Origin of the sequence: Duganella sp. (assembly GCF_039595735.1) — a bacterium.
Classification (GTDB): Bacteria; Pseudomonadota; Gammaproteobacteria; order Burkholderiales; family Burkholderiaceae_D; genus Rugamonas.
On sequence record NZ_JBCNLB010000016.1, the window covers coordinates 1 to 112,030 of the forward strand.

Annotated in this window: 109 protein-coding genes; 38 read left to right on the forward strand and 71 right to left on the reverse strand. The window is 64.3% G+C overall.

What is annotated here, in order from left to right; translation table 11 throughout:
- Nucleotides 1-127 precede the first annotated feature (127 nt).
- From ABDW57_RS21625 to rpsF, 9 genes are all read right to left on the reverse strand, one after another.
- Nucleotides 128-922 (reverse strand): metallophosphoesterase, encoded by a 795-nt coding sequence (locus ABDW57_RS21625; protein WP_343732222.1) that lies wholly within the window; start codon nucleotides 920-922, stop codon nucleotides 128-130.
- Nucleotides 923-1,040: 118 nt separating this feature from the next.
- Nucleotides 1,041-1,424 (reverse strand): hypothetical protein, encoded by a 384-nt coding sequence (locus ABDW57_RS21630; protein ID WP_343732223.1) that lies wholly within the window; start codon nucleotides 1,422-1,424, stop codon nucleotides 1,041-1,043.
- A 42-nt stretch (nucleotides 1,425-1,466) separates the two neighbouring features.
- Nucleotides 1,467-2,480, reverse strand: coding sequence for an inorganic phosphate transporter (locus tag ABDW57_RS21635; RefSeq protein ID WP_343732224.1), 1,014 nt, complete (start codon nucleotides 2,478-2,480; stop codon nucleotides 1,467-1,469).
- Between the two features lie 18 nt (nucleotides 2,481-2,498).
- Nucleotides 2,499-3,125, reverse strand: coding sequence for a DUF47 domain-containing protein (locus ABDW57_RS21640; RefSeq protein WP_092274038.1), 627 nt, complete (start codon nucleotides 3,123-3,125; stop codon nucleotides 2,499-2,501).
- Nucleotides 3,126-3,186: 61 nt separating this feature from the next.
- Complete coding sequence (locus ABDW57_RS21645) at nucleotides 3,187-4,572, reverse strand: replicative DNA helicase (protein WP_343732225.1); 1,386 nt, start codon at nucleotides 4,570-4,572, stop codon at nucleotides 3,187-3,189.
- A 122-nt stretch (nucleotides 4,573-4,694) separates the two neighbouring features.
- On the reverse strand, nucleotides 4,695-5,147 hold the full coding sequence (gene rplI, locus ABDW57_RS21650; RefSeq protein WP_343732226.1) for a 50S ribosomal protein L9: 453 nt from the start codon (nucleotides 5,145-5,147) through the stop codon (nucleotides 4,695-4,697).
- 27 nt (nucleotides 5,148-5,174) lie between these two features.
- Nucleotides 5,175-5,465, reverse strand: a complete 291-nt coding sequence (gene rpsR / locus ABDW57_RS21655) for a 30S ribosomal protein S18 (RefSeq protein ID WP_072781043.1) — start codon at nucleotides 5,463-5,465, stop codon at nucleotides 5,175-5,177.
- Between the two features lie 15 nt (nucleotides 5,466-5,480).
- A complete protein-coding gene (gene priB, locus ABDW57_RS21660) occupies nucleotides 5,481-5,786 on the reverse strand; it encodes a primosomal replication protein N (protein WP_343732360.1) in 306 nt (101 codons plus the stop codon).
- A 21-nt stretch (nucleotides 5,787-5,807) separates the two neighbouring features.
- Complete coding sequence (gene rpsF, locus ABDW57_RS21665; RefSeq protein WP_343732227.1) at nucleotides 5,808-6,188, reverse strand: 30S ribosomal protein S6; 381 nt, start codon at nucleotides 6,186-6,188, stop codon at nucleotides 5,808-5,810.
- A gap of 162 nt (nucleotides 6,189-6,350) precedes the next feature.
- Here rpsF and ABDW57_RS21670 point away from each other — a divergent pair, with 162 nt between their 5' ends.
- Nucleotides 6,351-8,981, forward strand: a complete 2,631-nt coding sequence (locus ABDW57_RS21670; protein WP_343732228.1) for a DUF5695 domain-containing protein — start codon at nucleotides 6,351-6,353, stop codon at nucleotides 8,979-8,981.
- 98 nt (nucleotides 8,982-9,079) lie between these two features.
- Nucleotides 9,080-9,718: a transcriptional repressor LexA gene (gene lexA / locus ABDW57_RS21675; RefSeq protein WP_155463348.1), complete on the forward strand. Its 639-nt coding sequence runs from the start codon at nucleotides 9,080-9,082 to the stop codon at nucleotides 9,716-9,718.
- Here the strand turns inward: lexA and ABDW57_RS21680 are convergent.
- The 19 genes from ABDW57_RS21680 to ABDW57_RS21770 all read right to left on the reverse strand — a co-directional run bounded on the left by ABDW57_RS21680 (nucleotide 9,645) and on the right by ABDW57_RS21770 (nucleotide 30,724).
- The gene (locus tag ABDW57_RS21680) at nucleotides 9,645-10,094 is read right to left on the reverse strand and encodes a hypothetical protein (protein ID WP_343732229.1); all 450 of its coding nucleotides are present in this window, start codon (nucleotides 10,092-10,094) and stop codon (nucleotides 9,645-9,647) included. The two genes, lexA and ABDW57_RS21680, sit on opposite strands and share 74 nt — an antisense overlap.
- A 2-nt stretch (nucleotides 10,095-10,096) precedes the next feature.
- Nucleotides 10,097-11,341, reverse strand: a complete 1,245-nt coding sequence (locus ABDW57_RS21685; RefSeq protein ID WP_343732230.1) for a cystathionine gamma-synthase family protein — start codon at nucleotides 11,339-11,341, stop codon at nucleotides 10,097-10,099.
- 2 nt (nucleotides 11,342-11,343) lie between these two features.
- A complete protein-coding gene (gene purF, locus ABDW57_RS21690) occupies nucleotides 11,344-12,870 on the reverse strand; it encodes an amidophosphoribosyltransferase (RefSeq protein WP_176647737.1) in 1,527 nt (508 codons plus the stop codon).
- Between the two features lie 50 nt (nucleotides 12,871-12,920).
- The gene (locus ABDW57_RS21695; RefSeq protein ID WP_343732231.1) at nucleotides 12,921-13,409 is read right to left on the reverse strand and encodes a CvpA family protein; all 489 of its coding nucleotides are present in this window, start codon (nucleotides 13,407-13,409) and stop codon (nucleotides 12,921-12,923) included.
- A 1-nt stretch (nucleotide 13,410) separates the two neighbouring features.
- A complete protein-coding gene (locus tag ABDW57_RS21700) occupies nucleotides 13,411-14,367 on the reverse strand; it encodes an SPOR domain-containing protein (protein ID WP_343732232.1) in 957 nt (318 codons plus the stop codon).
- Between the two features lie 22 nt (nucleotides 14,368-14,389).
- Nucleotides 14,390-15,679 (reverse strand): bifunctional tetrahydrofolate synthase/dihydrofolate synthase, encoded by a 1,290-nt coding sequence (gene folC / locus ABDW57_RS21705; protein ID WP_343732233.1) that lies wholly within the window; start codon nucleotides 15,677-15,679, stop codon nucleotides 14,390-14,392.
- Between the two features lie 81 nt (nucleotides 15,680-15,760).
- The gene (gene accD, locus ABDW57_RS21710; protein WP_176647733.1) at nucleotides 15,761-16,633 is read right to left on the reverse strand and encodes an acetyl-CoA carboxylase, carboxyltransferase subunit beta; all 873 of its coding nucleotides are present in this window, start codon (nucleotides 16,631-16,633) and stop codon (nucleotides 15,761-15,763) included.
- Nucleotides 16,634-16,796: 163 nt separating this feature from the next.
- Nucleotides 16,797-17,594: a tryptophan synthase subunit alpha gene (gene trpA / locus ABDW57_RS21715; RefSeq protein ID WP_343732234.1), complete on the reverse strand. Its 798-nt coding sequence runs from the start codon at nucleotides 17,592-17,594 to the stop codon at nucleotides 16,797-16,799.
- A 10-nt stretch (nucleotides 17,595-17,604) separates the two neighbouring features.
- Nucleotides 17,605-18,825, reverse strand: coding sequence for a tryptophan synthase subunit beta (gene trpB, locus ABDW57_RS21720; protein ID WP_343732235.1), 1,221 nt, complete (start codon nucleotides 18,823-18,825; stop codon nucleotides 17,605-17,607).
- Nucleotides 18,803-19,498, reverse strand: a complete 696-nt coding sequence (locus tag ABDW57_RS21725) for a phosphoribosylanthranilate isomerase (protein WP_343732236.1) — start codon at nucleotides 19,496-19,498, stop codon at nucleotides 18,803-18,805. Before ABDW57_RS21725 ends, trpB begins: the two co-directional genes overlap by 23 nt.
- Nucleotides 19,499-19,510: 12 nt before the next feature.
- Nucleotides 19,511-20,314, reverse strand: a complete 804-nt coding sequence (gene truA / locus ABDW57_RS21730) for a tRNA pseudouridine(38-40) synthase TruA (protein ID WP_343732237.1) — start codon at nucleotides 20,312-20,314, stop codon at nucleotides 19,511-19,513.
- Nucleotides 20,315-20,363: 49 nt separating this feature from the next.
- Nucleotides 20,364-23,030: a FimV/HubP family polar landmark protein gene (locus tag ABDW57_RS21735; protein WP_343732238.1), complete on the reverse strand. Its 2,667-nt coding sequence runs from the start codon at nucleotides 23,028-23,030 to the stop codon at nucleotides 20,364-20,366.
- Nucleotides 23,031-23,252: 222 nt separating this feature from the next.
- Nucleotides 23,253-24,380: an aspartate-semialdehyde dehydrogenase gene (gene asd / locus ABDW57_RS21740; RefSeq protein ID WP_343732239.1), complete on the reverse strand. Its 1,128-nt coding sequence runs from the start codon at nucleotides 24,378-24,380 to the stop codon at nucleotides 23,253-23,255.
- Nucleotides 24,381-24,443: 63 nt separating this feature from the next.
- Nucleotides 24,444-25,514, reverse strand: coding sequence for a 3-isopropylmalate dehydrogenase (leuB, locus tag ABDW57_RS21745; RefSeq protein WP_343732240.1), 1,071 nt, complete (start codon nucleotides 25,512-25,514; stop codon nucleotides 24,444-24,446).
- A gap of 10 nt (nucleotides 25,515-25,524) precedes the next feature.
- Nucleotides 25,525-26,172, reverse strand: a complete 648-nt coding sequence (leuD, locus tag ABDW57_RS21750) for a 3-isopropylmalate dehydratase small subunit (RefSeq protein ID WP_343732241.1) — start codon at nucleotides 26,170-26,172, stop codon at nucleotides 25,525-25,527.
- Between the two features lie 39 nt (nucleotides 26,173-26,211).
- Nucleotides 26,212-26,337, reverse strand: coding sequence for an entericidin A/B family lipoprotein (locus ABDW57_RS21755; RefSeq protein WP_343732242.1), 126 nt, complete (start codon nucleotides 26,335-26,337; stop codon nucleotides 26,212-26,214).
- Nucleotides 26,338-26,388: 51 nt separating this feature from the next.
- The gene (gene leuC / locus ABDW57_RS21760) at nucleotides 26,389-27,792 is read right to left on the reverse strand and encodes a 3-isopropylmalate dehydratase large subunit (RefSeq protein ID WP_343732361.1); all 1,404 of its coding nucleotides are present in this window, start codon (nucleotides 27,790-27,792) and stop codon (nucleotides 26,389-26,391) included.
- A gap of 188 nt (nucleotides 27,793-27,980) precedes the next feature.
- Nucleotides 27,981-29,894: a chemotaxis protein CheA gene (locus tag ABDW57_RS21765; RefSeq protein WP_343732243.1), complete on the reverse strand. Its 1,914-nt coding sequence runs from the start codon at nucleotides 29,892-29,894 to the stop codon at nucleotides 27,981-27,983.
- Nucleotides 29,894-30,724, reverse strand: a complete 831-nt coding sequence (locus tag ABDW57_RS21770) for a protein phosphatase CheZ (RefSeq protein ID WP_343732244.1) — start codon at nucleotides 30,722-30,724, stop codon at nucleotides 29,894-29,896. The genes ABDW57_RS21765 and ABDW57_RS21770 overlap by 1 nt, the downstream gene beginning before the upstream one ends.
- 268 nt (nucleotides 30,725-30,992) lie before the next feature.
- Between ABDW57_RS21770 and ABDW57_RS21775 the strand changes: the two genes are divergently transcribed.
- The 6 genes from ABDW57_RS21775 to ABDW57_RS21800 all read left to right on the forward strand — a co-directional run bounded on the left by ABDW57_RS21775 (nucleotide 30,993) and on the right by ABDW57_RS21800 (nucleotide 35,306).
- Nucleotides 30,993-31,460: a universal stress protein gene (locus ABDW57_RS21775; protein ID WP_343732245.1), complete on the forward strand. Its 468-nt coding sequence runs from the start codon at nucleotides 30,993-30,995 to the stop codon at nucleotides 31,458-31,460.
- A gap of 88 nt (nucleotides 31,461-31,548) precedes the next feature.
- Nucleotides 31,549-32,193 carry a response regulator transcription factor gene (locus ABDW57_RS21780; RefSeq protein ID WP_090176109.1) on the forward strand — a complete coding sequence of 215 codons (645 nt, stop codon included), beginning with the start codon at nucleotides 31,549-31,551 and terminating at the stop codon, nucleotides 32,191-32,193.
- A gap of 204 nt (nucleotides 32,194-32,397) precedes the next feature.
- Entirely contained in the window at nucleotides 32,398-33,189 is a 792-nt protein-coding gene (locus ABDW57_RS21785; protein WP_343732362.1) for a helix-turn-helix domain-containing protein, read from the forward strand.
- A 176-nt stretch (nucleotides 33,190-33,365) separates the two neighbouring features.
- The gene (locus ABDW57_RS21790) at nucleotides 33,366-33,566 is read left to right on the forward strand and encodes a hemin uptake protein HemP (protein ID WP_343732246.1); all 201 of its coding nucleotides are present in this window, start codon (nucleotides 33,366-33,368) and stop codon (nucleotides 33,564-33,566) included.
- Nucleotides 33,567-33,662: 96 nt separating this feature from the next.
- Nucleotides 33,663-33,995, forward strand: a complete 333-nt coding sequence (locus tag ABDW57_RS21795; protein WP_343732247.1) for a hypothetical protein — start codon at nucleotides 33,663-33,665, stop codon at nucleotides 33,993-33,995.
- An 18-nt stretch (nucleotides 33,996-34,013) separates the two neighbouring features.
- Nucleotides 34,014-35,306, forward strand: a complete 1,293-nt coding sequence (locus tag ABDW57_RS21800; RefSeq protein WP_343732248.1) for a DUF2325 domain-containing protein — start codon at nucleotides 34,014-34,016, stop codon at nucleotides 35,304-35,306.
- 87 nt (nucleotides 35,307-35,393) lie between these two features.
- On the opposite strand, the gene ABDW57_RS21805 is transcribed toward ABDW57_RS21800, so the two are convergent.
- From ABDW57_RS21805 to ABDW57_RS21825, 5 genes are read right to left on the reverse strand one after another with little or no spacing between them, the layout of a single operon-like run.
- The gene (locus ABDW57_RS21805; protein WP_343732249.1) at nucleotides 35,394-36,758 is read right to left on the reverse strand and encodes a sulfite reductase subunit alpha; all 1,365 of its coding nucleotides are present in this window, start codon (nucleotides 36,756-36,758) and stop codon (nucleotides 35,394-35,396) included.
- On the reverse strand, nucleotides 36,755-37,765 hold the full coding sequence (locus tag ABDW57_RS21810; RefSeq protein WP_343732250.1) for an FAD:protein FMN transferase: 1,011 nt from the start codon (nucleotides 37,763-37,765) through the stop codon (nucleotides 36,755-36,757). Before ABDW57_RS21810 ends, ABDW57_RS21805 begins: the two co-directional genes overlap by 4 nt.
- A 7-nt stretch (nucleotides 37,766-37,772) precedes the next feature.
- The gene (locus ABDW57_RS21815) at nucleotides 37,773-38,612 is read right to left on the reverse strand and encodes a DUF4198 domain-containing protein (protein WP_343732251.1); all 840 of its coding nucleotides are present in this window, start codon (nucleotides 38,610-38,612) and stop codon (nucleotides 37,773-37,775) included.
- A gap of 14 nt (nucleotides 38,613-38,626) precedes the next feature.
- Nucleotides 38,627-39,136, reverse strand: coding sequence for a DUF2271 domain-containing protein (locus ABDW57_RS21820; RefSeq protein ID WP_343732252.1), 510 nt, complete (start codon nucleotides 39,134-39,136; stop codon nucleotides 38,627-38,629).
- Between the two features lie 18 nt (nucleotides 39,137-39,154).
- Nucleotides 39,155-39,802, reverse strand: a complete 648-nt coding sequence (locus ABDW57_RS21825) for a PepSY-associated TM helix domain-containing protein (protein ID WP_343732253.1) — start codon at nucleotides 39,800-39,802, stop codon at nucleotides 39,155-39,157.
- Nucleotides 39,803-39,955: 153 nt separating this feature from the next.
- Between ABDW57_RS21825 and ABDW57_RS21830 the strand changes: the two genes are divergently transcribed.
- Complete coding sequence (locus tag ABDW57_RS21830; RefSeq protein ID WP_343732254.1) at nucleotides 39,956-40,453, forward strand: pyridoxamine 5'-phosphate oxidase family protein; 498 nt, start codon at nucleotides 39,956-39,958, stop codon at nucleotides 40,451-40,453.
- A 19-nt stretch (nucleotides 40,454-40,472) separates the two neighbouring features.
- Here ABDW57_RS21830 and ABDW57_RS21835 read toward each other — a convergent pair whose 3' ends face one another.
- The 6 genes from ABDW57_RS21835 to ABDW57_RS21860 form a co-directional block, all read right to left on the reverse strand.
- Nucleotides 40,473-40,835: a KGG domain-containing protein gene (locus tag ABDW57_RS21835; protein ID WP_343732255.1), complete on the reverse strand. Its 363-nt coding sequence runs from the start codon at nucleotides 40,833-40,835 to the stop codon at nucleotides 40,473-40,475.
- 106 nt (nucleotides 40,836-40,941) lie between these two features.
- Nucleotides 40,942-41,583 (reverse strand): ligase-associated DNA damage response endonuclease PdeM, encoded by a 642-nt coding sequence (pdeM, locus tag ABDW57_RS21840; protein ID WP_343732256.1) that lies wholly within the window; start codon nucleotides 41,581-41,583, stop codon nucleotides 40,942-40,944.
- The gene (locus ABDW57_RS21845) at nucleotides 41,580-44,012 is read right to left on the reverse strand and encodes a ligase-associated DNA damage response DEXH box helicase (RefSeq protein WP_343732257.1); all 2,433 of its coding nucleotides are present in this window, start codon (nucleotides 44,010-44,012) and stop codon (nucleotides 41,580-41,582) included. Before ABDW57_RS21845 ends, pdeM begins: the two co-directional genes overlap by 4 nt.
- Entirely contained in the window at nucleotides 44,009-45,628 is a 1,620-nt protein-coding gene (locus ABDW57_RS21850; protein WP_343732258.1) for an ATP-dependent DNA ligase, read from the reverse strand. Before ABDW57_RS21850 ends, ABDW57_RS21845 begins: the two co-directional genes overlap by 4 nt.
- Nucleotides 45,621-46,733 carry a ligase-associated DNA damage response exonuclease gene (locus tag ABDW57_RS21855; RefSeq protein WP_343732259.1) on the reverse strand — a complete coding sequence of 371 codons (1,113 nt, stop codon included), beginning with the start codon at nucleotides 46,731-46,733 and terminating at the stop codon, nucleotides 45,621-45,623. Before ABDW57_RS21855 ends, ABDW57_RS21850 begins: the two co-directional genes overlap by 8 nt.
- Before the next feature lie 73 nt (nucleotides 46,734-46,806).
- On the reverse strand, nucleotides 46,807-46,989 hold the full coding sequence (locus ABDW57_RS21860) for a hypothetical protein (protein WP_343732260.1): 183 nt from the start codon (nucleotides 46,987-46,989) through the stop codon (nucleotides 46,807-46,809).
- A 115-nt stretch (nucleotides 46,990-47,104) separates the two neighbouring features.
- On the opposite strand from ABDW57_RS21860, the gene ABDW57_RS21865 reads away from it, so the two are divergent.
- A complete protein-coding gene (locus ABDW57_RS21865) occupies nucleotides 47,105-47,611 on the forward strand; it encodes a GAF domain-containing protein (protein WP_343732261.1) in 507 nt (168 codons plus the stop codon).
- Here ABDW57_RS21865 and ABDW57_RS21870 read toward each other — a convergent pair.
- The 6 genes from ABDW57_RS21870 to ABDW57_RS21895 form a co-directional block, all read right to left on the reverse strand.
- Nucleotides 47,608-48,909, reverse strand: coding sequence for an RNA polymerase sigma factor (locus ABDW57_RS21870; protein ID WP_343732363.1), 1,302 nt, complete (start codon nucleotides 48,907-48,909; stop codon nucleotides 47,608-47,610). The two genes, ABDW57_RS21865 and ABDW57_RS21870, sit on opposite strands and share 4 nt — an antisense overlap.
- A 31-nt stretch (nucleotides 48,910-48,940) precedes the next feature.
- A complete protein-coding gene (locus tag ABDW57_RS21875; protein ID WP_343732262.1) occupies nucleotides 48,941-49,753 on the reverse strand; it encodes a YciI family protein in 813 nt (270 codons plus the stop codon).
- A 37-nt stretch (nucleotides 49,754-49,790) separates the two neighbouring features.
- Nucleotides 49,791-50,204, reverse strand: a complete 414-nt coding sequence (locus tag ABDW57_RS21880; RefSeq protein WP_343732263.1) for a YciI family protein — start codon at nucleotides 50,202-50,204, stop codon at nucleotides 49,791-49,793.
- Nucleotides 50,205-50,214: 10 nt separating this feature from the next.
- A complete protein-coding gene (locus ABDW57_RS21885) occupies nucleotides 50,215-50,670 on the reverse strand; it encodes a VOC family protein (protein WP_343732264.1) in 456 nt (151 codons plus the stop codon).
- 76 nt (nucleotides 50,671-50,746) lie between these two features.
- On the reverse strand, nucleotides 50,747-52,138 hold the full coding sequence (locus ABDW57_RS21890; RefSeq protein WP_343732265.1) for a heavy metal sensor histidine kinase: 1,392 nt from the start codon (nucleotides 52,136-52,138) through the stop codon (nucleotides 50,747-50,749).
- Nucleotides 52,135-52,806, reverse strand: a complete 672-nt coding sequence (locus ABDW57_RS21895) for a heavy metal response regulator transcription factor (protein ID WP_343732266.1) — start codon at nucleotides 52,804-52,806, stop codon at nucleotides 52,135-52,137. The genes ABDW57_RS21890 and ABDW57_RS21895 overlap by 4 nt, the downstream gene beginning before the upstream one ends.
- Nucleotides 52,807-52,934: 128 nt before the next feature.
- Here ABDW57_RS21895 and ABDW57_RS21900 point away from each other — a divergent pair, with 128 nt between their 5' ends.
- The 3 genes from ABDW57_RS21900 to ABDW57_RS21910 are packed head-to-tail and all read left to right on the forward strand — an operon-like array spanning nucleotide 52,935 to nucleotide 55,001.
- Nucleotides 52,935-53,261 carry a CzcE family metal-binding protein gene (locus ABDW57_RS21900; RefSeq protein ID WP_343732267.1) on the forward strand — a complete coding sequence of 109 codons (327 nt, stop codon included), beginning with the start codon at nucleotides 52,935-52,937 and terminating at the stop codon, nucleotides 53,259-53,261.
- A gap of 4 nt (nucleotides 53,262-53,265) precedes the next feature.
- On the forward strand, nucleotides 53,266-53,670 hold the full coding sequence (locus tag ABDW57_RS21905; protein ID WP_343732268.1) for a DUF305 domain-containing protein: 405 nt from the start codon (nucleotides 53,266-53,268) through the stop codon (nucleotides 53,668-53,670).
- Nucleotides 53,667-55,001, forward strand: coding sequence for a hypothetical protein (locus ABDW57_RS21910; RefSeq protein WP_343732269.1), 1,335 nt, complete (start codon nucleotides 53,667-53,669; stop codon nucleotides 54,999-55,001). The genes ABDW57_RS21905 and ABDW57_RS21910 overlap by 4 nt, the downstream gene beginning before the upstream one ends.
- On the opposite strand, the gene ABDW57_RS21915 is transcribed toward ABDW57_RS21910, so the two are convergent.
- Nucleotides 54,979-55,713 (reverse strand): alpha/beta hydrolase, encoded by a 735-nt coding sequence (locus tag ABDW57_RS21915; RefSeq protein WP_343732270.1) that lies wholly within the window; start codon nucleotides 55,711-55,713, stop codon nucleotides 54,979-54,981. The genes ABDW57_RS21910 and ABDW57_RS21915 overlap by 23 nt on opposite strands.
- 233 nt (nucleotides 55,714-55,946) lie before the next feature.
- Here ABDW57_RS21915 and ABDW57_RS21920 point away from each other — a divergent pair, with 233 nt between their 5' ends.
- From ABDW57_RS21920 to ABDW57_RS21935, 4 genes are all read left to right on the forward strand, one after another.
- Nucleotides 55,947-59,168 carry an efflux RND transporter permease subunit gene (locus ABDW57_RS21920; protein WP_343732271.1) on the forward strand — a complete coding sequence of 1,074 codons (3,222 nt, stop codon included), beginning with the start codon at nucleotides 55,947-55,949 and terminating at the stop codon, nucleotides 59,166-59,168.
- Nucleotides 59,161-60,312 carry an efflux RND transporter periplasmic adaptor subunit gene (locus ABDW57_RS21925; RefSeq protein WP_343732272.1) on the forward strand — a complete coding sequence of 384 codons (1,152 nt, stop codon included), beginning with the start codon at nucleotides 59,161-59,163 and terminating at the stop codon, nucleotides 60,310-60,312. Before ABDW57_RS21920 ends, ABDW57_RS21925 begins: the two co-directional genes overlap by 8 nt.
- On the forward strand, nucleotides 60,309-61,718 hold the full coding sequence (locus tag ABDW57_RS21930; RefSeq protein WP_343732273.1) for an efflux transporter outer membrane subunit: 1,410 nt from the start codon (nucleotides 60,309-60,311) through the stop codon (nucleotides 61,716-61,718). The genes ABDW57_RS21925 and ABDW57_RS21930 overlap by 4 nt, the downstream gene beginning before the upstream one ends.
- A 73-nt stretch (nucleotides 61,719-61,791) precedes the next feature.
- Nucleotides 61,792-62,277, forward strand: coding sequence for a Dps family protein (locus tag ABDW57_RS21935; protein ID WP_161012726.1), 486 nt, complete (start codon nucleotides 61,792-61,794; stop codon nucleotides 62,275-62,277).
- 3 nt (nucleotides 62,278-62,280) lie between these two features.
- On the opposite strand, the gene ABDW57_RS21940 is transcribed toward ABDW57_RS21935, so the two are convergent.
- Both ABDW57_RS21940 and ABDW57_RS21945 read right to left on the reverse strand, forming a co-directional pair.
- Complete coding sequence (locus ABDW57_RS21940) at nucleotides 62,281-63,315, reverse strand: alpha/beta hydrolase (RefSeq protein WP_343732274.1); 1,035 nt, start codon at nucleotides 63,313-63,315, stop codon at nucleotides 62,281-62,283.
- A 55-nt stretch (nucleotides 63,316-63,370) separates the two neighbouring features.
- A complete protein-coding gene (locus tag ABDW57_RS21945; RefSeq protein ID WP_343732275.1) occupies nucleotides 63,371-65,092 on the reverse strand; it encodes a methyl-accepting chemotaxis protein in 1,722 nt (573 codons plus the stop codon).
- 152 nt (nucleotides 65,093-65,244) lie between these two features.
- On the opposite strand from ABDW57_RS21945, the gene ABDW57_RS21950 reads away from it, so the two are divergent.
- The 6 genes from ABDW57_RS21950 (at nucleotide 65,245) to ABDW57_RS21975 (ending at nucleotide 70,579) form a co-directional block, all read left to right on the forward strand.
- On the forward strand, nucleotides 65,245-66,864 hold the full coding sequence (locus ABDW57_RS21950; RefSeq protein WP_343732276.1) for a sensor domain-containing diguanylate cyclase: 1,620 nt from the start codon (nucleotides 65,245-65,247) through the stop codon (nucleotides 66,862-66,864).
- A 138-nt stretch (nucleotides 66,865-67,002) separates the two neighbouring features.
- Nucleotides 67,003-67,527 (forward strand): hypothetical protein, encoded by a 525-nt coding sequence (locus ABDW57_RS21955; RefSeq protein WP_343732277.1) that lies wholly within the window; start codon nucleotides 67,003-67,005, stop codon nucleotides 67,525-67,527.
- Nucleotides 67,520-68,239: a hypothetical protein gene (locus tag ABDW57_RS21960; RefSeq protein WP_343732278.1), complete on the forward strand. Its 720-nt coding sequence runs from the start codon at nucleotides 67,520-67,522 to the stop codon at nucleotides 68,237-68,239. Before ABDW57_RS21955 ends, ABDW57_RS21960 begins: the two co-directional genes overlap by 8 nt.
- Before the next feature lie 9 nt (nucleotides 68,240-68,248).
- Nucleotides 68,249-69,160 carry a hypothetical protein gene (locus ABDW57_RS21965; protein ID WP_343732279.1) on the forward strand — a complete coding sequence of 304 codons (912 nt, stop codon included), beginning with the start codon at nucleotides 68,249-68,251 and terminating at the stop codon, nucleotides 69,158-69,160.
- A complete protein-coding gene (locus ABDW57_RS21970; RefSeq protein ID WP_343732280.1) occupies nucleotides 69,160-70,212 on the forward strand; it encodes a MauE/DoxX family redox-associated membrane protein in 1,053 nt (350 codons plus the stop codon). The genes ABDW57_RS21965 and ABDW57_RS21970 overlap by 1 nt, the downstream gene beginning before the upstream one ends.
- Nucleotides 70,187-70,579: a hypothetical protein gene (locus tag ABDW57_RS21975; protein WP_343732281.1), complete on the forward strand. Its 393-nt coding sequence runs from the start codon at nucleotides 70,187-70,189 to the stop codon at nucleotides 70,577-70,579. Before ABDW57_RS21970 ends, ABDW57_RS21975 begins: the two co-directional genes overlap by 26 nt.
- 18 nt (nucleotides 70,580-70,597) lie before the next feature.
- Here the strand turns inward: ABDW57_RS21975 and ABDW57_RS21980 are convergent, their stop codons facing one another.
- Both ABDW57_RS21980 and ABDW57_RS21985 read right to left on the reverse strand, forming a co-directional pair.
- Nucleotides 70,598-72,850: a TonB-dependent receptor gene (locus ABDW57_RS21980; protein WP_343732282.1), complete on the reverse strand. Its 2,253-nt coding sequence runs from the start codon at nucleotides 72,848-72,850 to the stop codon at nucleotides 70,598-70,600.
- A 74-nt stretch (nucleotides 72,851-72,924) separates the two neighbouring features.
- A complete protein-coding gene (locus tag ABDW57_RS21985; RefSeq protein WP_343732283.1) occupies nucleotides 72,925-73,935 on the reverse strand; it encodes a glycosyl hydrolase 53 family protein in 1,011 nt (336 codons plus the stop codon).
- A 111-nt stretch (nucleotides 73,936-74,046) separates the two neighbouring features.
- Here ABDW57_RS21985 and ABDW57_RS21990 point away from each other — a divergent pair, with 111 nt between their 5' ends.
- Nucleotides 74,047-74,901: an ion transporter gene (locus ABDW57_RS21990; RefSeq protein ID WP_343732284.1), complete on the forward strand. Its 855-nt coding sequence runs from the start codon at nucleotides 74,047-74,049 to the stop codon at nucleotides 74,899-74,901.
- 38 nt (nucleotides 74,902-74,939) lie between these two features.
- Here ABDW57_RS21990 and ABDW57_RS21995 read toward each other — a convergent pair whose 3' ends face one another.
- Nucleotides 74,940-75,911, reverse strand: coding sequence for an SLAC1 anion channel family protein (locus tag ABDW57_RS21995; protein ID WP_343732285.1), 972 nt, complete (start codon nucleotides 75,909-75,911; stop codon nucleotides 74,940-74,942).
- A 1-nt stretch (nucleotide 75,912) separates the two neighbouring features.
- Complete coding sequence (locus ABDW57_RS22000; protein WP_343732286.1) at nucleotides 75,913-77,049, reverse strand: L-dopachrome tautomerase-related protein; 1,137 nt, start codon at nucleotides 77,047-77,049, stop codon at nucleotides 75,913-75,915.
- A 139-nt stretch (nucleotides 77,050-77,188) separates the two neighbouring features.
- Here ABDW57_RS22000 and ABDW57_RS22005 point away from each other — a divergent pair, with 139 nt between their 5' ends.
- Nucleotides 77,189-78,034 carry a LysR family transcriptional regulator gene (locus ABDW57_RS22005; protein ID WP_343732287.1) on the forward strand — a complete coding sequence of 282 codons (846 nt, stop codon included), beginning with the start codon at nucleotides 77,189-77,191 and terminating at the stop codon, nucleotides 78,032-78,034.
- Here the strand turns inward: ABDW57_RS22005 and ABDW57_RS22010 are convergent.
- From ABDW57_RS22010 to ABDW57_RS22025, 4 genes are all read right to left on the reverse strand, one after another.
- Entirely contained in the window at nucleotides 78,031-78,558 is a 528-nt protein-coding gene (locus ABDW57_RS22010) for a hypothetical protein (RefSeq protein WP_343732288.1), read from the reverse strand. The two genes, ABDW57_RS22005 and ABDW57_RS22010, sit on opposite strands and share 4 nt — an antisense overlap.
- On the reverse strand, nucleotides 78,555-79,010 hold the full coding sequence (locus ABDW57_RS22015) for a (2Fe-2S)-binding protein (protein ID WP_343732289.1): 456 nt from the start codon (nucleotides 79,008-79,010) through the stop codon (nucleotides 78,555-78,557). Before ABDW57_RS22015 ends, ABDW57_RS22010 begins: the two co-directional genes overlap by 4 nt.
- A gap of 12 nt (nucleotides 79,011-79,022) precedes the next feature.
- On the reverse strand, nucleotides 79,023-81,152 hold the full coding sequence (locus ABDW57_RS22020) for a molybdopterin cofactor-binding domain-containing protein (RefSeq protein ID WP_343732290.1): 2,130 nt from the start codon (nucleotides 81,150-81,152) through the stop codon (nucleotides 79,023-79,025).
- A 76-nt stretch (nucleotides 81,153-81,228) separates the two neighbouring features.
- The gene (locus tag ABDW57_RS22025; protein WP_343732291.1) at nucleotides 81,229-81,921 is read right to left on the reverse strand and encodes an alpha/beta hydrolase family protein; all 693 of its coding nucleotides are present in this window, start codon (nucleotides 81,919-81,921) and stop codon (nucleotides 81,229-81,231) included.
- A 117-nt stretch (nucleotides 81,922-82,038) separates the two neighbouring features.
- Between ABDW57_RS22025 and ABDW57_RS22030 the strand changes: the two genes are divergently transcribed.
- From ABDW57_RS22030 to ABDW57_RS22040, 3 genes are read left to right on the forward strand one after another with little or no spacing between them, the layout of a single operon-like run.
- Complete coding sequence (locus tag ABDW57_RS22030) at nucleotides 82,039-84,864, forward strand: winged helix-turn-helix domain-containing protein (protein ID WP_343732292.1); 2,826 nt, start codon at nucleotides 82,039-82,041, stop codon at nucleotides 84,862-84,864.
- The gene (locus tag ABDW57_RS22035) at nucleotides 84,839-86,119 is read left to right on the forward strand and encodes an MFS transporter (protein WP_343732293.1); all 1,281 of its coding nucleotides are present in this window, start codon (nucleotides 84,839-84,841) and stop codon (nucleotides 86,117-86,119) included. Before ABDW57_RS22030 ends, ABDW57_RS22035 begins: the two co-directional genes overlap by 26 nt.
- Before the next feature lie 51 nt (nucleotides 86,120-86,170).
- Nucleotides 86,171-86,788 carry a response regulator transcription factor gene (locus ABDW57_RS22040; protein ID WP_343732294.1) on the forward strand — a complete coding sequence of 206 codons (618 nt, stop codon included), beginning with the start codon at nucleotides 86,171-86,173 and terminating at the stop codon, nucleotides 86,786-86,788.
- Nucleotides 86,789-86,821: 33 nt separating this feature from the next.
- Here ABDW57_RS22040 and ABDW57_RS22045 read toward each other — a convergent pair whose 3' ends face one another.
- The gene (locus ABDW57_RS22045) at nucleotides 86,822-87,541 is read right to left on the reverse strand and encodes a hypothetical protein (RefSeq protein WP_343732295.1); all 720 of its coding nucleotides are present in this window, start codon (nucleotides 87,539-87,541) and stop codon (nucleotides 86,822-86,824) included.
- A 128-nt stretch (nucleotides 87,542-87,669) separates the two neighbouring features.
- On the opposite strand from ABDW57_RS22045, the gene ABDW57_RS22050 reads away from it, so the two are divergent.
- Nucleotides 87,670-88,623, forward strand: coding sequence for a GlxA family transcriptional regulator (locus tag ABDW57_RS22050; RefSeq protein WP_343732296.1), 954 nt, complete (start codon nucleotides 87,670-87,672; stop codon nucleotides 88,621-88,623).
- Here ABDW57_RS22050 and ABDW57_RS22055 read toward each other — a convergent pair.
- The gene (locus ABDW57_RS22055) at nucleotides 88,620-89,108 is read right to left on the reverse strand and encodes a hypothetical protein (protein ID WP_343732297.1); all 489 of its coding nucleotides are present in this window, start codon (nucleotides 89,106-89,108) and stop codon (nucleotides 88,620-88,622) included. The two genes, ABDW57_RS22050 and ABDW57_RS22055, sit on opposite strands and share 4 nt — an antisense overlap.
- Nucleotides 89,109-89,393: 285 nt before the next feature.
- Between ABDW57_RS22055 and mutS the strand changes: the two genes are divergently transcribed.
- A complete protein-coding gene (gene mutS / locus ABDW57_RS22060) occupies nucleotides 89,394-92,072 on the forward strand; it encodes a DNA mismatch repair protein MutS (protein WP_343732298.1) in 2,679 nt (892 codons plus the stop codon).
- Entirely contained in the window at nucleotides 92,069-93,076 is a 1,008-nt protein-coding gene (locus tag ABDW57_RS22065) for a hypothetical protein (RefSeq protein ID WP_343732299.1), read from the forward strand. Before mutS ends, ABDW57_RS22065 begins: the two co-directional genes overlap by 4 nt.
- A gap of 6 nt (nucleotides 93,077-93,082) precedes the next feature.
- Here the strand turns inward: ABDW57_RS22065 and ABDW57_RS22070 are convergent, their stop codons facing one another.
- Nucleotides 93,083-93,628 (reverse strand): peptidylprolyl isomerase, encoded by a 546-nt coding sequence (locus tag ABDW57_RS22070; RefSeq protein WP_176647662.1) that lies wholly within the window; start codon nucleotides 93,626-93,628, stop codon nucleotides 93,083-93,085.
- 82 nt (nucleotides 93,629-93,710) lie between these two features.
- On the opposite strand from ABDW57_RS22070, the gene ABDW57_RS22075 reads away from it, so the two are divergent.
- The 3 genes from ABDW57_RS22075 to ABDW57_RS22085 all read left to right on the forward strand — a co-directional run bounded on the left by ABDW57_RS22075 (nucleotide 93,711) and on the right by ABDW57_RS22085 (nucleotide 95,866).
- Nucleotides 93,711-94,832, forward strand: coding sequence for a cupin domain-containing protein (locus ABDW57_RS22075; RefSeq protein ID WP_343732300.1), 1,122 nt, complete (start codon nucleotides 93,711-93,713; stop codon nucleotides 94,830-94,832).
- A 16-nt stretch (nucleotides 94,833-94,848) separates the two neighbouring features.
- Complete coding sequence (locus tag ABDW57_RS22080) at nucleotides 94,849-95,325, forward strand: hypothetical protein (protein WP_343732301.1); 477 nt, start codon at nucleotides 94,849-94,851, stop codon at nucleotides 95,323-95,325.
- Between the two features lie 295 nt (nucleotides 95,326-95,620).
- A complete protein-coding gene (locus ABDW57_RS22085) occupies nucleotides 95,621-95,866 on the forward strand; it encodes a hypothetical protein (protein WP_229224248.1) in 246 nt (81 codons plus the stop codon).
- A gap of 231 nt (nucleotides 95,867-96,097) precedes the next feature.
- Here the strand turns inward: ABDW57_RS22085 and bamC are convergent, their stop codons facing one another.
- The 10 genes from bamC to ABDW57_RS22135 form a co-directional block, all read right to left on the reverse strand.
- The gene (gene bamC / locus ABDW57_RS22090) at nucleotides 96,098-97,297 is read right to left on the reverse strand and encodes an outer membrane protein assembly factor BamC (RefSeq protein WP_343732302.1); all 1,200 of its coding nucleotides are present in this window, start codon (nucleotides 97,295-97,297) and stop codon (nucleotides 96,098-96,100) included.
- Nucleotides 97,298-97,376: 79 nt separating this feature from the next.
- On the reverse strand, nucleotides 97,377-98,252 hold the full coding sequence (gene dapA, locus ABDW57_RS22095; protein ID WP_343732303.1) for a 4-hydroxy-tetrahydrodipicolinate synthase: 876 nt from the start codon (nucleotides 98,250-98,252) through the stop codon (nucleotides 97,377-97,379).
- 84 nt (nucleotides 98,253-98,336) lie between these two features.
- A complete protein-coding gene (locus ABDW57_RS22100; protein WP_343732304.1) occupies nucleotides 98,337-98,885 on the reverse strand; it encodes a class I SAM-dependent methyltransferase in 549 nt (182 codons plus the stop codon).
- Complete coding sequence (locus ABDW57_RS22105) at nucleotides 98,882-100,084, reverse strand: tryptophan--tRNA ligase (RefSeq protein ID WP_343732305.1); 1,203 nt, start codon at nucleotides 100,082-100,084, stop codon at nucleotides 98,882-98,884. Before ABDW57_RS22105 ends, ABDW57_RS22100 begins: the two co-directional genes overlap by 4 nt.
- An 8-nt stretch (nucleotides 100,085-100,092) precedes the next feature.
- Entirely contained in the window at nucleotides 100,093-100,770 is a 678-nt protein-coding gene (locus ABDW57_RS22110; RefSeq protein ID WP_343732306.1) for a site-2 protease family protein, read from the reverse strand.
- Between the two features lie 45 nt (nucleotides 100,771-100,815).
- Entirely contained in the window at nucleotides 100,816-101,439 is a 624-nt protein-coding gene (locus tag ABDW57_RS22115) for an L-threonylcarbamoyladenylate synthase (RefSeq protein ID WP_343732307.1), read from the reverse strand.
- Between the two features lie 2 nt (nucleotides 101,440-101,441).
- On the reverse strand, nucleotides 101,442-102,323 hold the full coding sequence (htpX, locus tag ABDW57_RS22120) for a protease HtpX (protein WP_343732308.1): 882 nt from the start codon (nucleotides 102,321-102,323) through the stop codon (nucleotides 101,442-101,444).
- A 112-nt stretch (nucleotides 102,324-102,435) separates the two neighbouring features.
- On the reverse strand, nucleotides 102,436-103,269 hold the full coding sequence (locus ABDW57_RS22125) for a 3',5'-nucleoside bisphosphate phosphatase (RefSeq protein ID WP_343732309.1): 834 nt from the start codon (nucleotides 103,267-103,269) through the stop codon (nucleotides 102,436-102,438).
- Nucleotides 103,263-104,267: a pyridoxal-phosphate dependent enzyme gene (locus ABDW57_RS22130; protein WP_343732310.1), complete on the reverse strand. Its 1,005-nt coding sequence runs from the start codon at nucleotides 104,265-104,267 to the stop codon at nucleotides 103,263-103,265. Before ABDW57_RS22130 ends, ABDW57_RS22125 begins: the two co-directional genes overlap by 7 nt.
- A gap of 210 nt (nucleotides 104,268-104,477) precedes the next feature.
- Nucleotides 104,478-105,362 carry an alpha/beta hydrolase gene (locus tag ABDW57_RS22135; protein ID WP_343732311.1) on the reverse strand — a complete coding sequence of 295 codons (885 nt, stop codon included), beginning with the start codon at nucleotides 105,360-105,362 and terminating at the stop codon, nucleotides 104,478-104,480.
- 135 nt (nucleotides 105,363-105,497) lie between these two features.
- Between ABDW57_RS22135 and ABDW57_RS22140 the strand changes: the two genes are divergently transcribed.
- Both ABDW57_RS22140 and hslO read left to right on the forward strand, forming a co-directional pair.
- On the forward strand, nucleotides 105,498-106,022 hold the full coding sequence (locus tag ABDW57_RS22140; protein ID WP_343732312.1) for a gamma carbonic anhydrase family protein: 525 nt from the start codon (nucleotides 105,498-105,500) through the stop codon (nucleotides 106,020-106,022).
- A 4-nt stretch (nucleotides 106,023-106,026) separates the two neighbouring features.
- On the forward strand, nucleotides 106,027-106,974 hold the full coding sequence (gene hslO / locus ABDW57_RS22145) for an Hsp33 family molecular chaperone HslO (RefSeq protein WP_343732313.1): 948 nt from the start codon (nucleotides 106,027-106,029) through the stop codon (nucleotides 106,972-106,974).
- Nucleotides 106,975-107,071: 97 nt separating this feature from the next.
- Here hslO and ABDW57_RS22150 read toward each other — a convergent pair whose 3' ends face one another.
- Both ABDW57_RS22150 and ABDW57_RS22155 read right to left on the reverse strand, forming a co-directional pair.
- Complete coding sequence (locus tag ABDW57_RS22150; protein WP_343732314.1) at nucleotides 107,072-108,031, reverse strand: bile acid:sodium symporter family protein; 960 nt, start codon at nucleotides 108,029-108,031, stop codon at nucleotides 107,072-107,074.
- Nucleotides 108,031-108,342, reverse strand: coding sequence for a hypothetical protein (locus ABDW57_RS22155; protein WP_343732315.1), 312 nt, complete (start codon nucleotides 108,340-108,342; stop codon nucleotides 108,031-108,033). The genes ABDW57_RS22150 and ABDW57_RS22155 overlap by 1 nt, the downstream gene beginning before the upstream one ends.
- Before the next feature lie 114 nt (nucleotides 108,343-108,456).
- On the opposite strand from ABDW57_RS22155, the gene ABDW57_RS22160 reads away from it, so the two are divergent.
- Both ABDW57_RS22160 and ABDW57_RS22165 read left to right on the forward strand, forming a co-directional pair.
- Complete coding sequence (locus ABDW57_RS22160) at nucleotides 108,457-110,820, forward strand: TonB-dependent receptor (RefSeq protein WP_343732316.1); 2,364 nt, start codon at nucleotides 108,457-108,459, stop codon at nucleotides 110,818-110,820.
- The gene (locus ABDW57_RS22165; RefSeq protein WP_343732317.1) at nucleotides 110,820-112,025 is read left to right on the forward strand and encodes a glycerophosphodiester phosphodiesterase; all 1,206 of its coding nucleotides are present in this window, start codon (nucleotides 110,820-110,822) and stop codon (nucleotides 112,023-112,025) included. Before ABDW57_RS22160 ends, ABDW57_RS22165 begins: the two co-directional genes overlap by 1 nt.
- Nucleotides 112,026-112,030 lie beyond the last annotated feature (5 nt).

Consider the following 112,030-nt stretch of genomic DNA (forward strand, 5'->3'; position numbering starts at 1 on the left):
CCGTGATCAGCGCCGTCATGCATAAACTCGCACACCTCATTTATGGCGTGATCCATACCGGCAAGCCTTTTGATCCCAATTACCTGTCAAAAGGCCTTGCTATTCAAGACGGTATCTGACCCCGACTTTATTGCAGGGTGCAGATGACCAGTTCGGGGTCGGCGTTGATGCGGATCGGGATGCCGCTGCAGCCGACGCCGCGGCTGACGATGAGGTCGCCATTGCCGGAGACCGGGAAGCGCGCATAGTAGAACGGCCGCGATAGCGGGCCTTGCGGCATCACCAGCGGGGTGCCGTTCGGCAGCGCGATCTGGCCGCCGTGGGTGTGGCCGGCAAAGCCGACGTCGTAACGGTGGCCGTTGAGCAGCAGCAGGCCATCCGGCGCGTGCATCAGCAGGATGCGGGTGGCGCTGGCGCCGGCAAAGGTGGCGTCACCATCCGCCACGCCCGTCCACGGGTCATCCATGCCGCACACCGAGACGCTGTCGAACGGCGCCGGCAGCACGACCGCGCGGTTGACCAGCATGTTGACGCCGGCCGCACCAAACAGACGCGCGATTTGCTGGTCGTCGGTGGACAGGTCGTGGTTGCCAAATACGGCGAATTTGCCCAGCGGCGGCTGGCAGGCGGCCAGGCCCGGACACAGCAAGGCGGCGTTGCGCGCCGGACCGGTGACGTAGTCGCCGCCCAGCAGCAGCACGTCCGGCTGCTCTTCGGCGATCCTGGCGAACAGATCGGCAAAGATGGCCGGATGGGTCGGGCGGCCGGCGTGGAAGTCGGAGGCAAAGCCGATTTTCAGCGGCCGTGGCAGGCGCCGCTCGGCCGGCAGTGTGACGCTGTAGCGGGTGACGCCCATGCGGCCGTGCAGCCCGCAGTGGTAGCTCAGGGCGCTGACCAGGCCGCCCAGCGTGGCCAGGTCCATGACGGCCTCCAGGCCTTGGCGGAAGCAGGAGTAACGCTTGCTGCGGGGAGGAGGCATATGGATCAGGCTGGTTTAAAAAACGAACCCGGGATGATAGCGCATTCTGGCGCCAGCCGCGCTATAAAGCGGCATCTGTCAGTACCGATGGCCGCAGCGCGCGCATGCGCACTTCGCTGAAGTAGCCGCCAGCCTCGGTGTAGCGCAGGTAGTGGCGGCTGCACCTGACGCAGCGCACAACCTGGCTGCGGTTACAGGGGAAGTAGCGCGGCGCGATCGGCGCGTCGTCGCTGTCGTAGCGGCTGCCGTGCGGATGGTATTCCGCAAACGTCGGCTCGGCATAGGGATCGTCGACCAGCGTCGCCACCTCTGCAAACTGGTCCAGCGCCAGCGTCAGCGGCACGGCCCGCCAGGCCAGCAGCGCGGCGGCGTGACAGCTGCACGGTGCGGTCACCGCGGCCGACTGCTCCGCCAACTGCCGCACATCCTCAAAACTGATTGCCATGATCTTCCGCTATCAAAAAAGGGAGCCGCAGCTCCCTTGGTGTTACATGATGTGGTGCCCGATCCACCAGGCGATCGCGGCCACGAAGGCCGAGGCCGGAATGGTGAAGATCCACGCCCACACGATGTTGCCCGCCACGCCCCAGCGCACCGCCGACATTTTCTGGGCCGAGCCGACGCCGACAATCGCGCCGGTGATGGTGTGGGTGGTCGACACCGGCACGCCCAGCGCGGTGGCGGTGAACAGGGTGATGGCGCCGCCGGTCTCGGCGCAGAAGCCGCCCACCGGTTTCAGCTTGGTGATTTTCTGGCCCATGGTTTTCACGATGCGCCAGCCGCCAAACAGGGTGCCGAACGAGATCGCGGTGTAGCACGAGACGATCACCCACAGCGGCGGCTCTTTGGCGCCGGCGGTCGAGTAGCCGGCCGCGATCAGCAGCATCCAGATGATGCCGATGGTTTTCTGGGCGTCATTGCCGCCGTGGCCGAGGCTGTAGGATGCGGCCGAGAATAGTTGCAGGCGGCGGAACCATTTGTCGACCCGGCGCGGGGTCGAGCGCACGAAGATCCACGATACGATCAACATCATCAGCGAGCCGAACAGGAAGCCCAGCAGCGGCGACAGCACGATGAATACGACGGTCTTGATCAGGCCGGCCGAGATCAGCGCGCCGGTGCCGCTCTTGGCCACGGCCGCGCCCACCAGGCCGCCGATCAGCGCGTGCGACGACGACGACGGGATGCCGTAGTACCAGGTCACGATATTCCACACGATGGCGCCGGTCAGCGCGCCAAAGATGACGTACTGGTCGACCACGCCGGGGTCGATGGTGCCCTTGCCGACCGTGGCGGCCACGGTCAGCTGGTGGAACACGAAGATGGCGACAAAGTTGAACAGGGCCGCCATGGCAACGGCGGTTTGCGGCTTGAGCACGCCGGTCGAGACCACGGTGGCGATCGCGTTGGCGGCGTCATGGAAGCCGTTCATGAAGTCAAATATCAGGGCCAGGGCAATCAGCATGCCCAGCACGTAGATACTGATTTGTAGGGTTTGCATGGGTACTCGTCTTTGTAATTATGCGTTTTCGACGATGATGCCTTCGATGATGTTGGCCACATCTTCGCAACGGTCGGTCACGGTTTCCAGGATTTCGTAGATGGCCTTCATCTTGATCAGGTTGCGCACATCCGGCTCGTCGCGGAACAGCTTGGACATGGCGGCGCGCATGACGTGGTCGGCGTCCGATTCGAGGCGGTCGATCTCTTCGCAGATCGACACGATCTGCCGCGAATTGTCCATATTGTGCAGCATCGATACCGCTTCTTTCAGCTTTTCGGTGCAGGCCAGCACCAGCTCGGCCAGGCGCTTGGCTTCCGGCGTGACCGAGTGCAGGTCGTACAGCGAGACGGTCTGGGCCGCGTCTTCCAGCAGGTCCAGGATGTCGTCCTGGCGGGTGATCAGCTTGTGGATGTCGTCGCGGTCGATCGGCGTGATGAAGGTCTTGTGCAGCATGTCCACCGTCTGGTAGGTGATCTTGTCGGCTTGCTTTTCGATGCTTTCAATCGCGTGCACGCGGTTTTCCAGGTCATCGAAATTGGACATCAGGCCCACCATTTCTTTCGCGCCTTTGACGCACAGCTCGGCGTGCTGATTAAACAGGTCAAAGAATTTGCCCTCGGTGGGCATCAAACGTCCAAACATATTTTTCTCCGTTTTATTACTACTGCAGATCGCCAGCCGATGGATCGGGCCGGCGCAAGGATTAGTCGCCCTGGTAGATAGACAGGTTACCGACGTAATTGCCAAACTTGGTGTACTGGCCGATCCAGGTCAGACGTACCGCGCCGATCGGGCCGTTACGCTGCTTACCGATAATGATCTCGGCCGTTCCCTTATCGGGCGAGTCCGGGTTATAGACTTCGTCGCGATACAGGAAAATGATGACGTCCGCATCCTGCTCGATAGCGCCGGATTCGCGCAGGTCGGACATGACGGGCCGTTTGTTGGGGCGTTGTTCCAGCGAGCGGTTCAGCTGCGACAGCGCGATCACCGGGCAGCCCAGCTCCTTGGCCAGGCCTTTCAGCGAGCGCGAGATCTCCGAAATCTCGGAGGCGCGGTTGTCGCCGGCCTTGGAACCCTGCATCAGCTGCAGGTAGTCGACAATGATCAGGCCGAGCTTGCCGCACTGGCGCGCCAGACGGCGCGCGCGGGCGCGCATCTCGATCGGGTTCAGTGCCGGGGTTTCGTCGATGAACAACTGGGCGTCGTTCATCTTCTGGATGGCGTGCGTCAGGCGCGGCCAGTCCTCGTCGTTCAGGCGGCCGGTGCGCAGGCGATGCTGGTCCAGCTGGCCCACCGAACCGAGCATACGCATGGCCAGCTGGGCGCCGCCCATCTCCATCGAGAATACCGCCACCGGCAGGCCGGCTTCGATCGCCACGTTTTCACCGATGTTGACCGAGAACGCGGTCTTGCCCATCGAAGGACGGCCGGCCACGATCACCAGGTCGCCCGGCTGCAGGCCGGAAGTCATGCGGTCGAGGTCGATGAAGCCGGTCGGCACGCCGGTGATCTCGGACTGGTTGTCGCGCGAGTACAGCTCGTCGATGCGCTCGACCACCTGGGTCAGCAGCGGCTGCACCGCCAGCCAGCCGGCGGCGCCGCGCGCGCCCTGCTCGGCAATGGCGAAGATGCGCGACTCGGCCTCGTCCAGGATTTCCTTGGTTTCCTTGCCCTGCGGGCTGAAGGCCTGGCCGGAAATGTCGTCGGCCACGGTGATCAGCTGGCGCAGCACCGAGCGGTCGCGCACGATCTCGGCATAGCGGCGGATGTTGGCCGCCGACGGCGTGTTCTGCGCCATGGCGTTCAGGTAGGCCAGGCCGCCGACGTCGTCGGCCTTGCCCAGCTGGGTCAGGTTCTCGAACACGGTGATCACGTCGGCCGGTTTGGACGAGTTGATCATGCGCACGATCTGTTCGAAGATGATGCGGTGGTCGTAGCGGTAGAAGTCTTCCGGCTGCATCATGTCGGCAATACGGTCGAACGCCGCGTTATCGCGCAGCAGACCGCCGATGACGGACTGTTCTGCTTCGATGGAATGCGGCGGGACGCGGAGCGACTCGACTTGCGGATCGGAGGGGGCGTTCATGGCGCGAATTATACCTGCTTGTGCCGGACTACAAAATTTATGACGAGAAAAAAGCCGGGGCGGAGCCCGGCTTTTTTCAAGGGTGTTGCAAAACTCGACAGGCGTTGCCGCCCGGTCAAGTCTTAGGCAGCTTCGCCTACAACGGCAACGGTTACTTCTGCCACCACGTCGGTGTGCAGCGCAACGCTGACTGGGAACTCGCCCACGGTCTTCAGCGGACCGGTTGGCAGACGCACAGCGGCTTTTTCAACAGCGAAACCTGCTTTGGTCAGGGCTTCAGCAATGTCGAAGTTGGTTACCGAACCGAACAGACGGCCGTCAACGCCGGCTTTCTGCGACACGGTCACGGTCATGCCGTTCAGTTTTTCGCCCTGGGCTTGGGCAGCGGCCAGCTTGGCGGCAGCAGCTTTTTCCAGTTCAGCGCGCTTGGCTTCGAATTCCTCGATGGCAGCGGCGGTAGCGCGGCGGGCCATTTTTTGCGGGATCAGGAAGTTACGTGCGTAGCCGTCTTTGACTTTAACGACTTCACCCAGGTTGCCCAGGTTGACAACTTTTTCCAACAGAATGATTTGCATAGTTCTTCTCCAGTTTCTCTGCCGCGATTAGGCGTTGTGCAGATCGGTGTACGGCAGCAGGGCCAGGTAACGCGCGCGCTTGATCGCGGTGTCAACTTGACGCTGGTAGTGGGCTTTGGTGCCGGTCAGACGTGCTGGCATGATTTTGCCGTTTTCCTGGATGAAGTCTTTCAGGGTGTCTACGTCTTTGTAGTCTACCTGCTCAACGCCAGCGGCGGTGAAGCGGCAGAACTTCTTGCGCTTGAACAGTGGGTTTTGTTGCTTGCGCTTTTCTTTCAGCTTGAGCTTGTTTTTGTCGAACTTTTTACCGAATGCCATTTTAGGCTCCTGTATTTAAATTGAGCTGTCTTGGACAGCACTAAAATCAATGATGTGAAACACCAGGCTTTTGCTATTGCGGCTTTTCTTGTTGAGAAAACCGGTGAACTGATACATGCCTCCCAGCGGCGCCTGATGGAAACGGCCTGAAATTTCGCCCGCCGCAACGGCGGACACTTCAAACTCGGTCAAACGGGCGATGCCCGCCTCCATCTGCTGCGACCGGTGCTGGAGTACAGCATTCACGATCGGCATGCCGGCCGGGGTGTAACGGATTGCATCCCGCTCGGCGATGAGGGCGATGAACTGGAACTGGTTCAGCGCGGTTCCTTCTCAGGACAATTAAGCGGCTGGAGCAGCAGCGGCAGCTTCTGCGCGGTGCGATTTCGCTGCGTCTTCGCGTTGTACCGACTTCATCATCGGCGAAGGAGCGGTTTCCGCTTTCTTCATCTTGACGGTCAGGTGACGCAGAACGGCATCATTGAATTTGAATGCGGTTTCCAGCTCAACCAGGGTTTCGTTGTCTGCTTCGATGTTCAGGCAGATGTAGTGGGCTTTCGCCAGTTTCTGGATTGGGTAAGCCATTTGACGACGGCCCCAATCTTCCACACGGTGCACGGCGCCGCCGCGGGTCGTTACGGTGGTTTTGTAACGCTCGATCATGGCGGGCACTTGCTCGCTCTGGTCCGGGTGGACGATAAATACGATTTCGTAGTGACGCATGTATAACTCCCTTAAGGACTTGATAAATAGCCCACCCTGGCGTCAAGACAGGTGTGGGAAGAGGTAAGCCCGCGACTATAGCAGCTTTTGCAGCAGAAATCCAGCATCGCGTTGCGGCGGCGGCAATGCTACTATCGTGTTGCACTTTTAACAGGATTGCCCATGAAATCACTTGTCATTGCCACCTTGATCGCCCTGCCCGCGCTTGCCATCGGCCAGGCCTACAGCACGCCGCAGTTGCTGCTGGCCCTGCGCAGCGACACGCAAACGCTGGCGCGCCTGACGCCGGTGGCCGATCCGGCCTTTGATTTCGTGCCCGGCACGCGCGCGGCCGAGCGGCGCGGCAATGGCTATGCCCATGTCGGCGATCTCAATTTGCGGCTGCGCAGCGGCGACGGCGCCTGGCAGGATTATTCCTCCTCGCGCGCCCGCAAGCCGGTGCGCATCCTGCCGGCCGGCCGGGCGCTGGCGGCAGCCGACATCAGCGCCACCATGGGCGCCGGCTTTCCGCTGACGGTGGAGCGGCGCTGGCTGAACGACAAGGGCGCGCTGGTGCTGCGTTTTACCTTGATCAACCGTTCGGCCAGCCCGGTGGAAATTGGCGGCCTGGGGCTGCCAATGGTGTTCGACAACATCATCACCGGCCGCACGCTGGAGCAGGCCCATGCCAGCGCCAGCTTTGCCGATCCCTACATCGGCCGCGACGCCGGCTATGTGCAGGTGACGCGCCTCAACGGCCAAGGCCCTGCCCTGCTGGTGCTGCCGGACGGCCGCACGCCGCTGGAAGCCTGGCGCCCGATCGAAGATGGCAGCAAGCGCGAACAGACCGCTGAAGGCTTTTACGACTGGACCGTGGCCAGCAAGGCCTACGCCGGGACGGACTGGAAGAACGCCGGCGAGCAATGGAACACGCCCACCAGCCTGACCTTGCGGCCCGGTGAACGACGCGAGATCGGCGTGCGCTTCGTCACCGCGCCATCGATCCGCGCCATCGAGCAAACGCTGGTCGCGCAGAAACGGCCGGTGGCGGTTGGCATCCCCGGCTATGTGGTGCCGACCGACATGGAGGCCACGCTCTTCCTGCACAGCTCGCAGAAAGTCGCCAGCATCAGCGCCGGGCCGGCCGGCGCGCTGACCGTCACACCAGTGGGCAGCGGCGGTGGGAACGGCGACTGGGCCGCCCAGGGCTGGCTGCGCTACACCGTGCGTGCGCAAGGCTGGGGGCCGGCGCGGCTCAGCATTAGCTACGCCGACGGCAGCGTGCAAACCATCAGCTACTTCATCACCAAGCCGCTGCAGCAAGCCGTGGCCGACCTGGGCCGCTTTGCCACCACCCGCCAATGGTTCGACGACCGCAACGATCCCTTCCAGCGCGCGCCCGCCATCCTCACCTATGACCGCGACGCCGACCGCATCGTCACCGACGATACCCGTGTATGGATCTCCGGCATGAGCGACGAAGGCGGCGGCGGCAGCTGGGTGGCTGCCATCATGAAGCAGCTGGACAATCCCGATGCCGCCGAAGTCGCCAAGCTGGAACGCCTGGTCAACGACACGGTGGTCGGCAAGCTGCAAGTGGCCGATGGCCCGCAAGCCGGCGCCGTGCGCAAGAGTCTGTTCTACTACGACCCGCAAGCCTTCCCCAATTACTACGATCCGAAGGCCAACTGGGCAACCTGGGCGTCCTGGAGCAAGAAGGACGCTGCCGACCTTGGCCGCGCCTACAACTACCCGCACGTCGCCATCGGCCACTGGGTGTTGTACCGCCTGGCCCGCAACCACGTCGGCCTGGTCACGGCGCACGACTGGCGCTGGTATCTGCAGCAGGCCTACCAGACCGTCGTCGCCATGATGCGCGACGCGCCCGAGTACGCCCAGTTCGGCCTGATGGAAGGCGACGTCTTCATCGACATCCTCAAGGACCTGCAACGGGAAGAGATGCACGCCGAAGCCGCCGACATGGAGCGCCTGATGAAGCAGCGCGCCGACCACTGGCGCACGCTCATCTACCCTTTCGGCAGCGAAATGGCGTGGGACTCCACCGGCCAGGCCGAAGTCTACGCCTGGATGCGCCACTTCGGCTACCAGCCGCAGGCCGACATCACGCGCGAAGTCATCCTCGGCTACGATCCGACAATGCCAAGCTGGGGCTACAACGGCAACGCCCGCCGCTATTGGGACTTCCTGTACGCCGGCAAGACGCCGCGCATCGAACGCCAGATCCACCACTACGGTTCGACCCTGAACGCGGTGCCACTGTTCGAGGCCTACCGCGCCAACCCGTCCGACCTGCACCTGCTGCGCGTGGCCTACGGCGGCCTGCTGGGCGGCATCACCAATATCGACCAGCAGGGCTTTGCCTCGGCCGGCTTCCATGCCTGGCCGGACATGATGCGCTGGGACGCCTACAGCGGCGACTACGGCATGGGCTTCTACGGCCATGCCTACGCCAGCGCCACCTACGTGCTGAACGACCCGACCTTCGGCTGGCTGGCGTTCGGCGCCAATCTGCAGGCCGCAGCCGACGGCAAGCTGCACATCACGCCGAAAGACAGCGCCCGCACGCGCCTGTTCATCGCACCGGAGCGCGCCTGGATCACGCTGGAAGCCGGCAAGTACGACAGTGCCGTCTACGATCCGCGCAGCGGCGCAATCACGCTGCAGCTGGCCGCCAGCACCCCGCACACGCCGCGCGCCCGCATCATCACCGAGCGCGATGGCAAGCGCAGCGAGTACCTGGGCACGCTCTCCGACGGCCCCAACCACTGGACCAGCAGCCGCGCCCGCAACTAAACATGAATTAATTTCGCGTGAAGCAACAAATTCCCTTGCTTTTCGCGTCACACTGTACAAAAATACAGACTGTTCATATACACAGGCTCACTGTACTCATGCTCAAGCTCACTGCACGCCAGGAACAAATCCTGAATCTGATCAAGGACGCCATTGAAAATACCGGCTTCCCGCCGACCCGCGCCGAGATCGCCAACGAACTGGGCTTCAAGTCGGCCAATGCCGCCGAGGAGCATTTGCAGGCCCTGGCGCGCAAGGGCGCGATCGAGATTGCCGCCGGCACTTCGCGCGGCATCCGCCTGCTGGGCGCGCACGCCGAACCGCCGGCGCCGAAAGTGCCGGCCGCGCTGATGATGTCGCTGCCGCTGATCGGCCGCGTGGCTGCCGGCTCGCCGATCCTGGCGCAAGAAAACCTGGAAACCAGCTACAGCGTCGACCCGGCCATGTTTGCCTCCAGGCCGGACTACCTGCTGAAGGTGCGCGGCGAATCGATGCGCGACGCCGGCATCATGGACGGTGACCTGCTGGCGGTGAAAAAAGTGGATAGCGCCAAGAACGGCCAGATCGTGGTGGCCCGCATCGGCAGCGAAGTGACGGTCAAGCGCTACCGCAAGACCGGCTCGACCATCGAGCTGCTGCCGGAAAATCCGGACTTCAAGATCATCAAGGTCGATCCGGAAGCTGACGAGTTTGCACTGGAAGGCCTGGCAGTAGGCCTGATGCGGACCTGGCACTAAGCACCTCCCCCTGCGCCAGCAAGACCAGATCGGCTTGCTGGCGTGCCTCCTGTGCGACCTGCACAAATACCTGACTCATCAATTGCTGCGCGACCGCCAGTTCGGCTTCGCTCATGGCGTCCGCCACTTCCGCCGGAATGGTGCGCCCGACCGGCAGCGCGGCCCGGTAGTTGACCGCAAAGCGGCCGTAGCAGGCCAGCCAGGCGCTGCGTTCTTCGGCCGTGTGCATGGCGCTGGCGGCGCCGCAGTGGAAGCGCGACAGCGCGATGTCGGCGCCGTCGTAGTGGTGGGTGTAGTAGTCGATTTCAAGCCGGTGATCGCCAGCCTGGGCTGCGGCGGCTGCCGCCAACAGGCTGGTGGCGATCAGCGTTCTCATCGTCAGCAGCCTTCGAGGGCGGTGCAGAAGTCGTCCAGCAGGTCGTCGGTGTCTTCGATGCCCACCGAGACGCGGATCAGCGATTCGGCAATGCCCATTGATGCCCGGCGCTCGGCGCCCATCTCGTAGAAGATGGTGTGCGCGACCGGGATGATCAGCGTGCGGTTGTCGCCCAGATTCGAGGCCGGGATCGCCAGCTTGAGGCGGTTCAGGAAGTCGAAGCAGTCCAGACCATCCTTCAGCTCAAAGCTCAGCAGCGAACCATGGGCGCGGAACAGTTCCGCGCTGATGCCGTGCTGCGGGTGCGATTGCAGGCCCGGATAGTAGACCGCGGCGACGCGTTCATCCTTCTCCAGCATTTCCGCCAGCGCCAGCGCGTTGGCGGTGGTGCGCTGCATGCGCAGCGCCAGCGTTTCGGCGCCGACAGCGATGTGGTGGGCGGCGTCCGGCGCCAGCGAGGAGCCGAAGTCGCGCAGCGCCTTGGCGCGGATCTGCGCCAGGCCCCACTGCAGCGGCGCGGCTTTCTTGTAGTTCTCGTAGATGTTCGGGAAGCGGGTCCAGTCATAGGCGCCGGTATCGGTGATGCTGCCGCCGAGCGCGTTGCCGTGGCCGCCGATCGACTTGGTCAGGGCGTTGACCACCAGGCCGGCATGCACCGACTTGGGCTGGAACAGATACGGCGTGGTCATGGTGTTGTCCACCACGTACAGGATGCCGCGCGCCTTGCACAGTTCACCGATGCGCTTCAGGTCCGCCACTTGCGTGCGCGGGTTGGCGATGGTTTCGACAAACACCACGCGGGTGCTGTCGGTGATCGCCGCTTCGACATTGGCCACGTCGGTGGCGTCCACGAAGGACACGCCGATGCCCTGGCTCATGGCGGTCTGCCACAGGCTGTTGGTGTTACCGAACAAGAAGGACGAGGACACCACATGGTCGCCGGCGCGCAGCAGCGCCTGTACCACGGCGCCGATCGCGCCCATGCCGGTGGCGAAGCAGATGGTGCCGACGCCCTGCTCCATCTTGGTGACCTTCTCTTCCAGCGCCGAGATGGTCGGGTTGCCCTGGCGGCCGTAGCGGAAGCCCGGCTCCTTGCCCTGGAAGACCGAGGCCAGCTGGCGCGCGTCGGCGTAGCCGAAGGCCACCGAGGTGTGGATCGGCTTGTGCAGCGAACCGTGCTCGATGCCCTTCTGGCGGTCGCCGTGGAGGATGGTGGTGGTGAAACCGTAGTTCTTCTTGTCGCTCATGGTTACGCTTCGGTGGCCGCCAGGTTCAGGTTCAGCTGCGTGCGGGCCGCATCTTCCGGCACCTTGGCCTTGGTCGGGTTGTGACGGGCATATTCCAGCTTGTCCAGATACTCCTTGGTCACGTCGCCGGTCACGTACACGCCGTCAAAGCACGACGCCTCGAAGTTCTTCAGCGCCGGATTCACGTCCGAAATGGCGCGCTTGAGCGCGTCGATATCCTGGTACACCAGCGCATCGGCGGTGATTTCGCGGCACACTTCCTCCACGGTGCGGCCATGGGCGATCAGCTCGTCGCGGGTCGGCATGTCGATGCCGTACACGTTCGGGTAGATCACCGGCGGCGCGGCCGAGGCGAAGATGACCTTCTTGGCGCCGGAGTCGCGCGCCATCTGCACGATCTCGCGGCTGGTGGTGCCGCGCACGATGGAGTCATCCACCAGCAGCACCACCTTGTCCTTGAATTCATCCGGAATCGCGTTCAGCTTCTGGCGCACGGACTTCTTGCGCGCGGCCTGGCCCGGCATGATGAAGGTGCGGCCGATGTAGCGGTTCTTGATGAAGCCTTCGCGGTATTCCACATTCAGCGCCAGCGCCAGCTGGATCGCCGCCGGACGCGACGAGTCCGGAATCGGCATCACCACGTCGATCTTCATGTCTTTCAGTTCGCGCTTGATCTTCTCGGCCAGGTACTCGCCCATTTTCAGGCGGGTGGCGTACACCGAGGCGCCGTCGATGACCGAGTCAGGACGCGCCAGGTAGACATACTCGAACACGCATGGGTTCAGGGTGGGATTGTCGGCGCACTGGCGCGCGTGCAACTGCTTGTCGGCGTCGATGAACACCGCTTCGCCCGGCGCGATGTCGCGCACGAAGCGGAAGCCCATGCCTTCCAGCGCCACCGATTCCGAGGCGATCAGGTATTCCACGCCTTCCGGGGTTTCATTGATGCCCAGGCACAGCGGACGGATGCCGAACGGATCGCGGAAGGCCAGCAGGCCGACGCCGGCGATCTGCGCCACCGCAGCATAGCCGCCGCGCACGCGACGGTGCAGCACGGTGACGGCGTTGAAGATGGCGTCCGCATCCAGCGTCAGGCCGGTGGTGCTCTTTTGCAGCTCGTGCGCCAGCACGTTCAGCAGCACTTCCGAGTCGGAGTCGGTATTGATGTGGCGGCGGTCGTTCTTGAACATCTCCTGCTTGAGCTGTTCCCAGTTGGTCAGGTTGCCGTTGTGCGCCAGCGTGATGCCGAACGGGGCGTTGACGTAGAACGGCTGCGCTTCTTCCTCGCTTGACGAGCCGGCGGTTGGGTAGCGGCAGTGGCCGATACCGGAATTGCCTTGCAGCGTACGCATGTTACGCGTACGGAAAACGTCGCGCACCAGGCCGTTGGCCTTGTGCATGGCGAACATGCTGCTGTGATTGGTCGCGATACCCGCCGCATCCTGGCCGCGGTGCTGCAACAGCAGCAAGGCGTCATACAGCATTTGGTTGACAGGTTGATGGGAGACGACGCCGACGATGCCACACATGATGATGCTCCTGGACTGGACTACAGATTAAAAACGCAGATTTAAAGAATTCAAAAATTAACATGCTGCGCCATCGCAGCGGGAAGGTACTGCTTGACCATGCGAGCACCCTGCTCGGCGTATGGACTCAAGACCGCGTGCCTCCAGAAATCCTGCTTCGGCAAGGACGTCATCCCGCTTAAGATGACGGCTGCCAACACAATTACAAGCCCGCGCGCCACGCCAAACACGGCGCCCAGTGCGCGGTCGATGAAGCTGAGGCCACCCGCGTCCAGCAAGGCGTCCAGCGCCAGCGACAACAGGCCCATTAAAATCCGCGCACCGATAAACAGTGCGATAAAGGCAATGATCAGCCGCAGCACCTCGCCCGGCACCACCTCCGGCAGCATCGGCGCCAGCACCGCCGCGTAGGCGTTGGCCACCACAAAGGCGATGATCCAGCTCAGCACCGACAACACTTCCTTCACCAGCCCGCGCACTACGCCGATGATGACCGACGTGACCAGCACGAAAATGACCAGGTAATCGAAGAGCGTCACGTCAGACGGTTTCCAGACGGCCGCTCAAGCCCATGCTGCTCAGCTTGGCCTTGACCTTCTCGGCTTCTTCCTTGCTGGTGAACGGCCCCACGCGCACGCGGGTGATGTCGCCCGACGGCGTTTTCTGCGTGAAGGAGCTGATCCCGGCGTTTTTCAGTTTGGCGCGCAATTCCTCCACCTTGGCCTGGTCGCTCAGGGCGGCCACCTGCAGCACGAATTTTTCACCGCTGGCGGCCGGCTTGCCTTCCAGGATGGCCAGCGCGCGCGCGTCTTCGCTCTTGGCGGCCGCCGCCGGCTTCGGCTCCGCCGCCTTGGCCTTGGCTTCCGCCAGCTTGCGCTCGGCTTCCTGTTTTTCGGCTTTCAGTTTGGCGTCGGCCTTGGCCTCGGCTTGCTTGCGTTCGAGTTCCTGCTTGTAGTCGGCTTCCTGGCGCGCTTTCAGTTCGCGCTCCGCTTTGGCGTCGGCCTGGGCTTGCGCCCTGGCTTTGGCCTCGGCTTCCTGCTTGGCGGTGTCGACCGCTGGTGCGGCGGGTGCGGCCGGCTTGGCGGCCGGTTTCACATCCTCGACGATTTCTTCCTTGCTATCGAGCGCGGCCTGGGCCGGCACCGGCGCCGGCGCGGTCACCGCAGCGGCCGGCTTGTCCTTGGATGGAATTTTGATATCGATGTCGGACGACAGCGGCTTGGGCTCGGAATCCAGCACCATCGGCAGGCCGACGGCCACGGCCAGCGCCAGCGCGATCGCCCCCACCAAGCGGCGGCGTGCGCGTTTCTTTTCCGGCAACACAGCATCATCCTCTTCACGCTCGCGCGTGCGGCGCCTGGTGGCGCCGCCGTCGGCCGACGAGGCGCGCTTGGCGCGGGCGCGTTCAGTCGCTGCCCGGTCATCTGCGCTGGTGTAATAGCCGCTGTCTTGACCAGCGTCTTGCTTGTTTTTACCGAGTTTCGAGAACAAGCCCATGCGTGATTTCAGTCCTGTGCGTTCAGTGGAGTGCGGATTTTCGCGCCGCCATGACACCGGCGACGGTCAGGAAAGATCCAAAGACCACAATTCTATCATCCTCACCGGCCCGGCTGATGGCATTTGCGTACGCCGCCCCCGGATCATCGAACACGTTGATGGTGCGTTCGTCGCGTTCCGGCTGCACCAGCTGCACCTTGGCCGCCAGTTCGGAGGCGCTGGCCGAGCGCGGCGACGGCAAGGTCGCCAGGCACCAGTGGTCCACATGCTCGGACATGGCGGCGATCACGCCATCGATATCCTTGTCGTGCATGGAGCCGAACACGGCATAGGTGTAGCGGTGGAAGCCCATGTTGCCGAGGTTCTGGTTCAGGGCTGCGGCGGCGTGCGGGTTGTGGGCGACGTCAAGGATGATGGTCGGACGGCCCGGCAGCACCTGGAAGCGGCCCGGCAGCTCCACCGTCACCAGCCCGGTGCGCACCTCCTGCGCGCCCACCGGCAGCACCAGCTTGAGCGCTTCCAGCGCGGCCAGGGCGGCGCAGGCGTTCAGGATCTGGTTGGCGCCGCGCAGGCTCGGATAGGCCAGCGAGTTGCGGCGCTGGCCGCGGCCGCCGTAGCTCCACTGCTGCTTGTCGCCGGAGTAGTTGAAATCGCGGCCCATCAGCCACAGGTCGGCGCCGATGGCGTTGGCGTGGTCGATCAGCGATTGCGGCGGCACCGGGTCCGAGCAGATCGCGGTTTTACCGGCGCGGAAGATGCCGGCTTTCTCGAAGCCGATCTTTTCGCGCGTGTCGCCCAGGTAGTCGGTGTGGTCGATGTCGACGCTGGTGACGATGGCCACGTCGGCGTCAATGATATTGACCGCGTCCAGGCGGCCGCCCAGCCCTACTTCCAGGATGACCACATCCATGCCGGCTTCCGACAGCAGCTTCATGATGGCCAGCGTGGTGAATTCGAAATACGTCAGCGACGTGTCGCCGCGCGCCGCCTCCACCGCATTGAACGCGGCCACCAGCGTCTCGTCGCTGGCCATGTCGCCGTTGATGCGGGCGCGCTCGTTAAAATCGAGGAAGTGCGGCTTGATGTACAGGCCCACCTTGTAGCCGGCGCGCATCAGCACCGATTCCAGCATGGCGCAGGTCGATCCCTTGCCGTTGGTGCCAGCCACCATGATGGTCGGGCAGCTAAAGCTCAGCTGCAGGCGTTCCTTGACGGCGAGAACGCGGTCCAGGCCCATATTGATGACGGTTTCGGCATGGCGCGATTCAAGCAGCGCAAGCCAGGCGGGCAAAGTAGTTGGGAGGTTCGACATGATGGTGACTCTGAAATGAAAACGGCGCGCAGGCCGGATGATATCCGATTGCGCGCCGCAGCGTGAGAACGTAGCCGTTTTTTAGGCCAGCACTTCCACCGGCTGATTTTGCAGCAGTGCCAGCAGGCGGGCGATTTCCTCGCGCATCTTGCGGCGGTCGACGATCATGTCGACGGCGCCCTTCTGCACCAGGAACTCGGCGCGCTGGAAGCCTTCCGGCAGCTTTTCACGCACGGTGTTCTCGATCACGCGCGGGCCGGCGAAGCCGATCAGGGCCTTCGGTTCAGCGATCACCACGTCGCCCATGAAGGCGAACGAGGCGGACACGCCGCCCATGGTCGGGTCGGTCAGCACGCTGATGAACGGCAGTTTCTTTTCCGACAACTTGGTCAGCATGGCGGTGGTTTTGGCCATCTGCATCAGCGACAGCAGGCCTTCCTGCATGCGGGCGCCGCCGGTGGCGGTGATGCAAATGAACGGCACTTTCTGCTCCAGCGCCATCTGCGCGCCGCGCACGAAGCGCTCGCCCACCACCGAGCCCATGGAACCGCCCATGAATTCGAATTCGAAGCAGGCCACCACGGCCGGCAGGCTCATGATGGAGCCGCCCATGACGATCAGCGCATCGGTCTCGCCGGTGGCTTCCATCGCTTGCTTGAGGCGGTCGGGGTATTTCTTGCTGTCCTTGAACTTCAGGGTATCGACCGGCAGGGTATCCATGCCGATTTCATAACGGCCGCCGGCGTCGAACAGGCTGTCGAGGCGCTCGCGGGCGCGGATGCGCATATGGTGATCGCATTTGGGGCAAACGTGCAGGTTCGACTCCAGGTCGGTGCGGTACAGCACGGCTTCACACGATGGGCATTTGACCCACAGGCCTTCCGGCATGGTCTTGCGCGCGCCCGCGTCGGAACGCTGGATACGTGGGGGCAGCAGTTTTTCCAACCAACTCATACATTCTCCTTGCAGCTAACTCGTGGCCCGAAGTGTAGCCGTTTCTCGCCCCCCTGTCGAACTTTAGAGGAAATCCACTACTTAATCGACATTATTTCAAGATAGTCAAGTTTAAGGATTTTTCAAGGGGCGCCACAGCGGCGCCCCTCGCCACTTATCGCGCTTACGCGTCGAGAGCGGTGCGGATGGAGGTGGTGAAGGCCTGGACGGCGGCGACCGCGCCATCCTTGCCGGCGCTTTCAATTTCTTGAATGATGCGGCTGCCGATCACCACCGCATCGGCCACCTCGGCCACGGCGCGCGCGGTGGCGCCGTCGCGGATGCCGAAGCCGACGCCGACCGGCAATTTCACGTGCTTGCGGATGGCTTGCAGGCGCTTGGCCACATCGACCGTGTCGATATTGCCGGCGCCGGTCACGCCTTTCAGCGAGACGTAGTAGCTGAAGCCGCCGCCCACCTTGGCCACCTGCTCGATGCGTTTTTCGGTCGAGGTCGGCGCCAGCAGGAAGATCAGATCCAGCCCGGCCGCGCGCATGGCGGCGGCGAACTCCTCGCACTCTTCCGGCGGGTAGTCCACCACAATCGCGCCGTCCGCGCCCACCGCCACCGACTGCCCGATGAAGGCCTCGGCGCCGATGCGTTCGATCGGGTTGGCATAGCCCATCAGCACCACCGGCGTGGTCTGGTTGGTCTTGCGGAATTCGGCCACATAGTTGAATACGTCGTGGATGCCGACGCCGTTGGCCAGCGCACGTTCGCAGGCGCGCTGGATCACCGGGCCTTCGGCCATCGGATCGGAAAACGGCACGCCCAGCTCGATGATGTCGGCGCCGCCGGCCACCAGGGCGTGCATCAGCGGCACGGTGGATTCCCGGCCCGGATCGCCGGCAGTGATGAAAGTGACGAGCGCGGTCTTGTTTTGCGCTTTCAAAGCGCTGAAGGTTGCTGCAATCTTGGACATGTCGGTTTCCTTAGTTGAAGTTCAGACCCATACGCTCTGCGACCGTATGCATGTCCTTGTCACCCCGGCCCGACAGGTTGGCCAACACAATCTTATCTTTCGGCAGCGTGGCTGCCAGCTTGGCCGCGTAGGCCAGCGCGTGCGACGATTCCAGCGCGGGAATGATGCCCTCGATGTGGCAGGAATCGTGGAAAGCCTTCAGCGCTTCCTCGTCCGTGATCGAGACGTACTCGGCACGGCCGCTATCCTTCAAATAGGCGTGCTCCGGGCCGACGCCCGGATAGTCCAGGCCAGCCGAGACCGAATGGGTCTCGATGATCTGGCCGTTCGCATCCTGCAGCAGATAGGTGCGGTTGCCGTGCAGGACGCCCGGATAGCCCTTGGTCAGCGAGGCCGCGTGCTTGTCGCCGTCCAGGCCCTCGCCGGCTGCTTCCACGCCCACCAGCTTCACGCCGGGCTGGTCGATGTACGGGTAGAAGATGCCCATGGCGTTGGAGCCGCCGCCGATGCACGCCACCACGTAGTCCGGCTGACGGCCGGCCAGTTCCGGCATCTGCACCAGACATTCCTCGCCGATCACCGACTGGAAGTCGCGCACCAGCATAGGATACGGATGCGGGCCGGCCACGGTGCCGATGATGTAGAAGGTGTTTTCAATGTTGGTGACCCAGTCGCGCATGGCTTCGTTCAGCGCGTCCTTCAGCGTCTTGGAGCCGGATTCCACCGGCACCACGGTCGCGCCCAGCAGCTTCATGCGGTAGACGTTCTGCGCCTGGCGCTTGACGTCCTCGCTGCCCATGTACACCACGCACTCCAGGCCGAAACGCGCGCAGATGGTGGCGGTGGCCACGCCGTGCTGGCCGGCGCCGGTCTCGGCGATGATGCGCGGCTTGCCCATGCGCTTGGCCAGCAGTGCCTGGCCGATCACATTGTTGATCTTGTGGGCGCCGGTGTGGTTCAGGTCTTCGCGCTTGAAGTAGATTTGCGCGCCGCCGGCCAGCTCGGACCAGCGCTTGGCGTGATAAATCGGCGACGGGCGGCCGACGAAGTGCTTCAGCTCGTAGCGGAACTCTTCCAGGAATTCCGGGTCCTTGCTGTACTTGGCATAGGCCTCATTCAGTTCGGACAGGGCGTAAGTCAGGGTTTCCGCGACGAAACTGCCGCCGTAGGGGCCAAAGTGGCCTTTGGCGTCGGGTAATTCGTAGTCTTTAGCGTGGAACAGCGCTTTCATGATGGGTTTCGCTTTCGATGAGAGTATCTCCAGCCCGCACCGCCGCGACAAAGTCGGCGATCTTGCGGGCATCCTTGATCCCCTTGGCCGCTTCGACACCGGAACTGATGTCGACCGCGTAGGGGCGTACACTGTCCACCGCGTCAGTCGCGTTGTGTACGCTCAAGCCACCACTCAAAACGACCCGAGGCGCGAGATCTTTTGGAACGAGAGACCAATCAAAACCCTTTCCTGCGCCACCGTAGGCGTCCACATAGGTATCCAGCAACAGGCTGGTGAACAAGGGACTGGCGGCGCGGTTTGCCTGCTCATATTCTAACAGTTCATCCGGGCGCGTGTCAGGTTTGACGCGGAACACTTTCATATACTGTCGCCCGGCCGCCGCGGCAATGGCGGCGCCCTGCTCCACCGTTTCATCGCCGTGCAATTGCAGCAAAGACAACGGCGCCAGCTTGACGGCCGCCGCCACTTCCTCCGGCGAGGCGTTGACGAACAGGCCGACCGTGGTGATGAACGGCGGCACGCTGCGGATCAGCTCAGCCGCGCGTTCCGGCGTCACATAGCGCGGGCTCTTGGGGTAGAACACGAATCCGATCGCGTCGGCACCCGCAGCCACCACTGCCTGAATGTCTTCCTCGCGGGTCAGGCCGCAGATTTTGATACGGGTGCGCATGCGTCTATCCTTTTAAAACCACGGCAGCTGGCTGGCGGATTCCTGCGGCAGCGCCCATTTTTCATCGTAATCGATCTTGGCCAGGTACAGGCCGTCCGGCATGAAGGTCGGCGCGGCGATCTGGCGGTTCTTTGCCGCCAGCAGCTCGGCCATCCAGTGGACGTCTTCCCGGCCCTGGCCGATGTAGACCAGCGAGCCGACCAGGTTGCGCACCATGTGGTGCAGGAAGGCGTTGGCCTTCAGGGTAAAGATGATCAGGTCGCCCTGGCGGCGGATCTGGATATCATGCATCAGCTTGACCGGCGACTTGGCCTGGCAATGCGCGGCGCGGAAGGTGGTGAAGTCGTGCGTGCCGATCAGCGGCCTGACCGCTTCCTGCATGCGCTCGACGTCCAGCGGGTGATGGTAAAAGCCGGCCCGCCCGTTGAGCAGCGAGGAACGCACCTGGTGGTTGTACAGCACGTAGTGGTAGGTGCGCGCCTGGGCGCTGAAACGAGCGTGGAAGAAGTTGTCCGCGCTCGGATCGCCCTCCAGCTCCTTGGCCCAGCGCACGCCGATCGACGGCGGCAGGAAGGCGTTGACGCCACGCACCCAGGCATGCGGCAGGCGGTTCAGGTCGGTATCGAAATGCACCACCTGCTCGGCGGCGTGCACGCCGGCGTCGGTGCGGCCGGCGCAGGTGGTGGCCAGCGGCACGGTGGCAAACTCCAGCAGCGCCTGTTCCAGCTTGTCCTGCACGGTCAGGCCGTGGTCCTGCTTCTGGTAACCGTGCCAGGCCTGGCCGTCGTACTGCAGCCCGATTGCGATCCGTTTCACTACTGCCCAATCCAAATGTCTGAATCAGCCATTATATAACGGCGCGCTTTTATCCCAGCTGGGCCTTCATGGCGTTGGCCTTGGCCACCTGTTCGGAGTTGCCGCCGCGCACCACCTCGTCCAGCAGTTCGCGCGCGCCCTCCTTGTCGCCAATTTCCTGATAGGCGACCGCCAGGTCCAGCTTGGTGTCCATTTCCATGTGGTGGGCCGACAGCGGCTCATTGCTGGCCGGCGCCGGCGCCGGTGCGGCGGCTGGCGCATCGGCCGGGGCGTTGAGGTTGTCCAGATCCAGATCAATGCCCGACAGGTCAAATTCCTGCGCGGCCGGCGGCGGTGCGGCAGTGATATTTTCCACTTCCGGCGGCAGGTCAAGCGCGGTGTCGAAGTCCAGCGCGGCGGCATCCGCTTTCGGCGGCTCGGTGAAGGCCGGCACTTCCGGAATGTCAAAGCCGGCCAGGTCCAGGTCCAGCGGGTCGGTGTCGGCCGGCGGCGTGGCCGCTGGCGCCGCCGCGCCCGACGGCAGCTCCAGGCCGAAGTCCATGCCCAGGTCTTCCGCCGGTGCCGGCGCCGATGCTGGTGCTGGCGCTTCGGCTGCGGGCACTTCAATCGCCGGGGCCGGCGCCTGGACTGGCTCGAAACTCAGGCCGCCCAGGTCGAAGTCCATCAGATTGTCGGCTTCCGCCGCCACCGAGGCCGGCGAGACCGCGGCATCGGCGGCCTGCGGCAGCGCGGTGTCAAGGTCGGCGCCAAAGTCGAGGTCGTTGAAGTCGGCGGTGGCCGGCGCTGGCGCTGGCTCGGCGGCCGGTGCCGGCGCTGCAGCGTCCTGGCTCAGATCCAGGTCCAGCGGCGCAGCCGGCGCTTCGGCCGGGGTATAGGTGCTGCCGAAATCGGCGCCGAAATCGCTCGCCGCTGCAGCGGCCGCGGCTGCACCAGCCACGGCAGCCGTGGTGACCGGCGCAGCGCCAAACGGCGTATTGCCGCTGTCAGCGCCCATGCTGTACAGCGGATTGGATGGGTCCAGTCCGCGGCCCATGGTTGCGGCCTGTTCCCACTCGTCGCCCTGGCCGCGGGTCAGCGCGTACAGCTCGGAAGCCTGGGTTTCAAACGCGCGCGCATCCTTGCGTGCCACGTAGATTTCCAGCAGTTTCAGGCGCACGGCGTGGCGCTCCGGATGGGTGCGCAGCGCTTCTTTCAGGATTTCCTCGGCCTGGGCGTCGCGGCCATAGGCGATGTAGACGTCGGCTTCCGCCACCGGGTCCACTTCGTTGGTATCGAGCTGGCTGGCCGACGGGGCGAAGTTGGAGTTGAACACGCTGTTGTTGGTGTCCACGCTCTGACCGCCGGCGTCCGCGATCAGCGGCTGCTGCGCCGGGATGGCGGTGTCGCCCAGAATCGATGGCTCCTCGGCCGGCACCACGAATTTCTTGCGGCGGCGCGAAGCCATGATGCCGACCACCCCCAGCAGCACCGCCGCGGCGGCAGCGCCAACGTAGGTGATGTTGTCCATCAGAACTTCGAAGAAGCTGGGCTCCAGTTTCTTTGGCGGCAGCACCAGCGTGCGCTTTGGCTTGTGTTCCTGCGGCGTCACGTCCAGCTCCGCCACGCCGGAAGCGGCCGGAGCCGATGCGGCTGGCTTCTTGACATCGGCTGCGGCCTTGTTTTTCACGGCCATCAGCTTTTCGAGATCGTTGACGTTCTTTTCCAGTTCCTTGACGCGGGCAGAGGCCTCGTCCACCGCCTTTTGCCTGGCGATCTTGTCCTCTTCCGCCGCCACGCCGGTCTTGCCCTGCTGCGGCGCGCTGGTGGTGGCCTTGGACAGGGTCAGCTTGTCCTTGGCGGTGTTGGCGGCGTTGGGCTTTTCTTCCACCTTGGCGGTGATCTTGCCCGACACGTTTTGCGAGGCATCCGGCTCCTTGGCCGGGCTGCTGGCGGCCACCTGGCCGGCCAGCTTGGCGCGGTAAGCGTTGAAGTCGGCCGCATGGGCCACCACCACGGCGCGCGCTTCGCTCTCGCTGCCGGCGGCGCGGATGCCTTCCACGTCCGGCACGGACAGGATCTGGCCCGATTTCAGGCGGTTCATATTGTTGCCGCTGAACGCTTCCGGATTGGCGCGGTATAGCGCTACCAGCATCATGTCGAGCGACACGTCGACCGGCTTGACCTGGTTGGCGATGCGGGTCAGGTTGTCGCCCGACTTGACGGTGTATTCGTTGGCGACCGCCTTGCTGGCCGGGGCCGGCCGTGCCGGCGCGGCGGAGGCGGCTGGGGCGGCCGGCTGGGCCGCGGCTGGCGCCGGCTGGGCGGCAGCGCTGGCCGGGCGGTTGGCGACATCGACCGGCGCCGTCACTTGCGGCGCCTGGGTGGCGCGCAGGTCGGGCGGATCGAGCAGGAAGGTGTATTCGCGCACCATGCGGCCGCCGGTCCAGTTCAGCTCCAGCAGCATATCGACGAACGGCTCGTTGATCGGCTGGCTGGAGGTGACCTTGATCACTTGCTTGCCGTTGCGCGGCTCGACCTCAAAGCGCAGCGACAGCAGCGCGGGGTTGAAGTCGATGTTGGCGGAGCGGAAGGCATCGGCCGGTGCCAGCCTGGCAACCAGCGCGCTGGCCTCTTCCGGGGTGACCGCAGTCAGTTCGATTTCCGCCCGCAGCGGCTGACCGAGCGCAGACAGGACGGTCAGCTTGCCCAGTCCCGCCGCATTTGCGGACGCGGCCAACAAAACCGCGCTAGCCACCGCGCTGGTGAGTGACTTCAACGCGAACGAAACAAAGGGGCGATTTTGTACAGGCATAGTGGGGCGTTTTTATGATTGTCAGAGGGAAAACATAACATCATGCTCAGGAGCATGCAAGCTTTGCACCACTGTAAACCAACAAAAGGGCTTTCCCCTATGAAAACACATAGGGAAAAGCCCTTCTCTTGCAGGATTTAACGCTGTTTACTGATCCAGCACAATGCGCAGCATGCGGCGCAGTGGTTCAGCCGCGCCCCACAGCAACTGGTCGCCCACGGTGAAGGCCGACAGGTAGTCCGGACCCATGCTCATCTTGCGCAGACGGCCGACCGGAATCGTCAGGCTGCCGGTCACGGCCGCTGGCGACAGGTCTTTCATCGACGCTTCGCGGGTGTTCGGCACCACCTTGGCCCACTGGTTGGCCGAGGCGATGATGTCGGTGATCTCGTCCAGCGGCACATCCTTGTTCAGCTTGATGGTCAGCGCCTGCGAGTGGCAGCGCATGGCGCCGATGCGCACGCACAGGCCGTCCACTGGAATCGCCTTGGAACCGAAGTCCGGGCCCAGGCCCAGAATCTTGTTGGTCTCGGCGCCGCCCTTCCACTCTTCCTTCGACTGGCCGTTGCCCAGGTCCTTGTCGATCCACGGGATCAGGTTGCCGGCCAGCGGCACGCCGAACTGCTTGGTTTCCTCGGCCGACAGGCCATGCTGGGTGGCCAGCACCTGGCGGTCGATTTCCAGGATGGCCGAAGCAGGATCATCCAGCAGCGGCTTGACGGCGCCATTGATGGTGCCGAACTGGGTCAGCAGCTCGCGCATGTGCTGCGCGCCGCCGCCCGAGGCCGCCTGATAGGTCATCGAGGTCATCCAGTCGACCAGGCCGTGCTGGAACAGGCCGCCCAGGCCGATCAGCATGCACGACACGGTGCAGTTACCGCCGATGAAGTTCTTCACGCCCTTGCCCAGCGCATCCTTGATGACGTGCATATTGACCGGGTCCAGCACGATGACCGCGTCTTTTTCCATGCGCAGGGTCGATGCGGCATCGATCCAGTAACCGTTCCAGCCGGCCGCGCGCAGTTTCGGGAACACTTCGGTGGTGTAATCGCCGCCCTGGCACGAGATGATGATCTCGCACTTTTTCAGTTCGTCGATGTCGGTCGCGCTTTTCAGCTTGGTTTCGTTCTTGGCCATCGCCGGGGCGTTGCCGCCCGGATTCGAGGTGGTGAAGAACACCGGCTCGATGTGGGCGAAATCGCCCTCTTCCTGCATGCGCTGCATCAGGACCGAACCCACCATACCGCGCCAACCTACCAGACCTACGAGTTTCATTTTGCTCTTCCTTTTAAATTATCTATCCCGACGTCATTCCGGCCCAGGCCGGAATGACGCGCTTCAGCCGAGGGCTTTGACGACGGCGTTGCCCATCTCTTCGGTGCCCACCTTGGTGGTGCCGGCTTCGTAGATGTCGGCGGTACGCAGGCCTTGCGCCAGCACTTTCTTGACGGCGGCTTCGATGCGGTCGGCCTGCTCGGCCTTGTTCAGCGAGAAGCGCAGCATCATGGCGGCCGACAAGATGGTCGCCAGCGGATTGGCGATGCCCTTGCCGGCGATGTCCGGCGCCGAGCCGTGCGACGGTTCGTACAGGCCCTTGTTGTTGGCGTCCAGCGAGGCCGATGGCAGCATGCCGATCGAACCGGTCAGCATGGCGGCCGCGTCCGACAGGATGTCGCCAAACATATTGCCGGTGACGATGACGTCAAACTTCTTCGGCGCGCGCACCAGCTGCATGGCGGCATTGTCGACGTACATGTGGTCCAGCGCCACGTCCGGATATTCCTTGTGCACGTCGGTAACGATGTCTTTCCAGAACTGGAAGGTTTCCAGCACATTGGCCTTGTCCACCGAGGTCAGGCGCTTGCCGCGCTTTTGCGCGGCCTGGAACGCCACGTGGGCGATGCGGCGGATCTCGCCTTCGGCGTAGCGCATGGTGTCGAAGCCCTCGCGCTGGCCTTTGAACGGACCGTCCGGGCACTCGCGCACGCCGCGCGGCTGGCCGAAGTAAATGTCGCCGGTCAGCTCACGCACGATCAGGATGTCCAGGCCCGACACCACTTCCGGCTTCAGCGTCGAGGCGCCGGCCAGTTCCGGGTAGAGGATGGCCGGACGCAGATTGCCGAACAGGCCCAGGTTCTTGCGCAGGCCCAGAATGGCTTGCTCGGGACGCAGCGGACGGTCCAGGGTGTCGTACTTCCAGTCGCCGACGGCGCCAAACAGCACCGCGTCGGCGTCCTTGGCCAGCTTCAGCGTGGCTTCCGGCAGCGGATGGCCGCTGGCTTCATAGCCGGCGCCGCCGACCGGCGCGGTTTCCATCTCAAATTGTTCGCCCAGCGCATTCAGGACCTTGACGGCCTGCGCGACGATTTCCGGGCCGATGCCGTCGCCCGGGAGGATTGCGATTTTCATGGTTTCTTCTTTAGATGACGTTAGCCAACCAGGGTTGGTTTGCCAGATGGCGCTGTTCGAAGCCGCGGATCGCGTCGGCGTGACGCAGCGTCAGGCCAATATCGTCGAGCCCGTTCATCAGGCAGTATTTGCGGAAGGCGTCGATCTCGAAGGGGTAGGAGAGACTGCCGTTGCTGGTGGAAATGCGCTGCTGCTCAAGGTCGACCACCAGTTTGTATCCGGGGAAGGCCTTGACTTCGTTGAACAGATGATCAATCTGCGCTTCGGTCAATACGATCGGCAGCAAGCCGCTCTTGAAACAGTTGTTGAAGAAGATGTCGGCAAACGAGGGCGCCACGATGGCGCGGAAGCCGTACTGGTCCAGCGCCCACGGCGCGTGCTCGCGCGAGGAGCCGCAACCGAAGTTCTTGCGGGTCAGCAGGATCGAGGCGCCCTGATAGCGCGGCTCGTTCAGCACGAAGTCCGGATTCAGCGGACGCTTGCTGTTGTCCATGCCGGGCTCGCCGTGGTCCAGATAGCGCCACTCGTCGAACAGATTCGGGCCAAAGCCGGTGCGGTGGATGGACTTCAGGAACTGCTTTGGAATGATGGCGTCGGTGTCGACATTGGCGCGATCCAGCGGCGCCACCAAACCTTCGTAAATCGTAAATTTTTCCATGATCGTTCTACAGTGGACGGGCGCCTGGCCCGTCGGTTTTTAATGGCCTGAGGCGCCCTGGACCGCCTGCCCCGCTTTTTGCACGTCTTTGCCGATGCCGGCCACGGTGTTGCAGCCGGTCAGTGCGAAGCTAGCGATAATGGTCAGAGCGATGATCTTTTTCATGATAGTTCCTATCCTGGTTGGGTGCGGCGCCTCAGCCGCGTTTTTATAAAATCAGTGCAGTGCGCGCACGTCGACAAAGTGGCCGGCGATACCGGCTGCCGCAGCCATCGCCGGCGACACCAGATGGGTGCGCCCGCCCTGGCCTTGACGACCTTCGAAGTTACGGTTGGAGGTCGATGCGCAGCGCTCGCCCGGCTCCAGGCGGTCGGCGTTCATCGCCAGGCACATCGAGCAGCCCGGTTCGCGCCATTCGAAACCGGCATCCTTGAAGATGCGGTCCAGGCCTTCGCGTTCCGCCTGTTCTTTCACCAGGCCCGAGCCCGGCACCACCAGCGCCAGCTTGACGTTGGAGGCGCGGTGCTTGCCGCGCACCACCGCCGCTGCCGCGCGCAAGTCTTCGATGCGCGAGTTGGTGCAGGAACCGATGAACACCTTGTCGATGCGGATGTCTTCGATGGCGGTATTCGGTTTCAGGTCCATGTAGACCAGCGCCTTTTCCATGGCGTTGCGCTTGACGCTGTCCTTTTCGTGATCCGGGTCCGGCACGCGGCCATCGACCGGCAGCACCATCTCAGGCGAGGTGCCCCAGGTGACCTGCGGCTTGATCTCGGCCGCGTCCAGCGTCACCACCAGGTCGAACCTGGCGCCCGGGTCGGTGTGCAGGGTGCGCCAGTAGGCCACCGCCTGGTCCCACTGCGGACCGGCCGGCGAGAATGGACGGCCTTTGACGTAGTTGATGGTGGTGTCGTCGACGCCGATGATGCCGGCGCGCGCGCCGGCCTCGATCGCCATATTGCAGACCGTCATGCGGCCTTCCATCGACAGCGCGCGGATCGCCGCGCCGCCGAATTCCATACAGTAGCCGGTGCCGCCGGCGGTGCCGATCTTGCCGATAATGGCCAGCACGATGTCTTTGGCCGTGACGCCGGCCGGCAGCTCGCCGTTGACTTCCACCAGCATGGCCTTGGATTTCTTCTGCAGCAGGGTCTGGGTGGCCAGCACGTGCTCCACTTCCGAGGTGCCGATGCCGTGCGCCAGCGCGCCAAAGGCGCCGTGGGTCGAGGTGTGCGAGTCGCCGCAGACCACCGTCATGCCGGGCAGGGTGGCGCCCTGCTCAGGGCCGATCACGTGCACGATGCCCTGGCGCTTGTCGTTCATGTTGAAGTAGGTCAGGCCGTAGGACTTGGCGTTCTTGTCCAGCGTTTCCACCTGCAGGCGCGAGACCGGATCGGCAATGCCGTCGGCGCGCGAGGTGGTCGGCACGTTGTGGTCGGCCACCGCCAGGTTGGCCGACAGGCGCCATGGCTGGCGATTGGCGGCGCGCAGGCCGTCAAACGCCTGCGGGCTGGTCACTTCGTGCACGAGGTGACGGTCGATATACAGAATGGTGGTGCCATCGTCTTCCGTGCGGACGACGTGCGATTCCCAGAGTTTGTCGTAAAGCGTCTTCATGATGTTATTTGCGTACTGCTACGATTATCCAACTTGATTATGCCATATTGTGCAATGCAATAGCAGCCACCGCTGTCCGACCTCTTGAGCCCGATGCCTTCTGCATACCGATACACGGGGTATGACTCCTAAAAATAAAAAAGCCTGCGTGGGGACGCAGGCTTTTGGTCTTGCTGGCCTGGTCTTCTGACTCAGGCCGCCATGCGTACACTCCCTCGACAACCGTCCATTAGGAACGATAGGCCGACCACTAGCACCAGCTCGCCCTCGGCGGAGCGCGCCGTGCCGGTAATGCCCTCGACAGTAATCGCGGTCATCGGTTTAATCACCAGGTCGGCAGTGCCGTCCACCGCTTCCACCGCCAGGATGTATGGCTGTGGCGCGGAGACAACAATACCCACCTTCTCGCGGCAGCTTTCGTAGCCCAGCGAGTCGGCCAGCGAGCGCACCGGCAGCGGCCGGCCCTGGTCCTTGAGGACCGGGGCGCCGCCCACTTCCATGAACACTTCCGGCAGCTCGACCACGCGCTGCACCACGGCCATCGGCAGCGCCAGCGCGGCGCCCGAGGTCGAGACCAGCATGGTCGGCACGATCGACAGCTCGATCGGCAGGCGGATCGAGAACTTGGTACCCTTGCCCAGCTCGGATTCGATGTGGATGGCGCCGCGGTTTTTCTCCACGGCGGTCTTCACCACGTCCATGCCGACGCCGCGGCCGGACACGCTGGACGCCACTTCCTTGGTCGAGAAACCCGGTAAGAATACCAGTTGATAGCAATCGTCGCTGGTCAGCTGGGTCGATTCCGAGATCAGCCCCTTCTGCAAGGCCTTCTGGCGCAGCTTGACCGGATCCATGCCCTTGCCATCGTCCTGCAGCACAATCATAACGCTATTCGCCTCCTGCCAGGCTTTCAGCTGGATGTAGGAGCGGATCGGCTTGCCGGCGGCCGCGCGTTCTTCCGGCGTTTCGACACCATGGTCGAGCGCGTTGCGCAGCATGTGCACCAGCGGATCGTACAGCGAATCCACCACCACGCGGTCGACTTCGGTCTCCGCACCTTCGATGTTCAGATCGACTTCCTTGCCCAGATCCTTGGCCAGCTCGCGCACCAGGCGCGGGAATTTCTGGAACAGGCGGCCGACCGGCTGCATGCGGGTGGCCAGGGTGGCGCGCTGCAGTTCGGTCGAATAGCGCGAGGCGCGTTCCAGCGTCTCGGCCAGCGTCGACATCAGCGTCTGCGCCTGGCCTTCGAACTTGAACTGCATCAGGCGTTCCAGCAGCACGGCGGCCTGGTTGGCGGCCTGCACCGATTCGCCGGCCACTTCCAGCAACGCATCGAGCTTGACGGCGTCGATACGGATCGATTCTTCCTTGGCCGGCGCACTTTGCGGACGCTCGTCCTTCTTCTCGGCGGCTTCGCGGCGCGCGCCCGGGGTGGCTTTGACTTCGGCCGCCACGGCGGCGATTTCAGCGGCGTCCGGCTTGGCTGCCGGCGCCGGCGCCGCTGCCGCCGGTGCGGCGGCCACGGCGGCCGGCGGCGCGGCCGAGCGGGTGTAGCTGCCCGGCGGCATCACGGCTTCGTACATGCCTTCCCAGTCGAGGCCATCGGCCGATGGGGCGGCGGCGGGCGCGGCCACGGGGGCCGGCGCGGCAGCGGCGGGCGCTGGTGCGGGCGCTGGCGCCGGTGCGGCGGCGGCCGGCTTGGCCGGGGCCGAGTCGGCCTTGCCGGCGATGGCGTCGTTCAGCAACTGCTCCAGGTCGCCCGGCAGCGCGGGCAGGCTGCTGGGCTCGGCGCCGTCATTCAGTTCCGCCAGCTGGTCGGCCACAAAGCCCGACGCCTGCAGCGCGGCTTCGATCGACAGCGGCGTCACCGGCGCGGCGCCGGTACGCAGGGCATCAAACAGGTTTTCGGTCAGGTGGCAGGCCGTCACCAGCGCAGGCAGGCCCATGAAACCGGCGCCCCCCTTGATGGTGTGGAACGAGCGGAACACCGCGTTCAGTGTCTCTTTGTTGTCCGGGTCGCGTTCGAGGCGCAGCAGGTGCTCCTCGACATTGACCGCCAGATCCATCGCCTCGACGACGAAATCTCTCAGCATATCGTCCATTAGAACCCCAGATCGGCAAGCAGGTCGTCAACACTATCCTGATTCAGGGCCACGGCCGGAGCCGACGGGCCGGACATCAGGGACACTTCTTTCTGTGCGATTTTCTCCTTGACGCTCGGCGGCGCGTTGTCTTTCAACAGCTGCGCCAGCTCCTGCTCCACGGTCTTGGTGATATGCACCACCTTCTTGATCAGCTGGCCGGTGATGTCCTGGAAGTCCTGCGCCATCATGATGTCCAGCAGGCGCGCTTTCTCGGCCTCGGTGGCGGCCGACACGGCCACGGCGAATTTCTGCGAGTCGCCGGCCAGTTGCTTGAACTGTTCCAGGCTCAGCTTGCCGGCGAACAGGTCGGCCCAGCGGGTTTCCATGTCTTTCGACTGCTTGGACAGCACGTCCTGCTCCGGCATGCCCTCGTCCAGCGTGTTCAGCACCTTGTTGGCGGCCTGTTCGGTCAGGGAGGCGACGTATTCCAGGCGGTCCTGGGCGTCGCTGATCTGGGTGGCCGCCTCGGTCAGCGCCTTGTCGTAGCCCAGTTCGCGCAGCGAATCGTGCAGCAGGCGCACAATGCCGCCCAGGCGTTCAAACATCACATCCTTGCCGTCGGCGTTGTCGCCGTCGGCGCCAGCGGCAGCGGCCGGCGCGGCGGCCGGTTCGGCGGCGGCCACGGCATCAGGCGGTCGGGCCGCGGCGACTTCTTCGAACAGGCTTTCCAGGTCATCTTCCGCGGCAGCAGCCGGTGCGGGTGCAGGCGCTGGAGCGGGCGCTGCGTTTTTGCTCTGAGCAGACACCTCTTCAAATAATGCGTCGAAATCGTCAGCGGCGTTAGTCATAATCCCTGCTTCTCCATATTTGGTCAATTTGCTGCCCTAAACTAGCTGTATTTGGAGATACTAACATCGGATAGAACAACGGAGTATGCCGCGTGACACAAAAGTAGTGCTTTAGTGCAAAAAAAAGCTGTTAGAAGCATAAAAGCCCACACCCTGCCGCGCAGGATAAAGCGCTTTTATTTGATAAATATCAAGTCTTTCCAGAGTATCAATAATGTAAATCGCGACTACAATGAAGCTGTGAGCTGATGCAGAAAGGAGGTCCATCATGTACCGCAAAATCCTGATCACCACCGACGGTTCGGCCGTCTCCAGCAAGACCGCGTGCGCCGGCGTGCAGTTTGCCGAGCAGCTCGGGGCCGAGGTGCTGGTGCTGTTCGTGGCGCCCGAGTACCAGTATCCGATTTACGTGGAAATCATCCCGCCCAGCTACCCCAGCGAAGAGGAATACCGCGCCGCCATGCAGCGGGCCGGCCAGGAGCACACGCAGGATGTGGCCGACTCGTGCGCGCGGCGCGGCGTGCGTTGCCAAGCGCTGACCGCCTTCCACGAAAGCGCGGCCGTGAAAATCGTCGACGTGGCGCAACAGCACGGCTGCGACCTGATCTTCATGGGCTCGCACGGGCGCAGCGGCTGGGGCCAGTTGTTACTGGGCAGTGTAACCAACAAGGTGTTGCAGCACTCCAAAATTCCGGTGCTGGTGCACCGCCTGATCAAGGAGCCCGGTAGCAAATAAGCAGCACGCGCAGGCCGTTTGTAGTAAGATCATAAGGTTGATTCAATCGCAATAACAATTACCATTAATCACTTTCAAAGCGATCCTTATGATACGTATCGTCATTGCGGATGACCACACCATCATGCGTGAAGGCCTCAAGCGCATCCTCGACGGCGCGCCGGACATTGACATCGTGGGCGAAGCCATTGACGGTTTCGAGGTGCTGGGCCATGTGCGCCAGGGCGGGTTCGACCTGCTGCTGCTGGACTTGTCCATGCCCGGCCGCAGCGGGGTCGACCTGATCCGCCAGATCAAGGCCGAGGCGCCCAAGCTGGCCATCCTGATCCTCACCATGCACGAGGAGGAGCAGTACGCGGTGCGCGCCATCCGCGCCGGCGCGCAAGGCTATCTGACCAAGGAAAGCGCCGGCACCCAGCTGGTCGGCGCGATCCGCAAGGTGGCTTCCGGCCGTCCCTACATCAGCACCGAGGTGGCCGAGCAGCTGGCGCTCAACATCATGATGCCGCACGAGTCGCTGCTGCACAAACAGCTGTCGGACCGCGAGTTCGAGGTATTCTCGCTGCTGGTGGCCGGCCGCTCCATCACCGAAATCGCCAACAGCCTGCACCTGAGCGTGAAAACCGTCAGCACCCACAAGACCCGCATCATGCAGAAGATGGGCATGAGCTCGCTGTCGGAAATGGTGCAGTACGCGGTGGCACATCGCCTGCTGTCGCCGTTCAAGACCTGAAAGCGGGCTCGTACGTAGGAGTACTCCTACACGCCTTGGTGGGACTCCTACGTCTACATTCAGCCGTTGCTGATATCTATCTCCCCCCTGTGTTGGCATACTGAAACCATACCGCACAGCACCTAGCCCACAGGAGAGATCACCATGCTGTCTACGCAAACGTCTGAAATTCGCCCGGCCACGACGACGCTGCAATCGTCGTCGATGGAAGCCGGCCGCCAGCGTCAGGGGCGGCTCTGGTCGAACCTCAAGGAAGTCTGCGACCTGCTGCACATCCCGGCCGCCAACTCCATGGCCAACGAAGAACTGCTGTTCCAGCATGTGCAGTTCAAGACTGGCCAGCGCATCCACACCATCGGCCAACCGTTCGACACGCTCTACATCGTCAACTCGGGCTTTTTGAAAACCGTGCTGATCGACGAATACGGCAACGAGCAGGTGCTGAGCTTTCCCATGAAGGGTGACATGCTGGGGGTGGACGGCATCCACACCCGCCATTATTCGTCGGAAGCGGTGGCGCTGTCCGACTGCGACCTGATCCTGCTGCCATTCAAGAAGCTGACCGCCCTGGGCCGCGTGCACCTGGAACTGGAAAACATGATGTACGGCGTGATGAGCCGCGAACTGGTGCGCGAGCAAGCCATGATCGGCATGCTGGGCGCGCTCAGCGCCGAGGCGCGGGTGGCGCGCTTCCTGGTGGCGCTGGCCGAACGCTTCTCGCAGATGGGCTACTCCAGCAAGCTGTTCAACCTGCGCATGACGCGCCACGAAATCGGCAGCTACCTCGGGCTGACGCTGGAAACCGTCAGCCGCACGCTGTCGGCCTTCAACGAGATCGGCCTGATCAGCGTCGACCAGCGCACCATCGGCATCAAAGATCCGGAAGCCCTGAAAACCTTGCGCCGCCTGCCGCCTTCGCGCACGCGCGGCAAGCCGGCCGCCCGCAGCAAGGGCGCCGCCACCGTACCGTCCGGCCAGTTGCTGGCGGCCTTGTAGCACCCGCAGCACTTGTAGCGCTCAGTACTACCTCCCGTATCACCCAGCCTTGGGCCCGGTTTCTGACCGGGCCGTTTTTTTAATGAATTTATAACTGAAAAAGGCTTGCATTCCGTCCCGGCTTCCACAATAATGAATGCAAATACGAATCATTCTTATTTATGGAGAACCAGACGATGATTACCACTACCCCTGCCCTGCCGCCCGCCATCGCTGCCCACCCCATCGCCACCCAGGCCGCGCAAGCCGTCAAGCCGGTCAAGCGCATCAGCAGCGCCAGCCTGATGGACGGCGCCCGCGAGCTGGAAATTGACCACGGCGGCCGCGTCTACCGTCTGCGCATCACCCAATTGAACAAACTGATCCTGACCGCTTAACCGTGCGTTAAAGGGCGCGCCGCCGCGCGCCCACTCTCCCCTCCGAGTAGCCAGCCCTGCGCCAGCCACCCTCTCTTTCCACACCAGGAGCGTCTGATGGCCATCGAACACAGCAACCCGATCTTCCTCGCCCCATCGCATGGCGGCCACAATCCCGAACTCATGTTGTCCGCCGTGCTGCACCTGATGTCGCACTACACGGCTGGCAGCGCAGCGGCCGGCGGCTGCGTCAAGCTGGCCTCGGTCATCGAGCGCCACCTGAAAGCGCTGGCCAGCCTGCCGGAGCTGGCGCCGGTGCTGAGCGCGACCTGCCAGCAGCTGTCGGAACAGTGGGCCAACGAAGTGGAGCGCAATCTGCACGAGCAGGAAAAAACCAACTTCCTCAGCCGCATCATGGCGCGGGCGCGCACCGCGCCGTCGGTGGCCTGAACCGAGGAGCGTGCAGACATGTGCGAGAAACACGATCCACTGGCGGCCATCATCGCGGCCGCCATGCCGCAGGCAGCCGGTCCGGTGGCGCCCCGCCCGCCGGAACAAGCCGCGAAACAGCAAGTCATCAAGCCGGTCATCCACAACGTCCTGAACGTGCTGGCCAAAGAAGCGGAAGCGCAGGCCTCGCGCCGCCGCCGGCTGTGGGAACTGAGCCATGCATGCCACTGCCCGCTAGTGGGCGTCGGCTTCCCGCTGGGCGTGTTGCGCAAGCTGGTGGACAAAGTCACCAATGGCAAAGTGGTGGCCGACGATTACGAAGTGCACGTCGGCGCCGTGACCGAATGCGGCACCCGCAACCGCCTGTCGGAAGCGCTGCAGAAAGAACTGGAACGCCGTTACGCCGGCGTGCTGCTGCGCTTCCGCAATGCCAAGAGCACCGAACAGGTGGCCGAGCTGTGGCGCACCGCAGTCAACAACGGCGACGTCGCCGGCGCCTTCTGGGCCGGCCTCACGCACCCGCGCTGCACCGCCGAGCTGGAAGAACAGATGTGCCGCGACCTGCACATGGTGCAGCACCAGGCCGGCGCCTGCGTGCGTGCCGACATCAACAAATTCAACGCCACGCTGGAAGACAACAAGCGCCTGACGCACGACCTGAGCAAGGCTCAGCAACGCGCCACTGCCCTGCTGGCCGAGAAAAGCGCCGAGTCCGAACGACACGCGGCCCAGCTGATGCAGCTGCGCGCGCAAGTGGTCGGCAAGGACAGCATGATCGACTCCCTGAAAATCGCGCTGGAGCAGTTACGGCGATCGATCCCGGGCCTGGAATCGCGCGCCAGGCTGGCCGAGCGCCTGGGCCAGATGGAAGAGCGCGAGCGCGCCATGCGCAACCAGATCAACGAACTGAAGCTGGAACTGGCGCGCGCCGCCGAACAACAGGCGGCGCCGGTGCAGGAAGAAGCGCGTCAGGTGGTGGAACATGTCATGAAAATGCCGCTGCGCCTGAGCGAGCGTTCCGTGCTGTGCGTGGGCGGCCGCAACGGCAACGTCGCCAGCTACCGCGAACTGATCGAGCGCGAAGGGGCGCAATTCGCGCACCACGATGGCGGACTGGAAGACAACGCCAACCGCCTGGAAGCCAGCCTGGCGGCGGCCGACCTGGTGATCTGCCAGACCGGCTGCATCAGCCACAGCGCCTACTGGCGCGTCAAAGACTACTGCAAACGCAACGGCAAGCGCTGCGTCTTCATCGACAACCCCAGCATCTCCAGCCTCGCCCGCGGCCTGGAGCAAGCCAGCGCCGACTAACTCCGGGGTCAGGTCCGCCATTTCTACACGGGCTCAACAGCTGCGCTGTTGAGCCCGTGTAGAAATGGCGGACCTGACCCCGGAGTTTTAGTAGACGTCGCGGCGGTAGCGGCCGGTGGCGGCCAGGTCGTCCAGGGCGTCGCGCCCCAGCGCTGCCGCCAGCGCCGCATCGACGCCGCCGGCCATCCCTTCCAGGCTGCCGCAAATGTAGATCGCCGCGCCTTGCGCGATCCACTCGCGCACCGTCGCCGCCTGTTCAGCCAGGCGATCCTGCACGTAACGGCGCTCGGCCTGGTCGCGTGAAAATACCAGGTCCAGTTTTTCCAGCATGCCATCACGCTGCCAGCCCTCCAGCTCGGCGCGATAGTGGTAGTCGTACGCCGCGTTGCGCTCGCCAAACAGCAGCCAGTTGCGTCCCCGCCCCGCCAGCGCGCGCGCCTTCAGGTGGCCGCGCAAGCCGGCAATGCCGCTGCCGTTGCCGATCAGGATCAATGGTCGCTCGGCGTTCCCTTCCAGCCGGAAGCGCTTGTGCTGGCGCACGCGCAATTGCACGCTGGCGCCCAGCGCGGCCTGCTGGGTCAGCCAGCCGGATGCCGCGCCGTGGCTGCCGTCCTCATGGGTATGCAGACGCACCAGCAAATGCACGCGTCCGTCGGCAGGAAGCGAGGCGATCGAATATTCGCGCGCGCGCGATGGATCGGCCGGCGCGGCAATCTGCACCAGATCGCCCGACTGCCATTCCGGTTGCACGCCAGCCGCCGGTTCCAGTTCCAGATGGTAGATCGGCTGCCCCGCGCTGCCCGGATTCAGCTGCACGCGCCCGCTCAGGCGCCACGCATCAAACGCTGGCGCACTCCAGTCCGGCGCATCGCTGGTGCCGGCCAGATGGCTCAGCTGCTGGCGCCATTGCCCGATCGCTTCGTCCGCACTGCGGTTCACTTCCACGCGCGGGAACAGGCTCTGCGCGCCTTGCGCCTGCAGCCATTGATCCAGCGCGCGGCCGAAGCCGCAGAATTGCGCGTACGCGCTGTCGCCCAGCGCCAGCACCGCGTAGTGCAGTTGCGGCAGCGGCAGCGAGGTGGTCATCAGGCGGCCGGCAAACGCCGCCGCCGCATCGGGCGCATCGCCCTCGCCGTAGGTGCTGACCAGGAACAGGATGCGCTCGGCACCCTGCAAATCGTCCGCGCCCAGCTCGGACAACTCCGCCAGCCGCGCCGGTATGCCGGCCAGCTTCAGCGTGGCCGCGGTCTGCTGCGCCAGCGCCTCCGCATTGCCGGTCTGGCTGGCGTACGCGACGATCCAGCCGGGCGCTGCCGCCGCCTCCGCCTTGGCGCGCTCGGCCGTCAGACGTTTGCGCCGCGTGCGCAGGTACGGCGCCAGGCAGACCAGCGCATATGCCGCGCTCATGCCTGCCACCAGCAGCCATCGGGTGGGGTCGTTGCTCCAGATCATTCTTCAAGCAGCTTGCGTAAGTGGGTGCTCAGGTGTTCGGTGAAGCTGCCGTCCGCCTGGCGGACGACAAACCGCGCGGCCAGCCCTTGCAGCTCGGCCAGATCCAGGCCGTCGCGGTGGCCCAGCACGGTCAGCGCGGTCGACCACGCATCGGCCGCCATGCATTGCGCGTGCACCACGGTGACCGATGCCAGGTCATTGGCGATCGGCATGCCGCTGCGCGGATCGATGGTGTGGGAATAGCGCTGCCCATGCAGTTCAAAATAGCGGCGATAGTCGCCCGAGGTGGCCACTGACAAGCCATGCAGCGCCAGCACCAGTTCATCGATCTCGGCGCCGCTGACCTGTTCCAGCATCACCCACCACGGTTGCCCGTCCGGCTTGACGCCGCTGCCGCGCAGCTCGCCGCCCACCTCAACCAGGTGGTGCGCAAAGCCCTGCGTTTTCAGATAGTAAGACAGCCGGTCCACGCTGTAGCCCTTGGCCACCGCCGACAGATCCAGCTGGACCCCGCCCGGCTGCAAGGCGCGGCGGCCGTCGCGCTGCAGGATCACCGGCCGCGCCGCCAGCTGCGCGCGGGCGACGGTGATTTCATCCGCGGATGGCGGCATAAAATCAGGCTGGTCAAACCGCCCGTACGGCCCGAAGCCCCACAGGTTGACCAGCGAACCCGCGCATGGATCGTAGGCGCCGCCGGAGTCCCGCGCCACGCCCATGGCATAGGACAGCACATCAAAAAACGCCGGCGGCAAGGCCTGCCAGCTACCCGGCGTGGCGCGGTTGAAGCGGCCCAGGTCGGACTCCGCTTCCCAGTGGCTCATCTCGGCCACGATGAGGTCGAGCTGCTGCTGCAGCCCGTCGGGTACATGCTCGGCGGCCTGATCCGGCGCGGCCACCAGCCGCACCGACCAGCTGGTGCCCATGCTGCGGCCGGCGTAGTCGCGGATCACGCCGCCTGCTGGTGCCCGGTCGTCGGAGATGTCGTGAGGCAGGAGTACCCGGCGCATGCCAGCCTTATTCCGGCAGGATTTCCACCACCGCCGCGTAAGTTGCGCGGCGCGGCGGCATTTGCGGCGGTTGGCCCGGCACTTGCGGCGCCGCGGCCGGCCAGCTGCTGCTGATCATGTAGGCGCCGGCAACCGGCAGCACAAAGCTCAGTTCGCCGTTGGCGTCGGTGGTCTTGCGGATCTCGCCCAGCGTGCCGCGGTACTTCACGCCGCCCGGAATCAGGCTCACGCCCTGATTGGCCGCTGGCTTGCCGTCCAGCAGGAAGCGGAACGTGGCTTTCTCGCCAGCGCGCAGTTCGGTCGGATGGGTGACCGGCACCAGCTCCAGGCCCTTGCCGCTCGCCTTCAGCACGTCCTTGCTGGCGTCGCCATTGGTGACAAAAGTCTCCAGGCGGCTATCGGTGCGCGACAGTTTCACCTCGGTGGCATCGGCCGGCACATCCTTGGCCAGCGATTCCTCGGTGCCGCGGAATCGCTTGACGTTGCCTTCCTTGTCCTTGTAGCTGCCAAACACGCTTTGCGATACCAGCGCGATCTTGTAGGTGCCGGTCTTCACCAGCTTCAGGTCAAAGGTGTTGCGCAGCTTGCCGTTGCTGACATTTTCCATGGCCACCTTGGCGCCGTCCGGGCCGCTGATGTCAATGCCGTCCAGTTTGAGCGGCACGTGGTCGATATCGAACAGGCCTTCCGAAATGGCGGCATCCACGGTCACCCAGGCGTTGCCGTCACGGCCGGCTTCCACCTGGCTCGACGATGGCAGCAGCCACGGCTTGTGGGCGTGCGCGCTCAGCGACACCAGCGACAGGCCGGCCAGCGCCAGCGCGATCAACGATTTTTGCAGTTTCATGTCTCCGCCCTGCCTTATGGTTTGACTTGCACAACAACGGCGCCCAGTTCTTCCTTGCCCTGGCCGGTCACATTGGCGGCGGTTTTCGGTGGCCATGCCAGCGGCACCTTGACCACTTCACGGCCGCCGGCTTCGCGCGCGGCTTCCACCAGCACGGTGTACTGGCCGGCCGGCAGCTTGTCCAGCGCACCTTTCGGAATATTCAGGGTCAGCTCACCCGGCGCCTTGGTCGCGCCCGACACGCCATCCATCGGCATGCTCAGCTCACGGCCGCTCTTGCGCCACCATTGCCGCATGTCCTTCAGCCACTTGGTGCCGGCGTTGTCCTTTTTCTTGGTGTCGTACAGCACGGCCAGGTTGGCGACCACTTTCTGATCGGCATTCTCCAGCCACGCGGCGATGTAAGGACGGTGGTATTCAGCCACGTTCAGCTGCGGCACATCGAGTTTGAGCGCCAGATCGGCGGCCATGGCCGAAGCGCTGGCAAGTGGCAGACTAAGCGCGATGGAATAGCGTAATTTCATGGAGATCCTGTCGTGAGATTAATGAATGAACAGCAGTGCGATAACTACGGGAATCAGCACACCCAGCCCCACCATCGGCCAGGTGAACGGCCGGTTGGCCGCGTGGAATTTCAGGATCAGCAGGCCGGTGATGCAAAACACCAGGCAGGCCACGGCAAAGATGTCGATGAACCAGTTCCACGCGGCGCCGGTGTTGCGGCCCTTGTGGACGTCGTTCAGCCAGGAAATCCAGCCGCGGTCGGTATTTTCAAATTCGGTGGCGCCATCGTCCAGGCCGATGCGCACCCAGGCATCGCCGCCGGCCTTGGCCAGCGGCAGGTAGACTTCATCGACCGACCACTCGGCCGCGCGCCCGCCCGGCTGAATCTGGAAGGTGTGCGCCAGCCACGCCTCGGCCTTGGCCGGCAGCGGTTCCTTGGCGCCGTCGTGCTGCCCGGCGTAGGCGCGCAGCTCAGCGGTCAATGCCTCCGGCAGCTGCGCCTGCTTGCGCACGATGCTGGGCTTGGCCTCGATCTGCGCAGCGTGGTTGAGCGTGATGCCGGTGATGGCAAACAGGAACATCCCGAGCAGGCACACGGCCGAGCTGATCCAATGCCACTGGTGCAAATGCTTCAGCCAGACGGCGCGGCTGGCATTGCGGGCGGAACTGGCGCTGGGTACGCTCACGGATCTTCCTTCGGATGAAAAACACAAATGATAATGATTATCATTTGATCAGTCAATCCGGCTTGTGTATCTGTTATGTAAAGTTGCGCACAGTGTGCACCGGCCGGGCGCGCTAAGGTGGGGCCACCATCCCTTCACGCTTGGAGGCGCATCATGCCGCTTTATTCACAGGATCAGATCAACACCATCGCCGCCAAGATCAAGGCGGTGCGCTTTGGCATGTTCACGACGATGGACAACGACAACATGCTGAGCAGCCGGCCACTGACCACCCAGCAGATCGATAACGAGGGAAATATGTGGTTTTTCACCTCGGACGAGGCGGCGTTCACGCACGACCTGGAAGACCATCCGGAGGTCAACGTCAGCTTTTCCAATCCGGACGAGAATCTGTATGTCTCCGTCACCGGGCAGGCCTACCTGCTCAAGGACCGCGCCAAGGCACGCGAACTGTGGAGCCCGGAGGTGCGGGCGTGGTTCCCCGGCGGACTGGATGACCCGCACCTGGCCTTGATACGGGTCAAAATCCAGACCGCCGAATACTGGGACGCCAGCACCAGCAAGATGCAGCAGCTGGTGCAACTGGCCAAGGCCAGGATTACCGGCAACGCGCCGGTGTACATGGGCAAGCACACCACGATTTGCCTGTAATCCCCTCACTGCGGGCCGATCAGGACTTTGAACGGCCCGACGCGCCACGGCCGCCTTTGCCGCCGCTGTCGTCGTCCTCCTCCTCCTCATTCTGGCTGGCGCTGCCTTTGTTGCCGCCGCTGCTGCGCGAACCGCTGCCCGACGAGGCGCTCTGGCTGCTGCGCCCCGGATCGTTCTTGTGGCTCATGGCGCCGGCGCGGCGTGCCTCTTCCGAGGTAAACTCGTGCGCCGTGCCTTTTTCGTGCGCGGCACGGCCGCCTTCCGCAGCGATCTCGCGCTGCTGTTCCGGGTCCATCGAAGCGAAGCCGCGTTTGCTGGTGTCGCCGCTTTGCTTGCTGCCGGATTTGCCTTCCTGCTTGCTGCCCTTGTCGTTGGTTGCCATGATCATCTCCTCAAATCGTGAAAGGAGCAGTCATGCTAGTGCACCGCCCACGCACACAATGTAGGACGCGCCCAGCAACCGATGTAGGAAGATTCCGGTGAAGATATCAGGGGATTTCCAATACCGCCTCGCCGCTGCTGACGAACACCCGCTCGCCCGGCTGCGGCAGCACGGGATGGCCGCCGGTGAACGCGCCAAACGATGGCAGCACCATCCGTGCCGGCGCCACCAGGAAGCATGGCAGGACCAGCGATTCCCATCCCGCGCGCAGGCGATACACCGGGTGCACGTGGCCGGCCATCACATACGCCGCCGACAGCACATCCGGATGATGGCAGAATGCGAACGGTCCCACCAGATACGGCTCGTCCACCATGGCGATCTCCAGCAGTGCCGGCGGATCGCCGGCATGTGCATCGTGGTTGCCGCGCACCACGGTCAGCAACAGCTCTGGATGGCGTTGACGCCACGCCAGCATGGCCGCCAGCGTGGCAGGCGCATGCGCCGCCCTGGCATGCAGAAAGTCGCCCAGGAACAGGATCTCGCGCACCGGATGCTGCGCCAGCAAGCCGTCCAGCGCCAGCAGATTGGCGCTGGTGGTGCCGGCCGGCACCGGCACGCCCAGCGCGCGGAACGAGGCCGCCTTGCCGAAGTGGATGTCGGCCACCACCAGCATCTGCGCGCGCGGCCAGTAGACCGCTTTCTGCGGCAGCAACAACAAGTCTTCGCCAGCGCGCTGCAGCTTCATGGCCCGGCCGCCTTTTCCAGTTCGCGCACCAGACGGGCCACGCGGTCCGACAATTTTTCGGTCGTGAGTTTTTCGCGGAAGCGCTCCACCATCAGCGCAAAGCCGAACGGCGTGGCGCGCTTGATGGCGTGAAAACGCACCCGGCGCGACTGCAATGCCTGCAGTGTGGCGCGCAGGCGGCCCAGTTCCAGCTCCTGCTCCAGCACCTCGCGTTGCGCCTGCGTCAGCAGCAGGTTGCCGGCATCGTGCTTGGCGAACACGGCAAAGAACAGCGACGACGAGGCCTGCAACTGGCGCGCGCTCTTGCCCTGCCCAGGATAGCCCTGGAACACCAGCCCGGCAATGCGGGCGATTTCGCGGAAGCGGCGCTGCGACATCTCGCTGGCGTTCAGGCTGGCCAGCACGTCTTCCAGCAGATTATCGGTGCTGAACAGGTCGACCTCGGCGCCGTGCCCCTTGTCCAGCAGCCTGGCCCAATCCAGTTCCTGGGCGCACAGCAGCTCAATGCCGTAATCGTTGATGGCGATGGAAAACGTCACCGGCACCATGCGGCCGACGCGGTAGGCCAGCAAAGCACCCAACCCGACGTGCACCGAGCGGCCGGCAAACGGGAACATGAACAGGTGGCGGCCTTCGCGGCTGTGCATGGTTTCGATGACAGTCACGTCAGCGGTCGGCAGCGACGACCAGCGCTGCTGTATCGCCAGCAGCGGTTGCAGCGCCTGCATTTCCGGCCCCTCGTAGCGGCCACGTTCCGCCAGCTGCAGTTGCGCCAGCGCCGCATGCGCCAGCTCGGACGACATCGGCATGCGCCCGCCCTGCCAGCGCGGCACGGCACCGCGCGCGCCGGTGGCGCGGCGCACATAAGCCGTCATTTCGTGCAGCCGCACGAATTCCAGGATGCGGCCGGCAAACAGGAAATGATCGCCCTTGCGCAGCCGCGCGATGAACGATTCCTCCACGCTGCCCAGGCGCCCGCCGCTCACGTATTTCACCTGCAGCGAGGAATCGGACACGATGGTGCCGATGCCCATGCGGTGGCGCCGGCCCAGCGCCACATCCGGCACGCGGTAGACGCCGTCCTCGTCCGGCAGCACGCGGCGGTACTCGGGATACGCCACCAGCGTCTGGCCGCCGCGGGCGACAAAATCCAGCGCCCATTGCCATTCCGCGTCGGTCAGGTGGCGGTAAGACCAGGCGCTGCGCACTTCCGCCAGCAAGTCCTGCGAGCGGAAACCGCCGCCCAGCGCCATCGTCACCAGATGCTGCACCAGCACGTCCAGCGGCTTGTCCGGCACCGGCCGCGCTTCGATGTCGCGCGCGGCCACGGCCTGGATGGCGCCGGCCGCTTCCAGCAATTCCAGGCTTTGCGTCGGCACCAGCGTCAGGCGCGACACCCGGCCCGGCGCGTGGCCGCTGCGGCCGGCCCGTTGCAGCAGGCGCGCAATGCCTTTGGCGCTGCCGATCTGCAGCACGCGCTCGACCGGCAGAAAATCCACGCCCAGATCCAGGCTGGAGGTGCACACCACCGCTTTCAGCAGTCCCTGCTTGAGACCCTGCTCCACCCACTCGCGTACTTCCTTGTCCAGCGAGCCGTGATGCAGCGCGATCAGGCCGGCCCAGTCCGGACGCGCATCCAGCACATGCTGATACCACAGCTCGGCCTGCGAACGGGTGTTGGTGAACACCAGCGTGGTGGCGTGCTGCTCGATTTCCGCGATCACCGGCAGCAGCATCTGCACACCGAGGTGGCCGCCCCAGGGAAAACGCGACGGATGCTCCGGGATCAGTGTATCAATCACGATCTGCTTGGCGACATGGCCTTCGACGATCACGCCGTCCGGCGCCAGCACATCGCGCGCGCGTTCAAGATTGCCCAGCGTGGCAGACAGGCCCCACACCAGCAGCGCCGGATTCCAGCGCCGCAAGCGCGCCAGCGCCAGCTGGGTCTGCACGCCGCGCTTGTTGCCCATCAGCTCATGCCATTCGTCGATGATGATCATCACCAGGTGCTTGAAGCGTTCGGCGGCGTCGGGATGGCTGAGCAGCAGCGTCAGGCTTTCCGGCGTGGTGATCAGGGCGTCCGGCAGGCGCTTGTTCTGGCGCGCGCGCTGGGCGGCGCTGGTGTCGCCGGTGCGCGCTTCGACCTGCCAGTCGGGCGCGGCTTCCTGCAGGGCGCGCAGGGTGTCGGCGGCCAGCGCGCGCATCGGCGTAATCCACAGCACGCGCAGGCCGGCCGGCGCGCGGCCGCCAGCGGCCCGCAGCGCGGCGGCGCGCTGCTGGGCGGCGAACCAGACCGCATAGGTTTTGCCGGCGCCGGTGGTCGCATGCAGCAGGCCCGAGCGGCCAGCCGCCGCCGCCTCCCACACGGCGCGCTGGAACGGGAACACGGTCCAGCCGCGCCCGGCAAACCATGCCTCGGCGTTCATGGCGCGGCCAGCAGGTTCTTCAGCGTAGCCAGGGTGTCGGCTTCTTCGATGCTCTTATCTTCGCGCCGGCGCAAGATGCGCGGAAAGCGCACCGCCACGCCGGACTTATGGCGCGGCGAGCTGGCGATGCCTTCAAAGCCGATCTCAAACACCATGCTGGGCGTGACGCTGCGCACCGGGCCGAACTTCTCGATGGTGGTTTTACGGATGGCCTGGTCGACCTGGGCGATCTCGGCGTCGGTCAGGCCGGAGTACGCTTTGGCAAACGGCACCAGCTTGCGCTCCTCATCCCACACGGCAAAGGTGTAGTCGGTGTACAGCGAGGCGCGGCGGCCGTGACCGGCTTGCGCATAGATCAGCACGGCATCCACGCTGTAAGGATCAATCTTCCACTTCCACCAGGTGCCCACACTTTTGGTGCGGCCGACGCCGTAGCGGGCATCGACCGCCTTCAGCATCATGCCCTCCACCCCGCGCTCGCGCGACTCGTTGCGGATCTGTGCCAGTTGCGCCCAGCTTTCCGCTTCGATCACCGGCGCCAGGCGCAACTGCGGCGCGCCCTGCAGGCTGTTGATCAATTGCTCCAGCAGCATGCGGCGCTCGGCCTGCGGCAGATCGCGCAGATCGCGGCCATCCAGTTCCAGCAGATCGTACGCCACCATCACGGCCGGGAACTCGCCCAGCACGCGCGCGGAAACCTGCTTGCGGCCCATGCGTTTTTGCAGATCGGCAAACGGGGCCGGCGCCGTGCCGCCGTGCCAGATCAGGATCTCGCCATCCAGCACCACGCCGTCCGGCAGACGCAGCACCGCCAGTTCGGGAAAACGTTCGGTAATCAGTTCCTCGCCGCGCGACCACAGCCAGTTCCTGCCTTCGCGCCGGACCAGTTGCGCGCGCATGCCATCGTATTTCCACTCGGCCTGCCAGTGCGACAGCTCGCCCAGCGTGGCTGGATCGCGCTCCAGCTGGTGGGCCAGGAAGAAGGGATACGGCTGGCCGCCACGTTGTGCCTGCTCCTGCGGCGTGTGGGCGGCGATCAGTTGCAGGAAACCGGCGGCGGTGGGGCTGACGCTGCCGTCGGTCCAGCCCATCAGGCGTTGCGCGATCAGTTTGCCATCGAGGGCGGCGATGGCGCTGAGCGCGCGCGTCACCAGCAGGCGCGAGACGCCGACGCGGAAACCGCCGCCAATCAACTTGGTGAGCAGGAAGCGTTCGCGCGTGTCGAGCTGGTCCCAGTAGGTGAACAAGGCGGCGCGCACCGCCTCCGGCGCGGCGCCGCGCAAGGGCGCGATGCCAAGCTCGATCCAGTCGGCCAGGCCGATTTCGCTGGGATGCCTGGGCGGCGGCAGGATGTGGGCGATGGTCTCGGCCAGGTCGCCCACGGCGTGGTAGCACTCGTCGAACAGCCATTCGTCGAGGCCGGCGTATTCCATGGCGTACTGGCGCAGCAGCTTGGTCGGGACTGCCTGGCGCGGCTTGCCGCCGGCCAGGAAATACACCGCCCAGGCGGCATCCTGCGGCGCGGCGGTGGTGAAATAGGTCTGCAGCGCGGCCAGCTTGCGCGTGGTGGAGGTGGTCTCGTCCAGCTCGGCATACAGGAGGGCGAAGTCACGCATCACCGTCCTCCCGCGCATTCCCGAGAGTTGTGGCGCGCGCGGCGGCGGCAACAGCGCCTGCGGCCTCGGTGGCCGGCGCGGCGGCGGAATGGCCAGACGCATCGTCAGCCGGCGCATCCTCCGCCTCGTCGTCGCCGTATTCGGTATCAAAGCCGCTGGCCTGCAAGCCCTGCTGCTGCAGCCAGCGCACCAGCACGGCAATCGAGCCGTGCGTGACAATCACGCGCTGAGCGCCGGTGGCGGCGATCGCCTGCAACAACCCCGGCCAGTCCGCATGATCGGACAACACAAAACCACGATCCACGCCGCGTCGTCGGCGCGCGCCGCGCAGCTGCATCCAGCCGCTGGCAAAGCCGTCGCTGAAATCGCCAAACCGCTTGATCCACGGCGAACCGGCAGCCGACGGCGGCGCCAGCACCAGCGAGCGGCTCAACTCGCTCTTGGCGACGTCGCCCACCATCACGGTCGGCGGCAGCCACACGCCGCCGTCCCGGTACACCTGGTTCAGGCTCTGCACCGCGCCATGACAGACTATCGGACCGATGCCCGCATCCAGCCCGCTCAGGATGCGCTGCGCCTTGCCAAAGCTATAGCCCAGCAGCACGCTGGTGCGCTCCTGCGCCGCGTTGGCGGCCCACCAGGCATTGATCTCGTCGTAGATTTCCTGTTGCGGCCGCCAGCGGTAAATCGGCAGCCCGAAGGTGGATTCGGTAATGAAGGTATCGCAGCGCACCGGCTCGAACGGCGTGCAGGTGCTGTCGGCCTCGACCTTGTAATCGCCCGACGCCACCCACACTTCGCCGCGATACGCCATGCGCACCTGCGCCGAGCCCAGCACATGACCGGCCGGATGCAGCGACACCGTCACGCCGTTGTGCAGCACCTGCTCGCCATACGCCAGCCCGGTGATATTGATCGGTCCCAGCCGCGACTTCAGCACATTCACGCCCGCCGCCGTCGCCAGATAGTGCTGATGGCCGCCGCGTGCATGGTCGCCATGCGCGTGCGTGATAACGGCGCGCTCAACCGGCCGCCACGGATCAATGTAAAACTGTCCCGGTACGCAATACAAGCCTTCCCGGCGCACGACCACCATATCGGACATAAAGCGGCTTTCAAACAAAGATAGCCAATTATGCCGCACGGCCCTGGGGCCGTCTGTCAGGCAACGCACCGAGCTACATGGGGTCGATCACTTCCGCCATGAAGTCAACATTGTCATTTTCCTCATGGTCGATGACCACGCGCTCTTCCCCGATCATGAGCAAGGCCTCGATGTCGAAGCTGCCGGGCGGCAGCGGGACGAGCGCCTTCGGTTTTCTCTGACGCGTCTGGCTGGCGTTCTTTTTTCTAATTGGCATAGCATCTCCCCCGTGGTTATCAAAACAGCCTAACGCGCCGTTCCCACTTGCGCTATCAGATACCGCCTACAAATAGGGTAGGATATAGCCCTATTTTTCCTAGCGTATTCCGATCATGACTTTCACCCTCAGCGACACCACCTACGGCATCGACAGCGCCGATGCCAAAAATGCCATGTACAACGACCTGCGCCCGCAGCTGCAAGGCCTGGTCCATGGCGAAACCGACCTGATCGCCAACACCGCGAATTTCAGCTCGCTGGTGTTCAACAGCATGCCGGGCCTGAACTGGGCCGGCTTCTATTTCCTCAAGGGCGATGAACTGGTGCTGGGTCCGTTCCAGAGCAAGCCGGCCTGCATCCGCATCAAGAAAGGCCGCGGCGTGTGCGGCACCACCGTGGTGGAAGGCAAGTCGATCGTCGTGCCGGATGTGCACGCCTTCCCCGGCCACATCGCCTGCGACGTCAATTCGCGTTCAGAGCTGGTGGTGCCGGTGCGCGGCCCGGATGGCGCCATCGTCGGCGTGTTCGACCTCGACAGCCCGCTGCCGAACCGCTTCGATCAGACCGATGCGGAAGGCATCGAGTCGCTGGTCAAGGTATTGGAAGCCACGCTGGCTTAACTGGATTGGGCGCGCGCCAGCAGCAGCTGGCGTTCGCGCTCGTTGTGCGTCAGGTCGGCGGCGCGTTCGAATTCAAGGCGCGCCTCGTGGTGACGGCCCAGCTTGGCGAGCAGATCGCCGCGCACGCTGGGCAGCAAATGGTAGTTCTTCAGGGCCGGCGCATCCAGCAGGCCATCCACCACCTCCAGTCCGGCCTGCGGTCCGTAGGCCATCGACAGCGCCACGGCGCGATTCAATTCCACAATCGGTGATCCCGACAATTGCGCCAGCGCGTCGTACAGCGCCGCAATGCGCGTCCAGTCGGTATCCTCGGCGCGGCGGGCGCGGGCGTGGCAGGCGGCAATTGCCGCCTGCAGCCCATACGGTCCCAAACCGCGGGTCGACCCTGCAGCGGCCGCGGCGTGGGTCGGGCGCGGACCAGCCGGCGACGGCCGCACGGCGGGCGCGGGCGTCAGCGCGGCTTGTTCAGCGCGGGCCAGCGCGGCCAATCCGCGACGGATCAGCAGCTGGTCCCAGCGGGTGCGGTCCTGCTCCAGCAGCAGAATCGGCTCGCCCTTCGGCCCGACGCGGGCGCGGGCGCGCGAGGACTGGATTTCCATCAGCGCCACCAGGCCATGCACCTCCGGCTCATTCGGCTGCAGCTCGGCCAGAATACGGCCCAGCCGCAGCGCTTCCTCGCACAAGGCCGGCCGCATCCAGTCAGCGCCGGCGCTGGCCGAATAGCCTTCGTTGTAAATCAGATAGATCACCTGCAGCACCGATGCCAGCCGCTCGCCCAGCTCGTGCGCGCGCGGCGCCTCGAACGGTACTTTGGCCTCGGACAGCGTGCGCTTGGCGCGCACGATCCGCTGCGCCACGGTTTTCTCGGGCACCAGGAAAGCGCGGGCGATTTCATCAGTGCTCAAGCCGCCCAGCATGCGCAGGGTCAGCGCCACACGGCCATCGGTCGGCAACACCGGGTGGCAGGCCACAAACACCAGCCGCAGCAGATCATCGCCGATATCGTTTTCCAGCGCATTGGCCACCTCGGCTTCCAGATCGGGCGCGGCGTCCTGCAGCTGGTTATCGATTTCGTAGCTGATCGCCGCTTCTTTTTCGGCATGCATCTGACGGTGACGCAAGGCATCCAGCGCCCGATTTTTGGCCACCGCGGTCAGCCACGCGGCCGGCTGGTCGGGCACGCCGGTCTCGGGCCAGCGCTCCAGCGCCTGCACCAGCGCATCCTGCGCCAGTTCCTCGGCCTGGCCGACATCGCGCAACATGCGCGCCAGCACGGCGATGATCCTGGCGGACTCCATCCGCCACACCGCCTCGACAATTTTATGGACGTCAGCCGCCACGGGCCGCTTTGCTGAACGCGTTGCGCAGGCCGGCCTCCAGCAGTTCGGCGCGCATGCGCGCTTCCGCCGCCACCATCTCCGGCGTGAATTCCGTGTGCGACACACGCTCGCACGCCTCGCGCAATTCCAGCGTGATATCGCCCGGCTGCGGATAAGGATAGGACTTGGCCCAGGCGATCGCCTCTTCCATCGAAGCGGCCTGCAGCATCCAATAGCCGGCGATCAGTTCCTTCACTTCGGTGAACGGGCCATCCACCACCGTGGTTTTGGAGTTGGCGTAATGCACGCGCGCCGCGCTGGCCGTACCCTTCAAGCCCTCGCCGGCCAGCAGCACGCCTTGCTGCACGCCGCTCTCATTGGTGGCGTTCATGACGTCGATCACTTCCGGCGGCGGCACCGCGTCGGATTCCGAATCGGCGTCCGAACGCAGGAACACCACATAGCGCGTCAACTCCTCCTTGCGCTGCGGAATGGTGCCGGCAGCCGTGCCGCGCTCATCGAAGCCGACGCAGTTGCCGGGACAACCGGCGTCGCGGATTTCATAGACTGCGCCGCTGTCGAACAAGGGCCACCAGCGCACCTGCTCGATGATGTCTTCGCGCGACGCCGCCTCCAGCAGCACAAAGCCGGCCACCAGCTCCTTGGGCGGGAACGGGCCATGCACCTCGCTCCATTCACCGTCGCGGCGCAGCAGCCGCACCGCCTGCGCGCTGGGGCGCAGGAAGGTGCCCGGCTCCAGCGCCGGGGGTTGTATGCCTCGTTCCGTGCTCTGATTGGCGCGGCGCAGTACCATGAATTCCATTACATCATGCTCCAGACTAGACTTAGCCGATAAGGTATCACAAGCGGGCCCGCAGGGACTCCTCCTGCGCCGCCAGTTCCGGCGTGACGGCATCACCGAAGTCGCTCATTTCAAACACCTGGCGGATTTCGATTTCGGACGGCGTGTCGAACGGATTCGGGCAACGCTTCATCCACTCGATGGCCTCTTCCTTCGACTTCACCTGGATCAGCCAGAAACCGGCGATCAACTCCTTGGTCTCGGCAAACGGGCCATCGATCACGGTGCGGCTGGCGCCGTCGTAACGGATGCGCGCGCCCTTCGCGCTGGGATGCAGGCCCTCGCCGGCGAGCAGCACGCCGGCGTTGACCAGTTCCTCGTTGAACTTGCCCATGGCCGTCAGCAATTCCGTGCTGGGCATCTTGCCCGCTTCCGAATCGGCCGTGGCTTTAACGATGATCATGAAACGCATGGGGTGCTCCTTATTGGCAATCGCTGGGCATTTGCTCCTTCATGGCGGCCATCATTTCTTCCGGCGTCATGTCCTTGATATGGGTGGCGATCGACCAGTGATGGCCGAACGGATCGGTCACCTGGCCGTAGCGGTCGCCCCAGAACATGTCGGCTGGCGGCATGCGCACGGTGGCGCCGGCGTCCACTGCCTGCTTGAAAGCCGCGTCCACGTCCGGCGAGGACAGGTGCAGGGTAACCGGACTTCCCTTCAGCGCCTTCGGCCCCAGGCCGCCGTACTCCGGAAAGTCGTCGGCCAGCATGATGGTGGAATCACCGATCTTGATGGCGGCGTGCATCATGCGGCCGTTTTCACCCGGCAAACGCATGATTTCAACCGCGTTGAAGGCTTTTTTATAGAACTCGATGGCGTCTGCCGCGCCTTCACATACCAGGTGGGGGGTTACGGTTTGCAATTGATTTTCCATGATGGTCTCCTTGGTAGGTTGAACAGGTAACTCTATACCTACGACGAAGCAGCACCTCAGAAATCGACACGGTTTTTTAAATTTTTTTGAAGCGTAGCGAAAAAGTCGTCAAACCGGGCTGGCTGGCCACTGAGATATTCCCTCCGTGCAACTCCATGATGGCGCGGACGATGGACAAGCCAAGTCCGGCGCCGGCCGAACGGGCCTGGTCGGCGCGGTAGTAGCGGTCGAAAATATGCGGCAGGTGGGCCGGATCGATGCCGGGGCCGCTGTTGACCACGGCAATTTCAGCGCCCTCGTCCACCTGGCGCGCCGACAGCGTCACCGTGCCGCCGGCCGGCGTATGGGCCAGGGCGTTTGCCATCAGGTTGCTGACGGCGCGCTGCAGCAGCACCGGATCGATGCTGGCTTGCAGCGGCGCGGCGTCCACCCGCAGGCGCACGCCGGCATCCTCCGCCAGGAACTCAAAATAATCGTGGATGCGCTGCAGTTCGGCCCGCAGATCCAGGGTTTCGCGTTTCAGCGCCATCTGGGCATTGTCGACGCGGGCCAGGAACAGCGTGTTGTCGATCATGCGCGACAGCCGCTCATATTCCTCGAAGTTGGACGCCAGCAGCGCCTGGTATTCCTCCACCGTGCGCGCACGCGACAGCGCCACCTGTGTCTCCATCATCAGCGTGTTGAGCGGCGTACGCATGTCGTGCGCCAGATCGGCGGCAAAGCCGGACAGGCGCTGCACGCCGTCTTCCAGCCGGTTCAGCATGGCATTGAAGGCGGCGCCCAGTTCGCGCAGTTCCACCGGCGCATCCTGCACCGACAGCCGCGTATTCATGCGGCTGGTGCTGATGTCGTTGGCCTTGGCCACCACCGAGCGCAGTTGCAGCATGCTGCGGCGGACGATGAAATAACCCAGCAAGGTCGCCAGCAGCGCGCCGCAACCCAGCGCCAGCAGCAGATCGCCGGCGTACACGCGCAACACGCGCAACCGGTCGGAGCGCTCGCGCGCTAGCGTGACCTGCACCGGATCGGCGCCGGCCTGGCCGGTGGCGCGCACCATGCGGCCAACGCCGCTGGCCGGTTGCCAGTCGTGAATGTCGTCCAGCGTCAGCGCGCGCTGGGCGGGTACGCTGTCCACCTGCGGCAGCGGGCGCGAAGTGACCGCGGTCTGCAACAGCGGCTTGCCATCGGCCGCGTTCACGCGCAGCATGAAATCGTTATGGCCGTACAGCGTGTCCTTCAACGCGTGCGCTTCCTGACGCACCGCTTCCGCCGACGGCATGCCGGCGATCAGGTGCCGCACCTGGTCGGCCTTGACGATCAGCTCCACGTCATCGCGGCTGCTCATCTGCCGTTGCAGCGTGTGATACAGGTAGGCGCCGACCGCCAGGAAACTGGCCACGCTCACCGCGGCCAGCAGCAAGGCCACGCGCAGCGTCAGCGACAGCGGCCGGCCGCGGCGCCAGCTCACGGCCGCGGCTCCAGCAGATAGCCCATGCCGCGCACCGTCTGCACCAGTTTCAGCGGATAGGGATCATCCACCTTGGCGCGCAGGCGGCGGATCGCCACGTCCACCACATTGGTGTCGGAGTCAAAGTTCATGTCCCACACCATGGAAGCGATCTGGGTACGCGACAGCACCTCGCCCTGGCGCTTGGCCAGCAGGTGCAGCAGCGCGAATTCCTTGGCGGTGAGATCGATGCGGTTGGCGCCGCGTGTCACGCGCCGGCGCAGCACGTCGATTTCCAGATCGGCCACGCGGATGATGTCGGCCTCGCGCACCGGGCCGCGCCGCAGCAGCGTCTTGACGCGCGCCAGCAGCTCGGCAAAGGCAAACGGCTTGACCAGATAATCGTCCGCGCCAAGTTCCAGGCCCTTGACGCGGTCGGCCACATCGTCGCGCGCGGTCAGGAACAGCACCGGCGTTTCCTTGCGCTCGCGCAGGCGCGCCAGCACAGTCCAGCCGTCCATTTGCGGCAGCATCACGTCCAGCACGATCAAGTCGTAGTCGTGTTCCTGCGCCAGCGCCAGACCGTCGACGCCATTGCGCGCCAGGTCCGCCACGTAGCCGGATTCCTGCAGGCCCTTGACCAGATAGTCGCCTGCTTTCGGTTCATCTTCAACAATCAGTATTTTCATGATGGGTTCATTGTCGGCTTTTTGCCGTGCCGCGGGGATTACAAATCTGTCATTTGGGCGTCATCTTCCTGTCAGCGCCCCTTCTTTAGACTGGCCACATCTTCACTCCACAACGAAAGGAAGCAATCATGTTCAAAGCACTGCGCATCACCGTCATCGCTGCAACCCTGGCCGCCGGCGCCGCCCACGCATCGGTCAACCCGCATCCGGAATTCGGCATGGCCACGCCAGCGGCCGCCGCTGACCGCCACATCACCATCAAGGCCGATACCAAATGGGTCAACGTCAACAACGGCGATACCGTGACCTTCGACGTCAACGGCAAGTCCTTCACCTGGCATTTTGACACGCTGCACAGCGAAGCAGCCTTCGACCTGGCGAAAATCGCGCCCGAAGGCATCAACCCCGGCATGATCACGGTGTACGTCGCCAGCAACCCGCTGTACCGCGGCTGATCCGGTGCGGGCCGCGATCGCTGCCTGCCTGGTGGTCCTGCCGCTGATCGCGGCAGGCGCCCACGCGCAGGAACACAACCACCACCACGGCGGCGCGGATTCCGCGCCCGCCACACCGCCCACCTTCGTCGCCAGCAGCGCCAAGCCGTTCAGCGCCCTGATGGACGACGCCATGAACGTGATGGACGCCGGCATGCGCCAGGCGCCCATGAACGGCAATCCCGATCACGACTTCGTCACCATGATGATGCCCCATCACCAGGGCGCCGTCGATATGGCAAAAGCCGTGCTGCTGTCCACCCAGGACCCCGAAATCCGCAATCTGGCGCTCGGCATCATCGCCGAGCAGCAGATCGAGATCAAGGTCATGCAGGCCTGGCTGCAAAACCACAAGGAGCCCACCAAATGAAATCATTCGCCTTTGCTGCGGGCGCGCTGCTGTGCGCCCAGGCTTTCGCCGCCCCTTCGCCGCTGGACCGCGTATATACGGCGGACCAGAACACCAATACCGTTTCCGTCTTCAGCCCAGCTACCAACATGCTGCTTGGCCAGATCAAACTGGGTAATTCGCGGCCGGACGTGCTGTCGCCGCTGTATCGCGGCGAGACCAACGTCCATGGCCTCGGCTTCTCGCCCGACCACAAGACATTGCTGGTCATCTCCAACGGTTCCAACTCGGTGACCTTCATCGACACCGCCACCAACAAGGTCAAAGGCAAGACCTACATCGGCCGCTCGCCGCATGAAGGCTTCTTCACCGCCGACGGCAAGGAAGTCTGGGTGGTGGTGCGCGGCGAGGACTATATTTCCGTCATTGACCCGGTCACGTTCAAGGAAACGCGCCGCATCCAGACCGATCTCGGTCCCGGCATGGTGCAGTTCCACCCGAACGGCAAGCTGGCGTTTGCCGTGTCCAGCTTCACGCCGACGGTGGACATCATCGACGTCGCCTCGCACACCATCGTCAAGCGCATCAACGTGGTCAGTCCGTTTTCGCCGTTCCTGCAATTCACGCCGGATTACAGCGAGATCTGGATGACGCACAAGGACGTCGGCAAAGTCACGCGCATCAGCACCACGACGCTGGAAGTCACCGGCGTGATCGACACCGGCTTCATCACCAACCACCTGGCATTTGCCAAAGTGGGCGGCGAGGTGCGCGCCTACGTCACGGTCGGCGGCGAGAACGCGGTCAAGGTGTACAGCACCGGCAAGGAGGCGAAGCTGCTGGCCACGATCGCCACCGGCGCCCTGCCGCACGGCGCCTGGACCTCGGACGACAACACCCGCGTCTACGTCGGCCTGGAAAACGGCGACGGCGTGCAGGTGATCGATACCGCCACCAACAAGATCGTCGCCACCATGGGCGGCGGCCAGGCGCCGCAAGCACTGGTCTATCTGTCGAATGTGGCGCCGTCGGCCGACGACCGCTCCAACCTGGTGCCGCGCGTGAATCAGGATTCGCGCAACGTGCAGCTCCAGCCGGTCGGCGCGCAAGGCAAGGGCTTTGTGGTGCTGCGCAACCTGGGCGTGGTGGAATCGATCGAGGCCTTCCTGTACAAACTGAAGCCGGATGCGGTGTACGACGTGTACCAGGGAAGCCATGCGGTCGGCAGTTTCCGCACCAACGCGATGGGCATGGCCAATGGCACCATGATCGGCCCTGAGCAGGCGGCCGGCGCGATCACGGTGAAGGACAGCGGCGGCGCCGCCGTGCTTACTGCGCAGCTTCCAGAATAAGGTCGGCAATCTCGCGGGCGTGCGAGATCATCGAGACGTGGCTGGATGGCAGCTCGATGGTCCTGGCGCCCATGCGCCTGGCCAGGAAGCGCTCCAGTTCCGGCGAAGTGGTGCGGTCATTGGCCGATACCGCGTAGTAAGTCGGCTTGAGCTTCCACGCGGCCTGCGTGGTGCGGCTGCTGAACAGGGTTTGCGAAATGCGTCCCTGGCCGGCATACAGCACGCGCGCGCGGGCCGGATCGAGATCGCCGGCAAAGTCGCGCACAAACGCTTCCTCGCTCAGCTGCGCAAAGCCATCGGGCGATTTCACCAGGCCAGCACTGGCCGGCGGCGCCGGGAAACGGGCCGCCAGCGCGCCGTAATCTTCGCCGGCATCCGGCGCCCGCGCCGCCACATACACCAGCGCTTTCACTTTCGGATCGGCGCCGGTTTCACTGATGACGGTGCCGGCCCACGAATGGCCCACCAGCACGGTCGGACCATCCTGCAAGGCCAGCACGCGGCGCGTGGCCTCGGCGTCGTCCGCCAGCGAGGTCAGCGGGTTCTGCACCGAAGTCACATGCTTCCCTGCCTTTTGGAGAAGGGCAATCACTTCATTCCAGCAGGAGCCATCAGCATACGCTCCATGTACTAATACGATATTGTCGACCGCGGCCGAAGCAGCGCCGGAAAACAGGGCGGCAAAAGCGCCGGCCAGTAACAGTTTTTTCATGGTGATTTCCTTGTGGGTTGAGGGTGAACCCAGTATAGAAACCGTCCCCTGACCACAAGATGACGCCCGGATTACAAGCAGATGACAAAGTCGTCCGATACACACCGATACATGCCAGAAACAATTCTTAAGTCAGCCATCATCATTAAGCAGATAGAATTATTCACTAATGTAGCAATTCCTTTGCGCCGCGACTCCGCCGCCGCATACAGCCTTTCCCTGGGGGTAACCTTGTGTTAATTGATATCGTCCGCGTGGCGCTTCGGCGTCCCTATACATTTGTGGTCATGGCCCTGCTGCTGCTGATCGTCGGTCCGCTGGCGGCGCTGCGCACGCCGACCGACATTTTCCCAGACATCAAAATCCCGGTGATCGCGGTGGCCTGGCAGTACACCGGCCAGCCGCCGGACCAGATGGCCGGCCGCGTCTCGACCCAGTTCCAGCGCGCCCTGACCACCACGGTGAATGACATCGAGCATATCGAGGCCAACACCTACACCGGCGTCAGCATCGTCAAGATCTTCTTCCAGCCCACGGTCAACATCGCGGTGGCCAACGCGCAGGTGACGGCGATCTCGCAGTCGCTGCTGAAGCAGATGCCGGCCGGGATCACGCCGCCGCTGATCCTGAACTACAACGCCGCCACCGTGCCGATCCTGCAGGTGGCCCTGTCCGGCAAGGGCCTGTCCGAACAACAGCTGTCCGACCTCGGCACCAACACCGTGCGCACGCCGCTGGTCAGCGTGCCGGGCGCGGCGATTCCGCTGCCGTATGGCGGCAAGCAGCGCCAGGTGCAGATCGACGTCGATCCGGCCCTGCTGCAGGCGCGCGGCCTGTCGGCGCAGGACATCGCCAACGCGCTGGCCGCGCAAAACGTGCTGACCCCGGTCGGCACGCAGAAAATCGACTCGCTGGAATACACCATCCAGCTCAACAGCGCCCCTTCCGCGATTGCCGACCTGGCGCGCCTGCCGGTGAAAGTGGTCAACGGCGCCACCATCTATCTGGGCGACATCGCCAACATCCACGACGGCAACGCGCCGCAGACCAACGTGGTGCACGTGGATGGCAGCCGCTCGGTGCTGATGTCGGTGCTGAAGAACGGCTCGACCTCCACCCTGTCCATCGTGGACGGCATCCGCGAGAAAATCAACACGCTCAAATCCGGCTGGCCGGAAGCGCTGACCGTGACGCCGATCAATGACCAGTCAGTGTTCGTGCGCGCCGCCATCAAGGGCGTGGCCTCGGAGGGCGTGATTGCCGCCGCGCTGACCAGCCTGATGATCCTGCTGTTCCTCGGCAGCTGGCGCTCGACCATCATCATTGCGGTATCGATTCCGCTGTCGATTCTCGGCTCCATCATCGCCCTGTCCGCGCTGGGCGAGTCGCTCAACCTGATGACGCTGGGCGGCCTGGCGCTGGCGGTGGGCATCCTGGTGGATGACGCCACCGTCACCATCGAAAACATCAACTGGCACCTGGAACACGGCAAGCCGGTGGAAGCGGCCATTCTCGACGGCGCGGCGCAGATCACCACGCCGGCCTTTGTCTCGCTGCTGTGCATCTGCATCGTGTTCGTGCCGATGTTCTTCCTGGACGGTGTATCGCGCTTCCTGTTCGTGCCGATGGCCGAGGCGGTGATCTTCGCCATGATCTGCTCCTTCATCCTGTCGCGTACCCTGGTGCCGACCATGGCCAACTATCTGCTGAGGCCGCACGACACCGGCGAAGGCCATGCCCACGCCCACGGCGGCACTGGCGCGCCGGCGCCGTCGCGCAATCCGCTGGTGCGTTTCCAGCGCGCCTTCGAAGCGCGCTTCGAGCGCCTGCGTGGCGCCTACGCGGGCGTGCTGGAGACGGCAGTGGCCAACCGCAGGAAGTTCATCATCGGCTTCCTGCTGGTGGTGGCAGCCTCGTTCTCGATGGTGCCTTTCCTGGGCAGTAACTTCTTCCCATCGGTGGATGCCGGCCAGGTGCTGATCCACGTGCGCGTGCCGATCGGCACCCGTATTGAAGAAACCTCGGCCCGCTTCGCCCGCATCGAGCAAGCCATCCGCCGCGTGATTCCGGCCGGGCAGATCGTCACCCTGACCGACAACATCGGCCTGCCGGCCAGCTCGATCAACACGGTGTACAACAACACCGGCACCATGGGCACGCAGGACGGCGACTTCCAGATCGCCCTGAGCGAAGACCACGCGCCGACCGCCGACTACGTGCGCAAGCTGCGCAAGGTGCTGCCGGAAGAATTCCCGGACACCACCTTCTCGTTCCCGCCGGCCGACATCGTCAGCCAGATCCTGAACTTCGGTTCGCCGGCGCCGATCGACGTGCAGATCCGCGGCGCCAGGATCGACGATAACTACGCCTACGCCGACAAGCTGCTGAAACGCATCCGCGCCATTCCCGGCGTGGCCGATGCGCGCATCCAGCAATCCAACAAGTCGCCGGTGTTCAACGTCGATGTCGACCGCACCCAGGCGCAGCAACTAGGCCTGACCACGCGCGACATCACCAACAGCATGGTGGTCAACCTGGCCGGCTCCTCGCAGGTGGCGCCAACCTTCTGGCTGAATCCGGCCAACGGCGTCAGCTACCCGATCGTGATGCAGACGCCGCAACCGCAGCTCGATTCGCTGTCGGCGCTGGCCAATCTGCCGGTCGGCAACGGTTCCACCGCCGGCACCGCCACCCTGGGCGGCGTGGCCCGCTTCGAGCGCGGCACGCAGTCGGCCATCGTCAGCCAGTACGACATCCAGCCGATGGTGCAGATCTACGCCACCACCCAGGACCGCGACCTGGCCGCCGTCGCCAAAGACATCAACAAACTGCTGGACGACACCCGGGCCGAGCTGCCGAAAGGTTCGTCGGTGCAGATGCTGGGCCAGGTGAAAACCATGGACCGCGCCTTCGCCGGCCTGCTGTTCGGCCTGCTGGGCGCGGTGGTGCTGATCTACCTGCTGATCGTGGTCAACTTCCAGTCCTGGCTGGACCCGGCGGTGATCGTCTCGGCGCTGCCGGCGGCGCTGGCCGGCATTGTCTGGATGCTGTTTGCCACCAACACCACGCTGTCGGTGCCGGCCCTGACCGGCGCCATCATGTGCATGGGCGTGGCCACCGCCAACTCGGTGCTGGTGATTTCCTTCGCCCGCGAGCGCCTGGATGAACTGGGCGACGCCACCAGGGCCGCGCTGGAAGCCGGCTCGGTGCGCTTCCGCCCGGTGCTGATGACCGCCCTGTCCATGATCATCGGCATGCTGCCGATGGCGCTGGGCCTGGGCGACGGCGGCGAGCAAAACGCGCCGCTGGGCCGCGCCGTGATCGGCGGCCTGATCTTCGCGACCACCGCCACCCTGCTGTTCGTGCCGGTCGTGTTCAGCCTGGTGCACCGCAAGCACGCGCCCAAATCATTCTCCAACGACCAACCCATTTCCGGAGTACCTGTCCATGTCTAACTCTTCTCGTACGGGTCACAAGCCGCTGGCCCTGGGCCTGATCGTTCTCGCCGCCGCGCTGGTGGCGGCCGGCGTGATCAGCCGCCGTTCGCAAGCCGAACAAGTCAAGGAAGCCAGCAAGCCGCTGGTGCCGCTGGTGAGCGTGCTGGCCGCCGGCCAGGTCACCGGCGCGCCGCTGGAACTGCCGGCGCGCATCGAACCGTGGCAGCGCGCGCCGATCTACGCGCGCGTCAGCGGCTACCTGAAAAGCTGGAGCACCGATATCGGCGCCCAGGTGAAATCGGGCCAGACCCTGGCCGATATCGAAACGCCCGACCTCGACCAGCAACTGCTGCAAGCGAAAGCCGAACTGGCCACCGCGCGCAGCAACCTGACGCTGGCGGCCAGCACCGCCAAGCGCTGGCAGGGTCTGCTGACAGCGGACGCCGTCTCGCGCCAGGAAGCCGATGAAAAAGCCGGCGACCTGGCGGCCAAGCAGTCGGCGGTCAACGCCATGCAAGCCAATGTCGACCGCGTGCAGGCGCTGCAGCGCTACACCCGCCTGGTGGCGCCGTTCGACGGCGTGGTCACCGCCCGCAATACCGATGTGGGCGCGCTGATCAGCGTTGGCGGCGCGCCGGGCAGCGAGCTGTTCGTGGTGTCCGACATCAGCCGCCTGCGCGTGTACGTCAATGTGCCGCAGCGCCAGGTGGCCGCCATCAAGGCCGGCGACAAGGCCGAGCTGAGCGTGCCTGAACGTCCGGGCAAGGTGTACACCGCCACCGTGCAGTCGCTGTCGCAAGCGATCAACGCCAGCTCCGGCGCCATGCTGGTGCAGCTGACCGTGCAGAACGACAGCCGCGAGCTGCTGCCGGGCGGCTATGCCTCGATTCACTTCGACGCGCCGCTGGCCAGCAGCGCATTGAGCATTCCGCCAAGCGCGCTGATCTTCAACAAAGCCGGCACCCAGGTGGCGACGCTGGGCAAGGATAACCGGGTGGTGGTGAAGCCGATCACCGTCGGCCGCGACCTCGGCAACCTGCTGGAAGTCGCGTCCGGCATCGACCGCAACGACCAGGTCATCGCCAATCCGCCGGACGGCGTGGCCACTGGCGACGTGGTGCGGGTGGCGGCCGCCACCACCAACGCAAAGGCCAAGCTGTGAAAATCCTTTACGCCACTACCCTCGCCCTGGCGCTGGCCGCCTGCGCGCAAGCGCCGCTGCAGCAGCCGCCCGCCGTGCCGCTGGCCGGCAGCTTCCGCGACGTCCCTGCCGGCTGGGCCGACGCCAACGCCAGGGCGCCGCTGCTGCCGGCCAACTGGTGGAGCATGTACCAGGATCCCCAGCTCGATCAGCTGGAACAACAGCTGATCGCCAACAGCCCCGACCTGGCCAGCGCGCTGGCGCGCTACAAGCAGGCGCAGGCCGCCACCGGCGTGCTGCGCGCGGCGCAATCGCCGACGCTGGGCGTGTCGCTGAACGGCCAGCGCGACCGCCAGTCCGACCTCAGGCCGCTGCGCGGCGCCACCTCGCCGGCCGAGTACAACAGCGGCACGCTGCAATTCGACCTGGGCTACGAGGTTGACCTGTGGGGCCGCATCAGCCAACAGGTCAGCGCTGGCGCGGCGCAGGAACGCGCCGCCAATGCCGATCTGGCGGCGGCCCGCCTGTCGCTGCAAATCCAGCTGGCCGACACCCTGCTGGCCCTGCGCGGCGCCGATGCCGACATCAAGCTGCTGCGCGAAACCGAAGCCGCTTACCAGCGCCAGGCCGAGCTGATGGCCCGGCGCCACGACGGCGGCAACGCTTCCGGCCTGGATCTGGCGCGCGCCGAAACGCAGCTGGAATCGAACCGCTCGGTGCTGCGCCAGCGCCTGGCCCAGCGCAGCGTGCTGGCGCATGCGATTGCCGCCCTGGTCGGCGCCAGCGCCTCCAGCTTCACGCTGGCACCGGCCGCCGATCACCACTTCACCACGCCTGCGGTGCCGGTCGGCGTGCCTTCGCTGCTGCTGCAACGCCGTCCCGACATCGCCGCCGCCGCGCTGCGGGTGGCGGCCGCCAGCGACCAGGTCGGCGTGGCGCGCAGCGCGCTGTTCCCGTCGCTGACGCTGGGCCTGAGCGGCGGTTTCCAGACCAGCGACTTCAGCCGCTTTGCCCAGGCGTCCAATCTGTTCTGGGCAGTCGGCCCGACGCTGGCGGTCAACCTGCTGGACGGCGGCCGTCGCAAGGCGCAGATCGCCGGCGCCGAAGCGGCGCTGGAGGAAGCCGGCCAGCGCTACCGCGCGGTGGTGCTGACCGCGTTCCAGCAGGTCGAGGACCAGCTCACCCTGCTCAACAACTATGACCAGGCGGCCCAATTCGACCACCAGGCCGCCGCCGCGGCAGGCCGCGCGCTGGACCTGGCCAAGAAGCGCTACGACCAGGGCGCGGCCAGCTACCTGGAAGTGGTGACCGCGCAAACCGCCTACCTGCAGGCACGCCGCAGCGAGCTGGATCTGACCACACGCTACCGCCAGGCCGGCGTGCAACTGGTCAAAGCCATCGGCGGCGGCTGGTCGGCCACCCTCTAGCCAGCGGGACAGGCAGGTTCGGCGGCATGGCGCTACAATGGCACCATCCAAGTTGATTGAAAAGGAGTAAGTGATGGGTGACAAAGCAATCAAGATCGACATCGGCCTTTCCGACGAAAGCCGCGCCACTATTGCCGCCGGCCTGTCCGGCCTGCTGGCCGACAGCTACACGCTGTACCTGATGACCCACAACTTCCACTGGAACGTAAAAGGTCCGATGTTCAATTCCCTGCATCAGATGTTCATGACCCAGTACACCGAACAGTGGGCCGCGCTGGACCAGATCGCCGAGCGCATCCGCGCGCTGGGCTATCCGGCGCCGGGCACCTACGCCCAGTTCGTCAAGCTGGCGACCATCAAGGAAATCGAAGGCGTGCCGGCCGCGCTGGACATGGTGCGCCATCTGGTGGCGGCGCAGGAAGCCACCGCCCGCACCGCGCGCAAGCTGCTGCCGGTGGTCGACGAGGCGGATGACCAGCCTACCGCCGACCTGCTGACCCAGCGTCTGGACGTTCACGAAAAAACCGCGTGGATGCTGCGCAGCCTGCTGGAAGAGTAAGTCCTACATCGCCTCCCCAGGATGTGGCGCCGCGCCATCCAGCCGCGCCGGCACGCTCAGGCCGGCGCGCTCCGCTACCTGGTTGATGGCGGCCACAATCTCCTCCTGCGCCAGGTGCGGCAACATATGCCCCAGGCCAGGCAGCAGCACCAGTTCACTGTCCGGCAAGGTCTGCTGCAATCGTTCCGAATGCCCATGCGGGTCGATCACGCGATCATCCTCGCCAGCCATCAGCGTGACCGGCACGCGCAGTCCGCCGTAGCGGCCTTCCAGCACGGCGGCGCCGGGGATCATCAAGGCCGCTTCCGAGGCGGTGGCGCGGATCTGCGAAGGCCGCAGCTGCATCCACGGCGGCTCGCGGCGGAAGCTGTCCGGCACCGCGCCCGGGCTGAACATGCCCTTGGCCGTCAGCGGCCACATCAGCCTGCCCAACAACGGCGAAATCGTATGGCGCATCAGGTCCCCCAACAGCGGAATGGCGGGCATGGCTGCCACCGGCACGTCGAGGCGCGGGCCGGGATAATAGTAGCCTGACAGCAGCAGCATGCCTTGCACCCGCTCCGGCTCCTGCAGGGCCATGGCCAGCGCCACCAGCGTGCCCCAGGAATGCGCCAGCAGCAGGTATGCCCCCGCGCCCAGCCTGCGCAGCGCCTGATGCAGCAGCGTGGCTTGCGCATCCGGCGTCCAGCTGACGTCGCGCGGACGATCACTGTAGCCAAAGCCCGGGCGGTCGATGGCGATCACGCGGTAGTGTTGCGCCAGCCGTTCGATCAGGCCGCTGCAGCGGAAATCGTCGGCCGTGACCAGATTCCCGTGCAACAGGACCAGCGCCGGGCCATCGCCCTGCTCAATGTAATGCAGGCGCAGGCCATCGACATCGACGAAACTGCCGGCCGGCGGATGGGCATGCTCGGTGCGCGCGCTCTGGACGCGCACGAAGAGATAGGCGGCGGCCAGCGTGGCCGCCGATAACAGGCCGGCGTTGCGCCAGCGCTGGCCGCGGTTGGCGGCGGGGTTGGCGATATCAAGGACGTGCATCGCGCTCTCCGGTCAAATCCATGTGACCCGGCCAGCGCAATGCGAGTTCCGCAGATCAGAATTCTTCCCACTCCGCGCTGTTGTCAGCCGGCGCCTTGCGCGGCGCGGCCGGCCTTGCGGCGGGCTTGGGCGCCAGCCTGAGCGCCGCTGCCGGCGCCGGCTTTGCCGCAGCTGGCGTGGCCACGGCCGCCGCCGTGGCCCTTGCCGCCGGGCGGCGCACGCCGCTATCGCCTGCCACCTGGAACACCGCCACCATCTCGGCCAGTTTGACGGCCTGTTCCTGCATGGCTTGCGACGCGGCCGCCGCCTGCTCCACCAGCGCCGCATTCTGCTGCGTGACGTTGTCCATCTCGGCCACCGCCGTGTTGATCTGCTCGATGCCGATTTCCTGCTCGCGCCCGGCCGAGCTGATTTCGCTGATGATGTCGGTCACGCGGCGTACGCTGGTGACGATCTCCTGCATGGTGGCGCCGGCCTCGTTGACCAGCGCACTGCCGCTGCCCACCTTTTCGACCGAATCGGTAATCAGCGCCTTGATGTCCTTGGCGGCGGCCGCCGAACGCTGTGCCAGGTTGCGCACCTCGGTGGCCACCACGGCAAAGCCGCGCCCCTGCTCGCCGGCGCGCGCCGCTTCCACCGCCGCATTCAGCGCCAGGATATTGGTCTGGAACGCGATGCCGTCGATCACGCCAATGATGTCGGCAATCTTGTCGGACGATTGCGTGATCGAGCCCATGGTGTCGATCACGCGCGTCACCAGTTCGCCGCCCTTGAGCGCGATGTCCGAGGCCGACGCCGCCAGCGCATTGGCCTGCCGCGCATTGTCCGAATTTTGCTTGACGGTGGAGGTGAGCTGTTCCAGCGAGGACGCGGTCTCCTCCAGATTGGCGGCCTGCTGCTCGGTGCGGCGCGACAGGTCGAGGTTGCCGGCGGCGATCTCGCTGCTGGCGGTGGCAATGGCGTCGCTGCCCTCGCGCACGCTGCGCACGGTGCCGGCCAGGCGCTCCTGCATTTGCTGCAGGCCTTCCATCATCTCGCCCATCTCATCCTTGCGGCCCAGCTCGATGCGGTTGGCCAGGTTGCCGCCGGCCATGGCGTGGAAATGCGTGCGCGCCTGATCCAGCGGCTGCATCACGGCGCGCAACAGCAGCAGGCCGGAAACGCCGGCCACCAGAATGCCGGCCACGATGGTGACGATCGCCAGCGTCATATTGCGCTGATAATCGGCCTGGCTGGCTTGGTACTGCTCCGCCGTCGATTTCAGCTGATAGCTGGACAGCTTTTCGGAAGCGTCGGTGTACAGGCGGAACAGGCGCGTGATCTCGCTCAGCATCAGCCGGTCGATCTCGGCCTTGTCCTTGTTGTTGAGGGCCTTGATGGCAGCCTGCAGGCCATCCCTGACCAGCGCCTGGCGCGTCGCCTCGACCTCATCGGCCAGCAGCTTTTCGCCGGCGCCAAACGGCAGCGCCAGATAGCTCTTCCAGAATTTCTCGTTACCATCGAGGAAACCTTGCGCTCTTTTCAAGGTGTCCTCGACGTTGGCGGCATCCGGACTGAGCGCCACGCGATCCAGCGACAGGCGCGCACGGTCGATCTGGATCTGCGCCTCGTAGATCGCCTTCATGGATACCATGGCGTTCGAGTAGACGTCCTTGAGCACGTTGTTGGAAGTATGCAGCGCCGCAATGCCGCGCGCCCCGATAAAGATGATGAGTACGCCAAGCAGTGCCATGGTAGCGATCAGCCGGGTACGAATGGTCAGGTTAGCAAACATCATGTCTCCTTTATTCTGGCTTATTCTGCTATCCCAGCTTAGCCCAATCATTTCTACATAACAATAGAAATCGCAGCAGGGCTCAGCGGCGCGCGATACAGTTGCCCGATGCGCTATACTGGAACCCTCCCCCGCGTTGCCGGCCAGGAGCCACCATGCGGCCTCTCTCCAGCTTTTTTTATAGCTTCAAGTTCAAGATCACGGCACTGGTCATTGCATTGGTGTTGTTTGCCGGCATCGGCGCCGGCGGCATTTCCCTGCTGATCGCGGAATCCGAGCTGCGGCTGGTGATCGCGCGCCAGGAGCTGTCGCTGTTGACCGGCGCGGCCGCGTTCATCGACAACGACTTGCAAAACAAACGCCAGTTGCTGAAGTCGCTGACCGAGGAAATCAACGACCGCGGGCTGCCGCTGGACCAGATCCAGGCCCGGCTGGAAGCCCACGAAACCCTGCGCGACGCCTTCTTCAACGTCAACGCCTTCGACCTCGACGGCAACCTGGTGGCCAGCCTGCGCGACCGCCGCGCCAAGCGCGTCAACATCACCGAGCGCAAGTATTTCCAGGACACGCTGCGCCTGCAGGAAGGCGTGATCTCGGCGCCGTTCAAAAGCACGCTGTCCGGCCAGCCGGTGGTGGTGCTGACCCAGCCGCTGCGCGATGCCGAGGGCAAGCTGACCGGCATCCTGCTGGGCGCGATCGACTTGCTGCGGCCCTCGTTCTCGGCCCAGCTGGACACGCTGCGCTCGGGCGCGGACGGCTATCTGTTCATCGTCACCGACCACGGCACGTTTGTGCACCATCCGGACAAGAGCCGCATCCTGGAGCGCGGCGACGACGGCGCCGGCACGCTGCTGGAAGCGGCGCTGCGCAGCCCCGAAGGCTGGGAAGACGGCCTGCTCGACGACGGCGTGCCCGTGCTGCTGGTGCACAAGCACCTGCGCGAGGCCGACTGGATCATCGGCCTGTCCTATCCGGTGCGCAGCGCGTTTGCCTCCATGCTGAACGTGCGGTTGCGGGCCTTGCTGGGCGCGACCGTGCTGACCGGCGTGGCCGGACTGTTCGGCTGGCTCATCACCAAGAACCTGTTGCGGCCGCTGCGGCGCCTGCACCGCCACGTGGAAGACATCAGCGCCGGGCGCGCCAACATTGCGGTGTTTGACGTGGCGCGTAAGGACGAGTTCGGCCACCTGAGCCGCGCCTTCTATGGCTTGTCGCAGCGGCGCGAGCAGGCCGAGCTGGAGCTGCACCGGCTGGCCACCACCGATGTCCTGACCGGCATCAACAACCGCCGCATGTTCGACGCCTTCCTGCCGCAGGCGCTGGCGCGCGCGGCCCGTTCGGGCCAGCCGGTGGGGCTGGCCATCCTCGACATCGACCACTTCAAGGCCATCAACGACACGCTCGGCCACCCTGCCGGCGACGAGGTGCTGATCGAGTTCGCGCGCCGCCTGACCGCCGCGGTGCGCACCACCGACACCGTGGCGCGGCTGGCCGGCGATGAATTCGTGATTGTGTTTGAGCAGCTGTCGTCGACCACCGAGATGGATGTGCTGGGCAAGAAAATCCTGGACGCCATGCATCCGCCGTTCATGCTGGCCAGCGCGCCGCGCGAGGTCAAGACCAGCATCGGCATCGCCGTCACCACCAACGCGGCGGCCACGGCGGAAGAAGTGATGCGCGCCGCCGATCAGGCTCTGTATGGGGTCAAGGCGGCGGGCCGGAACGGCTATGCGGTCAACCCGGTGGGCGCCGAACGTGTGGTGCGGGTGCGCTGACGGGCAGCTGTCGGCCATCTTTACATTTGCCGCACGGGCCGATGTGGCACATAGCCTAACAGCTTGATTTCACTGAGTTCCCGGCCATGGGCATGGTTAATGCGTCGCTTTTCGCGCCACGCCAACCAGGGGATTTCCATGTTCAATTTCACACACCGAGCGGCCGCCCGCGTGCTGGCCGCATTGTTGCTACTTGTGCTGGCGCATGTTGCGCACGCGCTGCCGCTGCTCACCCTTACGCCGAATCAGAGCATCGTGTCGGCCTCGGCCGGCGACAGCATTCACATCGCCGGCAGCATCATCAACCGCACCAACGCGGCGCTGGACGCGACCGAGCTGTTCCTCAACTTCGCCAACTTCGACCCGACTGTGCTGACGCCGTTGCAGGAACTGGGGCAAGTACCATTCAGCCTGCCCAGTTTTTCGTTCAGGGACCATGTCGCGCTGTTCACCGTGGACGTGGCGGCCGGCGCCGCTCCCGGCCCCCAGCCGCTGGATGTCACGCTACAGGATGTCAACGGCAACTACGCCTACCTGATCACCATCCTGTTCCGCATCGACGAAGTGGTGGCGGTGCCCGAGCCGGCCACGCTGTCCATCATGCTGGCCGGGCTGATGCCGCTGCTGCGTCGCCGCCACCCGCACGGAGGCCATCATGGCTAGCAAGCCCCAGCTCATCACCGGCAACGCCACGGTCATCAACACCGGCGAGGAAATCATTCTTTCCCTCATCGTCGCCAACGTGGGCGGCGAGCGCGCCGGCAAAGTGTTCCTGACCGGCGCCACGCTGGGGGCGGCACGCCGTCTCAGCCCGCAGCATTTCCCCGTCTTCATCGGCAACCTCGGCAACGAGGGCAGCGGCAGCATCGGCACGCGCTTCAGCGCGGCCGGCCTGGCACCCGGCCAGCAAGTGCTGCTGACGCTGCGCGGCACCTACCAGGCCGGCGGCACGCTGGGCTTCGTGATCAACCGCTACCTCAAGATTCCGGCGCCGGCGCCGTATGCCTCGCCACGCTTGCGCGCCCATGTGAACGTGGTGCTGAACAACGCCACCTGGACCTATACGCTGTTCAACGACGAGCCGCCGGGCAGCCCGCTGTACATTGCCGCTTTCCATCTCGATCTCGTGGCACCAACCACGCTGACCGCCTCGCCACCCGGCTGGCAGCCGCAAACCGACCTGATGTCCTACGCGGCCTGGGCCGCCGCCGAGGCCCACATCGGACCGCAGCAGTCGCTGGGCGGCTTCGAGATCCAGAGTCCGACCGCACGTTCCGAAGCCACCGCCTACAGCCTGATCTCGTGGGACCACGCGCGCGATGAGGCCGGCCCCGTGTGGCTGGACACCGTGTTGTCACCGGCCCGTGCCAGCTAGGGGAACGCCATGAAAACCTCACCGCATGCAGCACTCGACAACATCGCCCGCACGCTGGCGGGCGCCACCTCGCGCCGCACGGCGCTGAAAATGACCATGGCCACCCTGGGCGGGGCGGCGCTGAGCCGCTTCGGCATCGACAATGCCTGGGCCGCCAGCAACTGCCTGTGCAATGACAGGGTGTACGACTCCGCGCTGGCCTGCTGCACCCCGGCCGGCATAGTACAAAAGCATCCGATCGCCCGGCTGGCGGATTGCCCTGCCCGCACCGCCAATCTGTCGCATACCTGCACGCCCAACGGCTGCGGCGCGGCCGGCTCCTGGGTGGCGCCGCCGCAAAGCTATTTCGGCGTCAGCTTCGTGCCGGCCTGCGACACGCACGACTGCTGCTACGACAAGTGCAATCAGGTCAAGGCCTTGTGCGACACCAACTTCTACGACGACCTCAGCGCCATCTGCAACGCCGCCTTTGCCGGCACTGGCACCATCCAGCGCATCAAACGCGGGGGCTGCCTCAAGCAGGCGGAAACCTACTATAACGCGGTAGCTGCCTATGGGCAGGACGCCTATGACAGCGCACAGAAACTATCCTGCGACTGCTGCCCGCCGGACAATTGCCGCACCTGTGCCGGCGGTGTTTGCGGGGCCTTCCCGACCTGCGTGGGCGGCGGCGACTGCGTGTGCTTCACCGCCCCCGATGGCTCGGGCGCCTGTATCCACGGCAATACGCCGTGCGCCGGCTTGCCGACCTGCACCTCCCATGACGATTGCCCGCCGGGATATGGCTGCGCCGGCACCAACTGCTGCGGCGGCGTGGCGCTGTGCGGGCCGCTGTGCTCGGACCTGACGCCATCGCCGCTGATCTCGCCATTTGCCGGCGCCCAGCATTACAACGGCCCTACCCTTGGAGGAAAACGATAATGGACGCGCTCATGATGTTGTTCCTGGCCCTGCGCCTGCTGCTGGCGGGGATACTGCTGATGGCCGCCGCCGGCAAGCTGCAGCACCGCGCCGCGTTTGCCGCCACGCTCGGCGAGTTTGCCGTCCCGGCCGCGCTGCGGCCGGCGCTGGCATGGCTGATGCCGCTGACGGAGTTGGCCATTGCCGCACTGCTGTTGTTTGCCGCATCCGCGTGGTGGGGCGCCGCTGCCGGCGCCGTACTGCTGGCCATCTATAGCGCGGTCCTGGCCTGCCTGTTGCAGCGCGGCCTGCGCCCGAGCTGCAACTGCTTCGGGTTGGAGGACGCCAAGCCCATCAGCAACACCACGCTGGCCAGAAACGGCGTGCTGCTGCTGATGGCGGCCACGCTGGTGTACGCGGGGCCGGCCTACGCGCATGCATCCGTGTGGCACTATCTGGCGGAAGCGCCGGCCTTGTCGGCCTGTCTGGCGGTGATGCTGGCGCAATGGTGGCTGCTGCATCAGGTGCTGCGCCAGAACGGCCGCCTGATCCTGCGCATGGATAACATCGAACTGCGGCTCGATGCCGCCAACGTGCAGCCACTGCAGGCGGTCGACACGCAAGCGCGCGGCCTGGTGGTCGGCAGTCTGGCGCCCGAGTTCACGCTGCCGGAAGCCGGCGGCGGCCGGCCTCAGTCGTTGGCGCGGCTGCGTTCGGCCGGACTACCGGTGCTGCTGATCTTCTCCGACATCGGCTGCAGCCCCTGCGCCGAGCTGGCGCCGCGTATCGAAAGCTGGCACCGGCAATTCCGCGAGCGGGTGCGCATCGCCGTCATCCTGCGTGTCGATACGCTGCAAACGCAGCAGCCGCGTCCGCCCGGCGGCTGCATCCTGCTGCTGCAGGAAGACCGGCAGGTCGCCGCCAGCTACGATGCGCTGGTGACGCCCAGCGCGGTGCTGGTGTCGGCCGAGGGCACGATAGCGTCGCATCTGGCGCTGGGGGCGAAAGACATATACGATCTGCTGCAAGCCACCTTGCCGCAGACCTATGAAACCCGGGAAATCGCCGCATGAACGAACCAGGCGGACCGGCTGGCTGCTGATCGCCGCCGCAGCCAGCCTGCACCTGGCCACCGCGCTGCTGCTCGGGGACGGCGGCTGGGCGTTCCGCCTCGGCCTGTGCGCGGTCTCGCTGGCGCCCTACGCCGCGCTGGCGCCGATGCTGCGGCGGCGCAACGCCGGCACGGCACTGCTGGCGGGCGCCCTGCTGATGCTGCTGCTGGATGCCGCCGCCTGGTACTCGGTGTTCATCGCGCCCCGCCATTCCACCGCGGCCCTCAACCTGCTGGCGGCGCCACTGTGCAACCTGGTGTTCATCGCGCCGGCGGCGATCGCCGCCGAAGCCCTGATGGCGCGCAGGCGCAGCGGGCCGCGTCCGTGACCGCCTGCCGCCCAAGGCTTAGAAGCGCGCCTTGACACGCACGCCGACCGTGCGCGGGCGAATCATGTACAGATTGTCGCCCGGCTGGATCGCAATGGTGTTGGTGGTGACGTCGCTGATCTTGGCGCCGTTGGTGAGGTTGGTGCCGAACAGGCCAAATTCATACGGGCCGGTCTTGTACACCGCTGTCGCGTTCACGGTATTGGACGAAGGGATGCGCGAGTAGCTGCCCTGCGAGGCGGCGAAGTTGGTGAACGACTCGCCACGGTGCGCATAGTTGGCCGACAAGCTGATCTCCTCCCCGCCCGCCAGCGGAATCACATAGTTGGCCACCGCGCTGGCGGCGAACTTCGGCGCGTACGGCACGCGCGCGTCTTCCGGAATGTTCTGGGCGACGATGCCAGTCACCACCTTCTCGGCAGCGTAAGCGTGGTTGAAGGTGGCGCTGACGCCAAACGAAGCCTGGCGCGACAGCTTGAAGAACGTCTCCAGCTCCACGCCTTCGCTGCGGATCTTGCCGGCGTTCTGGGTGAAGTAGTAGGTGCACGGCAGCTTGTTAAACACCTGCACATCTTTCCACTTGATCAGGTAGGCGCTGGCATTGAGGATCACGCGGCGGTCAAACAGCGCGTTCTTCGAGCCGGCTTCGAAGTTCCACAGGCTGTCCGGCGCAAAGGTCGATGGCGCGTTCTGGCCGCAGAAGTCGAATGGCACCGGCTGATTGTTGCCGCCGTAGCGGAAGCCCTTGCCGGCCGAGGCGTACACCGTGTGATCGGGGTCGATGCGGTAAGCGGCGGCGAAGCGCGGATTGGCGCCCCTGGAGGTTTCGCTGCTGTTGCTGGTCTCGGGGATGCTGCTCTGCGGCTTGGCCGGCGTCGAGTTGATCAGGTTACCGAACAGGCCACTGAATTTCAGGTCGAAGTCCTGCGTGCCGCGGAACAGGCGCAGGCCGGCGGTCAGGTCCAGTTTGTCCCACACGGTGTAGGTGGCTTCGGCAAACAGCGCGGCCTCCTTCGAATCAATGTTCTGCGTGCCCGAGAAGTAATCGTCCGGCGTGAAGGCATTGTCGTTCAGCTGCGAGTTATAGCCGGGGAAGTTCTTCACGGCGGCAAAGCGTGCGTCGAAGCCTGGCGTCGGCTGATCCTGGCGCAGGTCGCGCTTGCCCTGGGTGTAGAAGGCGCCGGCAGTCCACTTCAGCGGGCCGCCCGCTTTGGATTGCAGGCGGAACTCCTGCGCGAAGTTGGTAATCTTGTTGCCGATCACGTAGGACGAAGCGATCAGCGGCAGCTGGCCGCCGAAGATGAACGCGGTGGCCTTGTACTGGCCCGAGTTGATGTACAGCGTGTCGCGATGCAGGTAGGACGTCGACGACACCAGCTGCGCCGCGCCAGCATCGTAGTTCAGCGTCAGATTATAAAGCTGCAGATTGTCCTTGCTGGTCTGCGGGATCAGCGAGTTGGTGGTGTACGGCGCCAGCCCGGAATACGCATCGTTGATGCCGCCCTTGATGTTGGAAGCGGTTACGCTGGCGTCCACCAGCAGGTCCGGCGACGCGCGCAGGCGCGCGGCAATGCGGCCCTGGTTGGTCGAGACATCGTTGTCGGTCCTGCCGTTGACCTGGTTGAGCACATAGCCGGAATCATTGCCGGTGTAGCCGGTCAGGCGCAGCGCCAGCACATCCCTCCTGACCGGCACGTTCACGCTGCCGCGCAGGTTGTAGTTGCTGCCGCCGGATTTGGAGGTCTGCGAACCCACCGCCTCCAGCGAACCGAAGAAATCATTGAATTCCGGCTTCTGAGTAATCTGGCGCACCGTGCCGGCCATGGCGCCGGCGCCAAACAACGTGCCTTGCGGACCTTGTAGCACTTCCACGCGTTCCAGGTCCAGCACTTTCAGGTCGGGATTGCCGGACTTGAGCGTCACCGGCATGTCATCGATGTAGACCGCCACCAGCGAGGCATCCTGCACCTCGGACGGCACAATGCCGCGCACCACCAGGCCGCGGATGGTGATGTTGTTGACGCCCGCGCCCTGCTCCTGCAGCGACATGGCCGGCACCAGGTTGGCGATATCGTTCAGATTGCCCTGGCCATATCTGGTCAGGCTGTCCGGCTTGATAACCGTGATCGCGGCCGGTACCTGCTGCACGTCGACCGCGCCGGTGCGGGTGGCGGTCACCTCGACTTTTTCTATCTGATCGGCGGCGCCTTCCTGCGCCTGCGCCATGCCGAATGCGCCAACAACCGCCAGCGCCATCAAATGCTTCTTCATCCCGCTCCTTCAGTGATTTTTGTGAAAAGTATACCAACTGAAAAATCACTGGGAACGAAAATAAGCGAGTTTGTTTATAAGGAATCCAAGAATGCGTCCATGGCCCTGGTCGGACGGCCATCGGCGCCCCATGCGCTCAACTCGTAGTGGCTCCAGCTGCGCGCGCCCTGCGGCTCCCAGTAAATCACGCCCAGCCCCTTCTGGTCCGGCACCTCGCGCACCTTGCGCTGCACGGCCAGCAGCATGTCGTAGGTGTTTTGCGGTTGCGTATCCTCGCCGCCAACCTCCACCACCATCACCTCTTTGCCGTAGCGCGCCGCCATGTCGTTCAGATTGCGGCCAAGATCATCAATGGACAGCTTGTAGTCCGGCCGGCCATCGAGCCAGAACGGGTAGTAAGACATGCCGATCACATCGTATCTGGCGCCGTTGGCCCTGGCGTTATCGAACCAGGTGCGGAACCATTGATTGTCGTTGCCGCGGTCCAGGTGCAGCACCACCTTGGAGGCGGGACTCGCGGCCTTGACGGCGTCATAGCCCTGGTTGATCAGCTGCGCCAACTGCGGCCAGTTGTCGATGTGGCCTTCCGGATAAATCATGCCGGTGCGGGTTTCGTTACCGACCTGCACCCACTCCGGCGTGACGCCAGCCCGCTTCAGCGCGCTCATCACATCATAGGTGTGGGCGTAGACATCCTTCAGCAGTTGCGGAAAATCGTGGCCCACCCAGGCGGCCGGCTTGCGCTGCTGCTGCGGGTCGGCCCAGCTGTCGCTGTAATGGAAATTGATCATCACCCGCATGCCCATCTTTTGCGCACGCAGCGCCATGGCAACCGTTTCATCGCGGCTGTTATGGCCGCTGGCGCGGTCATCGGACGGATGCACCCAGGTACGCAGGCGCACCGTGTTGATGCCAAGATCCTTGAGGATCTGCAGGCAGTCTTCCGGCTTGCCCTGCTTGTTATAGAACTGGTAGCCGGTGGCTTCCATTTGCGGCAGCCAGCCGATGTCCGCGCCCTTGGCAAACGCTTCGGCGCGGGCGGGCAAGGCCGCGGCCATCAACAGCGCGATCAGTAATTTTTTCATGCCGCCATGCTAGCCCAAAGCCGGCTCCCGCAGGCATGAGGAAAGTCACGCAAGCCATGCCTATTCGATATGCCCGCCAGCTTGTTGAATTTGCCGGTAAGATAGATGCCCATGAATACCCCACGTCCTATCGATCCGCTGCAACAACGCCTCGGCAAGCCGGCCGACGGCTGGCGCGCGCAACTCTACGCCATCATCTTTGAGTCGGACACGCCCAAGGGACGGGCGTTTGACCTGACGCTGATCGGCGCCATCCTGCTCAGCGTGCTGGTGATCGTGCTGACCAGCGTGCAGTCGATTGCATCCGAATACGGCGCCTGGCTGCACGGTGCCGAGTGGTTCTTCACCGTGCTGTTCACCATCGAATACATCGGCCGCTGCCTGTGCGTGCAGCGGCCGGTGGTCTATGCGCGCAGTTTCTTCGGCATCATCGACCTGATGTCCATCCTGCCCAGCTATCTGTCGCTGTTCGTGCCGGGCGCGCATGTGATCATGGGGGTGCGCATCCTGCGTCTGCTGCGCATTTTCCGGATTTTGAAACTGGTCTTGTACATCCAGGAATACAGCATGCTGGGCGATGCGCTGCTGGCCAGCCGCCGCAAGATCTTCGTCTTCCTGTCGGTGGTCTTCCTGATCGTGTTCCTGCTGGGAACAGTCATGTACGTGGTGGAAGGGCCGGAACATGGCTACACCAGCATCCCGACAGCGGTGTACTGGGCCATCTCGACCATGACCACGGTCGGCTTTGGCGACCTGGTGCCGAAGACCGACATCGGCCGCGCCATCGCCTCCTTCATGATGCTGCTGGGCTGGGGCATTCTGGCGGTGCCGACCGGCATCATCAGCTCCGAGATCACCCACCAGCGCGGCCAGCGCGCCCTGCTGCCGCGCATCTGCCCGAGCTGCCTCAGCCCGGGCCATGAACCCGGCGCGCGCTATTGCAAGGACTGCGGCGCGCAGCTTTGAGCTGCTGCCGCCATGCCCGGATGCACCCAGCGGGCGTCCTAGCCTATCAGCGTCGGCAACTCAGCGCGCAGGAGGCCAAGCAGGGTGCGCAGGAACAACGCGGCGATCACCAGCGTGGCAAGGCCCAGCAACAGCATGGCAATTCCATCCGCAAACGGTCCCGGCGCATGGGCTGCGTAGCGCAGCGCCGCCCCCGCTGTAGCTGCCAGCGGAAAACTGACCGCCCACCAGGATACGCGGAATGGCGAGCAGGACGGCAGATGTCTCAGACGTCCCAGCAGCACGGCCAGCATGAACAGCATCAGCATGTACAGCGCCTGCGCGAAATCGTCAATGCGCTCCAGGGTGATGGCATACGAGGAGAAGCCGACCGCGAACGGCGCCAGCATGATCATCAGCGAGGGTTGCTGCGGCGCTGGCATGGGCGGCTGGAAGATCAGTCGCGAAAGAATCAGCGTCATCAGGGGCAGCGCGAAGAACAGGCCGACCGCCAGGGCAAACAGCGTGATTTCGTGCAAGCCTTGCCAGTGCAGGGATGGCACTGCCAGCGGCACATCCAGCATGCCGACCACCGGCACGATCCAGGCCGGCGTGGCGTGTTCCACCTGCTGCCGTCCCCTGATCCAGCGGCTGACCGCCAGCCATGCAAACGCCGCCATGCCGACCGCGCCGATGACCCACCCGGCGCGCGCGAACGGCAGGCTGACGTCGGCCAGCAGCATGGGCAGCAACAGCATGCTGATCAGCGCAGTGCCGAACATATTGCCGGCGACCGGATGCTGGAATTCGGCCTTGACGGCATCGATGGCGGCCAGCATTTTGGCGCCATAAGCGGCAGTGACCACAATGAATACCAGCAGGGTCAGCCATCTGAGTCCCTCACCCACCCATCCGGGTGCTCCCAGCTGTTCGTGGGCGGCGCGCCAGGCCAGCGCCAGGCCGGCCAGCCCCATGACTGCGCCGAACAGGGCCACCGGCAGCGCGGCAACGCTTTTGCGTGCGGTATCCATATTACTTCAGCAGCACCGGGCCGGCGTCGATGCGGACACGGAACAGGACATACGGCTTGGTGCGCAAATCTTTGCCGTCATGGAAACCGGCCTGGCGATGCAGCTGGTTAGCGGTGAAGTACAGATAGCCGTCCGGGCCGATCGACAGCGTATCCGGCCACAGCATGCGCGGATCGGTGGCGAGGGTATTCCAGCGGCCATCCGGCAGACGCTGATGGATGGCGTTGTGCTCGTAATCGCTGGCATACAGACGGCCCTTGTCGTCCGCTTCCATGCCATCGGAGGCACCCTTCTCGCCCAGATCCTGCACCGCCTGGGCCACCGCCGCATCGTTTGCGGACGGATCAATCAGCAGGGAACTCGGCACCGAAAACAGGTGTCGGCTGGACAGCGGACTGTAAAACAAGGTCTTGCCATCCGCCGACAGGGCGATGCCGTCGGACGCCACGCCGAACGGCGCCGGCGCCTTGCCCGGCGCACGCTGGGCAAGGCGCTGCCCTTCCACGAACGGCACAAACGCTGGATCGACCGAGGTGGACGCATGGCCGGTCAGCTTGCGCCAGCTGTTGCCGCTCGCCAGATCGACCACAATGATTCCCCCCGGACCGCTCAGCGAGGAATCGGTGATGTAAGCCACGCCGGCCTTGCCGACACGCAAGTCAAAGCGGACGTCGTTGAGATAGGTGCTGTCCAGCGCCACGCCGGCAGGAATGACGATGGTTTTGACCACCTGGTTGGTATTCAGGTCCACCGCCACCAGCTTGGCCGCGCCATCGATGCGGGTCTGGAAATTGGGTGCGGCCGGGTCCAGTATCCACAGCCGGTCGAGCGCATCGACCACCACGCTTTGCACGCTGGACAGCGTTTGCGCAGGCCGGGCGGGATCGTAGGTATTCAGCTGCTGGGACGGATAGGCGACCACCTTGCCGTCACGGATTTCGCCAACGGTAAAGCGGACATCGTCGCCCCAGCGCGGAAAATTGACAAAGATCCGGCCCTTGGCCGATACCGTCACGCCGGTCGGCATCGGTCCGTCAAACTCGTGCACGACTTCGATGTTACCAAGCGATGCGGCGGCTGGATAGGCGGTGGCCAGGCTGGCTGCCATCAGCAAGGCGGAAGTGATGCGTGCGAACATGTCGAACTCCATGAGTTTATTGGGATGAAGACTGCGCCGCCGTTTGCAGGCGGTCATTGAGGGGCAGATTACCTTATGCAAAACCGGTTGAACACCTCCACAAATGAGTTACACTTATGCAAAAATGCATAGGCAAGACATGACCACCAACTGGGACGACCTGAAGATATTCCTGGCCATCGCGCGTCACGGCTCGTTGAGCGGCGCAGCGCGCATGCTCGGCCAATCGCAATCCACCATGGGGCGGCGCATCCGCGTATTGGAAGAAGAACTGGGCCAGACGCTGTTCCAGCGTACCGATGACGGCTTCCTGTTGACCCACGAAGGAGAGGCGGTATTCGAGCATGTACAGCAGATGGCGCACGAGGCGGACGCGGTGCTGCGCAAGCTGTCCGGCCAGCAGCAACTGGAGGGCTTGCTGCGCGTCTCCACCACCGAGTGGTTCGGGGCGCACGTGCTGGCGCCGGTGTTCGCTGACTTCAGCGGCAGGCATCCGGCCATGACCATCGAGCTGATTACTGAAACACGGCTGGTCAGCCTGGCGCGGCGCGAGGCGGACCTTGTCTTCCGCTTCCGCCAGTTCGACGAAGCGGATGTCGTCCAGCGCAAGGCCATGCACGCGGAATTCGGCGTCTACGCTTCCGGCGCCTATCTGCGCCAGGCCGACGACAACCATCATCGCCTGATCATCATGGACACCGCGTACGGCGAACTGGCGGACGTCACCTGGCTGCGACGCCGCCTGCCCAAGGCGCAAGCCGCGCTGCGCGCCAACAGCCGCGACGTGCAGGCCGCGCTGTGCCGCAACGGCGCTGGGCTGGCGGTGCTGCCGCGTGTCATAGGCGATGGCATACGCGGCCTGCGCCTGGTCGATCTGGGCGAGCCGCCGCCGGGACGCGACGTCTGGGCCGGTTATCACAAGGACCTGAAACGCTCGCCGCGGCTGCGTGCCGTACTGGACGCCACCCTGGCCGCGTTGTCTTAATCCGGACAGGGCATGCCGGCAGCCGCCCACTGCTCCAGCACGCGAACGAATTCCTCGTGCGACATCGGCGGCGTGGTGCGGTTATTCCCCGGATTCCAGGCCCACAGCACCAGCGGATCGGTCTTCATATGCTCGATGACCTGCTCGCCGGTCTGGCGATTGCCGTTGCGCCTGGGATCGCGCATCTGCTGACAAACGGCTTTCTTGTCCAGCCCTTGCCAGCGCATGCTGAGCGGCGCCAGATGCCAGTTCGGCGCCCCCGGCACCTTGCCTTGCGCGGTATTGGCCGTCTGGTGGCAGGCGGCGCAATGCAGCGCCGCCGAGCCATGGCCATCCTTGCCGCGCACCACCTGCTGCGCGTGTATCACCGCGAAGTCCTTCTGGCGCGGCGCTTCGGCCTGATGGCAGTTGACGCAGCGCGGCGTCATCACCACGCTGGCGACCGGGTCGAACAACTTGCCATCGCCTTCGGCGTGAGCCAGGCCCGCCAGCGCGAGGCACAGCGGGAGCAGGCGGCGCATCATGCCTGCCCCGCAGCTTTGTGAATCGCCGCGCGGATGCGCGGATAGGTGCCGCAGCGGCAGATATTGCCGGACATGGCCTGGTCGATATCCTGGTCGGTCGGCTTGGGTATCGCGCGCAGCAGCGCGGTCGCCGCCATGATCTGGCCGGACTGGCAGTAGCCGCATTGCGGCACGTCGATTTCGGCCCATGCCGCCTGCACGCGCTTGCCAACCGGGGTGGCGCCGATCGCTTCAATGGTGGTGATCTGCTTGCCGACCGCGGATGACAGCGGCATCACGCAGGCGCGCGTTGGCTGGCCGTCGATATGGACGGTGCAGGCGCCGCACAGCGCCATGCCGCAACCGAATTTGGTGCCGGACATGTGGAGTTCATCGCGCAGCACCCACAGCAGCGGGGTATCGGCTTCCGCCTCCACTTTCACGGACTTGCCATTGATATTCAGATTCATCATGTTTTACTCCTGTCAGCTTGCTTGCAAGGCCGTGGCGATCGGCAGTTTTCGGATACGTTTGCCAGTAGCGGCATACACGGCGTTGGCCAGCGCCGGCATCAATGCCGACGTTCCCGGTTCGCCCATGCCGCCCGGCGCTTCATTGCTGGTGACGATGTGGGTCTCGATGGCCGGCGTTTCATGCATGCGCAGCACGCGGTAATCGTGGAAGTTGCTTTGCTCGACACGGCCGTTCCTGAACGTGATGTCGCCATACAGCGCGCCGGAAATGCCGAAGATGACGGCGCTTTCCACCTGCGCCTTCACGGTGTCCGGATTGACCACCACGCCACAATCGACCGCGCACACCACACGCCTGACGCGCACCTCGCCATCCACCAGTTGCGCATCGACCACCATCGCCATATAGGTGCCGAAAGCGAATTGCACCGACAGGCCGCGTCCCACATCGCCATTGCGCTGGCCGTTCCAGCCGGCCTTTTGCGCCGCCAGTTTCAGCACGTTGGCGGCGCGCGGATTCTGCTGCATCAGCGCCAGCCGGTATTGCAGCGGATCGGCGCTGGCGGCGGCTGCCAGTTCGTCGATAAAGCTCTCCACCACAAACACATTGTGGGTCGGGCCGACACCGCGCCAGAACGCGGTCGGGATATGCGGCGGCTCGTGGCGCGTATAGTCAACGCGGATGGCCCTGAAAGCGTATGGCGGCGCTTCCGCGCCATCGAGCGTCTCCGGATCGAAGCCGTTGTTGAAGGCGGGTGGCAGGAAGCGCCCCAGTACCGAGGAGCCGGTGAGATGATGGAACCATGCCACCGGCATGCCCTGCTCATCGAGCCCGGCGCGCACGCGGTCGTAGAAGTAGGGACGGAACATATCGTGCTGGATATCTTCCTCGCGGCTCCAGATCACCTTGACCGGATGCCTGACCTCGCGCGCGATGCGCACCGCCATTTCGACGCCGTCGATCTCCAGGCGCCGGCCAAAGCCGCCACCGAGCAGGAAGTTATGCACGGTGACCTTCTCTTCCGGCAGGCCGGTGACTTTCGCCGCAACCGAGCGGGCGCGCGTGATGACCTGCGTGCCGGTCCAGACGTCGCAACGGTCCGGCTGCACGTGCACGGTGCAGTTCATCGGCTCCATGGCGGCGTGGGCCAGGAACGGCAGCTCGTAAGTCGCTTCCAGCACGCGGCTGGCCTTGGCCAGCGCCTGCTCAGGCGCGCCATCGCTACGCACCCTGGCCGCACCTTCTTTGGCCGCGCGTGCCATGTCGGCCACAATGTCGGCCGTGGACAGCTGGGCGTTCGGGCCGTCGTCCCAGCGCAGCTCCAGCAGCGACAAGCCTTTCTGCGCCGCGCCATAATTGTCCGCCACCACGGCAGCGCAGTTATCGAGGCGTACCACCTGCCGCACGCCCTTCACTTTCAGCGCGGCCGCTTCGTTCAAGCCCAGCAGCCTGCCGCCGTAGGCCGGCGTGATGGCCAGCGCGGCCACCTTCATGCCAGGCAGTTGCACGTCGATGCCATACTGCGCCGAACCATTCAGCTTGCCGGGCGTGTCGAGGCGATGCTGGGCCTTGCCGATCAGGCGAAAGTCTTGCGGCTGCTTCAGCACGATCGCTTCCGCCGCCGGCAGCGGCAGTGCGGCGGCGGCCTGCGCCAATGCGCCGTAGCGCCGCCTGCGGCCGCTGGCGGCGTGCATCACTACGCCGTGTTCGGCGCGGCAGCTGGACGGATCAACCTTCCACTGCTGCGCTGCCGCCTGCACCAGCAGCATGCGCGCGGCGGCGCCGGCCTGGCGCATCGGCATCCATGCGGCGCGGATGGTGGTCGAGCCACCGGTGACCTGGAAGCCCAACGCCGGATTGATGTAAGCCTTGTCGTCCGCTGGCGCGTGATCAAGCACCACATCTTTCAGGTCAACTTCCAGCTCCTCGGCAATCAGCATCGGTATCGAGGTATAGGTGCCCTGGCCCATCTCGATGTAGGGCATGACCAGATGCACCTTGCCGTCAGCGGCGATGCGCACCACCGCGTTAGCCTGCCATGCGGCGCCATCGCGCGCGCGGGCGCTGGGAATCGCCACCTGCAGCAGCAGGCCGCCGCCTGCCGCCGCCATGGCTTTGAGGAATAACCGACGATCTGTCATGCAATCTCCTTGCGAAAAGTGTAGAAAAAATTATAGGCACTGTCTAAAAAAGGCCACAGACAAAGAAGTGGGTAAATCAGGACATCGTGCGCGCCCGCGCGGCCTGCTCAATCAGGCCTGCCACCAAAGTGGGAGATGCTTCCTGCACCAAATGACTGGCCGCCGTTTCAATCACCACTGCGCCGGCGCGACGGGCCATGTTGCGCTGCGCGTCGGGCGCTATCATCCTGTCCCCGGTGGCGACCAGATACCAGCTTGGCCTTGCCCGCCACGCCGGCCTCACCACCGCTGCGCTGAACGCGTCGACGCCAAACGGCCGTTGGGCACAGGCCAGGAACTGGGCGCGCTGCGGGTCCAGATCATCCGCCATCGCGTCCGCGAACTTTGCGCACTCCAGGCGCAGCATGCCTTTGAACGGCGCCAGCATTGGCGGGACCGGTGCGCCTGGCGGCGGGTGGGCGATCAGCGTTTGCACCGACTCCTCACTGTCCGGAACGAAGGCGGCGATGTACACCAGAGCCGCCACCTTTTCATGATTGCCCGCCTCGGTGATGACCACACCGCCATAGCCGTGCCCCACCAGCGTCACCGGTCCATCCTGCATCTCAATCACGGCCCTGACCGCGGCAACGTCGGCCGCCAGCGAGGTCGCAGGATGCTGCGCCACCTGCACCTTGTAACCCCTGGTTTTGAGTACCCGGTAGACCGGTTCCCAGCAGCTTCCGTCAACAAAGGCGCCGTGAACCAGCACCACATTATTGGTCCGCATGTTCCTGCCTTATCCAGTATTTGCGAGGCAGTTTGGGCGATTGGGACTGCACGCACAACCACCCATATAGGGTAAAATCGGCCGCTGATGCTCTGTTAGGATGGTGTGAATAAAAATATGAATTTCGAGTGGCGCGCGCAATTTGGTCCATTTACGCTCTCCCCGGCCGAACGCCTGCTCGAACAGGACGGCATGCCCGTGCGGCTGGGCGGACGTGCGCTCGACGTGCTGATTGCGCTGGTGGCGTCGGCCGGTGAAGTAGTCGGCAAACGCGAGCTGCTGGCCAGAGTCTGGCCGAATATGGTGGTGGAAGAAGGCAGCCTGCGTTTCCACATCGTCGCCATCCGCAAGGCGCTGGGCGACAGCAGCGGTAGCAACCGCTACATCGTCAACGTCGCAAACAAAGGTTACAGCTTTGTCGCGCCAGTGATGCGCACCATGCCAGGTGCACCGCCCGCCGTCGCCAAGGCTGAAGCGGCCGTGCGCTTGCCGGCGCTGTCCACCCTGGTGCTCGGGCGCGACGAAGAAATCGGCGCGCTTGCACATGCGCTGACGCGCTACCGATTAGTGTCGGTGGTCGGCTCCGGCGGCATCGGCAAGACCACGGTTGCCATTGCGGCCATGCACATGGCAGCCAGACAGTCCGGCGGCGATGTCCACTTCGTCGACTTCTCCTACATCACCGAACCCGCGCTGGTGCACGCCACCGTGGCTGGCGCCATCGGCATGGCGCATTGCGCCGATGATCAGCGCGCGCTGGAAGCCCACCTGGCCGGACGCGCATCGCTGATCGTGCTCGATTGTTGCGAACACCTGATCGACGAAGTGGCCAGGCTGGTCGAGAGCATTCTGCGCAACTGCCCGGAGATCCGCTTTCTCGTCACCAGCCGCGAAGTGCTGCGGGTGGTCGGCGAATACGTCTATCGCCTGCAGCCACTGGCCTTCCCCGCCGATGGCGATGGACTGACTGGGCAGCAGGCACTGGCCTACCCGGCGGTGCAGCTGTTCGTTGAAAGGGCGGCAGCCGGCGGCATGGATTTCATCCTGTCCAATGAAGACGCGCCGCTGGTCTCGCGCCTGTGCCGCGATCTGGAAGGCATCGCGCTGGCGATCGAGCTGGCCGCCAGCCGCATCGAAGCCCTGGGTCTGCGCGCGATTACCCAGCACTTCGACGCCGGCGCCACGCTGTCCTGGCCCGGCCAGCGCACGGCCAACGCACGCCATCAGACCCTGCGCGCCACGCTGGACTGGAGCTTCAAGCTGCTGCCGGCCGAGGAAAGCCTGCTGCTGCGCCGCCTGTCCGTCTTTGCCGGCACGTTTTCATTGGATGCGGCCATCGCCGTCTGCTGCCCGGACCAGCACCAGTTTGTGGCCATCGAGTTGCTGGCCAGCCTGGTGTCAAAATCGTTGGTGGCAGTGGACGCGGGTGGCGCCACGCTGCGCTATCGCATGCTGGACACCACCAAATCCTATTGCCGCAAGCTGCTGCGGGAGTCCGATGAACTGGCCGCTGTGACGCAACGCTATGCGGATTTCTTCAATCAGTGGATAGTGCAGTTCTCCCAGCAGTCCGGCACCGCCGACCTGATCGCGCTGGACCTGCCCAATCTGCGCGCCGCGCTGGACTGGTATTTGCTCGACGATGCCCAGGTCACCAAGGCCATCGGGCTGGCGGCCGTGGCCTGCCCTCTGCTGCTTCAGCACTCGCAACTGGTGGAGTGCGCGCGCTGGGCGCAGGCAGCGCTATCGCGCCTGCCGCAAGCGCAGACCGGCTCCCAGCTGGAGATGCGTCTGCAGCGCGCGCTGGGTCAGTCGCTGATGTTCCTCGGCAGCGGCCGCAGCGGCCGCGCCGCCACAGCCTACCGCCGTGCCATCGCGCTGGCGGAAGAACTGGGCGACCTGCCGGAAATGCTGCACCTGCTGAGCGGCTATCTGGTGCTGCTGCATCGGGAAGGCCGGTACACCGAGGCGCTGGCGACCGCGCACAGGGCGCAATCGCTGCTGACGGTGCTGGACGATCCGCAATCGCGCTTCGTCGTCGACTCACTGATGGGGGTATGCCTGCACCTGGTGGGGAAAATCGACGACTCGGTGCGGCACTGGGAAAACTGCTTCAGCTACACGACCAAGGCGCCGCATGTGCTGGACTCGAAGTCCGGCTTTGAATATCATATCCGCGCACTGTGCGGCATGAGCCGGACGTTGTGGCTCACCGGCCGCTATGCGCAAGCATATGCGCTGGCCGAGGAAACCATCCTCAAGGCCAAACATCACGGCCACGCGGTGACCTATTGCCTGGCGCTGATCTGGGCCGGGTCGGTGTACAGCTTTGCCGAGGATGTCGCGCGCATCACCACCGTCGCCGGCGAACTGGAACGCGTGGGCAAGCTGCACTCGCTGGAGCCTTACCGCAAGGCCGCCGACATCCTGTACGGCCAGACCATGATCATCCGCGGCCAACAGGCAGCCGGCGGCGAGCGCATACGCGATGCGCTGGCCGCCCTGCATGAATACGGCTACGAGATGATCACCAGCGTGGCACTCATCCTGATGGCAAAAGGCTTGTCCGACCTGTCGCTGCACGCAGCCGCCCTGTCCACCTGCGATGAAGCGGAAGCCGCCATCCAGCGCGGCGGCGACCTGCTGCGCATGCCGGAATTCCTGACCACGCGCGGCAAATGCCTCGCCAGGATGGGGCGGTCCGACCAGGCCGAGCAAAGCCTGCTGTCCGCGATTACCCTGGCCGCCACGCAAGGCGCATGGTCGGAGCAGTTGCGCGCCAGCGTGGCACTGGCCGAACTGCGCATTGCGCAAGACCGCGCGGATGCGGTGGTGCCGCTGCTGTCGCCGCTACTGAGCGCGGCGGCAAATCAACAATCGCCCGACCTTGCGCGCGCCCGGGCGTTCATTGAGCAGTATGCGGAAATTGAGCAGCCGTCCTGACAAAGCCATCGTCCTGGGCGTCGTCGTCTGCAACGGACTGGAATTCTTCGACTTCGTGGTCTACGCGTTTTTTGCGCAGACCATCGGCAAGGTGTTCTTCCCTGCGGCCGATCCCAACATGGCCTTGCTGTTGTCGGTCGGCGTGTTTGGCGTTGGTTTCATTGCCCGTCCTGTCGGCAGCCTGCTGATCGGCCGCTATGCCGACCGCGCCGGCCGCCGCCCTGCGCTGCTGCTCAGCGCCATCCTGATGACGCTGGGGACGGCGGGCGTGGTGCTGACGCCCGGCTACGCCACAATTGGCGTCTGCGCACCGCTCCTCATCACCCTGTTCCGGCTGGTGCAGGGCTTTGCGCTGGGCGGCGAAACCGGCCCCTCCACCGCCTTCCTGCTGGAAGGGGCGCCGGAACATCGGCGGGCCTCCTACGTTGCCCTGCAAATGGGCAGCCAGGGCATCGCCTCGGCACTGGCTGGCGCGCTCGGGCTGGCGTTAGCGCTGTCGCTGAGCCCCGCGCAAATGCTGGACTGGGGTTGGCGCGTGCCGTTCGCCGTCGGCACCGTGCTGATTCCGATCGCGCTGGTGTTGCGCTTCAAAATGCCGGAAACCCTGGCGCCACCGGCCGCAGTGCAAGCGTCCTCCAGGGCGCTGCCGTGGCGCAGCCGCCCGGTGCTGCTCGGGATATTGGTGATTGCCGGCGGTACGGTGTCCACCTATATCGGCAGCTACATGAGCACTTACGGCACGGCAGTGCTGCATTTGCCGCCAGCGGATGGCCTGCAGGCCGCCATCACCATCGGCCTGACCACGCTGGCCGGCGCCCTCATCGGCGGCCATCTGGCGGACCGCTACGGCCGCTGGCCGCTGATGTTCTGGCCGCGGCTGCTCACTGCCGTGATCTGCATTCCGGCATTTGACTGGCTGGTGACGCATCCGGATGCCCAGACCTTGCTGGTCATGTCGGCCACGCTGGCCTTCCTGACCGCGGTGACGGCCGGCGCCGTGCTGACCACGATCTGCGAGCTGTTCCCGGCGGCACGCCGGGCGTCAGCACTGGCGCTGATTTATTCGGTCGGCGTATCGCTGTTTGGGGGCACAGTGCAATTCCTGGTGACGTGGCTGATCGCTGTCACCGGCAATCCGATGGCGCCGGCATGGTGCATCGCTGCCACCAGTTGCGCGGCGGTGTTAGCCACACTGCTGCTGCCGGAGACCAGAAACAGTCCTCACAACGTACAACAAGAGCTAACTCGACTCTGAGCGGCTAACTGGCGATGATATTAAGCAGTTATCATCAGCCGGATAGTAGAAATGAACTGGAATGAAATCAAGCCGCTGCATGTCGCCGTGCGCATCAGGGAGCCGCTGCTGCACGCGGGCGCTTGCGCGGCCCTGCAAAGCGACAGCAGGATAATCGTAGTGGACAGCGAGGGGCGCACGCCACCGCAAGTAGAGGTGCTGGTGATCGATGGATCGGCAGTGGCGGAGCCGCGCGACGCTTATCCAGGCGCGCGGGTGGTGGCGGTGGTGAGCAGCGCGCGCAAGCACGCCATTCAATGCGCCTTCAACCACGGCATCCATGGCATCATTCTGAGCAGCTCCAGCGTCGAGGAATTCGTTGCCGGCATCCGCAGTGTGGCCCGCGGCCGCACCTATCTGTGTCAGACGCTCGCCTTCCAGATCGCCAACCTCAGCGGCAGCAACGTCCTCACCACGCGCGAGGACGATGTGCTGCAACTGCTGTCGCGAGGCCTGTGCAACAAATCGATCGGACGCCGGCTCGACATCGCCACCGAGACCGTGAAATTCCACGTCAAATCCATCATGGTCAAACTGAATGCCAGCAGCCGCACGGAAGCGGCCAGCATTGCGATTTCGGGCGGCATGACCGAACATTTTGCGCTATCGCTGCCGAAGCGGAACAACTAGTGCTGCTGATGCTCCTCCCCGTTGCCGTGATTATCAGGCCAGTTGGATATCGCTGACATCAATCGACACCACCAGCGGCTCCGGCTGGTGGCCGCCGTCCGCATCACGCACGTACACCCTGTGCCGGGCCGGAAGCGTGATGCCTTGCACAGTGACGTGGCCGGACAGGTAATGCACGGCCGGCGCGCCGCCGCTGATTTCCACTTCATAGTCATGGCGGCGCAGCAGGCCGTCGGCGGAGAAGTAAAAAGTCTGGACGCGGCTGTGCGTGGCGATATGCTCAGGGAACGTCACCTGCAGGCGGCGCCAGGTCTGGCCATCTTCCTGCCAGGCCGGTAGTTCTGTGATGCTGAAGCCTGGCGTGGCCAGGGTGAATGGCACGGTAAAGTAATTCCAGATCGCGTAGCCGACGAAGTACGCCAGTTGCGTATCGCTCCATGGCGTATCGAGCTGGTGGCCGGCAAAGCTGACGCGCGGCGCGGTGAGTTCCTCCAGCAGAGTGTCGTCCGCAGTTTCGATAGCCGCGCGCTGCGGCGTTACGGCAGTGCGGCGCTGCGGTCCGCCAAACGGGCTATGCGAAGTCCATGGCTGATGCAGCTGGATCCTGATATCCACTTCGTCCAGCATCCCGGTCTTGCCCTTCAGCGGCCACAGGACACCGCCTTGCTTCAGATGTGCGGACAGGGTGTGGAACGACTTCCAGCGCGCCATGCCGCCATGCGCCTCAAGGATCTGGTTTAACAGGTTGTTCATGATGCTCCTTTATCATTGCGTGCGTTTCGCACAAGCTGTACAAAATGGCCACTATCATCGCCGCTGACACACACATTTCCAACGCCATTTATAATGAGGTTTTCAGACATGAACGTGGGACGCAGGCGATGCATCGGATCGGGTATTTGTTGAAAGAGGGCTTTCAGGTCATGGCGCTCGGGACACAAACCGTCTTTGAATTCGCCAACGTGGTCGCGCGTGAGCAGTTCTACCAGGTCAGCAACTACTCTCTTGAGGGGGGCGACATCTGCACATCGCAGGGGGTGACGGTGAAGACGTTGGCGGTGGGTGATGGCTCGGAATCCGACTCGTGGATGATCAGCGGCGTCGTCGATCCCACCTTGCGCCCTACGCCTGCAAACGAACTGGCATTCATCAAGCGCGCTGCGCGCCATTCGCGCCGCACGGTGGGGCTGTGCACCGGGACGTTTTCGCTGGGCGAAGCGGGCCTGCTCGATGGCCGCCGCGCCACCACGCACTGGGCATATATCGAAACGCTCAAGCAGCGCTGCCCCACGGCGCGCATCGAGGTGGACCACATCTTCACCATTGATGGTCCGATCTGGACTTCGGCCGGCCTGACCGCCGCGATGGATCTGGCGCTCGGCATGGTGGAGCGCGACCTGGGCCCGCAAGTCGCCACCGCCACCGCGCGCGTGCTGGTGATGGACAATCGCCGTACTGGCGGCCAATCGCAGCAATCCGAATTATTGAAACTGGCACCGAAGTCAGACCGGGTCCAGATCGCGCTGGAATACGCGCGTAAGAATCTGTCGCAGCCGATACGGGTTGATGACCTGGCGCGTGCTGCCAGCCTGAGTCCACGTCAGTTCGGGCGCATCTTCCAGTCAGAGACGGGGCAATCGCCGGCGAAAGCGATCGAGCAGCTGCGCCTGGAAGTGGCGCGCAACATGATCGAGCGCGGCATCCACCCGCTGGAAGTCATCGCCCGCGAAACCGGCTTCCGTGACCGCAGCCACCTGCGCGAAGTCTTCGTGCGCGAATGCGGCGTCACCCCGCAATCACTGCGCCGCGAAGCGCGCAACTCCGCGCCAGACTAATATTTCGTCTTTGCGCCGGGGATGGAATTCAACACATCCGCTTTGGTAAATCGTCCATCCAGCCACGTTGCTGAGTCCGCAGCAGCATCAGCGATGACATCGGCGGCCAGGCTGGGGCGGCCATCCAGCACGAGACACCTGGCGCGCGCAATCCGGGCGGCATCCAGATAAAAACCGTCATGTGCTGTTTCAGATTTTTCGATACATAAGCCGAATGCACCTTCAGCCTGAGCGTAGTGCCCCAGCCGGTACGCGATATAGCCTTGCTCGAACAAATAAGGTGGATGATCCGGCAAAATCCTGAGTGCTTCAGCGACTGCATGGCTTGCCTTAACTAAGTCATCCCGCATTTCGTGAACATGCGCCAACTTGCCCCACGCCGCATCGGCTTCCGGCGCTTCAGCCACCCACTGCTCAGCAAGCGCCAACGCATGCGCGAGATCCTCCCTGTCAACGGCCCGGCTAATTTCAAGCTCATGGTTCATTTTGCCTTCCTCGCGACTGGATTACCGCCACATCTTTGGCTAACCTGCCCCCGCATGCATTGGTCCATTGTAGCTCCGTGCAGCGCTGTTTGTCGGTCGGGCGACGCGAACCAGGCCGCGCACCGCTGACGGGCAATTGCCCACTCTCGCTCACATCTGGTCATGATATCGAACCTTTTCCACGTTTTCGTCAGCACATTGCCGAAATTGGTAGAATGACGGGTTACGCGCGGGGGCTTTTTGTGCCGCCGCAAAACCAGACTTATCGCATCGCCTATAGAACCAATGACCACCGTCCCGAACGAAATCAACGCCGCAGCCGTCAAGAACAGCCCGACCGAAAAGCTCACGCCGATGATGCAGCAATACATGAGCATCAAGAACCAGCACCCGGACATGCTGGTCTTCTACCGCATGGGCGATTTCTATGAGCTGTTCTTCGAGGACGCGGAAAAGGCCGCACGCCTGCTCGGCATTACGCTGACCGCGCGCGGCTCGTCGGGCGGTCAGCCGATCAAGATGTGCGGCGTGCCGTTCCACTCGCTGGAAGGTTATCTGGCCAAGCTGGTGAAGATCGGCGAATCCTGCGCCATCTGCGAGCAGATTGGCGATCCCGCCACCAGCAAGGGGCCGGTCGAGCGCAAGGTGATGCGCGTGGTGACGCCAGGCACGCTGACCGATGCCGATCTGCTGCCGGAAAAATCGGAACGCCCGCTGCTGGCTCTGTGCGTGATCAGCCAGCGCAAGGTCGCCACCGCCGGCCTGGCGTGGCTGTCGCTGGCCAGCGGCGCGCTGCGCCTGATGGAGTTCTCGGGCGATGCGCACACGGTCAATTCGCGCATCCAGCAGGAGCTGGAGCGCATCTCGCCGGCCGAGATCCTGCGCGGCGATAACGGCGAGCTGTTCGAGGAATACACCGCCTGCCACGTCAACCACGTGCCGGAGTGGCACTTCGATGTGGTCAGCGGCCACAAGGCGCTGCTGGATCAACTGGCCGTTTCCACGCTGACCGGCTTTGGCGCCGATGGTCTGGGCGCGGCCTTCGGCGCGGCCGGTGCGCTGCTGCGCTACGCACAGTCCACGCAAGGCCGCGGCCTGCAGCACGTGCGCACGCTCACCACCGAAACCGAAAATGAATTCATCGGCCTCGATGCCGCCACCCGCCGCAATCTGGAACTGACCGAAACCATCCGTGGCCAGGAGTCGCCAACGCTGTTCTCGCTGCTGGACCACTGCCGCACCGCCATGGGTTCGCGCCTGCTGCGCCACTGGCTGCACCATGCGCGCCGCGATCAGCGCGTGGCCCGTTCGCGCCACGAAGCCATCGCCGCATTGGCGCAGGCCGATGCCACCGGGTCGCTGTCGCACACGCTGGCACAGGTGCCGGACATTGAACGCATCACCACCCGCATCGCCCTGCTGTCGGCGCGTCCACGCGACCTGGCCAGCCTGCGCGATGGCTTGACCCAGCTGCCTGCCCTGCGTCACGGCATGCAGCGCACGCTGACCGATCCCGATGGCCTGCTGGCCGGCATCCACGCCGACCTGGCCACGCCGGAAGCCTGCCTCGATCTGCTGCAACGCGCAGTGATGCCGGAACCGGCGGTGATGGTGCGCGACGGCGGGGTGATCGCGCGCGGCTTCGATGCGGAACTGGACGAGCTGCGCGGCCTGTCGGAAAACGCCGGCCAGTATCTGGTGGATCTGGAGACGCGCGAGCGCGCCCGCACCGGCATCGCCAATCTGCGCGTCGAGTACAACAAGGTGCACGGCTTCTACATCGAAGTCACCAACGGCCAGGCCGACAAGGTGCCGGACGACTACCGCCGCCGCCAGACGCTGAAGAACTGCGAGCGTTACATCACGCCCGAACTGAAGGCGTTTGAAGACAAGGCCCTGTCGGCGCAGGACCGCGCACTGGCGCGCGAGAAGATGCTGTACGATCAGCTGCTGGGCGACCTGGCGCCGTTCATCGGCACGCTGCAATCGATCGCCAAGGCGCTGGCGCAGCTGGACACGCTGACCGCCCTCACCGACCACGCGCTGCGCAACAACTGGTGCGCACCGCAGCTGGTGGATGCGCCATGCATCAATATCAAGGAAGGCCGCCACCCGGTGGTGGAAAACCAGATCGAACGCTTCATCGCCAACGATTGCCGCTTTGTCGATGAACGCCGCCTGCTGCTGATTACCGGTCCTAACATGGGCGGTAAATCGACCTTCATGCGCCAGGTGGCGCTGATTACGTTGCTGGCCTACATGGGCAGCTACGTGCCGGCGCAAAGCGCGGTGATCGGCCCGATCGACCGCATCTTCACCCGTATCGGCGCCACCGACGACCTGGCCGGCGGCCGCTCGACCTTCATGGTGGAGATGACCGAAGCCGCCGCCATCCTGAACGGCGCCACCGAACACTCGCTGGTGCTGATGGATGAAATCGGCCGCGGCACCTCGACCTTCGACGGCCTGGCGCTGGCCTGGGCGATCGCGCGCCATCTGATCGAGACCAGCCGCAGCTTCTCGCTGTTCGCCACCCACTACTTTGAATTGACGCAGCTGCCGGAGAGCCATCCGAGCGCCAGCAATGTGCACCTGTCGGCAGTGGAGCACAAGGACACCATCGTATTCCTGCACGCGGTGCAGGAAGGCCCGGCATCGCAAAGCTACGGCCTGCAGGTGGCGCAGCTGGCGGGCGTGCCGCAGCCGGTGATCAAGGCCGCGCGCAAGCACCTGGCGCGCCTGGAAGCGCAGGCGCTGGACGCCACGCCACAGCTGGATTTGTTCGCCGCGCCATCGGTCGACGCCAATGACGAGGAAATCGCGGCGCCGTCGCCAACCGCCAGCCCGGCCATGCGCGAGCTGCTGGACGCGCTTGACGATCTCGATCCGGATGCGCTGACCCCGCGCGAAGCACTGGACCGCCTGTATCAGCTGAAGCGCCTGACGGAGGCGGCGCAGGCATGATGCGCGCCGCGCGCCATCCACTGCTGGGCGCCGCCATGGCGTTGGCGGCGGCGATGGCCTTGGCGCAGGCCACGCCGGCGGCACACGCCGCGCAGACCGGCACGGCGCGCGCCAGCAGCGCGGCACCAGCAGCGCGCGGCTTTCAGTTCGCCGTCATCGGCCACCCGCTGCAGCATGGCCGCGATGAAGCGGCACTCAGGCGCGCGATCGCGGAAGCGTCGCAAGCCGATCCCGCCTTCGTGGTCGCCACCGGCATCAAGGCCGCCAACGAACCATGCAGCGACAAGCTGTACTCCCAGCGCCACGCGCTGCTCAATGAATCCGCCCAGCCGATGATCGTCTCGCTGGCCGGCAGCGACTGGACCGCCTGCCTCAATTCGGCCGGCCGCTCCAATGCCATCGAGCGCCTGAACCGCTTGCGTGAGCTGTTTTACGTCGATGGCGAATCGCTTGGCACGCGCCATCTGACGGTCACGCGGCTGTCGTTCACCGCCAAGTTCCGCAGCTACGCCGAGAACGCGCATTGGGAGTACGGCAAGGTGCTGTTCGCCACCATCAACCTCCCCGCCAACAACAACCACTTCCGCGCCGAGGCGGGCCGCAACAGCGAATATGAAGACCGTCTGGTCGCCAACCGCGCCTGGCTGCATCGCCTGTTCACGCTGGCGGCACGGCAGAAGATGCACGGCCTGGTGCTGTTCTCGGACGGCGATCCGCGTGTGACGGCGGAGGAAGGCTTCTCGCTGCTGTCCAGCTTCCAGACCAGGCAGGATGGCTTTGCGGAAGTGCGCAAGCAGATCCGCGGCATGGCGGAAAAATACAAGGGCAAGGTGCTGCTGATCGACGCGCAGCGCGGAACCAACGCAGTGGGAGAACCGGCCATTCAGTGGCGCGGCAATGTGGGACATCTGAACCTGAGCGCTGACTGGGCCGAAGTTCAGGTTGCGCCAGGCGCCGCCACCCTGTTCAGCATCCAGGGCGGCAGCGCCGAAGCGCCGCAATAAAACGGCTTAGTGGATCGGGTGGATGGCGACGTGATCGCCCTCTTCGCCTTCATCATCTTCGTCATCGTGGTGATGACCGTGGGCGCCGTGCACGTGGCCGTGGGCGATCTCCTCATCGGTGGCTTCGCGCACATCCACCACGTTCAGCGAGAAACGCAGGGCCATGCCGGCCAGCGGGTGATTGCCGTCCAGGACCACTTTATCGTCCGCGATGTCGGTCACGGTGAAGATCATGGCTTCTTCCTCGCCGCCTTCACCGTCCGGCATGCCTTCGAACTGCATGCCGACTTCCAGTGGTTCCGGCAGACGCTTGCGGTCTTCTACCTTGACCAGCGAAGCGTCGTAGTCGCCAAATGCGTCTTCCGGCTCGATCTGGATGATCGACGAGTAGCCCACGTCTTTGCCATCCAGTTCTTCTTCAATTTTTGGCAGGGTGTTCTCGTAGCCACCGTGCAGGTAGACCATGGGTTGACGGCCGTCTTCGATCAGATTGTCCTGGGCATCGGACAGCTTGTAATTCACAGTCACGACCGTGTTCTTGGCAATCTTCATGTTGTGCATCCTTTCAATAATTAGCCCTGGATTATACCTTGGATCGCAGACAGGCCTTGCCGCGGACTGGTTATAATGGCGTATGAAAAAATTACCTCTGCTGGGCGACATCGCGCCCGCGCAATTCCTGCGCGACTACTGGCATAAAAAGCCGCTCCTGATCCGCAACGCCATTCCTGGCTTCAAGCCGCTGCTGAGCTTTGACGCGCTGGCCAGGCTGGCCTCGACCAATCACGCCGAATCGCGCCTGGTCACCGGCTTCGACGGCGACTGGGCCATGCAGCACGGCCCGCTGGAGAGCCTGCCGCCACGCGACAAGAAGGAATGGACCATGCTGGTTCAGGGCGTCAACCTGTTCGACGCCAAGGCCGACGCGCTGCTGCGCCAGTTCCGCTTCATCCCGGACGCCCGCCTTGACGACCTGATGGTCAGCTTTGCCACCGATGGCGGCGGTGTCGGTCCGCACTTCGATTCCTACGACGTGTTCCTGCTGCAGGCGCAGGGCCAGCGCCGCTGGCAGATCAGCGCGCAGAAAGACCTGACGCTGATCGAAGGCCTGCCGCTGAAGATACTGGCCGACTTCCAGCCGGAAGAAGAGTTCGTGCTCAATCCGGGCGACATGCTGTACCTGCCGCCGCACTATGCGCACGACGGCGTGGCGATTGGCGACTGCCAGACCTACTCGATCGGTTTCCGTTCGCCGTCCTACCAGGAACTGGGCGAGAACTTCCTGCAGTTCATGGCCGACTCGATCGACCTGCCGGGCCGCTACGCCGATCCGGACCTGGAGCCGACCAGCAAGCCGGCCGAGATTCCGCGCCAGATGCTGGCCGCCCTGACCGCGGAACTGAACAAGGTACGCTTCACCGAGGAAGACATCACCATCTTCTTTGGCGAATACATGTCCGAGCCCAAGCACAATGTCTTCTTCACCGGCCCGGCCAAGCCGCTCACCGTAGGCAAGTTTGGCGAAGCGGTCATGAAGAAGGGCCTGGCGCTGTCGGCCAAGACGCAAATGCTGTACCGTGGCAAGCATGTCTTCATCAACGGTGAATCGTTTGGCGTCGGCAAGGCGGACAAGGCCACGCTGGAGCTGCTGGCCAACAACCGCCGCCTGGAAGGCGAGCAGTTTGCGGCCGCCTCGGACGACGTGCTGGAAGCGCTGTACACCTGGTATCAGGACGGCTGGGTCGAGCTCGGCTAATTAATCCGGAGGCAATATGGACAGACAGGTCATCCCCTTCACCACGCGGGCGGAGTTTCAGCAGCACCTGTCCACTTGCCTGTCCCGCGCTGAGCAGACGCTGCAGATGTTCGATCCCGATTACGCCATCTGGGAGCTGGGCAGCAGCGCCACCGATGCCCAGCTGCGGCGCTTCCTGCAAGCCGGTGGCCGGCTGCAGCTGGTGGCGCACGAAGGCCGCCAGATGGAACGCGATGCACCGCGTTTCCTGCGTTTGCTGAAAGATTATGGCCATGTGATCGAAGTTCGCCGCACCAATCAGCAGTTACGCCAATTGACCGATTCCTTTTGTATTGCCGATCAGCGCGATATTGTGCGGCGCTTTCATTCCGATCATTTCCGCGGCGAAGCGGTTTTTAATGGCCCGGCCGACCTGCAAACCAGTTTGGAACGTTTTCTTACAATTTGGATAGAATCCGGGCCCGGATTGTATGCAAACTCAACTGGATTATGAGCCGCTTTTGGGTAAAATGCGCATGTTCGATGCGTACACTGGTAGTTAGCAGTACATAGCCCAAGTCGAGTCGTAAACGAAATGTTGCGATAACGCAAAATAGTTATACGTTAGGCTTGTTGAACTATTGCGATGCACTAAAAATCGCTATAATATTCGGCTAGGAAGTTTCCGTTGTCTAGTAGGCACCTTTTCAAAGGTACGAAAGCCTTCGAGGACGACCTAATGAGCGATAATTACCGGTAATTATTAATCGCAACACTGTGTTTAATTTTGAATTAACTAAGGAAAACCCATGAAAAAATCCCTGCTGATCGCCTCCCTGCTGGCTGTTGCCCTGGCTGCTTGCTCGAAAAAAGAAGAAGCTCCTGCTGCTCCAGCTCCAGTAGCTGCTCCAGAAGCTGCTGCTCCAGCTCCAGCTGCTGCTCCAGCCGCTCCAGCCGCTGACGCTGCTGCTCCAGCTGCTGCTGCTCCAGCCGCTTCGGACGCTGCTGCTGCTCCAGCCGCTTCGGCTGCTGCTGCTCCAGCTGCTTCGAAGTAATATCAGCTTGAGAAAAAAAACCGGCCTCGGCCGGTTTTTTTTCGTCTGGAGCTTTTAAATCGCCGGCGCTGACCGCAATGCGGTTCAGTTGGCGCTTGAACTGTCATTCCGGCGCACGCCGGAATCCATGGAAAGCCCGAGTTACCACAGCACAGGCGTTCCATAGGTTCCGGCCTACGCCGGAACGACAGGCTTAACTGAACAGCGTTACGGCTTGCGCCGGCTTTTTTATTACTTCAACTGCTCATGCAGCAGGGTGATGATCTTTTCGCCCACCGGACCCGTTTCGGGCTGGCCGGCATTGGTCAATACTTTCACGACGCTGGTATTGCCCTCGCTGGCTTTGACCGAAATGCGGTAACGCTGCGCTTCCTTTTCCTCTTCCGACGACGAACCCCAGCTGAACAGCTTGCTGAAGAAGCCCTTGGTTTCGGTGGCATCGTTAATATAACGCACGAAGTAAATACCCTGGGTGCGGTCACGGTCTTCCACGGTGAAGCCGGCGCGGTCCAGCGCCAGGCCCACACGGCGCCATGCGCGGTCAAAGCCCTCGTCGACCTGCACCGCGCGGTCAGCGCCGGCGCCGATCAGCGAAGCGTGCTGCGGCTGGACAATCGCGCCTTCCACTGCGGTCTTGGCCGAGGCCAGCTGCTCGCCGCCATTGCCCAGTTTGTTCATCAGGCGCGCCAGGAATTCCGCTTCCAGGCCCGGATCGTTGGCGCGTGGCGCCCACTTGGTGCCTTCCTTCTCGGCGCCCACCACCACTTCCTGCACGCCGCGGTGGCTGATGTAGATCTCGCTTGAACCGTCGGCGCGACGCTCGATGCGGGTGCGGAACTTGTCGCGCTCGCCGCTCGAATACACCGAATCAAAGACCTTGCCGATGGTGTTGCGGATGAAGTCCTGCGGAATCTTGGCGCGGTTCTCGTTCCACTCGGTTTCCATGATGCCGGCGGCAGGCAGTTCCTGCGCCAGGGTGAAGCCCGAATCTTCCCAGAACTGCTTCAGCTGCGGCCACAGCTGCTCCGGCGTCTGCTTGATCACCAGCCAGCGCTGATTGCCGTCGCGTTCGACCTTGATATCGCTCAGCGTGGTCTGCGCCACGGTGCCGGCGGCCGGCTGGCCTGGAATGATCACCGCGTTCGGCGTCAGCGCGCCGGACTGCGCAGCTTTGGCGGCGCTGTAGCCGGAAGCAGTGGCCACGCCATTGTTCGAATCCGGCAGCGAGTAGCGGTTATCTTTCTGCAGTTGCGTCAGATCCGGCGGCACGTCCAGCGTGCTGGCCTTCTTGGCCGACTTGTAATCGACCTTGTCGTTGCCGACCACCGAGCTGATCATGCCGCAGCCGCTCAGGCTGGTCACGGTGGCCACCATGGCGCCAACTACCAGCGCGCGCTGCGAGGAAATAAAAGCTGTCTTGCGAATAGTCATGTCGTTACTGTTTAAGAAGCTGAGGTGCAGCAATATATGATCCGATGCGAGTCGGGACGTGTGTTCGTTGCTACGGGTTTTACAGGACGCCGGCTTCTTGCAGCGCGGAGCGCACGGCTGCGTGACAGTCGGCCGCCAGCGGCACCAGCGGCAGGCGGATGCCGGCTGGCATCTTGCCCATTTCCGCCAACGCCCACTTGACTGGCACCGGATTCGGTTCAATGAACAGTTTCTGGTGCAGCGGGAAAACCTTGTTGTTCAGCGCGACGGCGGTGCCGATGTCGCCAGCGATGGCGGCGCGGCACATGTCGGCCATGATGCGCGGCGCCACGTTGGCGGTGACCGAGATGTTGCCGGCGCCGCCGGCCAGCATCAGGGCCATGGCGGTCGGATCGTCGCCGGAGTAGACGGCGAACGATTTCGGCGCCAGGCGCAGCAGGTCGTAGCCGCGGCCGATGTTGCCGGTCGCGTCTTTCACGCCCACGATGTTCGGGATTTGCGCCAGACGCAGAATGGTTTCGTTGCTCATGTCGGCCACGGTGCGGCCCGGCACGTTGTACAGGATCACCGGCAGGTCGACCGCTTCCGCGATGGCCTTGAAGTGCTGGTACATGCCTTCCTGGGTAGGACGGTTGTAGTAAGGAACCACTTGCAGGGTGGCGTCCGCACCGGCTTCCTTGGCGTAGCGGGTCAGCTTGATCGCCTCGGCGGTCGAGTTGGCGCCGGCGCCGGCGATGATAGGGATGCGGCCCTTGGCGTGGGCCACGGTCGCCTTGATCAGGGCGCAGTGCTCTTCCACGCTCACGGTGGCCGATTCACCCGTGGTGCCGGCGATGACGATGCTGTCCGTACCTTCGGCGATGTGCCAGTCGATCAGCTGATTCAAACCCTCAAAGTCCAGACTGCCGTCTGCGTGCATCGGGGTGACGATTGCTACGATGCTGCCCTTAATCATAGGAAACCACTGCGTAAAGTATTAAAACAACGATTGTAGTCGATAGGTTGCGCCCGTGGTGCATCCGGGGGCACAAATCGACGCTCAAAATGGCGGTAATAGAGCCGCCTCTCGGGGAAAATCGGGCTTCACGGCACACAGTCGTTGCACCATGGCAGCTTTTGGCTCGGTAATGACGCCATCCTCGAAGGCCACCACGCGCAAGCCATGCTCGCGGGCCAGTTCCAGCAGCTCCCCCGGCTGCAGCAGGAAGGCGGGGTTGGATGGCTTGCCGAACTGAGCGTTGCCATCCGCGAAAGTCTCGTAAATCAGCACGCCGTTCGGGGCCAGACTGGTCAGCATATCGGCAATTAAGGGACGATGCAGGTAGTTTGTCACCACGATGCCGGCGAATCGGTGCGGACCGAAAGGCCAGGCGGCGCCCTCCTCTTCCAGGTCGATGGCGCTGGTGGTGATGCCGGGGCCGATGGCCGCCGCCAGCGCGGCGGCGTCGCGGTCGACCGCCACCACTTCGTGGCCCAGCGCCGCCATGTGGCGCGAGTGGCGGCCGCTGCCGCAGGCCAGGTCCAGCACGGCGCCGCCGGGCACCAGCGGTGCGTAGCGCTGCACCCAGGGAGAAATCTGATCGCTCATGTGTAGGCCAGCCCCATGGCTTCGCGCACGTCGCGCATGGTTTCCAGTGCCAGCTTGCGGGCGGCGTCATTGCCGTCGGCCACAATGGCGCGCACCAGCGAGGGATCATCCAGATAAGGCTGGGCGCGCTCGTGCATCGGCGCCTGCTCCTTGATGATGGCGTCGATCACCGGCTGTTTGCATTCGATGCAGCCGATGCCGGCGGATTTACATCCTTTTACCACCCATTCCTGGGTTGGCTGGTCGGAATACACCTGATGGAACTGCCAGACCGGGCAGCGCGCCGGATCGCCGGCGTCGGTGCGCCGCACCCGCGCCGGGTCGGTTGGCATGGTCTTGATCTTTTTGGCGACCGCATCCTTGTCCTCGCGCAGGGCGATGGAATTGCCGTAACTCTTGGACATTTTGCGGCCGTCCAGGCCGGGCAGGCGCGAAGCTTCCGTCAGGCGCGCGTGCGGCTCGACCAGAATCAGCTTGCGGCTGCCTTCGAGGTAGCCGAACAGGCGTTCGCGATCGCCCATGGACAGGCTCTGGGCGTCGTCCAGCATGGCCTTGGCCTGCTCCAGCGCCTCTTCCTTGCCGTCCTGCTGGTACTCGGTGCGCAGTTCGTTGTAGAGCTTGGCGCGCTTGCTGCCCAGCTTTTTGACGGCTTCCTGCGCCTTCTCCTCGAATCCCTTTTCTTTGCCGTACAGATGGTTAAAACGACGCGCAATTTCGCGCATCATTTCAATGTGCGGCACCTGGTCTTCGCCCACCGGCACCTGGCTGGCGCGGTAGATCAGCACGTCCGCCGCCTGCAACAGCGGATAGCCGAGGAAGCCGTAGGTGGCAAGGTCTTTATTGGCCAGGTTGTCGATCTGGTCCTTGTAGGTTGGCACCCGCTCCAGCCAGCCCAGCGGCGTGGCCATGGACAGCAGCAGATGCAGTTCGGCGTGCTCGGGCACGCGCGACTGGATGAAGATGGTCGATTGCGACGGGTCAATGCCGGCGGCCAGCCAGTCGATCACCATGTCCCAGGTGCTGCGCTCGATGACGGACGGGTCGTCGTAATGCGTGGTCAGCGCGTGCCAGTCGGCCACGAAGAACAGGCACGGCAGCTCGGTCTGCATCTTGATCCAGTTTTTCAGGGCGCCGTGGTAATGGCCCAGATGCATGGAGCCGGTGGGACGCATGCCGGATACTACGCGATCGGGATACATAGTCAGGCTCAGCTAAAAAGAATCATCAGGGGAGTGACCAGCAAGTGCCACACGCTCTGCACGATATGCATGCCGCCCACCAGGAAGCCGGTCAGCAGGCCGAACTGCATCATCAGGATCAGCGCGATGAAAATATACACGCCATAGCGCTCGATGCGCGCAAACGGGCGCGCCAACTGCATCGGCAGCAGGCCGGTGACAATGCGGCCGCCATCCAGCGGCGGCACCGGAATCAGGTTGAACACGCACATGGCGGAATTGACGCCGATGCCGGCCTTGGCCATCTGCACGAAGAAGTCGTGCTGGTCCATGGCGAACACATAGCTCAGGATCACCCACAGAATCATCCAGCCCAGGCCCATGACAAAGTTGGCGGCCGGGCCGGCGGCGGCCACGAAGGCCATCTGCTTTTTCGGGTTGCGCAGGCGGCCGAAGTCGACCGGCACCGGCTTGGCGTAGCCCAGCGCCGGCAGGCCGACCAGGCTCAGCACCAGCGGCAGCAGGATGGTGCCAAACGGATCGATGTGTTTGAGTGGATTGGCGGTCAGGCGGCCGAGATCGGCGGCGGTGGGGTCGCCAAAATAGCGGGCGACGTATCCGTGTGCGGCTTCGTGCAGGGAAATTGCAAAAAGAACAGGGATCAGGTAGACCGTGATGGTCTGGATAATACTGTCGGTTTCGTTCATGGGCGGGATTTTACCAGAGGCGCTGAGCCTGCCTTTGTTGAGGGATCAGAGTCCGAATGCGGCAGCGTCGCCACGGCCCTGGCGCACCAGGACCGCCTCGGCGCCGGTCAGGTCGATCACGGTGGTCGGCTCCATGCTGCAGGCGCCGCCGTCGATGATCAGTTCCAGCTGCTTGCCGAGGCGCTCGCAAATCTCATCGGCATCGTTGAGCGGATCTTGTTCGTCCGGCATGACCAGGGTGGTGCCCAGCAGCGGCTGGTCCAGCTCGGCCAGCAAGGCATTGATGATGGCGTCTTCCGGCACCCGCAGGCCGATGGTCTTGCGCGAAGGATGGCTGAGCCGGCGCGGCACGCACTTGGTCGCTTCCAGGATAAAGGTGAAGGGCCCCGGCGTGGCCGCCTTCAGCAGACGGAACTGGCGGTTATCCACGCGGGCATACACGCCCAGCTCGCTCAAATCGCGGCACAACAGGGTCAGATGGTGTTTTTCGTCGATGCCGCGGATGCGGCGCAGGCGCTCGACCGCGCCCTTGTCGTCCAGATGGCAAACCAGTGCGTAGCAGGAGTCGGTCGGCACGGCGACGATGCCGCCGCCGTGGATGATCTGCGCCGCCTGCTTGACCAGGCGGGCCTGCGGATTGACCGGATGGATCTGGAAAAATTGGCTCATGCTTAAGATTGTACGCTACGCAGCGCCGCGATACGCTCTTCGAACGGCGGGTGGGTCGAGAACAGCGCGCCCCAGCCGCCACGGCCGGCGCTGATGCCCGAGGCGGCAAACGATTGCGGCAACTGTCCCGGCTCGACGCCGTTCAGGCGCGCCAGCGCGTGCTGCATTGGCAGCGTGCTGCCCAGCAGTTTGGCCGAACCGGCGTCGGCGCGGAATTCGCGCTGGCGCGAGAACCAGGCCACGATCAGCGAGGCCAGCAGGCCGAACACGATCTCGCACACGAACACGGTGATCATGTAGCCGATGCCGGGGCCGCGGCGCTCTTCGTTCTTGTTGAGCATGCTGTCCACGAAGAAGCCGACGATACGCGCCAGGAACACCACAAAGGTGTTGGTCACACCCTGGATCAGGGTCATGGTCACCATGTCGCCATTGGCGATGTGAGCCACCTCGTGGCCCAGCACGGCTTCCACCTCATCGCGGTTCATGCTTTGCAGCAGGCCGGTCGAGACGGCCACCAGCGCCGAGTTCTTGAAGGCGCCGGTGGCAAACGCATTGGGCTCGCCCTCGTACACCGCCACTTCCGGCATGCCGATGCCGGCGCGCTCGGACAGCGCCTTCACGGTATTCACCAGCCACAGCTCGGTGGAGTTGGATGGATTCTCGATCACGCGCGCGCCGGTCGACCATTTGGCCATCGGCTTGGAAATCAGCAGCGAGAAGATGGCGCCGGTAAAACCGACCACCAGCGAGAACGCCAGCAGGCTGCCCAGCTGCAGCGTGCTGCCCGAACCCGGACGGCCGATGCCCAGCAGCGACAGGACGATAGACAGCACCAACATCACAGCAAGGTTGGTGGCGATGAACAGGATAATGCGTTTCATGGAGATCTCCAGTACGGACAATTTGCCGAAATCATAAGGCATAAGGTAAGGCCGTGCTAACGCAAAATCAAGATACAGCCACTTACACCCCGTCGGTAATCGAAAAGCGAAATTACCACCAGTCGTGCCAGACCGGCGTGACATTGGCCGGCAGCGGCGGCAGCGCGGCAAAATCGACCCGCGATTCGCCCGGCGCGTGGAAATCGGTGCCGCGCGAGGCCAGGAAGCCGTAGTGATTGGCCAGTTGCGCGTATTCCGGATACTGGTCCGGCGTATGGCTGCCGGTGACCACCTCGATGGCGGTGCCGCCCAGCTGCTTGAACGCACTGAACAGCTCGCCCTGCGCCAGCGGAGTGAAGCGGTAGCGGCCCGGATGGGCAATCACCGCGATCCCGCCGGCATCGCGTATCCATTTGACCGACTGCTCCAGCGTGGCCCAGCTGTGCGCCACATAGCCCGGCTTGCCTTCGGACAGATACTTCTTGAACACTTCCGCCGTGCTGGCGCAGGCGCCGATCTCGACCAGATAGCGGGCAAAGTGGGTGCGCGACATCAGGTCGGGATTGCCGACATACTTCAGCGCGCCTTCGTAGGCGCCCTCAATGCCGATCAGTTCCAGCTGCCGGGCGATCTCGCGGCCGCGGTGGTCGCGGCCGGAGCGGGTGCTGGCCAGGCCGTCAACCAGGGCCTGATTGTGCTCGTCGATCTGCAGGCCGACGATGTGCACCGTTTCCCTGGCCCAGGTGATGGAAATCTCCACGCCGGTGACGAAGCGCATGCCCTGCGCCTCGGCGGCGGCGCGCGCGGCCGGGATGCCGCGCACTTCATCGTGGTCAGTGAGCGCCCAGACGTCCACGCCCGCCTTGCGGGCAGTTTCCGCCACAGCAGCGGGAGCAAGGACGCCGTCGGAGACGTTGGAATGGCAGTGCAGGTCTACTTTTAACATGCTGACATTGTATCGCGGATGCGTGCGCCCCGCGCCAGCAACTCGGCAAAGCGGACTGGATCGATGTTGGAGCCGCACACCACCAGCCCCACGCGCTTGCCGGCCAGCCGCTCGCGCAGCGGCCCCATCAGGCCGGCCGTGGCGACCGCGGCGGCCGGCTCGGCCACCAGCTTGGCGTCGCGGAACAGATGCAGCATCGCCAGGCAGATCTCGTCATCGCTCACCCGCACCACTTCGCTGACGAAGCGGCGGCAGACGTTGAAGCTGTAATCCATCGCATACGGCGCGCCGAGGCTGTCGGCCACGGTGTCGATGCGCTCCAGCGCGGCCGGGGCGCCGGCCTGCATGCTGCGGTAAAGGGCGTCGGCGCCGAACGGTTCCACGCCGTACACCGCGCACTGCGGATTCAGCTGCCGCACCGCCGACGCAATGCCGGCCAGCAGGCCGCCGCCGCCGACCGGCACCACCACCGCATCCAGTCCCGGCACCTGCTGCATCAGCTCCAGCCCGACGGTGGCCGTGCCTTGCGCGGTCAGCGGGCCATCGTAAGGATGCAACATGGTCCGGCCGTCCTCGCGCACCAGCTGGTCGCCGTGGGCGAAGGCGGCATGCATGTCGTCCATCAGCACCACCTCGGCGCCCAGTTCGCGGCAGGCGGCCACGCGCGCCGGATTGGCATGGCGCGGCATCACCACCTTGGCGCTGCACTCGGCCAGGCGCGCCGTGTACGCCACCGCGATGGCGTGGTTGCCGGCGCTGACCGCCACCACGCCGCACGCGCGGGCCGCGGCATCCATCGCCGCGATGTTATTGAGCGCGCCGCGCAGCTTGAAGGTGCCAGTCTTCTGGAACAGCTCCAGCTTGAGCCAGACCTCGGTGGTGGGGAATTGTGCTTCGATGATGCCGGTCTGCCAGCGCCACACCGGCGTATGCAGGACTTTGCCGCTCAGGCGCGCAGCGGTGGCGTGAATCTCGGACAGCGATGGGTAAGACGTCATGGGATGCTCCAAACGGATTATTCAAAGGGATGCGCGTGTCTCCGGGGCGCCAAGCACCGGCACGCAGCCGCAGCTCAGCGACCCTGAATAATTCGAATAATGTTGGAGCATGCGCCACCGCCAGCAGCGGCGCTGCTGTGGAAGTTGGTGGCGTGAAGAGATTTCATGCGTTCAATCATGCCGAAAAAGCAAAGGCATGGCAAGCATTTCTTAGGCGGCGAGGAATTCCTCGATCATCTGCGCCAGATCAGCAGGCTGGTCGTGGTGGAGCATGTGGCCGGCGTCGTAGACCATTTTCCTGGTGACGTCGCGCAGGTGGCCGAGGCGGCGGTCCAGTTCGGCGCGGCCGGCGGGCTTGGCGCCCATCCAGTCCCACATATTGGTCTGGTCGGCTTCCACCCACAGCACCGGCGCCGTGATCGCGCTCCAGCAGGCCATCACATCATCGACGTGGTAAGGCAGCGGGCCGGCCTGCTTGTGGATCGGGTCGCCCAGGATTTCCCATTCGCCGGCATCGTTCTGCGCCGACCAGTGTTGCGCCAGGAAGGCGGCCTTCTGGTCGCTCAGGCGCGGATTGGTCTTCTGCAAGCGGGCAGCAACGGCGGCCTGAGTCGGGTAGGCGCGCATTTCGTGCTTTTCCAGCAGGCTGTCCATCCACTTGGCATAGCGGCCCGGCGCCTGCTCCGGCCTGGACGAGCGCAGGCCTGCCCCTTCCAGATTGATCAGCTTGCGGATGCGCTCCGGCCGCGCACCGGCATACAGGCCGACAATGTTGCCGCCCATGCTGTGGCCCAGAAGGTTGACCGCCTGATCCGGCGAGTAGTGGCGCAGGATGGCGTCCAGGTCGGCCAGGTAGTCCGGGAACCAGTAGGTATCGAGCCCGTTGCGCTGCGACAGGCCGAAACCGCGCCAGTCCGGGGCGATCACGTGATAATCGCCCTTCAGCGCGTCCACCACGAACTGGAAGGAGGCGCCGACGTCCATCCAGCCGTGCATCATGAACAGCTTGGGCGCGCCCTCGTTGCCCCAGTGGCGGACATGGCAGCGCAAGCCGCGGATGGTCAGGAATTCGGAACGGGACGGTTTGTGGGTCATGATGCGATGCCTTGAAAATAGGAGAGCCAGCGCCATATCCTAGCCTTGCTGGCGGCAAAGCAAAATAATAGCACGACCGTTCGATAGCTGGGCGCGTAAAATAGCGCCATCCCACCGCACACAAGCAGGCTTCCAATGTCAATATACCAACTGGGCGATCACACGCCCGAGATCGCCGCATCGTCATTTGTTGCCGATACTGCCACTGTGATTGGCAAGGTCAGCCTGCACGAGCACAGCTCGGTGTGGTTTGGCGCGACGCTGCGCGGCGACAACGAGCGTATCACCATTGGTGAAAATAGCAATGTGCAGGAAGGCACGGTCATGCACACCGACCTGGGCTACCCACTGACCGTGGGCCGCAACGTGACCATCGGCCACCAGGCCATGCTGCACGGCTGCACTATCGGCGACGGCGCGCTGGTCGGCATTCAGGCCGTCATTCTCAACGGCGCCAGGATCGGCAATGGCTGCCTGGTCGGCGCCGGCGCGCTGGTCACCGAGGGCAAGGCATTCCCGGACCACTCGCTGATCATCGGCGCCCCGGCCAAGGTCGCGCGCCAGCTGACGGCGGAAGAAGTGGCCGCCCTGCAAGGCAGCGCCGACAGCTATGTCAACCGCGCCCAACTGTTCAAGACGCAACTCAAAAAGATCGGATAACACCATGAGCATCACCCAAGACACCCTGCAAAAATTCATCTTCGACAACGCCGCCGTGCGCGGCGAGTTGATCGACATTTCCGCCACCTGGCGCGAAGTGCAGGCGCGTCACGACTACCCGGCCGCGGTCAAGAAAGTGCTGGGTCAGATGACGGCCGCTGCCGCCCTGCTGTCGGCCAATCTGAAATTCAACGGTTCCATCATCATGCAGATTCATGGTGACGGCCCGGTGCGCCTGCTGGTGGTCGAGTGCGACGCCGAGCTGCGCCTGCGCGCCACCGCCAAGCTGAATCCGGACGTGACCATTGCCGACGACAGCAACCTGACCGCGCTGCTGAACGCGCACGGCAAGGGCCGCTTCATCATCACGCTGGATCCGCTGGAAAAAGTGCCGGGCCAGCAGCCCTACCAGGGCGTGGTGCCGCTGGATGGCGACGACGTGGCCACCGTGATTGAAAACTACATGCTGCGCTCGGAACAGCTGGACACCAAGCTGTGGCTGGCGGCGGACGACCATGTCTCGCGCGGTCTGCTGCTGCAAAAGCTGCCTTACCACGGCGGCAAGGCCGAAGCCACGCCGCTGAACCAGGAAGAAGCGCTGGAGACGTGGAACCGCGCGGTCATCCTTGGATCGACCCTGAAGGAGCAGGAATTGCTGGAAACCGGCATTGACGTGCTGATCCAGCGTTTGTTCTGGGAAGAGACGATCCGCGTGTTCGATCCGCTGCATCCGCAATTCCATTGCAGCTGCACGCGCGAGAAGGTTGGCAACATGCTGAAGATGCTGGGGCCTGAGGAAGTGGAAGGCGTGATTGCCGAGCGTGGCACCGTTGCGGTCAACTGCGACTTCTGCGGCCAGCACTACGAATACGACAAGGTCGACTGTGCGCAGCTCTTCGCCAGCAACGCCCCGGTCGAAACCCTGCTGCCAGCCGGCGAAGCCAAGCACTAAAACAATCCGGGGTCAGGTCCGCCATTTCTACACGAGCTGAACCGTAGCGTGCGCTACGGTTCAGCTCGTGTAGAAATGGCGGACCTGACCCCGGAGTTTATTCTTTTGCGTAGCGCTGCGCCAGCACGGCGCAGACCATCAGTTGCAACTGGTGGAACAACATCAGCGGCAGCACCACGGCGCCCAGCGCACCGCCCGCGAATAAGACTTTGGCCATCGGCACGCCGCTGGCCAGACTTTTTTTCGATCCGCAAAATACGATCGCAATCCGGTCCTCGCGGTTGAAGCCCAGCCGGCGCGCGGCCTGCGCGCTGATCCCCATCACCAGCCCCAGCAGCAGCACATTGATCAGCATCAGCCCGGCCAGCGTGCCCCATGACACCTGATGCCACAGACCCTGCCCCACCGCCTCGCTGAACGCGGTATACACCACCAGCAGAATCGAGCCCTGATCCACCATGCGCGTCAGCGGTTTGTGCCGCTCCACCCAGGCGCCGATCCAGCGCCGCGCCACCTGGCCGGCAATGAATGGCAACAGCAGTTGCAAGGCAATCTGCAGCGCCGATTCCAGCGGCGAACCGCCCTGCATCTGGGCCGATGTCAGCAAGCCCACCAGCACCGGCGTGATGAATATCCCGAACAGATTCGAGGCCGAGGCACTGCAAATCGCCGCCGGCACATTGCCGCGCGCCGCCGCCGTGAACGCGATCGACGACTGCACGGTCGACGGCAGCATGCACAGGAATAGTATGCCGAGATACAGATCCGGCGTCACCAACGGCGTCAGCACCGGCTTCAACAGCAGGCCCAGCAGCGGAAATAGCGCAAACGTGCACAGCAGTACCAGCAGATGCAAACGCCAGTGCGTCACGCCGGCGATCACCGCCTCGCGCGACAGTTTGGCGCCGTGCAGGAAGAACAGCAGCGATACGCCAACATGGGTAATGCCATTGAAAATCACGGCGCCCTGGCCGTGGCAGGGGAACAGGCTGGCCGCGATCACCGTCGCGATCATCGCCAGCGTGAAGTTGTCTGGCAGAAAACGGGGACGCTTCATTATTTGGGACACTGCACTTCCAGCACATCGATGGCGCCGACGGTTTTCACCTGGGTGGCGCTGCGGATCAGGTCGACACGCTCCACACAGTTCTTCTGCACCAGCCGCTCATAGGTGCGGGTGCAGGCGATGATCGCCTCCGCACCGCCGCCGGCATTGCAGTAAAAGCCCTCGGCCTGCATGCGCACCAGGGCCTGATCCATCGGCATGCCCGGCTGCACCGTCTGATTGACGAAATGGCCCAGCCTGGACTGGTCGATTGCGCAGGCTGCCAACATCAGTGGCAACAGCGCCCATAAAAATCTCCGCATCGTAGCGATCTCCTTATTTCCAGACAGCAGTGTAACGCATCGCGCACGTCATGATCCGGTCACACTCGGCCCCTATGATGCGCAGCGTTATTCATTCCTTAAGCTGAGCAAAACATGAACAAGAAATTCCTCGCAGCCCTGACTCTCCCGATGCTGGCCATGGCTGCCAACGTGGCCGCCGCCGTGGCCGACATGGCTGCGAATGAGGCGCCGGAGATCGAAGCCGCCGCCGCCGCGCCGATCGCCACCGTGGAAGTGGCCACCCGCAAAACCCGCTCCTCGGTTGAACTGAGCAAAAGCGACATGCAGAAAATCCTGCCGGGCGTGAACCCGCTGAAAGCGCTGCAAACCCTGCCGGGCGTCAGCTTCCAGACCGCCGACCCATGGGGCAACAACGAACAAAACCTGTCGCTGTTCATCCACGGTTTCAGCGGCCAGCAGCTGGGCTACACCATGGACGGCGTGCCGCTGGGCGACCAGCAATACGGCAACTACAACGGCCTGTCGCCGCAGCGCGCCATCACCAGCGAAAACGTCGGCCGCGTGATCCTGTCGTCGGGCGCCGGCGACCTGGCCACCGCCTCCACCAGCAACCTGGGCGGCACCATCGAAACCTTCTCCAGCAATCCGCTGCCGAACCGCAACCTGGCCGTGCAGCAAACCGTGGGCAGCTACAAGACCTCGCGCACCTATCTGCGCTACGACACCGGCAACTTCGGTGACGGCAACAGCGCCTACATCTCGGGCGTGCACCACGAGCAGAAAGCCTGGGACTTCAACGGCCGCCAGGGCGGCGATCAGATCAACGCCAAGTTCATCAACAACAGCAGCCTCGGCAAGCTGACCCTGTACTTCGCCTACTCGGACAAGATCGAACCGAACGAAGACAGCACCGTGCACTCGGCCACCGAGAAATACCAGCCGTACACGCGTCCGTTCATGTACCCGAACTTCCAGCAGGCGCTGGCCTACCTGTCGGCCAGCGGCGCCACCCCGGCGGCCGAGGGCAACAACTACCGCAACTACTACAGCGACGCCCAGCGTACCGATTACCTGACCTACGCCAAGTTCGACACCAACCTGAGCGACAACACCTCGTGGTCCAACCAGATCTATTACCACAACGACGACGGCGTCGGCGTGGTGGCCGGTCCGATCGGCGTGGCGGGCTTGCCGGCGCTGTTCTCGGTCTACTTCCCGGGCCAGAATCTGAAGCAGGTGTTCGGCAACTCCGGCTTCGCCACCCGCACCACCGAATACGCCATCAACCGCAACGGCTGGCTGTCCACCCTGAATACGGAGCTGGGCGACCACAAGCTGCAGGCCGGCTTCTGGCTGGAACACAACCGCTCGTCGGCCTACCGCCGCTGGTACGCGCTGGACGTGAACAATCCGAGCTCGCCATATGACCGCCCAAGCAACCCGCTGATCACCCAGTACGGCAGCGAGATCGACAACAAGGTCGCCCAGCTGCACCTGCAGGACGAATGGCGCGTGTCGCCGGACGTGGCGCTGCAAGCCGGCTTCAAATCCAGCCTGCAGTTTGCCGATGGCCAGTTCCCGGTGCAGCCGAAGGTCGGCGCGATTGCCAACTCCACCGCGCTGCCAGTGGGCGAAATCATCACCAGGAAATGGTTCCTGCCGCAGATCGGCGGCCGCTGGGACATCACCGCGCAAGACCAGGCCTTCTTCAACGTGCAGAAAAACATGCGCCAGTTCGTGACCTACGGCGGCGGCGGTGTATCGCCGTGGAGCTTGTCGAGCCAGGGCGCGTTCGACCTGTTCAAGTCCACCGCCAAGCCGGAAACCTCGATCACCTACGAAGCCGGCCTGCGCACCAACCACCAGCTGAACTGGGGCGCGGTCAGCGCGTTTGACGGCCAGATCAACGTCTACCACGTCGATTTCAAGGACCGCCTGCTGCAAATCAGCCCGACCTCGGTCATTACCTCCATCATCGGCGGCAACCTGGCGGTGCTGACCAACGTCGGCAGCGTCAAGACCAACGGCATCGACTTCTCCGGCACCCTGCACTTCGGCCGCAATTTCTCGCTGTACAACGCGCTGTCGTACAACCAGTCCAGGTACGACGACAACTACGTCAGCGGCAAAGACATCGTGCAGACCGCCGGCAAAAAAGTGCCGGGCAGCCCGGAATGGATGGACAAATTCGTCGCCACCTGGACCGTGGCCGACACCGAAATCCAGCTGAGCGGCGACTACGTCGGCAAGCGCTACGCCACTTACACCAACGACCTGTCGGTGAAGAGCTACTTCCTGACCAACCTGGGCGTCTCGGGCAAGCTGCCGTTCCTCAACGGCGGCTGGCTGAAGAATGCACGCTACCGCCTGAACGTCACCAACCTGACCAACAAAGAGGGCGACCTCAACGTGGTGGTCGGCGCGGCCAGCGGCACGTACAATACCTTCCCTATCGCCCCGCGCCAGGGCTTCCTGACCTTGATGGCAGACTTCTGATGAACACACTTTATTTACCTGAGCGACGCTCGCGTCGCGGCTTCATCCAGACCGCGGCGGTGGCCGCTGGCTCGCTGCTGCTGTCCTCTTCCGCGCTGGCCAAAGGCGTGACCGCGCTGACGGCCGGCACGGCGGCGGCCGCCGGCAACGTCGACCTGTCCGGCCTGCCGGGCGTGGCGCCGGTCGGTGCCGGTCCCGGCCGGCCGCTGGTGTTCGGCCACCGCGGCGCCAGCGCGCTGCGTCCCGAACACACGCTGGCGGCGTACGCCAAAGCGATTGCCGACGGCGCCGACTATGTCGAGCCGGACCTGGTCAGCACCAAAGACGGCGTGCTGGTGGCGCGCCACGAAGCATTCCTGAGCGAGACCACCGATGTCGCCAGTCATCCCGAATTCGCCAGCCGCAAGACCCGCAAAACCATCGATGGCGAAACCCACGAAGGCTGGTTCGTCGACGACTTCACGCTGGCCGAACTGAAAACCCTGCGCGCGGTGGAACGCATCCCGCAATTCCGCCCCGGCAGCGCGCAATACAACGGCATGTTCCAGGTGCTGACGTTTGAAGAGATCATCGACTTCGTGGCCGCCGAGTCGGCGGCGCGCGGGCGCATTGTCGGCATCGTGCCCGAGCTGAAGCACTCGACCTACTTTGCCGGCGTCGGCCTGCCGCTGGAGGACCGCTTCCTGTCGATCCTGGCCGCGCATGACTACACGCGCCGCAACCCGGTGGAGATCCAGTCGTTTGAAATCGCCAACCTGAAATACCTGCGCGGCAAGCTGGGCCGCCGCGCCAACCTGCGCCTGATGCAATTGGTCATCAGCGAAAACGTGCGTCCGATGGACGTGGCGGCCGCCGGCGGCACGCTGACATTCGCGCAAATGCTGACGCCAGCCGGCCTGCGCGACATCGCCCAATACGCCGACGTGGTGGCGCCGCCAACGCGCGCCATCATTCCGCTGAAAAAAGACGGCACCCTGGCCGAGCCATCGCCGCTGGTGGAGGATGCCCATAAAGCCGGCCTGCGCGTGGAACCCTGGACCTTCCGTCCAGAAAACAAATTCCTCGCCGCCGACTTCCGCAACAGCGCCGGCGACTTCGCCCGCAACGAAGCCGGATCGGTGGCGGAAATCAAGCGCTACATCGCCGCCGGCATCGACGGCTTCTTCACCGACGACCCTGCCCTGGGCCGCGCCGCGCTCGCTTAACAACA

Coding starts and splice junctions, on each gene's coding strand:
- ABDW57_RS21860 (WP_343732260.1), bottom strand. CDS start 46,989: ATGCCAATTAGAAAAAAGAACGCCAGCCAGACGCGTCAGAGAAAACCG.
- ABDW57_RS22050 (WP_343732296.1), top strand. CDS start 87,670: ATGCATCGGATCGGGTATTTGTTGAAAGAGGGCTTTCAGGTCATGGCG.
- ABDW57_RS21790 (WP_343732246.1), top strand. CDS start 33,366: ATGATTACCACTACCCCTGCCCTGCCGCCCGCCATCGCTGCCCACCCC.
- folC (WP_343732233.1), bottom strand. CDS start 15,679: ATGTCGAACCTCCCAACTACTTTGCCCGCCTGGCTTGCGCTGCTTGAA.
- trpA (WP_343732234.1), bottom strand. CDS start 17,594: ATGTCCAAGATTGCAGCAACCTTCAGCGCTTTGAAAGCGCAAAACAAG.
- asd (WP_343732239.1), bottom strand. CDS start 24,380: ATGAAACTCGTAGGTCTGGTAGGTTGGCGCGGTATGGTGGGTTCGGTC.
- ABDW57_RS21845 (WP_343732257.1), bottom strand. CDS start 44,012: ATGAACGCCGAGGCATGGTTTGCCGGGCGCGGCTGGACCGTGTTCCCG.
- ABDW57_RS22020 (WP_343732290.1), bottom strand. CDS start 81,152: ATGACAGATCGTCGGTTATTCCTCAAAGCCATGGCGGCGGCAGGCGGC.
- ABDW57_RS22040 (WP_343732294.1), top strand. CDS start 86,171: ATGAACTGGAATGAAATCAAGCCGCTGCATGTCGCCGTGCGCATCAGG.
- ABDW57_RS21640 (WP_092274038.1), bottom strand. CDS start 3,125: ATGTTTGGACGTTTGATGCCCACCGAGGGCAAATTCTTTGACCTGTTT.
- ABDW57_RS22045 (WP_343732295.1), bottom strand. CDS start 87,541: ATGAACAACCTGTTAAACCAGATCCTTGAGGCGCATGGCGGCATGGCG.
- lexA (WP_155463348.1), top strand. CDS start 9,080: ATGCTCAAGCTCACTGCACGCCAGGAACAAATCCTGAATCTGATCAAG.
- ABDW57_RS21990 (WP_343732284.1), top strand. CDS start 74,047: ATGAATACCCCACGTCCTATCGATCCGCTGCAACAACGCCTCGGCAAG.
- ABDW57_RS22065 (WP_343732299.1), top strand. CDS start 92,069: ATGATGCGCGCCGCGCGCCATCCACTGCTGGGCGCCGCCATGGCGTTG.
- ABDW57_RS22140 (WP_343732312.1), top strand. CDS start 105,498: ATGTCAATATACCAACTGGGCGATCACACGCCCGAGATCGCCGCATCG.
- ABDW57_RS21725 (WP_343732236.1), bottom strand. CDS start 19,498: ATGCGCACCCGTATCAAAATCTGCGGCCTGACCCGCGAGGAAGACATT.
- ABDW57_RS21970 (WP_343732280.1), top strand. CDS start 69,160: ATGGACGCGCTCATGATGTTGTTCCTGGCCCTGCGCCTGCTGCTGGCG.
- ABDW57_RS22015 (WP_343732289.1), bottom strand. CDS start 79,010: ATGATGAATCTGAATATCAATGGCAAGTCCGTGAAAGTGGAGGCGGAA.
- ABDW57_RS21635 (WP_343732224.1), bottom strand. CDS start 2,480: ATGCAAACCCTACAAATCAGTATCTACGTGCTGGGCATGCTGATTGCC.
- ABDW57_RS21780 (WP_090176109.1), top strand. CDS start 31,549: ATGATACGTATCGTCATTGCGGATGACCACACCATCATGCGTGAAGGC.
- ABDW57_RS22075 (WP_343732300.1), top strand. CDS start 93,711: ATGAAAAAATTACCTCTGCTGGGCGACATCGCGCCCGCGCAATTCCTG.
- ABDW57_RS21975 (WP_343732281.1), top strand. CDS start 70,187: ATGAAACCCGGGAAATCGCCGCATGAACGAACCAGGCGGACCGGCTGG.
- purF (WP_176647737.1), bottom strand. CDS start 12,870: ATGTGTGGCATCGTCGGCGTCGTCTCCCATCAACCTGTCAACCAAATG.
- ABDW57_RS22150 (WP_343732314.1), bottom strand. CDS start 108,031: ATGAAGCGTCCCCGTTTTCTGCCAGACAACTTCACGCTGGCGATGATC.
- ABDW57_RS21850 (WP_343732258.1), bottom strand. CDS start 45,628: ATGCGTGACTTCGCCCTCCTGTATGCCGAGCTGGACGAGACCACCTCC.
- ABDW57_RS21915 (WP_343732270.1), bottom strand. CDS start 55,713: ATGAAAAAACTGTTACTGGCCGGCGCTTTTGCCGCCCTGTTTTCCGGC.
- ABDW57_RS21995 (WP_343732285.1), bottom strand. CDS start 75,911: ATGGATACCGCACGCAAAAGCGTTGCCGCGCTGCCGGTGGCCCTGTTC.
- ABDW57_RS21835 (WP_343732255.1), bottom strand. CDS start 40,835: ATGGCAACCAACGACAAGGGCAGCAAGCAGGAAGGCAAATCCGGCAGC.
- ABDW57_RS22000 (WP_343732286.1), bottom strand. CDS start 77,049: ATGTTCGCACGCATCACTTCCGCCTTGCTGATGGCAGCCAGCCTGGCC.
- htpX (WP_343732308.1), bottom strand. CDS start 102,323: ATGAAACGCATTATCCTGTTCATCGCCACCAACCTTGCTGTGATGTTG.
- ABDW57_RS22080 (WP_343732301.1), top strand. CDS start 94,849: ATGGACAGACAGGTCATCCCCTTCACCACGCGGGCGGAGTTTCAGCAG.
- ABDW57_RS21805 (WP_343732249.1), bottom strand. CDS start 36,758: ATGATCTGGAGCAACGACCCCACCCGATGGCTGCTGGTGGCAGGCATG.
- ABDW57_RS21820 (WP_343732252.1), bottom strand. CDS start 39,136: ATGAAATTACGCTATTCCATCGCGCTTAGTCTGCCACTTGCCAGCGCT.
- ABDW57_RS21755 (WP_343732242.1), bottom strand. CDS start 26,337: ATGAAAAAGATCATCGCTCTGACCATTATCGCTAGCTTCGCACTGACC.
- ABDW57_RS21770 (WP_343732244.1), bottom strand. CDS start 30,724: ATGACTAACGCCGCTGACGATTTCGACGCATTATTTGAAGAGGTGTCT.
- ABDW57_RS21625 (WP_343732222.1), bottom strand. CDS start 922: ATGGACCTGGCCACGCTGGGCGGCCTGGTCAGCGCCCTGAGCTACCAC.
- mutS (WP_343732298.1), top strand. CDS start 89,394: ATGACCACCGTCCCGAACGAAATCAACGCCGCAGCCGTCAAGAACAGC.
- ABDW57_RS22115 (WP_343732307.1), bottom strand. CDS start 101,439: ATGAGCCAATTTTTCCAGATCCATCCGGTCAATCCGCAGGCCCGCCTG.
- ABDW57_RS21875 (WP_343732262.1), bottom strand. CDS start 49,753: ATGGAATTCATGGTACTGCGCCGCGCCAATCAGAGCACGGAACGAGGC.
- ABDW57_RS21955 (WP_343732277.1), top strand. CDS start 67,003: ATGTTCAATTTCACACACCGAGCGGCCGCCCGCGTGCTGGCCGCATTG.
- ABDW57_RS21685 (WP_343732230.1), bottom strand. CDS start 11,341: ATGAGCGACAAGAAGAACTACGGTTTCACCACCACCATCCTCCACGGC.
- ABDW57_RS21830 (WP_343732254.1), top strand. CDS start 39,956: ATGCCGCTTTATTCACAGGATCAGATCAACACCATCGCCGCCAAGATC.
- ABDW57_RS21985 (WP_343732283.1), bottom strand. CDS start 73,935: ATGAAAAAATTACTGATCGCGCTGTTGATGGCCGCGGCCTTGCCCGCC.
- ABDW57_RS22125 (WP_343732309.1), bottom strand. CDS start 103,269: ATGTTAAAAGTAGACCTGCACTGCCATTCCAACGTCTCCGACGGCGTC.
- ABDW57_RS22100 (WP_343732304.1), bottom strand. CDS start 98,885: ATGAGCGATCAGATTTCTCCCTGGGTGCAGCGCTACGCACCGCTGGTG.
- ABDW57_RS22155 (WP_343732315.1), bottom strand. CDS start 108,342: ATGCGGAGATTTTTATGGGCGCTGTTGCCACTGATGTTGGCAGCCTGC.
- ABDW57_RS21810 (WP_343732250.1), bottom strand. CDS start 37,765: ATGCGCCGGGTACTCCTGCCTCACGACATCTCCGACGACCGGGCACCA.
- leuD (WP_343732241.1), bottom strand. CDS start 26,172: ATGGAAAAATTTACGATTTACGAAGGTTTGGTGGCGCCGCTGGATCGC.
- ABDW57_RS22070 (WP_176647662.1), bottom strand. CDS start 93,628: ATGAAGATTGCCAAGAACACGGTCGTGACTGTGAATTACAAGCTGTCC.
- ABDW57_RS21865 (WP_343732261.1), top strand. CDS start 47,105: ATGACTTTCACCCTCAGCGACACCACCTACGGCATCGACAGCGCCGAT.
- trpB (WP_343732235.1), bottom strand. CDS start 18,825: ATGAAAGCGCTGTTCCACGCTAAAGACTACGAATTACCCGACGCCAAA.
- ABDW57_RS21785 (WP_343732362.1), top strand. CDS start 32,398: ATGGAAGCCGGCCGCCAGCGTCAGGGGCGGCTCTGGTCGAACCTCAAG.
- ABDW57_RS21680 (WP_343732229.1), bottom strand. CDS start 10,094: ATGAGAACGCTGATCGCCACCAGCCTGTTGGCGGCAGCCGCCGCAGCC.
- ABDW57_RS21815 (WP_343732251.1), bottom strand. CDS start 38,612: ATGAAACTGCAAAAATCGTTGATCGCGCTGGCGCTGGCCGGCCTGTCG.
- pdeM (WP_343732256.1), bottom strand. CDS start 41,583: ATGAAGCTGCAGCGCGCTGGCGAAGACTTGTTGTTGCTGCCGCAGAAA.
- ABDW57_RS22035 (WP_343732293.1), top strand. CDS start 84,839: ATGCGGAAATTGAGCAGCCGTCCTGACAAAGCCATCGTCCTGGGCGTC.
- leuB (WP_343732240.1), bottom strand. CDS start 25,514: ATGAAAATCGCAATCCTCCCGGGCGACGGCATCGGCCCGGAAATCGTC.
- ABDW57_RS21950 (WP_343732276.1), top strand. CDS start 65,245: ATGCGGCCTCTCTCCAGCTTTTTTTATAGCTTCAAGTTCAAGATCACG.
- ABDW57_RS22030 (WP_343732292.1), top strand. CDS start 82,039: ATGAATTTCGAGTGGCGCGCGCAATTTGGTCCATTTACGCTCTCCCCG.
- ABDW57_RS21965 (WP_343732279.1), top strand. CDS start 68,249: ATGAAAACCTCACCGCATGCAGCACTCGACAACATCGCCCGCACGCTG.
- ABDW57_RS22025 (WP_343732291.1), bottom strand. CDS start 81,921: ATGCGGACCAATAATGTGGTGCTGGTTCACGGCGCCTTTGTTGACGGA.
- ABDW57_RS22160 (WP_343732316.1), top strand. CDS start 108,457: ATGAACAAGAAATTCCTCGCAGCCCTGACTCTCCCGATGCTGGCCATG.
- ABDW57_RS21900 (WP_343732267.1), top strand. CDS start 52,935: ATGTTCAAAGCACTGCGCATCACCGTCATCGCTGCAACCCTGGCCGCC.
- ABDW57_RS21670 (WP_343732228.1), top strand. CDS start 6,351: ATGAAATCACTTGTCATTGCCACCTTGATCGCCCTGCCCGCGCTTGCC.
- dapA (WP_343732303.1), bottom strand. CDS start 98,252: ATGATTAAGGGCAGCATCGTAGCAATCGTCACCCCGATGCACGCAGAC.
- ABDW57_RS22085 (WP_229224248.1), top strand. CDS start 95,621: ATGAAAAAATCCCTGCTGATCGCCTCCCTGCTGGCTGTTGCCCTGGCT.
- ABDW57_RS22010 (WP_343732288.1), bottom strand. CDS start 78,558: ATGATGCGCCGCCTGCTCCCGCTGTGCCTCGCGCTGGCGGGCCTGGCT.
- ABDW57_RS21960 (WP_343732278.1), top strand. CDS start 67,520: ATGGCTAGCAAGCCCCAGCTCATCACCGGCAACGCCACGGTCATCAAC.
- ABDW57_RS21800 (WP_343732248.1), top strand. CDS start 34,014: ATGTGCGAGAAACACGATCCACTGGCGGCCATCATCGCGGCCGCCATG.
- ABDW57_RS21855 (WP_343732259.1), bottom strand. CDS start 46,733: ATGTCCGATATGGTGGTCGTGCGCCGGGAAGGCTTGTATTGCGTACCG.
- hslO (WP_343732313.1), top strand. CDS start 106,027: ATGAGCATCACCCAAGACACCCTGCAAAAATTCATCTTCGACAACGCC.
- accD (WP_176647733.1), bottom strand. CDS start 16,633: ATGAGTTGGTTGGAAAAACTGCTGCCCCCACGTATCCAGCGTTCCGAC.
- ABDW57_RS21795 (WP_343732247.1), top strand. CDS start 33,663: ATGGCCATCGAACACAGCAACCCGATCTTCCTCGCCCCATCGCATGGC.
- ABDW57_RS22165 (WP_343732317.1), top strand. CDS start 110,820: ATGAACACACTTTATTTACCTGAGCGACGCTCGCGTCGCGGCTTCATC.
- ABDW57_RS22130 (WP_343732310.1), bottom strand. CDS start 104,267: ATGACGTCTTACCCATCGCTGTCCGAGATTCACGCCACCGCTGCGCGC.
- ABDW57_RS21700 (WP_343732232.1), bottom strand. CDS start 14,367: ATGGGCTTGTTCTCGAAACTCGGTAAAAACAAGCAAGACGCTGGTCAA.
- ABDW57_RS22005 (WP_343732287.1), top strand. CDS start 77,189: ATGACCACCAACTGGGACGACCTGAAGATATTCCTGGCCATCGCGCGT.
- ABDW57_RS21775 (WP_343732245.1), top strand. CDS start 30,993: ATGTACCGCAAAATCCTGATCACCACCGACGGTTCGGCCGTCTCCAGC.
- ABDW57_RS21980 (WP_343732282.1), bottom strand. CDS start 72,850: ATGAAGAAGCATTTGATGGCGCTGGCGGTTGTTGGCGCATTCGGCATG.
- ABDW57_RS21885 (WP_343732264.1), bottom strand. CDS start 50,670: ATGGAAAATCAATTGCAAACCGTAACCCCCCACCTGGTATGTGAAGGC.
- ABDW57_RS21945 (WP_343732275.1), bottom strand. CDS start 65,092: ATGATGTTTGCTAACCTGACCATTCGTACCCGGCTGATCGCTACCATG.
- ABDW57_RS21940 (WP_343732274.1), bottom strand. CDS start 63,315: ATGCACGTCCTTGATATCGCCAACCCCGCCGCCAACCGCGGCCAGCGC.
- ABDW57_RS21870 (WP_343732363.1), bottom strand. CDS start 48,909: ATGGAGTCCGCCAGGATCATCGCCGTGCTGGCGCGCATGTTGCGCGAT.
- ABDW57_RS21935 (WP_161012726.1), top strand. CDS start 61,792: ATGGGTGACAAAGCAATCAAGATCGACATCGGCCTTTCCGACGAAAGC.
- ABDW57_RS21925 (WP_343732272.1), top strand. CDS start 59,161: ATGTCTAACTCTTCTCGTACGGGTCACAAGCCGCTGGCCCTGGGCCTG.
- ABDW57_RS21645 (WP_343732225.1), bottom strand. CDS start 4,572: ATGAACGCCCCCTCCGATCCGCAAGTCGAGTCGCTCCGCGTCCCGCCG.
- ABDW57_RS21765 (WP_343732243.1), bottom strand. CDS start 29,894: ATGGACGATATGCTGAGAGATTTCGTCGTCGAGGCGATGGATCTGGCG.
- ABDW57_RS22110 (WP_343732306.1), bottom strand. CDS start 100,770: ATGAACGAAACCGACAGTATTATCCAGACCATCACGGTCTACCTGATC.
- ABDW57_RS21910 (WP_343732269.1), top strand. CDS start 53,667: ATGAAATCATTCGCCTTTGCTGCGGGCGCGCTGCTGTGCGCCCAGGCT.
- bamC (WP_343732302.1), bottom strand. CDS start 97,297: ATGACTATTCGCAAGACAGCTTTTATTTCCTCGCAGCGCGCGCTGGTA.
- ABDW57_RS21895 (WP_343732266.1), bottom strand. CDS start 52,806: ATGAAAATACTGATTGTTGAAGATGAACCGAAAGCAGGCGACTATCTG.
- ABDW57_RS22135 (WP_343732311.1), bottom strand. CDS start 105,362: ATGACCCACAAACCGTCCCGTTCCGAATTCCTGACCATCCGCGGCTTG.
- ABDW57_RS22055 (WP_343732297.1), bottom strand. CDS start 89,108: ATGAACCATGAGCTTGAAATTAGCCGGGCCGTTGACAGGGAGGATCTC.
- ABDW57_RS21880 (WP_343732263.1), bottom strand. CDS start 50,204: ATGCGTTTCATGATCATCGTTAAAGCCACGGCCGATTCGGAAGCGGGC.
- rplI (WP_343732226.1), bottom strand. CDS start 5,147: ATGCAAATCATTCTGTTGGAAAAAGTTGTCAACCTGGGCAACCTGGGT.
- rpsR (WP_072781043.1), bottom strand. CDS start 5,465: ATGGCATTCGGTAAAAAGTTCGACAAAAACAAGCTCAAGCTGAAAGAA.
- ABDW57_RS22105 (WP_343732305.1), bottom strand. CDS start 100,084: ATGTATCCCGATCGCGTAGTATCCGGCATGCGTCCCACCGGCTCCATG.
- ABDW57_RS21630 (WP_343732223.1), bottom strand. CDS start 1,424: ATGGCAATCAGTTTTGAGGATGTGCGGCAGTTGGCGGAGCAGTCGGCC.
- rpsF (WP_343732227.1), bottom strand. CDS start 6,188: ATGCGTCACTACGAAATCGTATTTATCGTCCACCCGGACCAGAGCGAG.